Annotated in this window: 81 protein-coding genes (1 of these 81 cut by a window edge); 40 read left to right on the top strand and 41 right to left on the bottom strand. The window is 38.1% G+C overall.

What is annotated here, in order from left to right; all coding sequences use genetic code 11:
* Positions 1 to 28: 28 nt before the first annotated feature.
* Positions 29 to 505, bottom strand: coding sequence for an outer membrane protein (locus B3P17_RS02535; RefSeq protein ID WP_252638535.1), 477 nt, complete (start codon positions 503 to 505; stop codon positions 29 to 31).
* A gap of 399 nt (positions 506 to 904) precedes the next feature.
* Here B3P17_RS02535 and B3P17_RS02530 point away from each other — a divergent pair, with 399 nt between their 5' ends.
* Complete coding sequence (locus tag B3P17_RS02530) at positions 905 to 1,252, top strand: CidA/LrgA family protein (protein WP_252638536.1); 348 nt, start codon at positions 905 to 907, stop codon at positions 1,250 to 1,252.
* On the top strand, positions 1,249 to 1,947 hold the full coding sequence (locus B3P17_RS02525) for an LrgB family protein (protein WP_006843368.1): 699 nt from the start codon (positions 1,249 to 1,251) through the stop codon (positions 1,945 to 1,947). Before B3P17_RS02530 ends, B3P17_RS02525 begins: the two co-directional genes overlap by 4 nt.
* 72 nt (positions 1,948 to 2,019) lie before the next feature.
* On the opposite strand, the gene B3P17_RS02520 is transcribed toward B3P17_RS02525, so the two are convergent.
* A complete protein-coding gene (locus B3P17_RS02520; RefSeq protein WP_252638537.1) occupies positions 2,020 to 3,153 on the bottom strand; it encodes an NAD(P)-dependent alcohol dehydrogenase in 1,134 nt (377 codons plus the stop codon).
* A gap of 313 nt (positions 3,154 to 3,466) precedes the next feature.
* Here B3P17_RS02520 and B3P17_RS02515 point away from each other — a divergent pair, with 313 nt between their 5' ends.
* From B3P17_RS02515 to asnS, 21 genes are all read left to right on the top strand, one after another.
* Complete coding sequence (locus B3P17_RS02515) at positions 3,467 to 5,344, top strand: ABC-F family ATP-binding cassette domain-containing protein (RefSeq protein ID WP_252638538.1); 1,878 nt, start codon at positions 3,467 to 3,469, stop codon at positions 5,342 to 5,344.
* A gap of 216 nt (positions 5,345 to 5,560) precedes the next feature.
* Positions 5,561 to 6,106, top strand: a complete 546-nt coding sequence (locus tag B3P17_RS02510; RefSeq protein ID WP_252638539.1) for an REP-associated tyrosine transposase — start codon at positions 5,561 to 5,563, stop codon at positions 6,104 to 6,106.
* 37 nt (positions 6,107 to 6,143) lie between these two features.
* Positions 6,144 to 6,308, top strand: coding sequence for a hypothetical protein (locus tag B3P17_RS02505; protein WP_252638540.1), 165 nt, complete (start codon positions 6,144 to 6,146; stop codon positions 6,306 to 6,308).
* Between the two features lie 92 nt (positions 6,309 to 6,400).
* Entirely contained in the window at positions 6,401 to 7,228 is an 828-nt protein-coding gene (gene murI, locus B3P17_RS02500; RefSeq protein WP_252638659.1) for a glutamate racemase, read from the top strand.
* Positions 7,229 to 7,385: 157 nt separating this feature from the next.
* The gene (locus tag B3P17_RS02495; RefSeq protein WP_252638541.1) at positions 7,386 to 8,036 is read left to right on the top strand and encodes a hypothetical protein; all 651 of its coding nucleotides are present in this window, start codon (positions 7,386 to 7,388) and stop codon (positions 8,034 to 8,036) included.
* 178 nt (positions 8,037 to 8,214) lie between these two features.
* Positions 8,215 to 9,822, top strand: coding sequence for a sulfatase family protein (locus tag B3P17_RS02490; protein ID WP_291103112.1), 1,608 nt, complete (start codon positions 8,215 to 8,217; stop codon positions 9,820 to 9,822).
* 70 nt (positions 9,823 to 9,892) lie between these two features.
* Positions 9,893 to 11,068, top strand: a complete 1,176-nt coding sequence (locus B3P17_RS02485) for an anaerobic sulfatase-maturation protein (RefSeq protein WP_252638542.1) — start codon at positions 9,893 to 9,895, stop codon at positions 11,066 to 11,068.
* Between the two features lie 60 nt (positions 11,069 to 11,128).
* Positions 11,129 to 12,214, top strand: a complete 1,086-nt coding sequence (dinB, locus tag B3P17_RS02480; protein ID WP_252638543.1) for a DNA polymerase IV — start codon at positions 11,129 to 11,131, stop codon at positions 12,212 to 12,214.
* A 63-nt stretch (positions 12,215 to 12,277) separates the two neighbouring features.
* Positions 12,278 to 12,493 carry a hypothetical protein gene (locus B3P17_RS02475; protein ID WP_018074919.1) on the top strand — a complete coding sequence of 72 codons (216 nt, stop codon included), beginning with the start codon at positions 12,278 to 12,280 and terminating at the stop codon, positions 12,491 to 12,493.
* Positions 12,490 to 12,936 (top strand): nucleoside deaminase, encoded by a 447-nt coding sequence (locus B3P17_RS02470; protein WP_252638544.1) that lies wholly within the window; start codon positions 12,490 to 12,492, stop codon positions 12,934 to 12,936. The genes B3P17_RS02475 and B3P17_RS02470 overlap by 4 nt, the downstream gene beginning before the upstream one ends.
* Before the next feature lie 140 nt (positions 12,937 to 13,076).
* The gene (locus B3P17_RS02465; RefSeq protein WP_252638545.1) at positions 13,077 to 13,835 is read left to right on the top strand and encodes a NigD-like protein; all 759 of its coding nucleotides are present in this window, start codon (positions 13,077 to 13,079) and stop codon (positions 13,833 to 13,835) included.
* Between the two features lie 176 nt (positions 13,836 to 14,011).
* Positions 14,012 to 14,524, top strand: coding sequence for a Fur family transcriptional regulator (locus B3P17_RS02460; RefSeq protein WP_252638546.1), 513 nt, complete (start codon positions 14,012 to 14,014; stop codon positions 14,522 to 14,524).
* A complete protein-coding gene (locus B3P17_RS02455) occupies positions 14,521 to 15,786 on the top strand; it encodes an adenylosuccinate synthase (protein WP_291103103.1) in 1,266 nt (421 codons plus the stop codon). Before B3P17_RS02460 ends, B3P17_RS02455 begins: the two co-directional genes overlap by 4 nt.
* Positions 15,787 to 16,050: 264 nt before the next feature.
* A complete protein-coding gene (locus B3P17_RS02450) occupies positions 16,051 to 16,725 on the top strand; it encodes a zinc metallopeptidase (RefSeq protein ID WP_291103100.1) in 675 nt (224 codons plus the stop codon).
* A gap of 153 nt (positions 16,726 to 16,878) precedes the next feature.
* A complete protein-coding gene (locus B3P17_RS02445; protein ID WP_291103097.1) occupies positions 16,879 to 18,012 on the top strand; it encodes a metallophosphoesterase in 1,134 nt (377 codons plus the stop codon).
* The gene (locus B3P17_RS02440) at positions 18,009 to 19,052 is read left to right on the top strand and encodes a metallophosphoesterase (RefSeq protein WP_291103094.1); all 1,044 of its coding nucleotides are present in this window, start codon (positions 18,009 to 18,011) and stop codon (positions 19,050 to 19,052) included. The genes B3P17_RS02445 and B3P17_RS02440 overlap by 4 nt, the downstream gene beginning before the upstream one ends.
* A gap of 125 nt (positions 19,053 to 19,177) precedes the next feature.
* A complete protein-coding gene (gene recN, locus B3P17_RS02435) occupies positions 19,178 to 20,842 on the top strand; it encodes a DNA repair protein RecN (RefSeq protein ID WP_291103129.1) in 1,665 nt (554 codons plus the stop codon).
* Positions 20,843 to 20,847: 5 nt separating this feature from the next.
* Positions 20,848 to 21,951, top strand: a complete 1,104-nt coding sequence (locus tag B3P17_RS02430) for a DegT/DnrJ/EryC1/StrS family aminotransferase (protein ID WP_252638549.1) — start codon at positions 20,848 to 20,850, stop codon at positions 21,949 to 21,951.
* Between the two features lie 335 nt (positions 21,952 to 22,286).
* Positions 22,287 to 23,630 (top strand): adenylosuccinate lyase, encoded by a 1,344-nt coding sequence (gene purB / locus B3P17_RS02425; RefSeq protein WP_135104762.1) that lies wholly within the window; start codon positions 22,287 to 22,289, stop codon positions 23,628 to 23,630.
* Between the two features lie 77 nt (positions 23,631 to 23,707).
* Entirely contained in the window at positions 23,708 to 25,153 is a 1,446-nt protein-coding gene (locus B3P17_RS02420) for a pseudouridine synthase (protein ID WP_135104763.1), read from the top strand.
* 99 nt (positions 25,154 to 25,252) lie between these two features.
* Positions 25,253 to 26,653, top strand: coding sequence for an asparagine--tRNA ligase (gene asnS / locus B3P17_RS02415; protein ID WP_252638550.1), 1,401 nt, complete (start codon positions 25,253 to 25,255; stop codon positions 26,651 to 26,653).
* Between the two features lie 193 nt (positions 26,654 to 26,846).
* On the opposite strand, the gene B3P17_RS02410 is transcribed toward asnS, so the two are convergent.
* The 6 genes from B3P17_RS02410 to lon form a co-directional block, all read right to left on the bottom strand.
* Positions 26,847 to 27,098: a DUF4834 family protein gene (locus tag B3P17_RS02410; RefSeq protein WP_252638551.1), complete on the bottom strand. Its 252-nt coding sequence runs from the start codon at positions 27,096 to 27,098 to the stop codon at positions 26,847 to 26,849.
* A gap of 128 nt (positions 27,099 to 27,226) precedes the next feature.
* A complete protein-coding gene (locus tag B3P17_RS02405; RefSeq protein ID WP_252638552.1) occupies positions 27,227 to 27,811 on the bottom strand; it encodes a manganese efflux pump MntP family protein in 585 nt (194 codons plus the stop codon).
* Complete coding sequence (locus tag B3P17_RS02400; RefSeq protein WP_252638553.1) at positions 27,802 to 28,320, bottom strand: nitroreductase family protein; 519 nt, start codon at positions 28,318 to 28,320, stop codon at positions 27,802 to 27,804. The genes B3P17_RS02405 and B3P17_RS02400 overlap by 10 nt, the downstream gene beginning before the upstream one ends.
* A gap of 85 nt (positions 28,321 to 28,405) precedes the next feature.
* The gene (locus B3P17_RS02395; protein ID WP_252638554.1) at positions 28,406 to 29,356 is read right to left on the bottom strand and encodes a glycosyltransferase family 2 protein; all 951 of its coding nucleotides are present in this window, start codon (positions 29,354 to 29,356) and stop codon (positions 28,406 to 28,408) included.
* Between the two features lie 7 nt (positions 29,357 to 29,363).
* Positions 29,364 to 29,918 (bottom strand): DUF4199 domain-containing protein, encoded by a 555-nt coding sequence (locus tag B3P17_RS02390; protein ID WP_135104769.1) that lies wholly within the window; start codon positions 29,916 to 29,918, stop codon positions 29,364 to 29,366.
* Positions 29,919 to 30,068: 150 nt separating this feature from the next.
* A complete protein-coding gene (gene lon / locus B3P17_RS02385) occupies positions 30,069 to 32,558 on the bottom strand; it encodes an endopeptidase La (protein WP_252638555.1) in 2,490 nt (829 codons plus the stop codon).
* Between the two features lie 199 nt (positions 32,559 to 32,757).
* Here lon and B3P17_RS02380 point away from each other — a divergent pair, with 199 nt between their 5' ends.
* Complete coding sequence (locus tag B3P17_RS02380; RefSeq protein ID WP_252638556.1) at positions 32,758 to 33,468, top strand: tRNA1(Val) (adenine(37)-N6)-methyltransferase; 711 nt, start codon at positions 32,758 to 32,760, stop codon at positions 33,466 to 33,468.
* Positions 33,469 to 33,508: 40 nt separating this feature from the next.
* Here the strand turns inward: B3P17_RS02380 and B3P17_RS02375 are convergent, their stop codons facing one another.
* The 3 genes from B3P17_RS02375 to panC are packed head-to-tail and all read right to left on the bottom strand — an operon-like array spanning position 33,509 to position 36,145.
* Positions 33,509 to 34,864: an MATE family efflux transporter gene (locus tag B3P17_RS02375; protein WP_291103080.1), complete on the bottom strand. Its 1,356-nt coding sequence runs from the start codon at positions 34,862 to 34,864 to the stop codon at positions 33,509 to 33,511.
* A gap of 60 nt (positions 34,865 to 34,924) precedes the next feature.
* Entirely contained in the window at positions 34,925 to 35,278 is a 354-nt protein-coding gene (panD, locus tag B3P17_RS02370) for an aspartate 1-decarboxylase (protein WP_006843338.1), read from the bottom strand.
* 15 nt (positions 35,279 to 35,293) lie between these two features.
* On the bottom strand, positions 35,294 to 36,145 hold the full coding sequence (gene panC, locus B3P17_RS02365) for a pantoate--beta-alanine ligase (protein ID WP_252638558.1): 852 nt from the start codon (positions 36,143 to 36,145) through the stop codon (positions 35,294 to 35,296).
* A 229-nt stretch (positions 36,146 to 36,374) separates the two neighbouring features.
* Between panC and B3P17_RS02360 the strand changes: the two genes are divergently transcribed.
* The 5 genes from B3P17_RS02360 (at position 36,375) to B3P17_RS02340 (ending at position 42,533) form a co-directional block, all read left to right on the top strand.
* Positions 36,375 to 37,181 carry a glycogen/starch synthase gene (locus tag B3P17_RS02360; RefSeq protein WP_252638559.1) on the top strand — a complete coding sequence of 269 codons (807 nt, stop codon included), beginning with the start codon at positions 36,375 to 36,377 and terminating at the stop codon, positions 37,179 to 37,181.
* 97 nt (positions 37,182 to 37,278) lie between these two features.
* A complete protein-coding gene (locus tag B3P17_RS02355; RefSeq protein ID WP_252638560.1) occupies positions 37,279 to 38,691 on the top strand; it encodes a DUF4270 domain-containing protein in 1,413 nt (470 codons plus the stop codon).
* A gap of 17 nt (positions 38,692 to 38,708) precedes the next feature.
* On the top strand, positions 38,709 to 39,089 hold the full coding sequence (locus tag B3P17_RS02350; RefSeq protein ID WP_252638561.1) for a hypothetical protein: 381 nt from the start codon (positions 38,709 to 38,711) through the stop codon (positions 39,087 to 39,089).
* Between the two features lie 197 nt (positions 39,090 to 39,286).
* A complete protein-coding gene (locus B3P17_RS02345; protein ID WP_252638562.1) occupies positions 39,287 to 41,572 on the top strand; it encodes a TonB-dependent receptor in 2,286 nt (761 codons plus the stop codon).
* 313 nt (positions 41,573 to 41,885) lie between these two features.
* On the top strand, positions 41,886 to 42,533 hold the full coding sequence (locus tag B3P17_RS02340) for a LysE family translocator (RefSeq protein ID WP_006843332.1): 648 nt from the start codon (positions 41,886 to 41,888) through the stop codon (positions 42,531 to 42,533).
* A gap of 12 nt (positions 42,534 to 42,545) precedes the next feature.
* Here B3P17_RS02340 and B3P17_RS02335 read toward each other — a convergent pair whose 3' ends face one another.
* The 6 genes from B3P17_RS02335 to B3P17_RS02310 all read right to left on the bottom strand — a co-directional run bounded on the left by B3P17_RS02335 (position 42,546) and on the right by B3P17_RS02310 (position 50,715).
* Positions 42,546 to 43,928: a DUF3329 domain-containing protein gene (locus B3P17_RS02335; RefSeq protein WP_291103070.1), complete on the bottom strand. Its 1,383-nt coding sequence runs from the start codon at positions 43,926 to 43,928 to the stop codon at positions 42,546 to 42,548.
* A gap of 94 nt (positions 43,929 to 44,022) precedes the next feature.
* Positions 44,023 to 46,566, bottom strand: a complete 2,544-nt coding sequence (locus B3P17_RS02330) for an adenosylcobalamin-dependent ribonucleoside-diphosphate reductase (RefSeq protein ID WP_252638564.1) — start codon at positions 46,564 to 46,566, stop codon at positions 44,023 to 44,025.
* 329 nt (positions 46,567 to 46,895) lie between these two features.
* Entirely contained in the window at positions 46,896 to 47,651 is a 756-nt protein-coding gene (locus tag B3P17_RS02325; protein ID WP_252638565.1) for a zinc ribbon domain-containing protein, read from the bottom strand.
* Positions 47,652 to 47,762: 111 nt separating this feature from the next.
* Positions 47,763 to 48,857 carry a Nif3-like dinuclear metal center hexameric protein gene (locus tag B3P17_RS02320; protein WP_252638566.1) on the bottom strand — a complete coding sequence of 365 codons (1,095 nt, stop codon included), beginning with the start codon at positions 48,855 to 48,857 and terminating at the stop codon, positions 47,763 to 47,765.
* Between the two features lie 151 nt (positions 48,858 to 49,008).
* Positions 49,009 to 50,145: a molecular chaperone DnaJ gene (gene dnaJ / locus B3P17_RS02315; protein WP_135104783.1), complete on the bottom strand. Its 1,137-nt coding sequence runs from the start codon at positions 50,143 to 50,145 to the stop codon at positions 49,009 to 49,011.
* A 15-nt stretch (positions 50,146 to 50,160) separates the two neighbouring features.
* Positions 50,161 to 50,715 (bottom strand): nucleotide exchange factor GrpE, encoded by a 555-nt coding sequence (locus B3P17_RS02310; protein ID WP_252638567.1) that lies wholly within the window; start codon positions 50,713 to 50,715, stop codon positions 50,161 to 50,163.
* Positions 50,716 to 51,114: 399 nt separating this feature from the next.
* On the opposite strand from B3P17_RS02310, the gene B3P17_RS02305 reads away from it, so the two are divergent.
* The gene (locus tag B3P17_RS02305) at positions 51,115 to 51,642 is read left to right on the top strand and encodes a hypothetical protein (protein ID WP_291103063.1); all 528 of its coding nucleotides are present in this window, start codon (positions 51,115 to 51,117) and stop codon (positions 51,640 to 51,642) included.
* A 471-nt stretch (positions 51,643 to 52,113) separates the two neighbouring features.
* A complete protein-coding gene (locus B3P17_RS02300) occupies positions 52,114 to 53,934 on the top strand; it encodes an SLC13 family permease (RefSeq protein ID WP_291103125.1) in 1,821 nt (606 codons plus the stop codon).
* Between the two features lie 6 nt (positions 53,935 to 53,940).
* On the opposite strand, the gene B3P17_RS02295 is transcribed toward B3P17_RS02300, so the two are convergent.
* The 20 genes from B3P17_RS02295 to B3P17_RS02200 form a co-directional block, all read right to left on the bottom strand.
* Positions 53,941 to 54,423 carry a GAF domain-containing protein gene (locus tag B3P17_RS02295; RefSeq protein ID WP_252638569.1) on the bottom strand — a complete coding sequence of 161 codons (483 nt, stop codon included), beginning with the start codon at positions 54,421 to 54,423 and terminating at the stop codon, positions 53,941 to 53,943.
* A gap of 7 nt (positions 54,424 to 54,430) precedes the next feature.
* Positions 54,431 to 55,468, bottom strand: a complete 1,038-nt coding sequence (locus tag B3P17_RS02290; RefSeq protein WP_291103060.1) for a dehydrogenase — start codon at positions 55,466 to 55,468, stop codon at positions 54,431 to 54,433.
* Positions 55,465 to 56,067, bottom strand: a complete 603-nt coding sequence (locus B3P17_RS02285) for a D-sedoheptulose-7-phosphate isomerase (protein ID WP_252638571.1) — start codon at positions 56,065 to 56,067, stop codon at positions 55,465 to 55,467. The genes B3P17_RS02290 and B3P17_RS02285 overlap by 4 nt, the downstream gene beginning before the upstream one ends.
* A 4-nt stretch (positions 56,068 to 56,071) precedes the next feature.
* A complete protein-coding gene (locus B3P17_RS02280) occupies positions 56,072 to 56,824 on the bottom strand; it encodes a WecB/TagA/CpsF family glycosyltransferase (RefSeq protein ID WP_252638572.1) in 753 nt (250 codons plus the stop codon).
* A gap of 2 nt (positions 56,825 to 56,826) precedes the next feature.
* A complete protein-coding gene (locus B3P17_RS02275; protein WP_252638573.1) occupies positions 56,827 to 57,891 on the bottom strand; it encodes a glycosyltransferase family 4 protein in 1,065 nt (354 codons plus the stop codon).
* A gap of 164 nt (positions 57,892 to 58,055) precedes the next feature.
* Positions 58,056 to 58,790 (bottom strand): SDR family NAD(P)-dependent oxidoreductase, encoded by a 735-nt coding sequence (locus B3P17_RS02270; RefSeq protein ID WP_252638574.1) that lies wholly within the window; start codon positions 58,788 to 58,790, stop codon positions 58,056 to 58,058.
* Positions 58,791 to 58,799: 9 nt separating this feature from the next.
* Positions 58,800 to 59,252: an adenylyltransferase/cytidyltransferase family protein gene (locus B3P17_RS02265; protein WP_252638575.1), complete on the bottom strand. Its 453-nt coding sequence runs from the start codon at positions 59,250 to 59,252 to the stop codon at positions 58,800 to 58,802.
* A gap of 61 nt (positions 59,253 to 59,313) precedes the next feature.
* Positions 59,314 to 60,120, bottom strand: coding sequence for a LicD family protein (locus B3P17_RS02260; protein ID WP_291103052.1), 807 nt, complete (start codon positions 60,118 to 60,120; stop codon positions 59,314 to 59,316).
* Positions 60,117 to 60,953, bottom strand: coding sequence for a glycerophosphodiester phosphodiesterase (locus B3P17_RS02255; RefSeq protein ID WP_252638577.1), 837 nt, complete (start codon positions 60,951 to 60,953; stop codon positions 60,117 to 60,119). The genes B3P17_RS02260 and B3P17_RS02255 overlap by 4 nt, the downstream gene beginning before the upstream one ends.
* 30 nt (positions 60,954 to 60,983) lie before the next feature.
* Positions 60,984 to 61,724 (bottom strand): glycosyltransferase family 2 protein, encoded by a 741-nt coding sequence (locus B3P17_RS02250; RefSeq protein WP_252638578.1) that lies wholly within the window; start codon positions 61,722 to 61,724, stop codon positions 60,984 to 60,986.
* 13 nt (positions 61,725 to 61,737) lie between these two features.
* Positions 61,738 to 62,226, bottom strand: a complete 489-nt coding sequence (locus B3P17_RS02245) for a hypothetical protein (RefSeq protein WP_291103047.1) — start codon at positions 62,224 to 62,226, stop codon at positions 61,738 to 61,740.
* Complete coding sequence (locus tag B3P17_RS02240; RefSeq protein ID WP_291103044.1) at positions 62,213 to 62,851, bottom strand: EpsG family protein; 639 nt, start codon at positions 62,849 to 62,851, stop codon at positions 62,213 to 62,215. The genes B3P17_RS02245 and B3P17_RS02240 overlap by 14 nt, the downstream gene beginning before the upstream one ends.
* On the bottom strand, positions 62,851 to 63,414 hold the full coding sequence (locus B3P17_RS02235; protein ID WP_252638580.1) for an acyltransferase: 564 nt from the start codon (positions 63,412 to 63,414) through the stop codon (positions 62,851 to 62,853). Before B3P17_RS02235 ends, B3P17_RS02240 begins: the two co-directional genes overlap by 1 nt.
* A gap of 50 nt (positions 63,415 to 63,464) precedes the next feature.
* Entirely contained in the window at positions 63,465 to 64,448 is a 984-nt protein-coding gene (locus tag B3P17_RS02230) for a glycosyltransferase family 2 protein (protein ID WP_252638581.1), read from the bottom strand.
* 31 nt (positions 64,449 to 64,479) lie between these two features.
* Positions 64,480 to 65,214, bottom strand: coding sequence for a glycosyltransferase family 32 protein (locus B3P17_RS02225; protein ID WP_252638582.1), 735 nt, complete (start codon positions 65,212 to 65,214; stop codon positions 64,480 to 64,482).
* A gap of 12 nt (positions 65,215 to 65,226) precedes the next feature.
* The gene (locus B3P17_RS02220; protein ID WP_252638583.1) at positions 65,227 to 66,345 is read right to left on the bottom strand and encodes a glycoside hydrolase family 99-like domain-containing protein; all 1,119 of its coding nucleotides are present in this window, start codon (positions 66,343 to 66,345) and stop codon (positions 65,227 to 65,229) included.
* A gap of 17 nt (positions 66,346 to 66,362) precedes the next feature.
* Positions 66,363 to 67,892 (bottom strand): lipopolysaccharide biosynthesis protein, encoded by a 1,530-nt coding sequence (locus tag B3P17_RS02215; protein ID WP_252638584.1) that lies wholly within the window; start codon positions 67,890 to 67,892, stop codon positions 66,363 to 66,365.
* 83 nt (positions 67,893 to 67,975) lie between these two features.
* Positions 67,976 to 69,073 carry a Wzz/FepE/Etk N-terminal domain-containing protein gene (locus B3P17_RS02210; RefSeq protein ID WP_252638585.1) on the bottom strand — a complete coding sequence of 366 codons (1,098 nt, stop codon included), beginning with the start codon at positions 69,071 to 69,073 and terminating at the stop codon, positions 67,976 to 67,978.
* Between the two features lies 1 nt (position 69,074).
* Entirely contained in the window at positions 69,075 to 71,492 is a 2,418-nt protein-coding gene (locus B3P17_RS02205) for an SLBB domain-containing protein (protein WP_252638586.1), read from the bottom strand.
* Positions 71,493 to 71,794: 302 nt separating this feature from the next.
* Positions 71,795 to 72,385 (bottom strand): D-sedoheptulose-7-phosphate isomerase, encoded by a 591-nt coding sequence (locus B3P17_RS02200; protein ID WP_252638587.1) that lies wholly within the window; start codon positions 72,383 to 72,385, stop codon positions 71,795 to 71,797.
* 132 nt (positions 72,386 to 72,517) lie between these two features.
* Here B3P17_RS02200 and B3P17_RS02195 point away from each other — a divergent pair, with 132 nt between their 5' ends.
* On the top strand, positions 72,518 to 73,441 hold the full coding sequence (locus tag B3P17_RS02195; RefSeq protein WP_252638588.1) for an SPOR domain-containing protein: 924 nt from the start codon (positions 72,518 to 72,520) through the stop codon (positions 73,439 to 73,441).
* Between the two features lie 74 nt (positions 73,442 to 73,515).
* On the opposite strand, the gene upp is transcribed toward B3P17_RS02195, so the two are convergent.
* From upp to B3P17_RS02180, 3 genes are all read right to left on the bottom strand, one after another.
* Positions 73,516 to 74,172 (bottom strand): uracil phosphoribosyltransferase, encoded by a 657-nt coding sequence (upp, locus tag B3P17_RS02190; protein WP_291103034.1) that lies wholly within the window; start codon positions 74,170 to 74,172, stop codon positions 73,516 to 73,518.
* A gap of 63 nt (positions 74,173 to 74,235) precedes the next feature.
* The gene (locus tag B3P17_RS02185) at positions 74,236 to 74,982 is read right to left on the bottom strand and encodes a shikimate dehydrogenase family protein (protein WP_291103031.1); all 747 of its coding nucleotides are present in this window, start codon (positions 74,980 to 74,982) and stop codon (positions 74,236 to 74,238) included.
* An 80-nt stretch (positions 74,983 to 75,062) separates the two neighbouring features.
* Positions 75,063 to 75,680, bottom strand: coding sequence for an OmpH family outer membrane protein (locus tag B3P17_RS02180; protein ID WP_006843300.1), 618 nt, complete (start codon positions 75,678 to 75,680; stop codon positions 75,063 to 75,065).
* Between the two features lie 210 nt (positions 75,681 to 75,890).
* Here B3P17_RS02180 and B3P17_RS02175 point away from each other — a divergent pair, with 210 nt between their 5' ends.
* The 4 genes from B3P17_RS02175 to B3P17_RS02160 all read left to right on the top strand — a co-directional run bounded on the left by B3P17_RS02175 (position 75,891) and on the right by B3P17_RS02160 (position 81,117).
* Positions 75,891 to 77,348, top strand: coding sequence for an aminoacyl-histidine dipeptidase (locus B3P17_RS02175; protein ID WP_291103026.1), 1,458 nt, complete (start codon positions 75,891 to 75,893; stop codon positions 77,346 to 77,348).
* Between the two features lie 174 nt (positions 77,349 to 77,522).
* Complete coding sequence (locus tag B3P17_RS02170) at positions 77,523 to 78,248, top strand: DsbA family oxidoreductase (protein WP_291103023.1); 726 nt, start codon at positions 77,523 to 77,525, stop codon at positions 78,246 to 78,248.
* Between the two features lie 393 nt (positions 78,249 to 78,641).
* A complete protein-coding gene (locus B3P17_RS02165) occupies positions 78,642 to 80,099 on the top strand; it encodes a right-handed parallel beta-helix repeat-containing protein (protein WP_291103020.1) in 1,458 nt (485 codons plus the stop codon).
* Entirely contained in the window at positions 80,053 to 81,117 is a 1,065-nt protein-coding gene (locus B3P17_RS02160) for a hypothetical protein (RefSeq protein ID WP_291103017.1), read from the top strand. Before B3P17_RS02165 ends, B3P17_RS02160 begins: the two co-directional genes overlap by 47 nt.
* Before the next feature lies 1 nt (position 81,118).
* Here the strand turns inward: B3P17_RS02160 and B3P17_RS02155 are convergent, their stop codons facing one another.
* Positions 81,119 to 81,592 (bottom strand): MarR family winged helix-turn-helix transcriptional regulator, encoded by a 474-nt coding sequence (locus B3P17_RS02155; protein WP_135104813.1) that lies wholly within the window; start codon positions 81,590 to 81,592, stop codon positions 81,119 to 81,121.
* A 154-nt stretch (positions 81,593 to 81,746) separates the two neighbouring features.
* Between B3P17_RS02155 and rpsF the strand changes: the two genes are divergently transcribed.
* From rpsF to gnd, 4 genes are all read left to right on the top strand, one after another.
* Positions 81,747 to 82,103: a 30S ribosomal protein S6 gene (gene rpsF, locus B3P17_RS02150; RefSeq protein ID WP_006843294.1), complete on the top strand. Its 357-nt coding sequence runs from the start codon at positions 81,747 to 81,749 to the stop codon at positions 82,101 to 82,103.
* 3 nt (positions 82,104 to 82,106) lie between these two features.
* Positions 82,107 to 82,373 carry a 30S ribosomal protein S18 gene (gene rpsR, locus B3P17_RS02145; RefSeq protein ID WP_006798740.1) on the top strand — a complete coding sequence of 89 codons (267 nt, stop codon included), beginning with the start codon at positions 82,107 to 82,109 and terminating at the stop codon, positions 82,371 to 82,373.
* 17 nt (positions 82,374 to 82,390) lie between these two features.
* Positions 82,391 to 82,834 (top strand): 50S ribosomal protein L9, encoded by a 444-nt coding sequence (rplI, locus tag B3P17_RS02140; RefSeq protein WP_006843293.1) that lies wholly within the window; start codon positions 82,391 to 82,393, stop codon positions 82,832 to 82,834.
* A 400-nt stretch (positions 82,835 to 83,234) separates the two neighbouring features.
* On the top strand, positions 83,235 to 84,038 hold the 5' portion of the coding sequence (gene gnd / locus B3P17_RS02135; RefSeq protein WP_291103010.1) for a phosphogluconate dehydrogenase (NAD(+)-dependent, decarboxylating). The gene runs 93 nt beyond the window's last position; the window shows 804 of its 897 coding nt (coding positions 1–804); its start codon is at positions 83,235 to 83,237; the stop codon falls past the right edge of the window.

Genomic DNA, 84,038 nt, shown 5'->3' with positions numbered 1-84,038 from the left:
CCTATTTTAGGACGGGACATATAGATGTTTAGAACTTAACACCATATCCAAATCCTACAGTGAAATGGTCAGCATCGCTGAATGTATACTTCATTTCGAGGTTTAAGAAAGTGTTGCTGCTCAGATTATACTCCAAGCCTCCACCAAGATTAAAACCCCAGTTTGTGAAACCTTTACTGCCACTACCATTTTCGCCAGAATAGCGATTGTTCAACATTGCCAAACCTGCTAAAGGAAATACACTTACATTGCTTTCTAATGGAAATACATAATGTGCATTTACGTTAATATCAAGCCCTGTAACTTTATTCTTAGGGAATAAGAACATTATATCCGGCGCAATACGAATATTGTTAGTGATGTTGTATCTGCCTTCAGCTCCAATCATTAAACGACCCGGGTCTGATTGATAACCGGCTTGAAGAACGCCTGATTTCTCACCTTGTTGTGCTTGCACTCCGATTGCCAATAAGGCAAACATAAAAACGAATAATACTTTTTTCATATACAATTATTTAATAAATTATTATACAATAAAATATACTTTAAATATTTAAAATTAAGATTTGATTATTTTTTCAGATTGTAATGTGCTACGGTTAAAAAATTTGTTCTGGTTTTAATTTTTTATTTAATGTTATTATTGTGTCCTTTTTAAATCCCTTTTAACAAACAAACGCACAAACATAATATAAAGTTCACAAATATTTGTGCTTTTAAGTTTGTTTTTTCTAAATAAAAGTGTTTTTGATAGATATTTATAGCCTCTGAAATGACTTTAAAATCTACATAGTTAAATAATACTTAGGGAGTTTACTCTGTCTGAAAAATTAGAGTAAGGTCTGATAGCTTATCAATAAAAAACATCTAACTTTGTACCCGAGTTAATTAGAAGGTTATCGTTATGAAAATGATAAAAGGTATCTTTATCATTCTCCTGTTTTATTTCTTGGGACAAGGAATCAGTTATCTTATTCAAGGATTCGTTCCTGGGAATATCATCGGAATGGTTTTATTATTCCTCAGTCTTTACTTCAAGGCTATCTCTCCCGACAATGTAAAAGACGTAGCAAATGTGTTTACCCGCAACATGGCAATATTCTTTATTCCTGCCGGAGCAGGCTTATTGGGTGCGTATGGTGTGATCAGTAAATTCTGGATGTCTATACTTATCGTTTGTTCGGTGAGTACCGTATTGGTTATTGTGGTTGTCGCTATTGTTCAACAGCAAATGGAACGAAGAAGAAAATGAGAGCATTATTTGAATCCACAGAATTTACGCTTCTCCTTGTTTTTGGCAGTTACCTGTTCGGACAATGGGTTTTTAAGAAGACACGCATCGCTTTGTTGCACCCTATGATTGTTGCCATTGCTATTATTATCGCATTCTTGAAGGTGACAGGTATCGATTACCGGACTTTCGAAGAGAGCAGCCGGTTTGTTAGCTTTATGCTCGGGCCTTCGGTTGTGGCGTTAGGCTATATCCTATACGAGCAGTTGGCATACCTCAAGGGCAATGTAATATCCATCCTTACCTCTATCTTTATGGGTAGCATTGTGGGGATACTCAGTGTGGTACTATTAGCGAGAATAACAGGAGCCGATCAGATGCTTATCCATTCTCTCGAACCCAAATCGGTGACTACACCCATTGCGATGAGTATTGCCGAACAGTCGGGCGGTAATGTATCGCTTACGGCGGTGATTGTGCTTTTCTGCGGTATATTCGGAAGTATTATCGGACCTCCTATATTGCGTTTGCTGGGTATCAAAAGCAGTGTTGCCAGAGGCTTGGCGATGGGAGCTTCGTCGCACGGGGTAGGTACAGCCAAAGCGATGGAAATGGGGATGATAGAGGGCGCATTGAGTGGGCTTGCCATCGGTCTGATGGGGGTAATGACTGCATTGCTGATACCGATATTGCACCAACTGTTTGCTTCATTATAGAAAAAGGCCGATAGGATGAAAAATCCTTATCAGCCTCCAAGCATAAAAAGCTTATTGAATTCAGCAAAACTCTTATCTCAAAGATGATATGTCTATAACGTAACGGAATTGAACTTTTCCGGTCAGTACATTTTTGTATGCTTCATTTACCTGTTGTATCGGTATAATCTCTACCATTGGGTAAATGTTGTTAGCGACCGAGTAATCCATCATTTCCTGTGTCTCGCGTATGCCGCCGATCAACGTTCCATATATTTTCTTGCGTCCTTGCAGAGCCCAAGTTTGCACAGATGGCATATCTTTGATCGCCGGAACACCAATCAGAACCATTGTGCCATCTACTTTTAGCATCGATAGATACGATTCTACACTGAACGAAACAGGGATTGTGCTCAAGATGAGATCGAATGTACCTTCCAAACCTTTCGATTCGTCTGCATTTTTTGTGTTTACATATCTTACCGCACCCAGTTTGGCGGCAGCCTCACGTTTGTCTTCGGTAATGTCGAAAACAGTGACTTCGGCTCCCATCTTCACCGCATATTGCACAGCCATATGTCCCAATCCTCCAAAACCCGCAACGGCAACCTTATCGCCCGCCTTCACCTTGTTATATTTCAACGGCGAATAGGTAGTAATACCCGCACATAAGAGAGGCGCTATCTTTTCGAGCGGAGCACCTTTCGGTATGGTTATCGCAAAAGATTCTCTGACAACAATATTGTTTGAGTATCCGCCTTGCGTATATCCGTCACCTTCCTTACTGCTGTAGGTATAAGTAGCCCCTTTGGTGCAATATTGTTCTTCACCCGCTTTGCAGTAGTAACATTCTCCGCATGAGTTGACCATACAACCCACGCCTGCATAATCTCCGACTTTGAACTTAGCAACATTCTTGCCTGCTTTCACTACCTTGCCCACAATCTCATGTCCCGGAACCAGCGGATAGGCTACTTGTCCCCAGTCGCCTTTAACGGTATGTATGTCTGAGTGGCAGATACCCGAATAGAGTATCTCAATCAGTATGTCATCATCGTTGAGGCTTCTGCGTTCAAATTCGTAAGGGGTAAGGGGAGCGGAGGGATCTGTTGCAGCATAAGCTTTTGTACAGATATGCCCATGATGTTGGTGGTCGCACTGAGCATTCAGGTGAATGACTCCGAAAATAAACAGAGCAACGAAGCTGCTAAGAAATTGTGTCTTCATGATGATTGTCGATACTTTAAAGTGATAGACTAAAATGACCGTATACATAATATGATCGTTGAGAAAAGAAAAACCCTAAAGGAAAAATCACTTTTTTTACACCAGTGGATTTGAAAATATTCTTGTCTTATTTTAGATGCTAATGACCAAAAATACTTCCTGTAGTCTGCTTGACAGATAGTATATGATCTGTGGTGATAACGTTTTACGTTACTTATAATATCAGGCAGTTCTTTTTTTGGTTACCTTTGCGATGATTAGAAATACAATCTCGGTTTAGAAAATAGTTTTCAATTTATAACTCAAAATATATATGGCTTCTTTCCTGCAAGTAGAAGGACTTACAAAAAGCTTTGGTGATCTGGTTTTGTTTCGTGATATATCATTCGGTATAGCCGAAGGCGAACGCATCGGGCTGATCGCAAAAAATGGGTCGGGCAAGACCACCTTGTTGAATATCCTCACAGGAAAAGAACCTTACGATAGCGGAGCTGTTGTTTTTCGTCGCGACTTGCGTGTTGCGTATCTAGAACAAGATCCTGCCTATCCCGAAAACCTGACGGTGCTAGAAGCGTGTTTCCATTCGGGGAATGATGTTACAGACCTCATTGCCGAATACGAAAGGGTAATCAACTCGAAAGACCATTCGGGGCTTGATGCAATCTTGCAGAAGATGGATATTTTGCAGGCATGGGACTACGAGCATCGTGCAAAGCAGATTTTGGGACAACTGAAAATTACCGATTTCGAACAAAAAATATCGCAGCTGTCGGGAGGACAGCTCAAACGTGTGGCTCTCGCCAATGTGCTGATTACCGAACCCGATCTTATTATTCTCGATGAGCCTACCAACCACCTCGACCTCGATATGGTAGAGTGGCTCGAAGAATACCTTCAACGTTCACGTTTGAGTTTGTTGATGGTAACGCACGACCGCTATTTTCTCGATCGTGTATGTAACGAAATCATAGAGATAGATCAACAACAGTTGTATCAGTATAAGGGGAATTTTTCCTACTATCTCGAGAAGCGAGACGAGCGTATTTCTGCTCAGAATGCCGAGTTGGATCGTGCTAACAATATTCTGCGTAAAGAGCTGGAGTGGATGCGGCGTCAACCGCAAGCCCGTGCTACGAAGGCGAAGTCGAGGATCGATGCATTCTACGACTTGGAAAAGAAAGCCCAGCAGGTGCGTGATGCCGGTAATGTCCAATTGCAGATGAAAGGTACATATATCGGTAATAAGATTTTCGAAGCGCAGCATGTTTACAAATCCTTTGGAGATATTAAGATACTCGAAGATTTTAATTATGTGTTTGCCCGATACGAAAAACTGGGTATTGTAGGAAATAACGGTACGGGGAAATCTACTTTCATCAAAATGCTGATGGGGGAGGTTGCTCCCGACAAAGGAGGTTTCGATATTGGCGAAACTGTAAAATTCGGTTACTATAGTCAGGACGGACTGAAGTTTGACGAACAGATGAAGGTTCTTGATGTGGTTCAGAATATAGCTGAGGTGATAGATTTGGGCAATGGCAGCAGACTGACAGCATCGCAATTTCTACAACATTTTCTCTTCCCACCCGAAAAACAGCACAATTTTGTCTATAAGCTTTCGGGAGGAGAAAAACGTCGTCTGTATCTCTGTACGGTCTTGATAACCAACCCGAACTTCTTGGTGTTGGACGAGCCTACCAACGATTTGGATATCGTCACGCTCAATATTCTCGAAGAATACCTTCAACAGTTCAAAGGCTGTGTGATTGTGGTATCGCACGACCGCTATTTTATGGATAAGGTTGTAGATCACTTGCTTGCTTTTCAGGGAAGTGCACGTATAAAAGATTTTCCCGGCAACTATACTCAGTACCGTGAGTGGAAAGAGGTGCAGGACCTTCTTGAAAAAGAAAAGGAACAGGCTGCGAAGCCTAAAGAAGAAAAGGTGCAACAGGTGCAGCCTAAGAATGACGAAAAGAAAAAGCTGTCGTTCAAAGAAAAGCGTGAATTTGAAGAACTCGATACGCTGATACCGCAACTCGAAGAAGAGAAAGCGAACCTTGAAAATGAATTATCCAGCGGTACATTATCTACCGATGAATTGTTACAGAAATCGAGTCGTATCAGTCAACTGATAGAGGAGATAGAAGAAAAAACAATGCGTTGGCTGGAGTTGAGCGAGTTGGCATAGTATTAGAATAAGTGATTGCAAATCCCTCATGATTTATTTTTCGGATTGTAAATCCTTATAATAGAACGCAGGTGATTACAAATCCCCTGCAACGAAGACGAAACCTAACTTGCGGATTGCAAATCCACAAGAACGATAGCATGTCAAACTCACCGTCCTTTCGGATTTGCAATCCGAAAGGATATATTAGCAGGATTTGTAATCCGCAATAGAATAATGATAAATATACAAAACCGAATAACACAAGATATATATTTTACAACAACTACAGTTGTCGATTGGGTTGATATCTTTACTCGTCCACAATATAAACATATCATAATAGAGTCATTGCAATACTGCCAACAAAACAAGGGCTTATTAATATATGCCTGGGTATTAATGAGTAATCATTTGCATATGATTGTAAGTACAGAAGGGGAAAATACGATGAGTGACATTCTGCGTGATTTCAAGAAACATACAAATAAGGAAATTATTAGTTCGTTAGAAAGCGACATTCAGGAGTCGCGTCGCGAATGGATGTTAAACCGTTTTGAGTACGCTGCACGAAACGATAAGAAGATTAAGAATTATCATTTTTGGCAAGATGGGAACGATATGCAACCTATTTATATGTATGACTATTTAGTACAAAAATTAAATTATATTCACCAAAATCCAGTGATAGCCGAAATTGTTGATAAGCCGGAGGAGTATAAGTATAGTTCAGCTATAGATTATGCAGGCGGGAAGGGTCTGCTAAATGTTATTATTGTTTAGTTTTTTTCGGATTACAAATCCTTATAATAAAAGGCAGGTGATTACAAATCCCCTGCAACGAAGGATTGCTAGTCCTTTCGGATTCTACCGTCCTTTCGGATTTGCAATCCGAAAGTATATATTAGCAGGATTTGTAATCCGCAATGGAATCATGATAAATATATTACCATCCTTCCTGATTATAAATCCGAAAGAAAGATAGAGGAACGATACAACTCCCGATTTTAATTTTTAATATCAAGATTAATCAAATAACTTCAATATTGTATTTATCTTTGCAGAAACAAAAAGATGATGCTTAAACCCGGACCTATTGGTGTATTTGATTCAGGATATGGAGGTCTCACGATACTATCGGAGATACAAGCCCTTATGCCCGAATACGATTATTGCTATCTTGGCGATAACTCGCGTGCACCCTATGGCGCTCGGTCGTTTGAGGTGGTCTATGAGTTTACCAAACAGGCTGTGACGGCATTGTTCGATATGGGCTGTAATCTTGTGATTCTTGCCTGTAATACAGCATCGGCAAAAGCTTTGCGTACCATCCAGCAAAAAGATCTGCCAAATATGAATCCCGATAAGAGGGTGCTGGGTATTATACGCCCTACAGCCGAAATCATCGGACAGATAACACGCAGCAGGCATGTAGGAGTCTTAGGTACAGTGGGCACTATACAGTCGCAATCGTACCCGATAGAGATAAATAAACTGTTTCCCGATATAAAAGTAACCGGCGAGGCTTGCCCTATGTGGGTTCCTCTGGTAGAAAATAACGAACACGAAAGTGAAGGAGCAGATTACTTTGTGAAAAAAAGTCTGGATAATATTTTAGCTAAAGATCCCGATATAGACACACTTATTCTTGGCTGCACGCATTACCCGTTGTTGCTGAATAAGATAAAGAAAATTCTACCCAAGGAGGTAACCGCCTTGCCTCAGGGAGAATACATTGCCCATAGCCTCAAAGATTATCTGCGACGGCATCCTGAGATGGATGAGGCATGTACCAAAAACGGAGAGACGCATTATTTTACTACCGAATCTTCCGAAAAGTTTTCAGGTGCGGCAACTATTTTTCTGAACAAAGAGATAGAAGTAAAGCACATTACACTCGATTAAAAATCCCTTATTTTTCGGTCTGCTAAAAAACAATTATATTTGTTTTTGTTAATTGGCATGGATTTTACAAAAAGGAAATAGAAAAGTAAAAACCCCCTATTGTATATTATATAAATATACATCATTTAGAGCATTTCAATAAAAATAAACAAACAGAATGAGCTACCTTTCGAAAGAATATCAGGAACAGTGGAATTTCTCAAAATATCCTCCAAGTGCTTACCGCATCTTTGGATTTGTGTTTAGCAAACAACCCGGAAGTTTTAACTACAATAAAAATATTGTTCAGATATTTACATTAAAATCGGATGATTTACCCGAACAAATAAGAATTGATAATTTCAAGAAATTGTGTCAAAGCTTGTTCAGGGAAATGAATGTAAAAGAAGACTTGGATGTAAAAACAGAAACTGACGATGAAAGTAAAGACACTACCATCACTTTCTCTTCCAACAATATTTGCAACTGCTTGCAGTCATTAAAGTATGAAGATGAGAAGATACTCTTCAATACGCTTTATAAACCATCATTGGGGACATATCCCTTGAGCCTCAATCAGCGGATCGAATTTATTTTGGGAGTTTATTTAAATCATTCTCATCGCAAAGCAAAAATGCTGTTTCGCGACAATTACCCTAAAATGGCATTGACTCATAGTTTTATCGTTGATCTGGCGGGGGAGGATGACGAATTTATTTTAACATCACGTTTCGATAGATCGCATAGCCACGTTATTGAGATTAACGAAAATGGGCAGCTGTGGAAAAAATTAGAAACACTGCTTCTAAAATATGGCTATCAATTATAAGAGATAAATCTCCTATCGCATCTTGAACCTGCAACTTTCTATTTTTCAATAAGTATAACGTTAGATGTAAGGGAAATAATATAAAAGTAACAGCCTGAGGCGTGTTACTTTTGTTTTATCATTCAATTTATTTTTATTAATTTTAGAGTATTGTTTTAACCCAAACACCTGATATTCCATGATAGATTTAAAGCGGTTTACTTTAGTAATTATTCCCGCATCAATACTTAGCCCATATAGTTATAGCCAAAATAAACAGAGCGATGCACCTCAATCCCGTCCCAATATTATTCATATAATGACGGACGATCATTCGTTTCAGACAATCAGTGCATACGGTCATCCTATCTCCAAGTTGGCTCCTACACCTAATATAGACCGATTGGCGAACGAAGGTATGTTGTTTCAGCAAGCCTTTGTCGAAAACTCACTGTCTACCCCGAGTCGGGCATGTCTTATGACAGGCTTGTATAGCCATCAGAATGGGCAACGTCAGTTGGGTGCAGGTATAGATACAACTAAAATCTTTTTTTCGGAATTACTTACACAGGCAGGGTATCAAACAGGAGTTGTAGGTAAATGGCATATGCAATGCGAACCAAAAGGTTTTGATTATTATTGCGTGCTCAACGATCAGGGAGATTATTATAATCCGAGCTTCAAAACGAAAGGCTCTCACGGCAAATACATTCGCGAAGAGGGGTATGCAACCAACCTGATTACAACTCATTCGATAGATTTTCTTAAAAACAGAGACAAGAGCAAACCTTTTGCCCTGTTGGTACATCATAAAGCTCCACACAGAAATTGGATGCCCGAAGCCAAGTACTATGACTTGTACGAGGATGTAGAATTCCCTAAACCTGAAACATTCTATGACGATTACGAAAGCCGTTGCTCTGCTGCCCGCACTCAGGATATGACTATCGATAAGACCATGACATTTATTTATGATCTGAAGCTAAATGAATTAAAGAATACACCACCCTATAATAAGGAATGGAGTGATGGAGGCTTGCAACAAGCGATGAATCAAATGACTCCAGCTCAGCGTGAAGCTTGGGAGAAGGCCTATCATCCTAAGAATATGAAATTCATTAACAGTAACCTGTCCGGCGATGCGCTGCTCGATTGGGAATTTCAACGTTATATGAGAGATTATCTTCGCTGTATAAAATCGATTGACGATGAAGTCGGGCGTTTGATTGATTACCTCGAAAAAGAAGGTTTGATGGATAATACAATTATTGTTTATACTTCCGATCAAGGTTTTTATATGGGAGAACATGGGTGGTTCGATAAGCGTTTTATGTACGAAGAATCGTTCAGAACACCGCTGATAATACGTTATCCCAAAGCCATAAAGTCAGGGACGAAAACCGCTGCTTTGGTACAGAATATAGACTTTGCTCCTACTTACTTGTCATTAGCCGGAATAGAGAAGCCCTCAGAAATGAGCGGAGTTTCTCTTGAAGGGTTGTTTGATGGCAAAACACCTAAAGATTGGAGAAAAGATTTGTATTATCACTATTATGATTATCCTGCGATCCACAATGTACGCCGTCATGATGGTGTGAGGACAGAAAGGTATAAACTCATTCATTTCTACGGTAAAGGAGAAATAAGCAATGATGAAGATATCAATTGTAATGAGTTGTTCGATCTGCAAAATGATCCGACTGAATTACATAATCTCTACGGAAAAGAAGGGTATGAAGAAATAACAAAGGAGTTGCAGACAGCTCTCGATAATTATAGAAAGACACTCAAGGTAGATGAATTTTAAGTGAGTGAAAATTTTTTTTCGTCATTTTATTATCAATAGAGTATAATATCACAATCTAAAACCAGACCGGATGTCTTCAAAAACGTATGCTCCTTTTGCAAAGCCACTCTATGTGATGCTCAAGCCAATAGGAGCTGTTTGTAATCTAGGGTGCACTTACTGTTATTATCTGGAGAAAAAGGAGCTGTATCCCGACAAAGGTAGTAAGGCAATAATGAGTGACGATCTTCTGGAACGGTTTGTCTCTCAATACATCGAGGCACAAACCATGCAGCCCATACTGTTTACATGGCATGGAGGCGAACCTTTGATGCGTGACATCTCGTTTTATAAGAAAGCACTGGCGTTGCAGCGTAAATATGCTAAAGGGAAACAGATTTCGAATACCCTGCAAACCAACGGCACGCTGTTGAACGATGAGTGGTGTGAATTTTTTAGAGAAAACAACTTCCTGATCGGTATCTCCATTGATGGGGCTAAGCCCTTCCATGACAAGTACAGAACAACAAAAGATATGCGTCCGACATTCGATCATGTTGTTCGGGGTATCAATCTTTTAAAGAAGCATGGGGTAGAATACAATATAATGGGAGTTGTAAATGACTTTAATATGAACTACCCGCTAGAGTTTTATCAGTTTTTTAAAGATATCGATTCTCATTACATCCAATTCTCTCCGGTTGTGGAAAGAGATAGCAATGGGAACGTAACTCAATGGAGTGTTACACCCGAAAAATGGGGCGATTTTCTCATTGCTATATTCAACGAGTGGGTAAGGAAAGATGTCGGAATCTATTTTGTTCAATACTTCGATTCTGCACTCGCCAATTGGGTTGGGGTAGACCCCGGAATTTGTATCTTTGCAAAGAATTGCGGACATGCCGGAGTTATGGAATTTAATGGTGATGTGTATTCTTGCGATCACTTTGTATATCCTCAATATAAGTTGGGTAATATAAACGACAAGACATTGATAGAGATGATGTATTCGACGCAACAAAGCGAATTTGGTTTAGCAAAGTCGGCTTCCTTGTCATCTCAGTGTAAACAGTGTAAGTATTTGTTTGCTTGTCGTGGCGAATGCCCTAAAAACCGAATATCAAAAACTCAGTCGGGCGAAGAAATAAATTATCTATGTAACGGCTATTACAAGTTCTTCGAACATATAGCCCCCTATATGGACTTCATGAAAAAAGAGTTGGAAGCACAACGTCCTCCCGGTAATATTATGAAAGTCTTAAAATAATTATTGCAATAAGATTTTTATGTACACTTTTGTTCCTTTGTAGTTGGAGTAAGAAAGAATATGCGAAAAATAATCCACATAGATATGGATGCTTTCTATGCATCTATCGAGCAGCGTGACTATCCCGAATACAGGGGTAAGCCTCTTGCTGTGGGTTATGCGGGACCTCGGGGAGTAGTGGCGGCAGCCAGTTACGAGGCTCGCCGCTACGGTGTGCGTTCGGCTATGGCATCCAAAACGGCTTTGCGCAAATGCCCGCATCTGATATTTGTTCCTGCCCGCTTCGATGTCTACAAGTCTGTTTCGAGACAAATAATGGAGATATTCCACGAATATACCGATTTGGTAGAACCCCTCTCGCTGGACGAAGCGTTCCTCGATGTTACCGAGAATAATATGAATATCGCTTCAGCCACTCAGATAGCACAGGAGATAAAGCAAAAAATACGAGACGCTACAAACCTAACGGCTTCGGCAGGAGTTTCGTTCAATAAGTTTTTAGCCAAGATTGCTTCCGATCAGAATAAACCAAACGGGCTGTTTGTTGTAAAGCCAAAGGTTGCAGAGCTGTTTGTTGAGTCGCTGGCCATCGAGCGATTCTTTGGGGTAGGGAAGGTCACCGCCAAAGTAATGCATCAAATGGGTATCAAGACGGGATGGGACTTGAAGCAACGTTCCGAGAATGAGCTTGTTTCTGTTTTTGGTAAAGCAGGACATGTTTATTATCAGAATGCACGAGCCATCGATTATCGCCCTGTGGAGTCGCAACGTATCAGAAAGTCTATCAGTTCCGAAACAACCTTCGACAGGGATATCGATTCGCTCGACGAATTGGCTGTGGAGTTGGATGCCGTGGCGCGCGATACGTTCGATTACTTACAGAAGAAGAAGTTTAAGGGAAGAACCGTAACCCTGAAAATCAAATATGCAGACTTTAAGATAATAACACGAAGCCGTACATTCGCCGAAGCTGTGGAAGATTACGAATCGTTCTACAAGGCAGGATTTGAGTTGCTTAAGCTCGTCGATCTATCTCCTAAGGTTCGCCTTATCGGGTTGGGGGTAAAGAATAGCGATGATGAAATGGGTTGGTACGATGCTGTTCAGTTGCGCATCAATTTTGAAGAAGATGAGACTAAAGGTTAGGCTAAATGTATATTCTTCTCAAAATCCTTTCAGATATTCAGATAAGTACTTACTTTTGCAGCAATGAAACCAAAGAAGAAAGGGGCACATAGTAACCGCACGAAGCATTTGCTTTTCTCGCTCAACGAAGAAGAGTATGCCCTTATATCTTCGTACATCAAGAAATACAAGATAGCCAACCGTTCGCGATGGTGCAGGGAAACAATCATTACCCATGTGCTTAAAAGCCTTGAGCAGGATTATCCTACGCTCTTTGGCGAAAACGAAATGCGCCGATGACAACCAATATACTCAACGACGAGTACTATATGCGTCAGGCTCTTAACGAAGCCCGTCAGGCATTCGACAAGGGTGAAGTGCCTATAGGGGCAATAGTCGTTTGCAAGGGGCGTATCATTGCACGTGGACACAATCTCACCGAAACGCTTAACGATGTCACAGCTCATGCAGAGATGCAGGCGATTACGGCAGCCGCTAATGTGCTTGGTGGTAAATATCTTACCGATTGTATTCTGTATGTTACCATAGAGCCATGCCCGATGTGTGCCGGAGGGTTACTCTGGTCTCAAATCTCTAAAATTGTATATGGGGCAAAAGATGAAAAAAAAGGCTACTCTGTATTTTCCCCATCCATATTACACCCCAAAACTGAAGTTGTTTCCGGTGTCATGGAAGACGAATGTGCTTCTTTGATGAAAGAATTTTTCAAACAGAAAAGGTAGCTAACTTTCTGTATTATAGATAATAATTGATTGTTTAACATTAATTTGTATTTTTCTCATGCAACATGAGGGACGAAATATTGTCTATTATATTGTAAGGCAAAAGTATTTTAAACTATACATTAAAAAATTAAAGAGTTATGAAGAAAACTGTAAAACTATTTTTAGCATCAATTCTCGGCTTTGTTTTAACAGCAGGATTTTCTTCTTGTTCGGACGATGATGGTTACTCACTCGATAAATACTGGGTGTCGATGGTAACCGTAAACAAAGTGGGAGAAAACACGTATGATTTTACGCTCGACAATGGAAAAAAACTGTGGATTGCAGCTCCTGTTGGGTTAAATCTGAAACCAAAATATAACAGAGCTATTATAAACTACACGATTTTATCCGACCAATATCAGGGCTATGATCATGCTATCAGACTTAACGGCTATAGTGATGTCCTGACTAAGGGAGTAATATACATCCCGTCTGACGATCAGGCAAAGCAAGACAGTATCGGACACAATCCTATTAAGGTTCATTCTGCATGGGCAAGCGGGGGCTATCTGAATATCTACTTCGGATATAATAGTGGAGGAACTACAGCACACATGCTGAACCTTGTATCTGCACAGCCCGATTTGTCAGTATCAGGTGATGTGGTGAAACTGGAATTCAGACATAACAAGAGAGAAGATCCGGAACATTATCCTGTGAATGGCTATGTATCTTTCAACCTAGAGCCATATCTGATAGAAGGGCGAGATAAAGTAACATTTGAAATAACATGGGTGGACTTTGGCGGGCAAACAAAGACAGATACGATTGAATACAAGTATGGTGCGGTTGAGGCTCAACCTAAAGACATACCAAGCGACGATAGCAAAACAACTAACCTGAATATTTATTAATATTCTTTTTGATTTCCTTTCGAAAAAGAGAGCTCGTGAGAGTTCTCTTTTTCTTTTTTTTCTGCTATAAAGTCTTTGAGGTACTGATTTTTATGAACACTTTCTTTTTTTTCTGAGGTTATACCACTGTTTATTCTTTAAAAAGATGTATTTTTGTTCAGATCAGATTTTTTTAAATGGATAACATTAAACTAAAAGACCAAGTTAAGAACGAATTCACAGATTATCTGAATTTAAACAAGCATCGTAAAACTCCCGAAAGATACGCAATACTGGATCACATCTATTCTACTAAAGGGCATTTCGATATGGACTCCCTTTACAATTCTATGAAGCAGTCGTGTTTTAGGGTTAGCCGAGCCACATTGTACAATACGATAGAGCTATTGCTGGATTGCAATCTGGTAGTCAAGCATCAGTTTGGAGCAAATGTGTCTCAGTACGAACGTGCTTTTGGTAATGAGAACCATGACCATCTGATCTGTCTTAGTTGCGGCGAGGTGAAAGAGCACAAAAATGGCAACCTGTTCACTCCTGCGCAACAGAAAAAACTACAACGCTTCAAGGTTAGCTATTACAGCATGTATATTTATGGTATATGCAACAAATGTATGCGGGCTAAGAAGACAGAAGAAAAAAAGAATAAAGTAACAGAAAGTAAGAATACTCGTATTAATAAGAAAAAATGAAAGTAGATGTATTGCTCGGCCTGCAATGGGGCGACGAAGGTAAAGGAAAGATAGTAGATGTTCTAACGCCTGATTATGAAATCGTAGCCCGTTTTCAAGGTGGTCCAAATGCAGGGCATACACTTGAGTTTGAAGGCAAAAAGTATGTTCTCCGTTCAGTGCCATCCGGTATATTTCAGGGTAATAAACTGAATGTTATCGGCAACGGTGTTGTGCTCGATCCTGCTTTATTCAAAGGAGAAATAGAAGCATTGGAAAAATCGGGACATGATCTCAAATCGAGACTATATATCTCAAAGAAGGCTCACCTTATGCTTCCTACACACCGTTTGCTCGACGCATGCTACGAAGCATCGAAGGGAGACTCTAAGATAGGAACCACAGGTAAGGGTATTGGACCTACATATACCGACAAGGTTAGCCGCAACGGCTTGCGTGTGGGGGATATTCTTCACAACTTTGAAGAAAAATACAATGCTGCCAAAGCAAAGCATCTGAGAATTCTCAATCAATATAATTACGATACAAATGCGCTGGCTGATATCGAGAAAGAGTGGTTTGAAGGAGTGAAGAAACTCAAAGAATTTACTTTTATTGACAGCGAGCATTTTATAAATAATGCGACCAAGTCGGGCAAAAAAATATTGGCAGAAGGTGCACAAGGTACAATGCTGGATATCGATTTCGGGTCGTATCCGTTTGTTACTTCTTCCAATACAATTACAGCCGGAGCTTCTACAGGTCTGGGTGTTGCCCCTCGAAACATCGGTGAGGTGTATGGAATTTTCAAGGCATATTGTACACGTGTGGGTAGTGGGCCGTTTCCTACCGAGCTGCATGATGCTACGGGAGATAAGTTGCGTGAATTCGGATTTGAGTTTGGCTCGGTAACAGGTCGTCCGCGTCGTTGTGGATGGATCGATCTGGTTGCTTTGCGCTATGCTATAATGATAGACGGTGTGAGCCAGTTGATAATGATGAAGAGCGACGTGCTCGATACGTTCGAAACGATAAAAGCCTGTGTGGCTTATGAAGTAAACGGAGAGAGAGTAACCGAATTTCCTTTCGAGATAGATGATAGTATCAAACCTATATATCAGGAAATGAAAGGCTGGAAAACCGATATGACAAAAATGCAGAAGGAAGACCAGTTCCCGAAAGAATTCAGCGATTATGTTGCATTCCTCGAGAAAGAATTGGGTGTGCCTATTCGTATTGTTTCGCTCGGGCCGGACAGAGCGCAGACCATTATTCGTAAATAATTTCTGATAAGAAATATATCGACCTCTTTGTCATGCTGAATGAGAGTAAGGCGTCTTGAAGATAGAAAAAGACGGTTTTGTTTCATTCTGCATGACATTAGGTTTTTAATAGAGACGACTGAAACGAAAAATAAGTCAAATTTAATTAAGAAATGTGATTGTCATTCAAATACATTATATGACAAAAACTCAGGTGGCACATTTTTTGTTTAGTTATTAACAAGTAAATTAGTAGAAAAAATCATTTTAAAAAAGAAATAGACTATGCCTATAGGTTGGATATTATTTGGACTAATAGCAATAGCCAGTTTTGCAGTTCAGCAGATGCTGAAAAGCAAGTTTAACAAATACTCTAAAGTTCCGTTGAGTAGCGGAATGACAGGTCGTGATGTAGCCGAGAAGATGCTTCATGACAATGGAATTTATGATGTGAAAGTTGTATCTACAAGCGGTATGCTTTCGGATCACTACAACCCTGCCAATAAGACAGTCAACCTGAGCGAAGGTGTATATGCCAGCAACAGTGTGGCTGCTGCTGCCGTAGCTGCTCACGAATGTGGTCATGCAGTGCAGCATGCTCACGAGTACGGACCGTTGAAGATGCGTTCGGCACTTGTACCTGTTGTAAGCTTTTCATCAAGCATTGTGATGTGGGTTATCCTTGCCGGAATATTTACGATTAATATATTTCCTGCCTTGATATGGATTGGTATTGCTCTTTTTGCAATGACAACGATATTCAGTTTTGTGACACTCCCTGTAGAGGTGAATGCCAGCAGCCGTGCTCTNNATACTGCCGGAGTAACAAATGTAAACAATCATGATATGGCTAAAGATGCTCTCAAATGGGCAGCTTATACGTATGTAATAGCAGCCATCGGCTCATTGGCTACGCTTATATATTACATCATGATAGCCATGAGTGGCAGACGTAGCTAATCGTTTATACGATAGAAAGATATTCGAAAGAGTGGTCATTGGCGACTGCTCTTTTTTCACATAAACCGAAAGGTTAATAGCTTGTACTCTTTACCTATGCATCTTTTGCATCTGTATATACATATACACACAATAAACGTATAAATGAAAACGATGTTTTTTATTATAGTATTCACAGTATACCTCTTAGCTAATTTTTATGTATTCAGGCACTTTTGGATTGCGATGCCTCCGAGTAATGTGGGGCGTATAGCACTTTTGTCGTTTGCGGTTATAGCGGTTACTTCATTCTTCATATCCTTTTTGGTGGGAGACTCCTTACCGGTAGGGCTTACTTCGTTGCTATACAAAGTGGGCACAGCGTGGTTTTTCATCCTTCTTTATTTCCTTATGATAATTGCTGCCAAGGATTTGCTGGGGCTAAGTAATAAGCTGCTGCACTTTATGCCGAGCGATTCCATTACCCGTTATACGAGAGACAACTGGGTTGGTCTGGGGCTGATGGTAGGCTTCGTTGCGCTGCTGATGACCTGCGGCTATCTTAAATATCAGTGGAAAGTAAGAGTCGATCTTCCTGTTCAGATATATAAGACCTTTGGCGATACCATTTCGCCTCGCTCGCTACGCATGGTAGCTGTCAGTGATCTGCATTTGGGGTATGGTATCGGAGAAAAGGAGTTTGAGAAATGGGTAGACCTGATAAATGCCGAAAATCCCGACATTGTACTCATAGCGGGAGATATTATTGATAATAGTGTGCGTCCGCTCAAAAAAGGACGTTTTGCAGAAGTCTTTCATAAGATAAAAGCACCGATGGGCATTTATGCCTGCCCCGGAAACCATGAGTATATAAGCGGAGCAAAAGAGAGCTTCGATTTTATTACAAAAGCAGGAGTGCATCTCTTACGTGATTCTGTAGCCGAGGTAGATAGTTGTTTCTACGTGGTTGGGAGAGACGATAAGTCTAACCCTAACCGCAAATCGTTGAAGGAGCTTGTCGCCGGACTCGATCATACCAAGCCGATCATAATGCTCGATCATCAGCCTTATCACCTCGAGGAGGCGGAAGCCAACGGTATCGATATACAGATTTCGGGACATACCCACCAAGGGCAGGTGTGGCCTATATCGATGGTTACCAGAAAGATATATGAGAGAGATCATGGTTTTGTGAAAAAAGGAAATGCAAATATATACGTAAGTTCGGGTATTGGTCTTTGGGGCGGAAAATTCCGTATAGGTACACAATCCGAGTATGTTGTAATAGATGTGAATAAAAAGAAATGAGAGTTTTTTTCAATGCCATAATGATTCAGATATTCTTCAGTGCATACATCTACTGGAGAGGATGGCAGGCATTGCCCGATAAGAAGTATATTAAGATTCCCTACACTGCCATATATGTTGCAGAGCTGATAATATACTTTATCGGATTCTTTACCTCAAAACACTTATCGTTCGATGCGCTTCATACATTCGCCTGGACGGGTACAACGTGGATGTTGTTTACTATCTATATGACGTCTCTGCTCTTATTGTATGATTTAGTGAAATATATAAATAAAAAGAAAAAAATATTTTCGCTCGATTTTGCAGCAAAAAAGCCCCGACTTGTTTATTTTTGTACAGCATTGCTTTTGGTAGTGGCTGTGATGTGGAATGGGAACTACCGATTCTGGCATCCTGTGATAACGGAGAAGAACCTCACGATAGAGAAGCATTCGCCCAATGTGAAAAACTTGCGCATAGTGGTGGCTACAGATATACATGCGGGATATCTGATCGACAAGAAAATTATTTCCATGTATGTGGACAAGATAATGGAGCAGAAACCCGACCTGATATTGTTGGTGGGTGATATTGTCGATTATGATGCCAAATCGCTATACGAGCAGCAAATGGAAACAGAGTTTCATCGGCTCAAAGCTCCTTATGGGGTGTATGCGTCTACAGGAAATCATGAGTATATAGAGCTGGGCGAGCCTAAGGACGAAAAAATCTTGTGGTTGAGCCAAAAGGCCGGAATAAATGTTTTGCGTGATACTACTGTTATGATCGCAGATTCTTTTTATCTTGTAGGCAGGGAAGATGATCTGTGCAAAACCCGGAAACAATTGCCCGAAATAATGCAGGGAGTAGACAGGCAATATCCTGTAATTGTGATGAATCACGAGCCGCATCGCTTACAAGAAGAGGTTGAATCCGGTGCAGATATCGCTCTGTATGGTCATACGCACAACGGTCAGTTTTTCCCAAACAATATGATTATGGCTGTTTCGTCCATGATATACAATTCGAGGATATTGCCGGAAAGCGTTTCNNTATAAGAAAAAAGGAGATACACATGTATATGTGTCCTCCGGACTCGGATTGGCGGGGCCTCAATACAGGATTGGCACAGTGTCGGAGATTGTAGTTCTCAATGTCAACTTTAGTAAATGATATATTAGCCATGCTAAGATCGCTATACATAAAAAATTATGCTTTGATAGACAGTCTCGAAATTGACTTCGAGCCTGGCTTTTCTGTTATTACCGGAGAAACAGGAGCCGGAAAATCTATTATTCTGGGAGCACTGTCTCTTATCCTTGGGCAGCGTGCCGATATGAAGGCTATCAAGCAGGGGGAGAGTAAATGTGTTATCGAAGGATCGTTCGATGTTTCGGCATACGATCTTAAAGCTTTTTGCGAAGAGAAAGGCATAGAGTACGATCCCGATAGTTATATCCTCCGCAGGGAAATACTCTCTACAGGAAAATCAAGAGCGTTCATCAACGATTCGCCTGTCTCACTCACTGATCTGAAAGAATTGGGTGGTCAGTTGATCGATATACACTCGCAGCATCAGAACTTGTTGCTATCCGACACCCGCTTCCAAATGCAGGTGGTAGATGCCTTGGCAGGCAATAAAGACTTGCTGAGCAAATACCAACAAGCCTTTCATCAATACAAGCAATCGGAAAAGGCATTGGCAGAACTTCGTGAAGCCGTGAGGAAAAGTAAAGAGGAAGAAGACTATCTTCGTTTTCAGATCGAATCTCTCACAGAGGCAGCTCTTCAGGAAGGGGAGCAGGAAGAATTGGAAAACGAACTGGAGACACTTACTCACGCCGAAGATATAAAGTCGGCAATATTCAAGATACACTCTTTGTTGTCTGACGACGATAAGGGAATCGTGCTGGGTCTCAAAGAAGGACTCAATACGTCTCAACAGTTGGCAAAGGTATATGTCCGTTCGGAAGAAATATCCGAGCGTCTGCAAATAGCGTATATCGATCTTAAAGACCTTGCCTCCGAAATGGATAAGCTCGCAAACGATGTGGAATTCAACCCCGAGCGTTTGGCTTTTATCGAATCACGGCTCGATCTGATCTACACCTTGCAGAAGAAATATCATGTAAATGCTGTGTCCGAGTTGTTGGCTTTGTATGAAGAATTCAAACAAAAGATAGAAAATATAGAATCATCCGATCAGCAAGTGGAAGCTCTTGAAAAAGAAGTCCACGAAAAGTCGGAAAAAGTATTCGCTCTAGCTAAGCAGTTGACCGATAGTCGTACGTCGATAACCGATAGTTTCGAGAAAGATCTCACCGATCGGGTTGCTTATCTGGGTATGCCTAATATTCGTTTTAGGAGTGAAATTATAACAGAGAAACATCCCAATATATATGGGTCAGACAGTGTACTGTTTCAGTTCTCTGCAAACAAAAATGTACCTCTACAGCCTGTTGCGGAGATAGCTTCGGGAGGTGAAATTTCCCGTCTGATGCTTTGTCTCAAATCTATGATTGCAGGTGCAACCGCATTGCCTACTATTATATTCGATGAAATAGATACAGGTGTTTCGGGCGAAATAGCAGACAAAATGGGAGAGGTGATGCGTGAGTTTGGCAAGAATATGCAAGTGCTAGCAATAACACACTTGCCACAGATCGCCGCCAAAGGGAAAGCACATTACAAGGTTTACAAATCGGATGACGAACATACCACAACTACAAACTTGGTGCGCTTGTCCGACGAAGAACGTTTAACGGAAATAGCCCGTATGCTGAGCGGTTCTACGGTAACAGAGGCGGCTATACAAAATGCGAAAGTAATGTTGGGCAAAAAAGTCTAGACAACATGAACGAAATTTTATTCCTTAACTTAAAACGAGAAAACGAACGCTATGCACCTGAACTGAAAGAAGCAACTGCTCATATTATAGATTCAGGTTGGTATATACGAGGAGCGGTGAATAAATCCTTTCAGTCTCAATTTGCTTCTTATTGCGGTGTCTCTTACTGTGTGGGTGTGGGCAACGGTCTTGATGCCCTGCGTCTCATTCTGATGGGATATATGGTGATGGGGCGTATAAAGGAGGGTGATGAGGTAATTCTTCCAGCCAATACATTTATAGCTACTGCCTTAGCTGTTTCGCAATGCGGGCTTGTTCCTGTTTTGGCAGATTGCGACCTTGTGACATACAATATCGATCCTGCTTCAGCAGAAGAAAAAATAACAAATAAAACCCGGGCTATAATTGCCGTTCATCTATATGGGCAAGTTGCGGATATGGATAAGTTGAAGCAATTATCACTCAAATATAATCTTCTGCTTATCGAAGACGCTGCACAAGCACATGGTGCCGTTTATGAAGGCAAAAAAGCGGGCAGTATTGGCGATGCAGCAGCATTTAGCTTTTATCCTGTAAAAAATCTTGGTTCGTTGGGTGATGCAGGAGCAGTAACAACGGACGATCCACAATTGGCAGAGGTGGTGAATAGTTTATCGAATTACGGTTCTGATGAAAAGTATATACATAGCTACAAAGGACTAAACTCTCGCCTTGATGAAGTGCAAGCCGCCATTCTTTCTGTCAAATTAAAGTACTTGGATGCGGATAATTCACGCCGTCGGGAGATTGCAAAATTCTACTTGGATAACATAAAAAATGACAGGTTCATTTTGCCCGAAATAAGAGATTGGGATAGCCATGTGTTTCATTTGTTTGTGTTGCGTTGCAAAGATCGTGAAGAACTCCAACAGTACTTATCGCAAAACTCCATCCAGACTCAAATACATTACCCTTATGCTATACACAAACAGCCGGCTTATGCTGAACTAAATCATTTGCATTTTCCTGTTTCTGAACTGCTGCAAGATGAGGTATTAAGTCTTCCGCTTTATCCGTCTTTGCGAGAAGATGAATTGATAAAGATAGTTGGAACTTTAAATAGTTTTTAATTCTTTGATTATTAGTTTTTTTTATCTTCTGTGTGTGGTATTCGCTTATCTTTTGTTTTAAAGAAAATTGTAAACGCAAATAGAGAAATTCGAAGTGAATTTTTTATTTCGGAAGAAATGCGGTACAATGTTTTTATAAATGCTCTTCAGGTAAAGAACTTCAAGACTGTTTTTTTTGTCTTAAAAAGATAAAAAAAACGATGATTTACAGTCTATAAAAACCTTTTAGAACTATATTTTGTTGTATATTTGTAGTTCAAAGTAAGTAGTGATATTGAAAGAGAGATTTTTTAAGAAAAGACTAATTAAAAACACATAAGTACTTATAACATAAAATGAGACTAACTCCCTTAACTGCCATTTCGCCAATAGATGGTCGTTATCGCAATAAGACAGAGAAACTAGCCGATTATTTTTCAGAGTATGCCCTTGTAAAGTATCGCGTGCGAGTAGAAGTAGAATACTTTATAGCTCTATGCGAATTGCCGCTACCTCAATTGAAAAATATAGATAAAGAAGTTTTTCCTAAACTGCAGTCTATCGTTGATAATTTTTCGGAAGAAGATGCTTCACGTGTAAAAGAGACTGAAAAAGTAACAAATCATGATGTAAAAGCTGTCGAATATTTTATAAAAGAGAAATTCGATGAGCTTGGGCTTGAACAATACAAAGAGTTTATTCACTTTGGACTTACCTCACAGGATATAAATAATACATCTGTACCATTATCTTTGAAAGATGCTTTGACAGACGTGTATTATCCTTTGCTCGACGAGTTGATCGTGAAGCTCACATCTCAGGCTGAGGCTTGGGCTGACGTAGCTATGCTGGCTAAAACGCACGGACAACCGGCATCACCAACACGCTTGGGTAAGGAGATTATGGTTTTTGCCAGCCGCCTTCAGGCTCAGTTGCAATTGCTCCGATCGGTGCCTTTGTCGGCTAAATTTGGAGGAGCTACAGGAAACTATAACGCACACACGGTAGCCTATCCCGAATATGACTGGAAAGCTTTTGGAAACAAGTTTGTATCCGAAAAGTTGGGCTTGGTGAGAGAAGAGTGGACAACACAGATATCCAATTATGACAACTTGGCAGCGGTGTTTGATGCTTTGAAACGCATCGATACGATAATGATAGACCTCAACAGAGATTTTTGGCAATATATTTCGATGGAATATTTTAAGCAAAAGATCAAAGAGGGCGAAATAGGATCATCGGCAATGCCGCACAAAGTAAACCCTATCGATTTTGAAAATGCAGAAGGTAACCTGGGTATAGCAAATGCAATATTGGAGCACTTGGCGGGTAAACTGCCTGTTTCGCGCTTGCAAAGAGACTTGACAGACTCTACTGTATTGCGTAATATCGGTATACCGATGGGGCATATCGTGATTGCTATTCAAAGCACATTGAAAGGGTTGGATAAATTATTATTGAATAAAGAAGCATTATATAGAGATCTGGACAATTGCTGGGCAGTTGTAGCAGAAGGAATTCAAACGATTCTTCGTCGTGAAGGATATCCGAAACCTTATGAAGCACTGAAGGCTCTTACTCGTACGAACAATGCAATTACAGCAGAATCAATTGCAGAATTCATCGATGAGCTGAATGTCAGTGATGCTGTGAAAGATGAACTGAGAAAAATTACACCTCATACTTACACTGGTGTATAAATTTTTACGTTGTATAATAACCGTGAGGTTGTTTTGAAAAAAATGAATGTAATATAATTAAACAAGAAAAAAATCAAATGGTGACAGAAAATGGAAATGATAGAGACGGCCGGGATGGTTACTCTTCATCAGAAAACAAATCAAATGGAAATGATCCTGTAAAGAAGAAGCGAGCTCGTGTAGGCGATCTACGCAAACAATCTTACGATAGCCCTGACCGTGGAAAAGAACGAAATCCGTATAAGGCTGGTGGCGACAGACAAGGCTCTTCTTACGATAGAGGAAACGAAGAACGTCGATCATATAGCGGTGGCGGTTATTCCGATAATAGAGACAGAGACGGCGGTGGTTATTCAGGTAGTCGTGGCGGTAACTACGATTCTGGTAATCGCGGAGGTAATTACAATAGCGGTAACCGTAGCGGTGGTAACTATAGCAGCGGTGGCAACCGTGGCGGTAACTATGACTCGGGCAATCGTGGCGGTAATTACAATAGCGGTAACCGTAGCGGTGGCAACTACAGTAGTGGTGGCGGTAGCTATGGTGGTGGTAATCGCACCGGAGGCAGCAGCTATGGTGGCGGTAATCGTACCGGAGGCAGCAGTTATGGCGGCGGCAATCGTACCGGAGGTGGTAGCTATGGCGGTGGCAATCGTGGCGGTGGCGGTAGCTATGGCGGCGGTAATCGCAGCGGCGGTAGCAGTTATGGTGGTGCTAACCGTGGTGGCAGTGGCTATAATAAAGCAGCCGAAGGAGTTAAAAGACTTGTTAAGCCTGTAAAGTACAAAGAAAATATAGATCCAAGTACACCTTTACGTTTGAACAAATATCTGGCTAATGCCGGAGTATGTTCTCGTCGCGAAGCTGATGCGTTTATCACATCGGGTGTAGTGAAGGTAAACGGTGAGGTAGTAGATCAATTGGGAGCAAAAGTTACACGTGGAGACTTGGTTACATTCCACGATCAACCGGTACGCTTGGAAAGTAAAGTATACGTATTGCTCAACAAACCGAAAAATTGTGTGACAACATCAGATGATCCGCAAAACCGTCTTACTGTGATGGACTTGGTGAAAAATGCCTGCCCGGAACGTATCTATCCGGTTGGTCGTCTCGATAGAAACACAACAGGTGTTTTATTGTTGACAAACGACGGAGACCTTGCGTCTAAACTGATGCATCCTAAGTTTAAGAAAAAGAAAATCTATCAGGTTACTCTCGACCGTGACGTAGCTATCGAAGATATGCAGGCTATAGCCGACGGAGTAGAGCTGGACGATGGAGAGATACATGCCGACTCAATTGCATATCAGGCAGAAGATGTACTGAATGTAGTGGGTATTGAAATACACTCGGGACGTAACCGAATTGTTCGTCGCATATTCGAAAAGTTAGGTTATCAGGTAGTGAAACTCGACCGTGTATACTTTGCCGGATTGACAAAGAAAAACATACCGAGAAGCAAATGGCGTTATCTGACCGAAAAAGAAGTGAACATGCTTCGTATGGGAGCCTTTGAATAAAATAATTATATTAAATGAAGACTTGGCATAACCTGAAAAAGGCATTATGCCAAGTTTGTTCAAAATAGACAAATTGAAGATTTAATACACATTACAAAGATGGAAAGTATTCGTAGAACAAAAATTGTAGATCTGCTCCGAAAAGAGAAAGAATTTGGGGCTACAGTCGCCGTAAAAGGATGGGTAAGAACTATTCGTGGTAATAAATATGTGAATTTTATTCACCTGAACGATGGCTCTACAATTCATAATCTTCAGATCGTAGCCGATGTGGAAAAATTTGGAGAGACGTTCTTCAAACCTGTAAGTACCGGAGCATGTATCCATGTTATCGGAAAGTTGGTAGAATCGCAGGGTAAGGGACAAACAATGGAAATTCAGGCAGATTCTGTAGAGATTTACGGAACAGCAGACCCTGAAACTTATCCGTTGCAAAAGAAAGGGCACTCACTCGAGTTTTTGAGAGAGATTGCTTATCTGCGCCCTCGTACAAATACTTTCGGTGCAATATTCCGTATACGTCACCATATGGCTTATGCCATCCATAAATATTTCAACGATAATGGATTTTTCTATTTCCATACACCTATTGTAACTGCTTCGGATGCAGAAGGTGCAGGATCTATGTTTCAGGTAACTACACTCGACTTTAATAATGTTCCACGCAACGATAAAGGACAGGTAGACTATGCTGAAGATTTCTTCGGACGCCAGACCAACCTTACCGTATCGGGACAGCTCGAAGGTGAACTTGGAGCAATGGCTCTTGGTGCTATTTATACATTTGGCCCGACATTCCGTGCCGAGAATTCAAATACTCCTCGACATCTTGCCGAATTTTGGATGATAGAGCCCGAAGTAGCGTTCTATGATATCCACGACAATATGGACTTGGCGGAAGACTTCCTAAAATATCTGATACGTTATGCGTTGGAAAATTGTAAGGATGATCTTGAATTCCTGAGCGAGCATTTTGATAAAGAATTGATAGACCGTCTGAACTTTGTTACAGCTAACGACTTTGTACGCCTTACGTATACCGAAGGGGTAGAGATACTGGAGAAGAGCGGACACAAGTTCGAATTCCCTGTTTATTGGGGAGCCGACTTGCAATCGGAACACGAACGTTATTTGGTAGAAAAGCACTTCAAACGTCCTGTTATCCTGACCGACTATCCAAAGGAGATCAAGTCTTTCTATATGAAACAGAACGAAGATGGCAAAACTGTTCGTGGCATGGATGTCCTTTTCCCTAAGATTGGAGAAATCATCGGAGGTTCGGAGCGTGAAGCTGATTATGATAAACTTATTACCCGTACCAAGGAACTGGGAATGAATACAGACCCTATCTGGTGGTACCTCGAAACACGTAAATTCGGAACAGCACCTCATGCCGGTTTCGGATTAGGATTTGAACGTCTTATCCTCTTTATTACAGGTATGGCGAATATCCGTGATGTGATTCCTTTCCCTCGTACACCAAACAATGCCGAGTTTTAAATCAGGCAATCAAGTATATAAAAGAGCAGCAAAATATTTTGCTGCTCTTTTTATTTAAGTTACACTAATTATTATTGACTACTTAATATAAGTAGGGATTAATATCAAAGTAAAAGAACAAAAAATAAAATATTCAAGCAAAAAAAGCAGAAAATCATTCGACTTTCTGCTTTTTGTTTATGTTTACTTTTTCCTATTCTTTTATCTCTTCAAACTTTACATATTCGCCTTCGTTCTTCGAAAAGACTTTGCGTTGATCGTTTTTTGATGCGTGATTGTATTGCTCGTTATTATTCGATGAATAAGTATTATTGGTCCTTTGTCCCGAAAAAGGAGAAGACGATGGTCTTCCGAATATAAAAGACGCTACTCCCCTGATCAGAGAAAAGACAAACATTATCCCTAAAATAGCGATGGAAAATATCAGAAAGAATATAAGTGTCATTTGTTTTTAGTTTTATAAATTATAACCAAAGCAAATATAATATTTGCATTACTAAAGATAACACGTATATAAGCCTTTAGATGTAATAGTTTTATTTATTTAACAAGACTTTAGCATTGTAAACAATATCAGATGAAAGCCCAGCCTTCGTGATGAAAAACTGTATGCTGCATAAGTATACTGCACCCGATAATGATGAGGATAATGCCTCCTATGATATTTATTCTAAGATTGTACCGTTGCCCGACTTTGCTTCCCGATATCACACCAAACGAAGCTACAAGCATTGTAACCACACCGATTACTATAGCCGGAAGGAATATGTTTATATTGATCAGCGACATGGATAGCCCTACGGCTGTGGCATCGATACTGGTTGCAACGCCCAGACTAAACATGGTTTTGAAATTAAGCGGATTGAATGGCTTGCTTTCTCCTTCGTTTTTGATGCTCGAGTATATTACCCTTGTGCCTAAGAAAAAGAGAATGATAAATGCCAGCCAATGATCGTACTCGTCGATATATTCAGCAAATGTGGAGCCTATAAACCATCCGAACACAGTGAGGCTCATTTGCATAAATGCGAGCATACCCGCTATCTTCAGGATGTTGATCGTATCGTGATTTTTTATTATAGCCCCACTGGTAAGTGCTATAACGAGGCTGTCCATCGACAGGCCTATTGCTAGTATAATAATTTGGATTATATCCATTTGGTAATCTCGTTCAGTTCCTTACGGGTTTTGTTTGGGCAAATGCTTTTTTGTTCGTCAACATATCCGAGGGGGAATATGGCTATGGCTTCCAGATGAGCCGGTATATCGAGAGCCTTACACAGAATGTGAGGGTCGAAGTTACAAACCCAACACGTTCCCAAGCCGATTTCGGCCGCTGCGAGGCATATATGCTCGGCAGCAATGGCTGCGTCTACATCACCAAAGTCTTTATTGTCAGTGTTTTTTCTTTTCCACGATTGCTCAGAATCCTTGCAAACGATTATATGCATAGGTGCCGATTTGAACCACTCTCTGTTGTACGATTCTTGTATTTTTTCTATTGCATCCTTGTTGGTAACAACATAGAATACCCAAGGCTGGTAGTTACAAGCTGACGGTGCCAGGCGTGCACAATCAAGAATGTAATTCACTTTTTCCGCTTCTACAGGTTGAGGCATGTAAGCCCTAACCGAATAGCGGTTTTCAATAAGATTTTTTAGTCGCATTAGCTTTATGTAGTAGTCTTAACTGATGCCTTTTGTTCTTAATGGAATGAAAAGGATACAGCTATAGGCTGATATTCAGACTTACTTATAATTCTTCTTCTACTTTATAATTGTTCCTTTCGCTCGAACTGCGTGAGATAATCTCTCCCAGAAATCCCGCAAGAAAAAGCTGTGTTCCCAGTATCATCATTGTCAGGGCAATGAAAAAATACGGTGAACTAGTCACCAACGGGTGTGCTATCCCTTTGCTCATAGCATACAATTTGCTGCAACCTAAAATAACAGCAGCTATGAATCCGATAAAGAACATGACAGTACCCCACAGTCCAAAAAAGTGCATTGGTTTTCGTCCAAATACCGATAAAAACCAAAGAGTTAGCAAATCGAGATAACCGTTTACAAAACGGCTGAATCCGGCAAATTTGCTTTTACCATATTTACGGGCTTGATGGTGTACTTCTTTTTCTGTAATTTTTGTAAACCCTGCTATTTTTGCAAGGTATGGTATATAACGGTGCATATCGTTATATATCTCTATGCTTTTCACCACATCTTTGCGATAGGCCTTCAGCCCACAGTTGAAGTCGTGGAGCTTCACTCCCGAAACTTTTCTGGCTGTAGCATTAAATAGCTTTGTAGGCAATGTTTTCGACAGTGGATCGTAACGTTTCTTTTTCCATCCCGAAACAAGATCATACTTGTCTTCCTTTATCATCTTGTAGAGTTCCGGTATTTCGTCGGGACTGTCTTGCAAGTCCGCATCCATCGTGATCACAACATCGCCGGTTGTACGTCCGAAAGCGCAATGCAAGGCAGGAGATTTGCCATAGTTGCGTCTGAATCGGATTGCTTTTACATTTTCGTCCGATTTTTTCAAATCAGATATTATTTCCCACGAACGGTCTTTACTGCCATCGTCAACAAAAATGATCTCGTACGAGAAGCCGTTCTCATTCATAACCCTTTTTATCCACGCATGGAGTTCGCTTAGCGATTCTTCTTCATTATATAAAGGTATAACAACAGATATATCCATAGATGCCTTAGTTATTCTTTTTTATTTTGACTACAAAATTGAGAACAAAGCTAAGGAAAAATCCTAAGAATATGTTCTTTATAAATTCCATTACGATATATGTCAGTTTGTTGGAAAATATTACTCTCATAATGTCTTTTGCCCGTTCGTAGTCGGCCTCAGGTACTTTTATTATAGGGGCAACTTCTATGCTTTTCATCACCGGCTCTATCATGCGGCTAAAGAATGCCGGGTCGATAAACTGATAGTGAGCAAACATGATTACACCTTCGAGAAAAGAGGCGTAAAAGCACATCAATACGGTAAAGGCGATGCAATGCCATGCGCTTTGCGGATTGTCGGGGTCGGAAGTCTTAAACCTGTAATAGAAAATATACACTACCAACAATGTGACAATGTTGAGTAGATAAAATATGAATGCAAACCTGTCTGATACACCTATGCCTGCTACAATTAGAAATATGTATCTGATAACCCAGAACAATCCGAGCAACAGACCATAAAACATAGCATATCTGTTGATTATAGAGAAGCTTTCGCCTAAACGTTGATTTTTTGCCATAAGTGATACAAATGTAAGAAAATTATCAGATTCTATAAAGCAGCCCCATAAACAATTACCAAGAAATAAGTAAGAGGGTAGTGGATTATGCAAAGAGGCTATCCAAAAAATTAGACAGCCTCTTTATGTATTCAGAAATTTCTTTACCTATTAGTTCCCTTTGTTCTCTTTTTCTTCTTTTATGGTTAAGTCTAAAGGGTGTTTCACCTTCTCTTTTAGCAAAGCTATATCGAGAACTTCCTTTATGTCGTCTACATAGTGGAAAGTCAATCCTTTGAGATATAGAGGTTTGATTTCGTCTATATTCTTTTTGTTTTCTTTGCAAAGGATAATCTCTTTTATTCCGGCACGTTTTGCAGCCAGTATCTTTTCACGGATGCCTCCGACGGGAAGAACTTTTCCACGCAGAGTTATTTCTCCGGTCATTGCCAGATTTGGTCTAACCTTGCGTTGGGTAAAAGCCGAAGCCAGCGATGTAACCATTGTTATACCTGCCGACGGCCCATCTTTCGGAATAGCTCCTTCGGGAACGTGTACATGTACATTCCAGTTGTCGAATACCTTTTCGTCGATACCGAGCAATTGCTGTCCGTGCGACTGTAGATATTGGAGTGCAAGTATGGCCGATTCTTTCATCACATCACCCAGATTTCCTGTAAGGGTTAGTTTGCCGCCCTTGCCTTTGTTTAGCGATGTTTCTATAAACAGAATTTCTCCACCTACCGAAGTCCACGCCAAGCCTGTAACGACTCCCGCATATTCGTTACCCTGATATTGATCACGGGTATATTCTACTGCACCCAGATACTCTTGCAAATCATCCGGATCGATCACTTTCTTGTATTCATCGTCAGAAGCTACCTTACGAGCGAGTTTACGCATAATCTTGGCGATCTTCTTGTCCAGTTCACGTACTCCCGATTCGCGGGTATAGTTTTCTACAATTTTTTCTATTGTTTTTTTCGGAATATCGATAGCGTCTTTTGTCAGTCCGTGATTTTCCAATTGTTTAGGTATCAGGTGACGGCGAGCTATTTCTATTTTCTCTTCTATAATGTACCCGCTCACGTCTATCAGTTCCATACGGTCGAGCAATGGCTGAGAGATGGTCGATAGGTTGTTTGCTGTAGCAAGGAACATTACTTTCGATAAATCGTAATCGATATTCAGGTAATTGTCGTGGAATGTTGAATTTTGTTCAGGGTCAAGTACTTCCAACAGTGCAGAAGACGGATCACCTTTAAAATCACTACCTATTTTATCGATTTCATCCAGCACAAACACAGGATTTGAAGAACCGGATTTGAGTATATTCTGAATAATACGTCCCGGCATCGCGCCTATATATGTACGGCGGTGTCCTCGTATTTCCGACTCGTCGTGCAATCCTCCCAAAGACACTCTCACATAGTTGCGGTTGAGTGCTTTTGCTACAGATTTACCTAAGGATGTTTTCCCTACTCCCGGAGGGCCATAAAGACAAATGATCGGCGATTTGAGGTCACCTTTCAGTTTCAGTACGGCTAGATGCTCAATAATACGCTCTTTTACTTTCTCCAAACCAAAGTGATCTTGATCGAGCACCTTCTGAGCATTTTTCAGATTGAAATTGTCCTTCGTGTACTCGCCCCAAGGCAAGTCGAGTATGGTTTCTATATATGTATATTGAGTAGAGTAGTCGGGCGACTGCGGATGCAGGCGTTCGAGCTTTGTTATTTCTTTTTCGAAAATAGCGGCTACATCTTTACCCCACTTCTTCTTTGCTGCTCTCTGTTTAAACTCCTCGAGGTCGGCTTGTTGAGGGCTTCCGCCCAATTCGTCCTGAATTGTTTTTATCTGTTGTTGAAGGAAGTATTCTTTTTGTTGTTGGTTGAGCTCTTCACGCGTTTTCATTTGGATGTTGAGCTTCATCTCCATCATCTGAGTTTCACGATTGAGGATAACCAACAGGCGGTAAGCACGTTCTTTTTCGTCGTCTATTTCCAAGAGAGCTTGCTTCTCCGATCCCGAAACAGGCAGATTTGCACAACAGTAATTTACCAATACCGAAGATACAGTATCCGACTTTATTCGCTGTATGAATTCCTTTGGTGGTTCGCCATACATACGCAGCATGAGTATCATCTGGTCGCGAATAGAATCTAACAGTGCTTTGTATTCTGTGTCTGTCTTGAGAACAGGAACACTTTCCTTGATTTCGTATCTTCCTTTAAGGAACGGTTCGGTTTGTGTCAGTTCTGTCAGGCGAAAACGTTTTTTTCCTTGAAAGATGACAGTCACGTTCTCATCGTCCGGAAGCTCGATTACACGTATAATTTCGCCAATAACGCCTATTGAATACAGGTCGTTGATTTCGGGTTCTTCGTTGTCTGCGTCTTTTTGGCAGACAAGCCCCACGTATTTCCCTTTCAGACGGCTTACACTTTTTATCAGCTTCAACGATTTTTTTCGTGCAACGGATATCGGCATGCTCGTCCCGGGAAAAATAATCGTGTTTCTTAGCGGAAGAATCGCGATTTCTTCTTTCAGGTCGTTTTCATTTATATAGCAATCTCCATCATCGAAGTCATTAGCTATGATCGATATAACCGGTCCATTGTTTTCTTCGAGACTGAGAAAATCTTTCTTTTTACTAAACATATTTATAATCCTTGTTTTTGTTTTTATGCTCCTTTTTACAAGAAGCAGATAAAAATATGGAATAATAACTAACTTTGCTTACATATATAACAAAATTTATGCCATAAATGGTTATAGATTTTTTGAATGAGTGATAGTATAATACATGTAATAAGAAATTATACATTGATTTTACTATAAAAATGTTACTTATATAGATATGCCGAATCCTTATTTCAGGTTCAAAAAGTTTACAGTCTATCACGATCGTTGTGCCATGAAGGTGGGTACAGATGGTGTTTTGCTTGGTGCATGGGTCAATGTTTCGGGCGATAATATTCTGGATATAGGTACAGGTACGGGACTCATTTCGTTGATGATGGCTCAGCGCAACGAAAAAGCTAGAATAGATGCAATAGACATTGACAGCGATGCTGTAAGTCAGGCAAAGGATAATATTGGAAATTCTCCATTTGGTAACCGTATCAATTCTTGGAATGCTTCGTTACAAGTGTTTTGCTCAAAAGCTGAGAAACGATATGATGTGATTGTTTCCAACCCTCCTTTTTTTGTACAATCCTTAAAGTCGCCAAACAAAGAACGTTCTTTGGCACGCCATACCGATAGTTTGCCTGTCGCAGATTTGATCGGCTTATCTGCTCCACTTTTGTCTCAAAGGGGGCGGATGTCTTTTATCTATCCTTTTGATTACAAAGCAGAGCTTATAAAGCTTGCCGAACAATATAAACTATCAGTGTCGCGTATTACCAATGTGTTTCCTACTCCTTATTCTGCACCAAAACGTATTCTGGTAGAACTGTCGAAAGAAGAAGCCACACCAATCGAAAATGACTTGATTATAGAAAAAGCAAGACATGTATATTCAGATGACTTTACTGCTTTATTGAAAGATTTTTATCTGAAAATGTAAATTGATTTTTCGGGTTATACGTTTCGCTATAACTGTTTTCTTACACTACTTTATTTTGCCATCGGGCTCGTGTGAGATATATGATTGAGAATATTAATAGAGGTCCCCAATAAAAGTATTCTACAGTCCAACACCACGCTACAGACATTTCCTTATATATTACTATCCACGACATAGCCACAATGTATATTACCATTGTTATCATTTCCAATATAAGGGCAGCTTGGGTATTTCCTGTTCCAGATATGGAGTTGAATACTACAATACTTAGTGCCGATATCGGTAGCGAGAAAAGTAATACGATGAGAGGCATCACTGTTTCTTCGATAAGTGTTTTCTGATCGATAGGAGCTATGATTGATATCCAAAACTCGGGAGAAATAAATGTTATTCCCATCATGAGAACGATTATTCCCAGGTTTAACAAGCATATTTTCTTCACAAGGGGGATAACTCCTTTTATATTCCCTGCGCCCATCGTATTACCCACAAGTGTGTTGGCGGTGGTGGCCAAAGCATTCATCGGAATAAAGTAAACCATATAGAAACTTCGGACGAGGTTTGTTATTTTGAGCGCATCTTCTGAGTGTTGCTCTATGGCAACGAAGAAGATAAACCATGTAGACATGGAGATGAAATACTGTACCATCGTAAAGGATGATATATTCAGGATGCTTCGGATAATGGATAGCTTGAATTTCATCTTTGCAAAACCATATTTCTTGAAGTCGACGGTTGCAAATGTATATATGGTAAAGAATAGCACAGAGGCTATCTCCGACAATACCGCAGCGATGGCAGCACCTTCAATTCCCATTTCGGGGCAACCGAAGTTTCCGAATATCAGAGCATAGTCGGCTATGATATTTACAACAGCCATTGTGATTGCATTGAATGTCAATACCTTTGTGCGGGCGATTCCTACATAGAATGCGCGGAACATTACGTTGAATGCCGCAAAGAAAAACCCGTAGATGCGTATAGATAAATATCTGTCGATAGCGTCGAATACATCCGGCGATTTGAGGAATGTAGACAGCACCTGATCGATCAGCAGCTGTGACATGAAAAACAGAATAAGGGCAAATACTTGTAAAAACATAAGCCCCTGTATCACGATAGTACCTATCTTATCGTAATTCTTTTCGCCATTGCGGCGGCTGATCATAATCTGCCCACCGATACTGAATCCGAAGCAAAGCGTAAAAATGGCTACATAATATATCCCTGCAAGTCCCGAAGCACTTTGGTATATCCCTGCCAAACCCGGGTGATCGGGATTGACAACATGTCCGAGGAAAAAAGTACCTGTGAGTTGTATAATATTCTGGGCAAGTAATCCTAACATAATAGGAATACTTACCTTCCATATATCTTTATATGTATATGAATGCATAAGTTTAGCTGTTTGCTATTTGCCAATAGCAGAGTTAATACAAATTCCTAAAAATAGGTCTTATTTGATAATCTTGTTAGTCTTAGTGTCAGGAAATACAACCCATGGCTTGAAAGACTTAGCTTCTTCAAACTCCATTTGGGCATAAGACATTATAATAACAATGTCTCCCGGTTGTACTTTGCGGGCGGCAGCTCCATTCAGGCAAATAGCACCCGATCCACGTTCGCCTCTGATGACGTATGTTTCGAGGCGTTCGCCATTGTTATTGTTGACGATCTGGACTTTTTCGCCTTCTATCAGGTTTGCCGCGTCCATCAAATCTTCATCTATCGTGATACTTCCGATATAATTCAAGTTGGCTTCGGTTACAGTAACACGATGTAACTTCGATTTTACAACTTCTATGATCATTTTTTATCTTTATAATTAAGCTTTCGCTTTGTATACAATATTATCTATCAAACGTACATCGCCACAAAATACTGCGATGCATCCTACTATATAATCAGATTCTTGCCAGTTGTTTACCGACTGTAAAGAATCGCCGTCTACTATTTCGTAGTACTCTACATTCAACTCTTCATGTGAATTGAGCTGATTGGTAACTCTGTCTATTACCTCTTTTACGGTCTGGGATTGCATCCATTCCTTACTTTCGAATAAGGTTTTAGATATATTTACAGCCACCTGTTTTTGAGCTGCGTTCAGTCTTTCGTTCCGACTGCTTAGTGCCAGTCCGCTGGGTTCCCGTACTATCGGCATTGGTACAATCTGTACCGGCAACTCCAGTTGCTTGACCATAGCCCTGATTACTGCCAATTGCTGGAAATCTTTTTCTCCAAAATAAGCTTTGTCGGGTTTTACAATGTCGAACAAACGGCTTACAACTTGTGCTACACCGTTGAAGTGTCCGGGGCGATGCACGCCTTCCATCACTTTGTCAATCTGTCCAAAATCGAACTCTCTTGTATCCGGCTCGGGGTATATTTCTTTTTCGGAAGGGGCAAAGACGAAGTCTACGCCTGCTTTTTCCAGAAATAGACAATCTTGTTCCAGGTTGCGCGGATATTTTACAAGATCTTCTTTGTTGTTAAACTGTGTCGGGTTTACAAATACGCTGACAATAGAGATGTCATTGTCTGCGATACATTGTTTTACAAGAGAAATATGACCGTTATGCAGTGCACCCATGGTGGGTACGAATCCTATTTTTTTGTCTTTCAGGCGCAATGGTGCAACAACATCTTGTACCTCTTTTACAGTATTTAATAATCTCATCTTTTTCAAAAATCAAAAGCGGATACAAAGCAACTAAATATTTGTGTAACGACGAAACAATCAGGCTTTTTTGTTTCAATTTTAACGAATAAATCTTCATCAAAACAAGGAAGAAAGACCTTAAATTAAAGGGTTGCAGGATTTTGTCTTGTAAAATTTGCAAAAAACAAGATTTTTTTTTATTATCTTTGTACTTTCAATTCAAGAAACAGAAGAGGATTATAATTAAATGGGTACTAAAAAGATTTTATACATCACGCAGGAGATCACTCCTTACTTGCCGGATTCACCAATAGCAACTAATTGTAGATACTTACCTCAAGCAATACAAGAAAAAGGACAGGAAATAAGAACGTTTATGCCGAAGTTTGGCAGTATAAACGAACGGCGTAATCAGTTGCATGAAGTTATACGCCTATCGGGAATGAATCTTATAATAGATGATACAGACCATCCTCTGATAATAAAAGTGGCATCGATACAGGCTGCCCGCATGCAGATCTACTTTATAGATAATGATGATTACTTCAAACGTAAATATACTGTGGCGGATGATCACGGAGTGGAGTTTGACGACAATGACGAACGAAGCATATTCTATGTGAGGGGTGTATTGGAAACAATAAAAAAACTACGTTGGATACCTGATGTAATCGATTGTCATGGTTGGATGACAGCACTTACAGGTCTTTATATTAAGACAGCGTATGCTGACGACCCTTGTTTCAAAAACTCAAAGGTTGTTTACTCTCTCTATAATGATGACTTTAAGAAGCCGTTCAGCAATAAATTTATCGACAAATTAAAGTTCGACGGAATAAAAGATAAGGAAATCACAGACCTAAAAGGTGTTGTTGATTTCGAGACTCTGGCTAAATTTGCGATTAAAAATGCAGACGGAGTAATACAAAGTGAAGATTTGATCAATAAAGAAGTCCTCGATTTCGCAAGTAAATCAGGTAAAAACTTCCTTCCTTATCAGGGAGATCTGGAAAATTCTGTTGATGCAATCAATAATTTTTACGAGAATCTTTAAAGTATCTAAAATAAAAATAGAAAAATGCTGTTTTATTTCATGAGAACAGCATTTTTTTGGATATTTGAAACCAATTTAATTTAACCCTTAATTTTGAATGAAGAGTAAAGCTTTACTGAGTCTGATAATTACAATCCTGATGGTTGTTTTTATTTCTTGTGATGACGATTTGAACAAGATAGGAAATTCTATACTGCCCGAAGGAGACGATATATTTGTATATGTTGATACTGTTGCCATAACAGCAAGAACCGTATCGCTCGAAGATTCGGTATATGCCAAATCTCAAACAGGGTTATTAGGAAATTATGTAGATCCTGTATTCGGGAACATTAAGTCTGATTACTTATCAGAACTATATTGTCCTGAAAATACTGAGTTTCCACCAAAAACACTTTCTATCGATTCGACTTTCCTGGAAGTGATTTCAGATCAGTATCTGGGTGATAGTATCGCTCCGTTTGGTATAGCTGCATACAAAGCAACACAACCTCTTACCGCTAATTTCTTTACGAATATAGATCCGAAGAAATATTGTGATATGTCGCAACCTCTAGGACAAGGTATATTTACAGTAACTTCTGCTCCGAACAATAGCGGTCAAAGGACGTATTCACTTCGTCTTAAAAAGTCGATGGGGCAAGAGTTTTATGATGAATGGGTGAACTCGAAAGGAGCAACATTCAAAAATTCTGATTCTTTCCGCAAATTCTTTAAAGGTATGTATCTTACATCTACCTTTGGTTCGGGAACAATGATTAGTGCGAGTACTACAATATTTAAGGTATATCTTAAATATAATGGCAGAAATATAGCTGATACCGAAGACTCTGTTCGAGTAGGAATATTTAGAATGGCATTTACGCCCGAAGTGATACAGTTGAACCACATTCAGAACAAAAATCCTGACTACTTGTTTACCAATAATGATACACGTACGTACATGAAAAGCCCGGCGGGAGTATGTACCGAATTGACAATACCTTTGGCCGAAATAATGAAAAAAGCCGAAGAGACAGGCAAGAAAAATAATAAATTGAATGCTGCTAACTTTAAGATTAAAGGATTTACCGAAGAGGAAGAAAAAACCAATTTGGGAAGGCCATCAACTCTTTTGTTTATAAATAAAGATTCTTTGACTAATTTCTTTTCAGATAGAAATAAGAATAGACCGGATGCCAAAACCAGCTTTGTGATGGAGCGGTCGTCGACTAATATTTATAATTTCGTCTATGGAAATATATCAAAGAGTACTGTAAATAATATAGCTAACCTGATTAATCACTATATGGATTATTATAAGGGAAAAGACAATATCCCTGATCTTAAATATTTGGTTATACCTGTTTCGACTAAGACTCAATCGTCTACAACGTCTTCTGGGTCGAGTGTTACTATGTACACAAATGTTTATAACTTAATGACTCCTACATCAGCTATATTCAGAACAGATGCTAATAATATGAAGATGGGGCTTATATTCAGTAACTATAATAGCAGCTCGAAATGATTAGCTAAAAAGATATAGTGTCGAGAAATAAAATAAGATACACAGCCAGAGTATTATTCCTATTGTATATAGGATATCTGGGCTGTGTATCTTATTTTGTACATAGCCACGTCTACAATGGAGTGGTTTATGTGCACTCACATCCATATAAGAAGCTGGCAAAAGATGGCGACGATAACAGGCAACTGCCATTCGAAACTCATCATCATACCTCAGCCGGTTTCTTTACTTTCAATCAGTTATCCAATCTAGCTTCTTTTGAGGCTGTGTCTTCCTATATCGGTGATATATACATTCCCGAGATAATCTTTACATACAAGCAGGTAATACTAAAGGATGTAATTCCTCCTGTTCTGTATTCTGCCAACTATAGAGCACCCCCTTCGTTTCTATCCTGAGACAATATAAAGTCTAATTATGAGGAATCGTTTTCCTCCTTGTGATTGAAGTGTTCATGCTTCAATCTCTATTCATTTAACTTATTCCCAAAAAAGTGTAATGCAAATTTCTTCGACGAGATTTGTGTTGCCAATACATCATACAAAATGGTGCATTACTGCATTGTTATTGTACCATATTATATATTTTAATCAATATGAAAAAGATTATACTTTTGTCATTCTATATACTATATGCTATAAGTTCTATAGCGCAATTGAAAACGTCATTCATCAAAGGGCATGTGCTCGATGGACAAACCGAAGAGCACCTTCCGGGTGTAACCGTTTATATCGATAAAACCAACCATGTTGCCGTAACAGACGAGACAGGTCATTTCTCCATCGACAGAATGTCCGCAGGGACATATATTCTGGTAACGCAGTATATAGGATATGCTCCCATAAGGCAAGAGGTAACTATAGGGCAGGGCGTTACCAGAAATGTGACCATGTATATAGAACCCGAGAATCAGCAGCTCGGCGAAATTGCAGTAACAGCATCATTGAGGGCTCTCAATCGGAAAATTTCGCCTGTGGTGGTAAACGAGCTTACAACAAAAACATTTGAGGCTACCAACTCCGTATCGCTTTCGCAAGGCTTGAATTATATGCCGGGCTTGCGTGTAGAGACTAATTGCCAGAATTGCGGTACACAAGAAGTTCGTATCAATGGATTGGAAGGTCAGTACTCCCAAATGCTTATTGACGGACAAGCTGTATTTACATCCCTGTCTAAAATGTATGGATTAGAACAGATGCCGACCAATATGATAGAACAAGTCGAAGTAATCAGAGGTGGTGGCTCTGTTCTATATGGCGCAAATGCAATAGGCGGAGTTATTAATGTGATAACAAAAGAGCCGGAGAAGAATTCTTATCAAGCAAAATACAATATGTCTTTGATAGACGGAAAATCGGCTGATAATATCCTGTCTCTCAACTCTTCATTTGTAGACCGAACGAAGACTTCGGGTATTTCATTATTTGCTAATATGCGCCATCGTAATGCGTGGGATGCCAACGATGATGGTTTCTCCGAAATTGGAAAAAATAAGGCGACATCTATTGGCTTCCGCAGTTTTACAAAGCCTACTTTAAACGATAAGCTCACGCTCGAATATCACTATATCTCCGAGTACAGAAGGGGAGGAGATAATCTCAATCGCCCACCCCACGAAGCCGAGATAGCCGAGACTACAGATTATAGTATACATGCCGGGAGCGTGGGGTATATACATTCGAGTGACGATAACAAGCGTAAGCTGACTGTGAATGGCTCTATACAAAAGACAGGCAGAGATAGTTATTATGGCGGTGGTCGTGATCTGAATGGCTATGGTAATACATCCGAACTGGCAGCTGCAGGTACTGTTCGTTACGAGGTGAATACCGATAAATTGCTGTTTATGCCTGCTAAGTTTACTGTAGGTTTTACACAAGAGTATACAAACCTTCATGATACGATTCATAGCCGGAATATGAAGCAAATTCTGAATGTAAGCAGCCTCTATGCGCAGAATGAGTGGCGCGACGACAAGCTAACTTTCATTGTAGGTATAAGAGGTGATAAGCATAATAAATTGAATAATGTAAATATCATTCCCCGTTCGAGTATAAGATACAGAGTGGGAGAGAAGGTGAATCTGCGTGCAGCGTATTCGATGGGATACAGAGCTCCTGAAATAATAGCTTCTGATCTGGATGTACCTGTTATTGGAGGAAAGGCTACGATTACTGTTCTTGGTGAAAACCTGAAACGCGAATATTCGAATGCTATCAATGGAGGATTTGATTATACTTTGTTTAATAATAAGTTTTATTCCTATTTTCTTGTCGAAGGATTTTATAATAAGATAAACCGGGTATTTATAGTAGAAGAAACAGGAACCGACGCTATGGGTAATATTATAATGACCCGCAAGAATGGTGATGGTGCATACGTATATGGGCTAAATCTGGAAACAACAATACAGCCTATCGATTGGCTTGAGCTGCAAGGTGGATTTACTTGGCAGAGAAGCCGCTATACAGAACCTGTAAGCTGGTCTTCAGAGTCGTATGTAGAACCTGTGAAGAAGATGCTCCGATCACCTGATACGTATGGATTCTTTTCTGCAACCGCTACACCTAAGAGAAGCTATGCCGTCTCCTTGTCGGGAGTGTATACCGGCTCTATGTTGGCTCCCCACTTTTCCGGTGCAGAAGGTGTTGAAAAAGATGTGACTGTAAAAACACGCAGCTTTGTGGATATGACCGTGAAGCTGTCTTATTTCTTCAATCTGAATGCTACTAACAAAGTGGAGATTAATGGCGGAATACAGAATATGTTCAATCAGATACAGAAAGATTACGACAAAGGCCCTAACAGGGATTCTGAATATATTTACGGACCATCATTGCCTCGTACATTCTTTATTGGTCTTAAGATAAGTTCTATATAAATATAAATGTGTCTCAAGGATGGTGTAAGACTCTTGAGACACATTTTTCTTCAAATTTCCTTTTTATTCTCGACTTTTCAATTTTTTATTTAATAAGATAAAAGAAAATATAAATTGATATTTTTAAACCGCCGATGATGATTCGATTAGATTAAAAATACTTAATCTCAAACTCGGTTTTACCGCATTTGTGTCATATTCTAAGATTTTGATGCTATCTTTGTGAAGCTGAGAGGGACTCTTAACTATAAAAAAATGAAACCTTATAGTTTTTCCCTGTTGACAGACAGGGTGTTCCACTAATATATAGTTAATGGTATATATCATTATAAAAGGATTATTTATTGGTTTTTTATCTTCTGCTCCTATGGGGCCTGTTGGTATGCTGTGTATTCAGCGTACTCTGAACGAAGGAAAGAAGCAAGGGTTGATAACCGGACTCGGAGCGGCTGTGGGTGATATGCTGATAGCATTGCTTGCTATTATTGCAGCTTTAGGTCTAGGGTTCAGTACCGAATTTATTCAACAACACGAAGGTCCTCTTAAGATTGTGGGTAGTATTGTTCTTATTGCTTTCGGGTATGTAGTTTTCAATAAAAACCCGTCGAAAAGCCTTACAAAACTAAAAGAAAATGCTATGTCTTTCTGGAAGGTCTTTGCATCTTCGCTAGGACTTACCGTTTCCAATATCGCTACATTATTTCTTTATATAGCCCTGTTTGCTCGCTTCAATGTGATTGATGCAGATAAGCCTTTCGGGTACGATCTTCTTACCATATCTTTTATCGGTATCGGAGCTATGTTGTGGTGGTTGCTGGTCACTTACTTTGTTAATAAACTGCGATCCCGCTTCAATCCCAGAGGGCTTCAGATATTTAATAAGATCATAGGAGTGTTATTGGTAGGTTTGGGTGTAGCCGGTATTATTACAGGTACACTGATGGGGATCGATATCTTCTAGCTTAATTCCGCTTCAATCTTTTAATTTGATCGTTATCCCATAATAACGAGACATAAGCACTTCCGAGTATGGGTCTTCTCCGTGGATGTACGAACTGCCGTTGTATCGTGTAAATTCACAATAATCTAAACCTTCTTCTTTTGCTTGTTTTATAGTGGCTTCACGTTGAGCTACGATCTTACTGTACGAATTGATTTCTTTCCAACTGAGATAAAAGGTAAATAAGAAAGCCATCAGTGATATTGATATTACGATAAGTCTTATTTGCTTCAAGAATACGTTTTTGTAATCCAGATTGTAAAGGCAGATGCCTATGGCAATAATAAGGAAAGTGACAACCCCAAAGAGTGCTCTGCGTGGGAATGTAGGTGAAGCCAGCATGGCATATACTGCTGCAATAGCCGCTACTGCATATATGAGCACAAGCTTCATTTTGTCCTTTCTATCTCCTCTCGAAAAACGACTGAAAGTGATAATGGAAATGAGAGTAATAAGAAAAAGAGGTCCACTATAATAAAAAAGTGTCAGCGTCCACATAAATAGGCGGTAACTTAAGTTGTATAGGCTGAATGATGTAGATTCTCCAGCTCTTACAAAGTTTCCCGGAGCAGCTATCATGATGATAAAGCCTATAATAGCTCCGGCAAATCCCGCAATAGCCCAAACAGGAATAGCCCACTTCTGTGAACGATAATATATGAAAAAGCCTATAACAATCACTAACATTGCAGCCGCTGTGTTTTCGTTTGTCCATCCGGCTAGTATTCCCAGTATGAAAATACACACAGAGTAAAAAGCTTGTAATATAGGCCTTGATACTCTTCCAGTGTACAGCCTGAAGGGCAAAAGGAATAGTAAAATTAGCCATGTTCCCCAAAGGTAGTTGGCAGAGCCTGTCAGCCAAAAGACGGTGTCTCCAAGTACGGGCTGCAAGAACCAAACCCCCAGATTGACCATTAAAAATAAAAGAATACTATTCTTTGCACTTCCTTTTATGTGCAGGTAGATTAAGGATATATAGCTTAAATAAACTAGTGTATTTAGTAAATCGGCTATATATTTAGGCAGCATTAGCAGTACTTGTGCAATAAAATGAACAACGGAGCGTCCACCCCACATGTAGTAATGGTTGATTTGCGAATGTATAATATCCTTGATGGAAGTGATACGGCCATCTTCACCATAAATGAAGAGGTATGCAAAGTCATCGGATATAATAGGAGTCAGCCTGTTTAGTGAATATATAGCTGTGAAACAGATTACTATCACAACTATCCAACACGTCCTTGTCTTTGTTTTGGTGTTGCTGATAGAGTGCAAGAGTTTCTCTGTGTTGTTGTATATTCTCCGAACAAGATATACTCCATCGTCGAAGCTATTCTTCTGGGCGTACATGAAGTTATTGTAAGTTTGCTACAAAAATACAATAAAAAACAAAAGCAGCAAGACGATTTGTCTTGCTGCTTTGTTATTATTATTGAAAAATGCTTTATCCGCATTTTGATGCACCACAGTTTGTACATTTCATACAACCTTCTTGATACACCAATGTCTCTAGTCCACAGACAGGACATTTTTGACCTTTGGCTTCTGTTTCATTCGGTAGGTATTTCTTCAGCGCACGTTCAACACCATTCTTCCATGTGTTGATAGTTTCGCTGTTGAGTTCAAGTCCCTGAACAAGTTTTACAACCTGATCGATGGGCATTCCGTAACGCAAGACTCCCGATATCAGTTTGGCGTAGTTCCAGAACTCCGGGTTGAACTTGCCGTTCAATCCTTCGATTGTTGTTTTATAACCTCTCTTATTCTTAAACTGGAAGTCGTATGAACGTTGACCTTCGTCGTTCATTGTTTTGATAATCACACCTTGATTGATGTTCTTCGGAAGCACAAGGCCTTCGTCATCGTCCGACAATCCGGTAAAGATCTCGTAAGGGCGTCCGTCTAATAAGCCGATGAAAGCAATCCATTTTTCCTTGTTGTTTTGGAATTTGATGACATCCGCAGCCAGTTCACGAGGACGTTCCATTACTATCTGAGGGCGTTCGTAGCAGTCTCCGCAGTCTTCTTCCTCCTTTTTGCTGTCGTTGGCAATAAGAACTCCGGCGCGTGATCCGTCACGGTACACAGTACATCCTTTACATCCGCTTTTCCAAGCTTCTATATAGAGCTGGTTCACGAGGTCTTCCGAAACATCAGATGGCAGGTTGATGGTTACGCTGATAGAGTGGTCTACCCACTTTTGGATGCGTCCCTGCATTTTTACTTTCTGTAGCCAGTCTACATCGTTTGAAGTAGCCTTGTAGTAAGGAGATTCGGCAACCATCTTGTCTATTTCTTCATTTGTATATCGTTTGGCAGCAGGATATCCTTTGCTTTCCATCCATGTCACAAACTTATGGTGGAATACGACATATTCTTCCCAAGAGTCTCCGTTTTCGTCAACAAAGTCTACACGGACTTCCTTGTCGTTCGGATTCACTTTGCGGCGGCGTTTATACACCGGGAGGAATACCGGCTCGATACCTGATGTCGACTGTGTCATCAAGCTCGTTGTTCCTGTAGGTGCTACTGTAAGACATGCTATGTTGCGACGTCCGTATTTTTCCATGTCTTTGTATAGCTTCGGATCAACTTCAGCCAAACGATTGATGAAAGGATTGTTTCTTTCACGTTCGATGTCGAATATTTCGAATGCTCCACGTTCCTTCGCCAGTTCCACAGAGGCACGGTATGCAGCAATAGCCAGTGTGCGGTGTACTTCTTCGGCAAAAGTTGTAGCCTCTTCTGTTCCGTAGCGCAAGCCCATAGCGGCAATCATGTCGCCCTCGGCTGTGATACCTACTCCTGTACGACGGCCTTGTAGTGTTTTCTTACGAATTTTTTCCCATAGATGTCTTTCAGGCCATTTAACTTCTTCGTTCTCAGGGTCGATTTCTATTTTGTTCAGGATCTTATCTATCTTTTCGGTTTCAAGATCGATAATATCGTCCATGATTCGTTGTGCCAGTCCTACGTGTTTTTTGAATAGTTCGAAGTCGAAATATGCATCTTCTTTGAATGGATTCACTACGTATGAATATAAATTGATTGCCAATAGACGGCAGCTGTCATAAGGACAAAGAGGGATCTCGCCACATGGATTTGTAGATATAGTCTTGAATCCAAGGTCTGCATAGCAGTCAGGCACAGATTCTCTGATAATGGTATCCCAAAACAATACTCCCGGTTCGGCCGATTTCCATGCGTTGTGAACTATCTTTTTCCACAGCTCGGTAGCATCGGTCTCTTTTACTGTAGTCGGGTTGTCCGAGTCTATCGGGTATTGCTGTGTATACGGTGTTCCGTCTACTACTGCTTGCATAAAGGCATCGTCTATCCTCACCGAAACATTGGCACCGGTAACCTTTCCTTCTATCATTTTGGCATCAATGAATGATTCCGAGTCCGGGTGCTTGATCGATACGCTAAGCATAAGAGCTCCACGGCGTCCGTCTTGAGCGACTTCACGTGTAGAGTTGGAATATCTTTCCATAAAAGGGACAAGTCCGGTAGATGTAAGAGCTGAGTTCTTTACCGGTGATCCTTTAGGGCGTATGTGTGATAAATCGTGTCCAACACCTCCACGGCGTTTCATCAGTTGTACTTGTTCTTCGTCAACGCGGATAATAGCCCCGTATGAATCCGATGATCCATCCATGCCGATAACAAAACAGTTCGACAATGATGCTATTTGATAGTCATTACCTATCCCTGTCATTGGGCTTCCTTGCGGCACAATATATTTAAATTGGTCAAACAAGTCGTATAGCTCTTGGGTGGTGAGTCCATTTTTATATTTTGATTCTATACGGCCTATTTCGTTCGCCAATCTCCAATGCATATCTTCGGGCGATTGTTCGTAGATATTGCCTGTCGCATCTTTTAGGGCGTATTTATTAACCCATACTTTAGCGGCTAGCTCATCACCGTTAAAGTAATCAAGTGCGGCTTTATACGCCTCGTCAAAAGTGTAAACCTTCTGTGCCATTTGTTTATGTTTTTTTTATATAAATTATTTCGTCTGTTTCTCTTGATTTTTTTTGTTAATGCAATATTACAGATTATGTGATGATGAAACAAATTTTGCAATATATATTTATTAACAAAGTAAAAAGTTTTCCGTTTTAAAATTTAATTACCTGAAAATTAGATATGTAAAAATTGTATATTGTGGAAAAGTTTTCCATTTTGTTTTTCAGTGTATAATAAATAGAACAAGATGTGGAAGATAATGTTTAAGAAAAAAGCAAAAAAAATAATCAGAAAGATCTTTTTAACCTTTCCGATTATTTGTAAAATATGTTATTTTCTGATAAGTTACTCTGCTGCTATCAGTTCCGGATCAATCATGATACGACCACAATATTCGCAAACGATAATTTTCTTACCGATTTTGATATCCATTTGTTTTTGTGGTGGAATTTTGTTGAAGCAACCCCCGCAAGCACCACGCTCTATACATACAACAGCCAAACCGTTGCGTGCACTTTTGCGAATTCTCTTGAAGGCTTGTAATAAACGAGGTTCTACTTCGGCCTCGATATCTTTCACTTCGTCGCGAAGTTGTTCTTCTTGTTGTTTTGTTTCAGATACAATGCCATCCAGTTCTTCTTTCTTTTGAGCAAGGTCGGCAGCACGTTCGCTAAGAAAAGCTTTACTCTTTTCTATTTGCTCAGCAAGGCTTTTTGAATCTTGGCTAAATTCGCGGATGCGTTTTTCGGATAACTCAATCTCCAATGTTTCGAACTCTATCTCTTTGCTGAGGTGATCGAACTCACGGTTGTTGCGAACATTATCAAGCTGTTCTTTGTATTTTGCAATTTTAAGCTCGCTGTCTTTTGCTTTTTGCTTTTGATGCGAAATCGCAGTTTCAGCTTCTTTTAATTCAGCCTCGTGTTTTTTGATACGAGTTTCCAATCCGATGATTTCATCTTCAAGGTCGGCTACTTCAAGAGGAAGTTCTCCACGTAGGATTTTGATATTATCTATTTCAGATAGTTTCAGCTGTAGATGATAAAGCGTATGTAGCTTTTCTTCTACCGTTACTTCTTTTTCTGTCGGTTTTTTTGCCATAAGATATTTTTGTTTATTGAATTTCTATCATAAAAAAATGCAGTAATCGAATAGCTTCAACTATCTTCTTACTACATCATCCGTAATAAGCGGGAGTGTGTCACCGCCTGATTACAAATATTTTACAGGATTTACGTCAAACCCTGACATATATACTGCAAAGGTAGGATATTTTTTTGAAATAATATCGAAAAAAATATTCTTTGTGAAAATTTCAGACTCGTAATGTCCTATCACTGCAAGCAATATTTTGTCTTCCACGTCATAGAAGTCGTTGTACTTAGCTTCTCCCGTGATGAAAATATCGGCGCTGTAAGAAACTGCTTTCGGAATAAGAAATGCCCCGCTGCCGCTGCATATAGCCACATCGCGTATGGGGGTGCCACGCAAAGGCGAGTGTTGCAGCATATTGAGGTGGAATGTGTCTTTGAGCAAGTATAAGAAATCTTCTTCGTCCATCTCTTCGGGCAGCGTACCCACGATACCGCTTCCGGCTTTACTCCACTCGTTTTGTAAAGCGTAGAAATCGTATGCGGGTTCTTCGTAGGGATGTACCGAGATGAGTGCGCGCAAAACTTCCGACCGCTTGTATACAGGCAATACCATTTCGATGCGTGTCTCGGGTTCGGTGTGCAATTCGCCTATTTCGCCACAGTAGGGCTTGGCTTCATCACCTGCTCTGAATGTTCCTTCTCCTGTAATATTGTAGCTGCACGAGTCGTAGTTGCCTATCGATCCGGCTCCTGCATTGAACAATGTATTGCGCAAAAGCTCGGCATGTGAATGTGGAACAAAGGTTACAAGCTTAAGTAGTTTGTCCTTTTGCGGATCAAGAATCCTTACATGTTGCAGGTTGAGCATATCAGCCAAATACTGATTAATTCCTTCCGAGGCATTATCCAGATTGGTATGGGCTGCATATACAACGATGTCGTGCTTGCATGCCTTTATCATGCAGCGTTCGATATAATTTTTGCCTGTGAGAGATTTGAAGCTGCGGAACGCCAGAGGATGGTGCGATATGATCAGATTGCAGCCTAAGGCTATCGCTTCGTCCATTACGGCCTCGGTGACGTCTATACAAACAATTGCGCCTTTGGCTTCCTGATGTATATCTCCTATTTGCACTCCACTATTATCAAATCCTTCCTGCAAAGGAATAGGGGCAATCTGTTCTATGACATGCAGAATATCTTTAATCTTCATCGCTCGCTGTATTTGTATAAACATTAGGTTATAACAAAGATATAATAGAAAATGAAATATTACATCATTTATATAGATCAGGAGAAATAAAAAAGCAACTCTCCCTTATAGAAGGAAGAATTGCTTTTTATTTATCTAAATAATATTGAGATTAATCGAACATTTTTCTGAAATGAGTGAATATCTTCTCTTTTACCGATTTGCTAGGCTGAAAGTTAGGAGAGTTTTCCAATCCTGTGAGGGTTTCTTTCTCGCTGTCGCTCAGGTTTTCGGGAATATAGACACTGATGTTTATCAACAAGTCTCCCGTGCCGTATCTGTTGATGCTTGGCAGACCTTTATTTTTGAGTCGCAAAACCTTACCCGGCTGTGTTCCCGGTTCTATCGTTACCTTTACCTTTCCGTCTATAGTAGGTACAACGACATTACCACCCAATGCGGCTGTAGAAACACTCAGCAGTAGGTTGTAAACTATATCATTGTCGTCTCTGAACAACTCAGGATGCGGTTCTTCTTCTACCAAGATAAGCAAGTCGCCATTTATACCACCATGGCGGGCTGCATTTCCCTTACCACTCATCGATAGTTGCATGCCTTCTGCTACTCCGGCAGGAATGTTGATGGTTATCACTTCTTCTTCGCGGGTGATACCTTCTCCGGCACAGTGAGCACATTTTTTCGTAATGGTCTTTCCTTCACCGTTACATGTCGGACATGTAGATTGTGTTTGCATTTGCCCCAAAATGGTGTTCATCACACGAGTAACAACACCCGAGCCTTTACAGGTCGAACATGTTTCGTAGGCTGTGCCTTTGTCTGCTCCTGTACCTTTACAGTGCGTACAAGAAACAAATTTGTTTACTTTTATCTTTTTCTCTACGCCCGATGCGATATCTTTCAGAGATAATTTGACTTTTACACGAAGGTCTGAACCTCTGTTTGTTCTAGGGCCACGTTGACCGCCAAACCCGCCAAATCCTCCTCCAAAGTGCCCGCCGAATATATCGCCAAACTGAGAGAATATGTCATCCATCGAGAATCCTCCTGCGCCGCCAAATCCGCCCGGAGCTTCGTGTCCATATCTGTCATATTTGGCACGTTTCTGCTCGTCGCTCAGTATTTCGTAGGCTTCGGCAGCTTCCTTAAATTTTTCTTCTGCCTCACTGTTTCCCGGGTTTTTGTCGGGGTGATACTGAATTGCTTTTTTGCGATATGCTTTTTTTATTTCCTCAGATGTTGCGGTCTTGGTTACCTCTAGCACTTCGTAGTAGTCTCTCTTTGTTGCCATCGAAATATTCTTGTTTTATTTTGCAACAATTACTTTAGGATATCTGATGATTTTATCATCGAGTGTGTATCCTTTCTGTATACTGTCTATGATTTTGTCTTTGTCTTCTTCGCTCTGAGCCGGAATAGTAGTTACCGCCTCATGCTTATCGGTGTCGAATGCATGACCGATGGTTTCTATCTCTTTTACTCCGTGCTTGGTAAGGAAGCTTGAAAACTTGCTGTATATAAGATCTATACCTTCTTTTACAGCATCTATGTCTTCCGTTTTAGAGATGTTGTCTAATGCTCTCTCAAAGTCATCGACTACCGCTATGATGTCAAGCAACACTCTTTCGCTACCTGATTTAAGCAGCTCGGCTTTTTCTTTCAATGTACGTTTGCGATAGTTGTCGAATTCAGCATTAAGGCGCAGGTAAGAGTTGTTGAGCTCATTGTATTTTGCTTCCCAATCGGTCACATTGTCACTTGCTTCGTCTCCTGCATTTTCTTCTGTCTGATTATTTGTCAGATTGTCTGTTTCTACAAATTCATCTCTTTCAAGATCTTTATCAGAAATATCCTCTTTCATATTTTATATTTATTTTATTTTCAGCTAATAACAAAGATATTGTCAACAAATTAACAAGCGTAATTTATTGTATCCAAATTGATGTTGATAAGTATATAGCAAAAGGCTTGCCAAAATTCTTATGGAGTCTCAATTTTCAAATAAAATATCCATTGTACTGCAAAGGAATATATAGATTATCTTTGTTGTACTGAACGGATTGATATATCCTTAAATTGTCAAGTTTTATTTTTTTTTGAGATATATAAAAAGTAAATGCAACGAAAAAGACTCGTATTGCATCATAATATTATAGGAGATGAACTTGCTTATTTCTATTCAGAAAGTGTTGCTAAAATAAAAACATCTAGTTTGAAAAAATAATATATTGCTAATAAAGACCCCCAAAGTGTATAGACTATGAAACATAAAATGCTACTTATACTGTTGTTCGTTGGTTTTGTTTTCACATCTTGTGATAATGATAATTTTGAATACGAAGATAGATTTAAGGATAGTCAGGAAGCATGGAGTCGTTTTAAGAAACAAACCAATAATACATACGAATATACAACAACCGGAGGTACATGGGTTGGTTATTCCTGGCAAACGACTATCACTATTTATGATGGCAAAGTAAATAGGCGAAGCTTTAAATATACCGGCTATCCGAGTGAAGTAAATGCTAATCTTGAATTGGAGTGGACTGAAAACGTATTAGAACTAGGTAGTCATAAAAATACGCCGGCATCGGATGTTTTAACTCTCGATGAAGTTTATGAAAAGGCAAAACAAGACTGGTTGAAAAAAAGAAAAGATACGCAAACTTATTTTGAAACAAAAAACGAAGGAATGATTTCCTTGTGTGTTTATAGTGAAAATAACTGCGCTGATGATTGTTTCAGAGGAATTAGTATTGCAAATATCAAAGGAGTAGTTGTTGATTGAGAATCTGTTTTTTTAATATTTATGTAACATTTAAAAAATATTAGCGTATAACTAAATGTGTGAACATTCTTGTTTTTGTAGTGTTTTAGAATATAATTTATAGAAAGATATTCCTTTTTCACATATAAGTATCTTTGTACACAGAAGCGTGTTTGTATGTTGTTGTTTTCTGAACAGAACGGAGTCTTGCTTGTAGACTGTTAAGTCTTAGGCGCTTCATTCTGTTCAGAGACAACTAAATTCTTCTCCTTAGCAAGCCTTAAGGGAATCCTTCGTATAATGTTCCTTTTTCTATAAAAAGACTTCGTATTCAACGAAAGTGAAAAAATACAAACAATTCTTATCTTTTTATTGTTGTTGTTAGAAACAAGTAGCTGGATGAATCAGTATTTTTTATCTTTGCATTGTTTACAAACTGGAAAGGAATTATAAACAATTACGCAAATGGAACTTTCGTCTTTACTATCTCCTATCAATATAACATTAGCAACTTTGTTGGTCGCATCTTTTTTCTTCATGCGAGGAAAGGTTCGTTCAGATCTTGTGGCTGTATGTGCTCTGCTCATATTGGCATTAACCGGAGTGTTGACTCCTACCGAAGCATTAGCCGGTTTTTCTAATTCGGTTGTAATTATGATGATTGGTCTCTTTGTCGTAGGAGCCGGTATTTTCCGCACAGGGCTGGCAAAGATGATAAGTAGCAAAATACTTCAGACCGCAGGGCAGAATGAGAATAAACTATTTATTCTGGTCATGTTGGTTACGGCTTCTATCGGAGCTTTTGTGAGTAATACGGGCACTGTGGCCGTGATGATGCCTATTATTGTGAGTATGGCTGCGAGTGCCAATATAAGTCCACGTCGTTACCTTATGCCTTTGGCTTTTGCCAGTAGTATGGGGATGTTTACGTTGATTAGTACACCTCCCAATCTTGTGATTCAGAATGCGCTTGTTGATGCCGGATATGAGGCTTTATCCTTTTTCTCGTTTGCGCCTATCGGTTTCATTGCGTTGGGTATTGGTGTTGTCGTTCTCTTCTTCTTGAGCAAGCTGCTTGTTTCAAAGAGTGATTCATCATCGGGCAAGAAGAAAGAAGGAAAATCTTTGGTTGAATTGGCTCAGGAATACCAACTGCAACAACAATCGTACAAGGTAGAGGTAAAGTCTGATTCGCCATTGTTGAACAAAACGCTTGCCGAACTAAAGATTGCTTCAACCTACGATATCAGTATCAGTAAAATTATACGTAAGAATGGTAATTCGAGATTCAGAAAAAAGTTTATAGAGGAGGTTGCAGGCCCCAAGTCGGTAATATTGCNNATATATTGCCTCGGAGATATAGAAAATATAGAAAGATTTGTTTCTGATAATGATCTCCATTTGGAGAAAAAAACCGATGAAACTCCATTCGCAGGATTTCAGGAGTCGGGTATTGCAGAGGTCTTTATTATGCCTAATTCCAGATTGATAAATCGTACAATTTCTGAAATTAGTTTCAGGGAAGAGTATAATGTAAATGTATTGGGTATTCAGCGTCAGAATGAATATAAGATGCGGGATATTAAAGATACTAAGTTGCATTCGGGGGATGCTCTTTTGATACAGGGTACTTGGAAAGATTTGGCAAATTTAGACAACAGGCAAGATGATCTGGTGCTTGTAGGTCAACCATTGAAAGAGGCCGCTAAAGTAACATTGGATCAGAATGCTCCTATTGCAGCCGGGATAATGATATTGATGGTATTGGCAATGGTGTTAGAGATTCTCCCTTCGGTGATTGCTATTATGTTAGCTGCTGTGCTGATGGTGGTAACGGGCTGTCTTCGTAATATGGAAGAAGCGTATAATAGTATAAACTGGGAAAGTGTAGTACTGATTGGTGCAATGTTGCCGATGGCTACTGCTTTTCAGAATACAGGAGTAGATACTCTTATCTCGGGTTCTTTAGTTAATCATTTGGGAGATATGGGCCCTTATGCATTGCTTGCGGGGATTTACTTTTGTACGTCTTTGCTCACTATGTTTATAAGTAATACTGCCACAGCTGTGTTGTTTACACCTATAGCCTTGAAGGCTGCAGAGGGGATGGGGGTGAGTCCTTATCCATTCTTGTTTGCTGTAGCAGTTGCGGCCAGTATGTGTTTTGCTTCTCCATTCTCAACTCCACCCAATGCATTAGTAATGACTGCGGGACGTTATACCTTTATGGATTATATGAAGGTCGGCTTGCCTTTGCAAGTGATTATGGGAATAATTATGATACTGGCTCTTCCTTTATTGTTTCCTTTCTAAAACGATTTAATTGATTTTATCTTCAAGGAACTTTACTATCTGCTCGAGGTAGAGAGCGTCCGTTTTGTCGAAATGATTGAGATGTTCACTGTCTACATCTAAAACGGCAATCACGTCGTTATGGTTGAATAGAGGCACTACTATTTCGGACTGCGAAGCGGCATCACAAGCTATATGCCCGGGGAATTCGTTAACATTCTCTACTATAACCGTTCGCTTTTCTTTCCATGCTGTGCCGCAAACGCCTTTGCCGTATTTGATTCGGGTACAGGCTATTGTTCCTTGGAATGGGCCGAGCACGAGTTCCTCTCTTTTTACTATATAGAACCCTACCCAGAAAAATCCAAATGTCATTTTCAAGGCCGCAGATATATTTGCCATATTGGCAATAGTGTCTGTCTCCCCTTCGAGTAAGCCTTTTAGCTGGGGTAGGAGAGTGAGGTATTTCTCTTCTTTGGAAGAAGTGGATATGTGGAGAGAGTGTGACATGATTAAATTAATTTATTTTATTATAAATTTTCCAACTATGGCATCCCCCTTTACTGAACAGAAAATCGACAACTTTCCCTCTTAATTTGTCTAGAGCATTAATTACATTTATTCGTTTTTGGGGATCTACAATAAATATAATAAATCCTCCCCCTCCTGCTCCGGATATTTTACCTGTAAAAGCTCCAGCATTTAAAGCAATATCAAAAATTTCATCAATATAGCTATTTGATATAGAACTGGCCATTCTTTTCTTATCTTCCCACGCTTTACCTAAAATTTTTGAAAACTGAGTAATATCACCTTTTAAAATAGCTTCTTTCATATCTATAGAACTTTGTTTAATTCTATGCATAGCTTCAATCGCCTCCATATTTTTTGAAGAGGTATTCTTTTTCTGCTCATCAATAATTTTTGCTGATTCTCTAGATGCTCCTGTATAATAAAGGACGATGGATGCTTCAAGCTCATCGATAATCCATTGTTTTATTCTCAACGGATTTACTATAACTTGATCATTGTTTCTAAATTCCATGAAATTGAAACCTCCAAAAGTTGCAGCATATTGATCCTGTTTTCCTCCACTAAGATTAAGTTCGATTCGTTCTATTTCATATGCTAATCTAGCTATCTCATATTCACCTAATGGAAGATTATACCATTCCGCAAATGCTTTAATTATAGAAACAACCATAGTTGATGAAGAACCTAAACCGCTTCCGGGAGGAGCATCAGAATAGGTTGTTAAAGAAAATGATTGAGGCTTNATATTATAATCTTTTACAATTCTGTTATATACAGCTTTGTGAAGATCTAAGTCGCCATTTATAGGTAATGTTTTAGAGACAGGATAATCGGCAAATTTATTTATATCTGGAGCATTAATTGATATTAATCCATTATCAGTTTCTTCAATAGTACAATATGCATATAAACTTATTGTGGCATTTAGAATTAATCCTCCATACTCATCACTATAGGGAGAAACATCACTTCCTCCACCTGCTAGGCCCAATCGTAATGGGGCTTTAGAACGTATGATCATTGCTTATTTTTTGAAGGTTTTAGGTCTTTAAATATAATTTCTTCCACAATACAACATATAATATGTCCGATTAAAATATGAGATTCTTGGATTCGTGGAGTCTCTAAAGACGGCACTTTTAGTGTTAAATCACAGAGATTATTCATCTTGCCTCCATTCTGTCCTGTTAACCCAATACTATAGATGTCTTTTTTCCTACATTCTTCTAAAGCTAAAAGAATATTTTCAGAATTACCAGAGGTACTAAAACCAATAAATACATCACCTTCATTGCCTTGTGCTTGCACCTGTCTTGCAAAAAGTTTTTCATATCCATAGTCATTACCTATGGCTGTTAATATAGAAGTATCTGTACTTAATGCAATCGCGGGTAAACCTGGACGGTCAAAATAAAAGCGGCTAACAAATTCGCCAGCAATATGTTGTGCATCAGCAGCGCTTCCGCCATTTCCTGCGAGTAAAGTTTTCTTGTTATTCTGATAGGCTCTAGTTATTATATCAGCTGCTTTCTGTATATCAAGCAGAAATAACTCATCAGATAAAATTAATTGTTTAACATCAATAGAAGTCTGTATTTGGGATGCAATAACTTTTCTCATAGTTTTATTCTCTAAATGGGTTTTTGTAAAGATCTAATTTTTGTTGTAATAGATAATAAAAAAAAGGAATGTCATCGACCAAATAGCGTTTTATCAATCTTCCAGGATCTTTAATCATACGATAAAGCCATTCTAATGCTAATTTTTGAAATATCTTAGGTGCACGTTTGACGTTGCCTGCTTCAAAATCTATTGTGGCTCCAAGTGCCATAAATAATCTTATATTCGGGAGTTTATTTTTATAACTATATATCCATTTCTCTTGTTTAGGAGCTCCAACACCAACCACTAGAACTGTAGCATCAGTTTTATTTATCATTTGGATAATATCTTCACATTCTTTAGGGTTCTTTTCGAAGCCATACGAGGGAGCATGTGCTCCGACTATTATTTTACGGCCTACTTTCTCATTGATTTTTTTCATTGCAGTAACAGCAACATCAGGCCCAGCTCCAAGTAAAAATATTTTTATCTTTTCATTCTTTTTGTGATAATTATAAAATAGAGGGAAAAAAGAAGAGCCTGGTATAACTTCTTTTATCTGATTTTTTAAAAATTTTAAACTAAGAGCTATAATCTTACTGTCACACACAACCCAGTTCGCTGCACTATATACATTATAGAAGGATTTATCTTTTTGAAGTTTCATAAGAACATCTACATTTATAGGCATTAATATTCCTTCATTAAGTTGTTCTAATAAGTTCTGGCGAGATAAATTCTGAATTTTTATGTTTAATATTCCAACTGTGTTCATTATTAATTAATTAGGTCTTTAAAGTTTTTTGAAATATTATTATCTAAAATGTCAAATGGAATATCTATATTTTTCTTTTTATTTGATGTAAAATCGTAATTATTCAATATTTTTATGCAATTATCAATGTCATTTAATGGTAGATAAATTACATTTTCCTTTAAAGTTTCTCTAAAAATAGGTATGTCAGAGACAAAGACCCTCGCATCACAGGCTAATGCCTCCAATGGAGTTCTGCCAAATCCTTCATACAAGGATAAAAGGAAAAAAGCTTTTGAATAATGGTATAGAGTCATTAACTCTTCATTAGAAATGTAATTTGTGAATATAATTGAATTAGATAGTTCTGTTACTAATCGATTAAGTTCTTTGTCTTTCCCCCAACCCTTCCGTCCAACTAGTACGAGCTTAATGCTATGGTCAATATTCCTATATTCTTTAAATATCTGAAGTAAATATTTGAAGTTTTTCCGAGGCTCAATAGTTGAGACGGATAGAAAATAATTATCAGGTTTTAATTCCCATTGGGATAAGAATGCTTCTTTTATATAATCTTCTGTTTGCAAGTATTTTTTTGAAATATTTTCACCCCAATTAATAACTTGTTTATTTGTATATTTTTCTATCTCTTTTTTTACAGTTTCTGATATAGTAATAATTTTATCAGCATGCTTCAATGCTAAATTTAATTTAGGCTTTATATAAATGCGAGCATTTAAAGAAAGAGTAGAAGAAAAGTGCTTAAATGCTAGATCGTGGATTGTTGTTGCAACTAAATATTTTTTTCTCCAATAAATATCTATTGGAGGAGGAAAAATAGGGAAAATAACAGATTTTATATTTAAACTCCTCACCGTTTTAGAAAGTAATAGATTGTCTACTAATAGTCTATTTGATTCTTTTATTATAATGGTATTAGGATTGTTATCTAATATATTTTCCATTCTGAATATAGGATAGACATCCGCACTAGTTTTTATTAATGCCTGATATAGTTCTATACCATAATTTTCAACTCCTGTTAATTTTCTATTATAAAGTGGAGTCATATCAATCGCTATTTTCATTTATTTTTAGGTCTAATCTAATTAATAACAAGTATATGGCTTATGTGTCTCCGCAAATACAAAAATATATGCTCTATGAATCTAACGCATTGCTAATCCTTCTGATGTTGAAAGACCTTCTATTTCTTGTGCCTATCTTTCATAAACAAGAGGCAACTATATAATTACTTATAACAATAACCTCCATCAATTTCTAGGATTGTGCCATTTATGTATTGGTTATTAATAACAAATATGAATGCATCTACAATTTCTTCAACGGTAGCAAAACGATGCAAGGATAGTTTATTGCATATATTTTCTCTAATATGCATAGGCTTATCTTTTTGCATTTCTGTTTCTACGAATCCAGGCGCAATCACGTTGCTTCTTACTCCATAAGGCTCTAGAAATTTCACTAGATTTTTTGCTAATGCATGTCCAGCTGATTTACTTACACCATAGGCTATAGATAAAGGATGCGGGTATATACCCATTATAGAGCCTGTAAAAATAATGCATTTATCTTTGCTGAGTTTTATATTGTTTAATAAGGATTGAACAAAAAGAAATGGTATCGTTACATTTGTTCTTAAGACTTTCTCAAAACTATCTAGTTCCATATTTTCAAAAGGGGTACGATCCGTAACGGTTGCATTCAATATCAAAACATCAATAGCTTTAACTTCCTCCTTTAATTTATAAATATATTCAATAGCCTTATCGCGATTAGATAGATCAACTTTGTCTATAACAAAATGGTCATTATTATATTTCTGAGAAAATGTTTGGTATAAAATCTCCGCATGGGCATCATCATGGAAGTAAGTCATATATACTTTATATCCTAATGTAAGCATTCTTTTTGATAATGCTAATCCAATTCCTTTTGTACTACCCGTAATAACCGCCGTTTTCATTTGTTTTGTTTATTTAATATCGGGATTTTTCCGTATAATTGACTGTTTTTTTAATTTCTCATAGTTTTCACTTATTTGTTGTTTTAGAGAAGAACTGGAAATACCCTTGCCATACGGAAAATAACAGACTTGTACTCCTAATTCTTTTAAGTAATCGTATTTTCCTACCCAATCATTACCTACAACAAAGACGTCTATATTTAGATTCCTGACAACATCCGTATGATCTAAAGACTCTTGAGGAATTACAATGTCAGGGTATTTTAAAGCTTTAATTATGGCAATACGTTCCTCAAAAGGAATGATTGGGACAGGTTTATAAGAACTAACTAACTCATCAGTACTAACACCCACTATTAATATATCACCTAGACCTCTTGCATATTCAATCATTTTTAAATGATTACTATGGAACATATCAAATGTTCCCGATGTGTAAATGACTAACTTATCTTTTATCATAATATTAACTACAAACAATTCATTGCTTTATTTTTCATGTGTAAAATTTACTCTATGCTATTTAAATATGATCTTTGGATACAAAAAACATTTCCTTTAAGTGAATGCGACGTTTTTCGACTGGAGGTACCTCCATATAATTATTATATAAACTTTTTAAATATGCGTCGCTATTTTCTACACCAGAAAGTGTAATGTTTTCAAATTTATATTCTTTTGGATTTCCGATTATCTTCGCTGATATTAGCTCTTTTAATCCCCAAGCCCCATAAAAATTACAAATACAATCATTCCTTTTTCCGTGATGCTCTCTAAGCTTAAATAGATAATCAATTAATTTATGAATAGTGAAACGCGAGAATGGGTAAATAATTTTAGCTATAGAAGCTATTTTTTTTTTCACTCCTTTTCTCTGAGATGTATCAGTGAATATGATAGCTTGTAGAGTAACTAGTTTTACAATAATTGAGTTTAAACTAAATATACTTTTCTTACTATTAGTTCTATATAAAGGGAAAATATCCAAGAAGACCCCTATTTTATCATTGCATTCAGACTTACCCACTTCATTAATCAACGTTCGAGTATCTTCTATCTTGATGAAATTCACATAAAAAAGATCGCAATNNACTTTATAGTATTCGGGTAGTTCTAATGATAAGGCTTCTAATAATATAGGAAAGAATTCGGAAGAGACTCCAAAATCCATATCGTCATCCCATGGAATGAATCCTTGATGTCGAACAGCCCCTAGCATAGTTCCTCCTAGCATATAATACGGTATTTTGTTGTTTTTACATATTCTATCAAATGTAATAGCTAAATCTAGAAGAAGTGCATGCAGTTCATGTGAATTTATTTTTTTCATTTGCTAGTATTTTTTCGTATTACTTGTGTCAACATTACGGGTTCGTCGGTAGTTATAAAATCTACATCTTCCTTTAAGAATTCTTTCATCAGTTCTACATCATTTACAACCCATACGTTGGTCATTAAACCCAAATTTTTTGCTTCTTTGATCCAGTTGATATTTTTATTAAAGATACTATAATTATATGAAATACCACTTAACCCAAGTTCTTTGACTCTTGATGGAGCTAAATCTCCATTTGTGTAAAATATCTTAGCTGAAGGGTTCAATTTTCGCATTTTTGTGCAAATATTTAAACTGAAAGAGATATAATTAACTTGTTCATCCATATTATAATTTCCAACTAGTTCTCTTATGATTTTGACCGCATCATCTTCTTTATCTTTTGTTGAAAGGGGTTTGATCTCCAATATTAGTTTGGTCTCTTTATGTTTTGCACCTACAATTAAGTATCTTTCTAAAGTTGGTAATATTTCACCATTTCTCAATATATAATTTTTAATATTTTTATAGGGTGTATCTTCAATGGTCATTTTATTTATATACTTTTCGTGACTAATAACCGGTATCCCATCAGATGTAATAAATACATCAAATTCAGATCCGTAAAATCCCCTCATTTGTGCATTAGTCAGTGAAGATATCGAATTTTCAGTAGAACCCTTAATATTCCAATATCCTCGATGAGCAATTATTTTAGTGTGTTTATTTATATATTCTATATCTTCAGCCTTTTCGTCTTGACACGAATTAAATATTATTATAAATATTAAGAATGTTCCTATATGCTTTAAATAACTGCTATATGCTTTTTTTCGTTTTGGATTCATATTATAGTATGCTGCATTTTTAATATATAATTATTTTTTTTTAATCCTTAAGAATATCAAAAACCGTTTGACTATTTTTCTAATAAAAAAGTAAGAAAATGCAAAAAATGGAAACTTTGTTGATTTATTAGCCTTAAGTATTTTATAACGTTCAATATCTGTATGTAAAGGAGCCATACCACTTGTCCCTTCAATAAAAAAATATGCAATATCTTTTTTTATTTGTTTAAAGTGATATCCTTGCAAATATAACTTTTGAGTTAAGTCAAAATCAGCTCTTAAGGGATATTTAGTATTAAACCCACCCATAGATTCAATCGCCGAACGTCTCATAATCATTCCTTGATGACAGCAGATCATTACATATTTAATCATAGTATAATCTTTAGCCGTCCAATATCTTAGAGTCTCATTAGGATAACGGTCAATAGTATTTCCGTATACTACATCAAATCCAGTTGACTCCTCGATTAACACCTTTATTGCATCAGGGAGCAATTCGTCATCGGATCCTAGAACATGTATCCAATCTCCTTTTGCTAATTTCCATCCTTTATTTAATGCATCGTAAATACCTTTGTCAGGTTCTGATAGAACACAAAATTTTTCAGATTTGTATTTCTCAAGAATATTTAATGTATTATCGGTCGAACAACCATCAATGACAATACATTCTATATTAGGGTAAGTCTGGTCTAAAACACTTCTAATAGCTCGTTCTAAAAATGTTTCAGCATTATATGTTGCAATAATAATAGAAACTAGTTCCATCTTTTTTATCTATTTAATGAATGATATCCCATATAAACATACTTGTTTCAGGGGTTGCGGATAATAAGGGTGCAATCCAATTATACCCGTAATTTATTATTAAAAAAAACATAGCGCAAAAGGTATAAATATCTGTCTTTTTAGTCTCTGATAGTACAACTCCTGCTACAAACATTTCGAAAGTATTAAACCCAAGACCGATCCTCATCGGCAGTTCAATATCTCCAGATACTTTTAATATAATAATTGAGAGATAAAACAGGAAAAAAGGTAATCTGAAGTTCTGGATACGATTCAAATATTTTACTCCAAAATAAATAAGGATTACATTTGATAATAACCGTCTAAATAAAAGAGTGATAGATGCTATATTTCCATCTGATCCTGCATCAGTAAACCAAAATTCAGCATTGTTTAAATAACCTGAAAATTTCTGGTCCTTATCTAAGCTAAGAGCATCAAAAAGAATAACATATTCACTCCAATATTCAATTTTCCACATAAAGAAGACAATCAAATATAATGCAATAAGTGGATAAGGANNATTTAATAGGAATTTTTATATAATAAAATAATAAGAAAAAAGGCAGAAAGATAAAAGATGCAGTATGAATTAGTATCCCAATAAGCATAAAACCCAAACATTTCCATATATGATCCTTCATTAAATATAAGAATGCGATAAGGATAAAGGCCATTGCTAAATATTGTCGAATTGCAGCAGTGGCCCAATAAGAGCCTGTAACAATAAAAAATATAGGTAGAGCATACATGGCTATTTCTCTATAGTTTTTCAGTAGCATCATTACAGCAACTATCAGGACGAAGCTATAAAGAATAAATGCTCCATAATACGGTATATCCAGTGCGCTGAGAATCTCGTTTACAAATCTAAATCCCAATTCTTTCTTTTCTGCAAGATCCATATTCTCATATTGGAGCTTGTACCATAGATAATCAGGACCTCTACCATATCTTAGTCCTTTAATTAAAGAATATGATATAATAACAATGCTCGAATAGATCCAAAATTGATCTTTTCTGCCTTTGCTTATTCCAAATCCACAAAAGATGAAAATAAATAATAGAAGTGTTTCTAAAAATATGTAGTTACCTACTGATCCCATTAACCTAAAGATTTAATAAACCTGGCTGGATTCCCTGCCCATATTTCATTTTTTGGAACGTTCTTAGTCACAACTGAACATGCTCCAATAATTGAATTTTCACCTATTGTTACTCCTTTCAATATAGTTGAGTTTGCACCTATAAATACGTTATCTTTTATAATAACAGGAGAAGTTTTAATATTCTCTTTAATTTCAGGAACTGCTGTGCGTTCTTTATAGTCTAGTGAATGATGATCCGTATCATATATAACAGTTCCTCCTCCTATGCGTACATTATTTCCGATTTCTACTTTACTCCAGCAAACTATTGCAGTTGCGCTTATGCCTACATTGTTCTTTATATTTAATTCACCTCCCTTTGCTACTACAAAAAAACAAGGTTGTTGCCTCCCTATCATATTATTAAGAAGTCCATTATTCATCTTAAACTTATATCCAATAGATACTTCAGCATCTAGATCGATATGACAAATAGGAATTCCATTCGATTTAAAATCAGAAGAAAACTTCACTCCGTTTAGTTTAAGCTTAAGGAATGTAATAACCCATTGAGTTTTCATCAAAACCCTAAAGATTTTATTTATTACTTTATATAAGTATGCAAAAATAATCATAATAAGTTTTTACATTTATAAAAGAATATGGGATTTATATAGATAAGAATATAACTGAAGAACACCTTAAAACCAAAATGCTTAAATGTAAATCTATTTATATTACTACATGCTTTTTCTTTTATATAATTTTTATACTCATTATAAAACTCTTTAAATTCTTTTGTCTGCCATTGATCTTTGGCAAATAGAATTGAAACTCTTAGTGTATTAAAAATAATAACATTAAACTTCCTTTTGTCATTAATGTCTTCTATCATATTAGTACAAAAAATAGCTAAATCTTTATGAATACAAATTAAGTCTTCTGAATTTTTCTTTTTCCACGAACTCATTATTGAACCAGAGGAACGAAGACGATAATTATAAATAGAATTGCTCATGATGTAAATATCATTTGCAAGATATAACATTTTAGGACCAAACTCTCCGTCTTCATGTAATAAGTTGGGACGGAATTTTAAATTATTAACAAGTAAGAAATCTCGCTTTAGTATAAAGCGTGGAGATGCACCGTAAGGCAAATTTTCAAACAGGTAATTTTTACCTTTTATAAGAATATTATCAGCTATGGAAAAATCATTCCCTATATTGATGTCATCTTTTACTCTATTCAGCGGGGTAGCATAGACATCAGCTTCATATTTATCTATCAGCTGATAGAGTTTCTTAAGAACATCTTTTTCTATCCAATCATCACTGTCGATAAACCAGATATATTGTCCATCAGCAATTTTTAGACCAGCATTCCTCGCTTCACTTAATCCCTTATTCTCTTGATTGATAATAGTTATATTTGAATATTGGTGCATGTATTTACTGACAATACTCATACTATTATCTTTTGTCCCGTCATTAACAATAACCACATCATAAGTATCAAAGGGCACATCTTGCGAATATATGGACGTTAAACACTTTGCTATGTATGGTTCTACGTTATATACAGGGACTATAATGCTTAGTCTTTTGGGTTTCATTTATTAAATTGCTTAACGGACAATTCCGTCCTTATATTTTATTCTTTATTTTCTTTATTTTAGCTACGAATCTCGCAAGAAAATATCTGTTCTTTAAATTCAAAAGATTCCAAATTTTCTTCTCCAGTTGCATATACCTTGGCACCCAACTGGCTGCATAATGATGAATTGTGTATGTATTCTTAGTAATATTTATCTTATCTGTTTCGAATGACTTTGGCGAAAAATAATCAGAAGGATAGATTGTCAATCCGGATATGGTTTGTAATTTACCATTTAACAGTAGGCCTTTTTCAACCAGGATATTTGTCATGTGAACAACTACAGTCTCGTAATTGAAAGATCCATCAGATAGGATGAATGATTTGTTATTATATCTATTCAGAATATCTTTTATTAATTTATCTTCTTTTTCTGCACCTAATATTAGGCCAGGAGCAACCATCGTGTCTGTTTCAAATCCAGCAAATGCTTTATTTGTTAACAAGCTATCTAAAGACTTTAATACTTCTACATCAACGTCCAGATATATCCCTCCTTCGTCATGTAGAACTTTAAAGCGTGCATAGTCGCTTACATACGCATATTTCTTTACGTTATATGCCTCTTGTGTATAAGGTATTATGTCTACATTAAAGTTGTCTTCATTCCATTCTTTTATCGCATAATCAGGAAGATACTTTTTCCATGATTCTATACACTTTATAGCTAATGCAGGCAATGGTTTTCTTCCAAACCAACAGTAATGAATAGTCTTGGGGATCATACATGTTTGTTTTTAAGATTCAAACTCTTCTTTTGCTTTCTTTAGTTCTTTTAAATAGCCTTTTCCGTAACGAAGGTCAGGTTCCATATAGTTTCCTTCACCCCACTCATTCCATGACTTAATAAAGACAAGGGGTTCATTATCTGTTTTCATCTTTAATGTTTCAAAAACTTGCTTAGCATGCATGCCAAAATATTCCGGAGTAGAGTTATCTAATAAATGTCCTCCCATACCACTTCTTGGGGTATGATCAAAATTAGGGATTAAGGTTGGAACTATAAATTCTTCTTTCTCTTTTTCTCCAACAAACTTAGAATAGCATTTTCTATAGTCAATTCTTCTGTTTTTGGGGAAAAATTTAACCTTTGTTAGTTTTAATGTTTTCAGATAAATTTTTGTCAACAAGTTCTTCTTCTTATTGTAAGAGAATTCTTCATAAAGACGTACAGCATTCACTGCATCAAAACCTAAAGCTAGAATCTCATCCCCTACAGAATCAACATATTCAGTTTGTCCTATAAAATAAATTCCATTCAATCCATTTTTGATAGCTAATTTTTGCCACAATTCGATAAATTCCTTTACATTAGGAAACGCTAGAGGTCTGTATATCATAAACAGAGGTTTGTCATCTTTCCTAAGATAGCGAGGGTCTTTGAATGCTGAGAGTAAATGTTCAAAATGTAATATATTTGAGTTCTCATTTCCATATTTTTGCTCTACAAGTAATTTTTTTTCAGAGGTGCCATCATGTCTCCAAAACTTTGTATGCCAACTTTCATTAGCCCAGCATAGCATAAAAGGAAAATCAGGCTCACCAGAACTAAGGACCTCATTAAAGGGTCTCTCCAGCTCTTGGTGATTGTCATCGAACCAATAATGATAGTAGCAAAATGCATCAACACCGTATTCTCGAGCCATGTCAGCTTGCATTTTTCTAGCTTCAGGCATTCGCAAATCGTAAAATCCAAGATCTGCAGGAACTCTAGGTTGATAATGCCCTTTAAAAAGAGGCCTTGCTTTACAAAGGTTAGTCCATTCAGTAAATCCTTTTCCCCACCAAATATCATTATTAGGTGTAGGATGAAATTGAGGTAGATATAATGCAATTATTTTAGCTTTTTTTTTCATATTTCTTTGTATTATTACTAAAGTAATCTTTGTTTTATTAGATAAATAATCTTTGCTTTTTGGTTTTTCTGTAAAATGAATATGCCCATGATAATTGTGGTAATTATACCTATAAGGGAAGCATATAGTATGAAATCCAGCCAGTTATTAATGATGAAATATCGTTTCAAGAGTGAGAGGCTAATTATTATTATTGTAGATAGAAATAGAATTTTCAATATCAAAGGGTAGAATGTATACCATTTGAGCCCTAGACATTTCGCGCCATATATTGGTAAATATGTTAAACCTCGTATTGCACCCCAAATGAAATGTGCAACGACAATAGACAAAAGTTTATGATATTCGCTATCAAAATAAAAGATTCCTATAAAAATAGTCGCAGATAAAAGAAGGTTGAATATAAATAAAGTTATTGATACTTGTTTTACTTTATTTGTAATAGTAAAAATATTCCACAAACTTTCTATCGGCATGAGGATCAACATACTTAATATAGCAATTGAAGAAAGAACACTTAAACGATTAGCATCTTGTGTAGGTACCCAAAACTGAAAAAAGACTTCACCTAAAATAAGGAATACTATTAGTGGAAGCGCAGACAAAATACCCATAATTCGTATGTTGTTCAATAGTTCTTTTTTTAACTGCAGAATCTCACCTTTCGCATACAATTCTGTTAATTTAGGGGCAAATACTGCCGCAATAGAACTGCACAAAGATAAGATTACTATTGGGACAGCTTTACTGATAGAAAGTGTACCCATAGCCGTAGCACTAATAAAAAGATTGGCGAGCAATAAATCTATACCTGTAGATAATACTTCACTTAATTTGCTAAATAAATTCCAGACTCCCGAAAAAATAAGTTCCTTTACTAACTTAAAGTCATATAATGACTTATTTATTTTAAAACCAGGCAGTAAATTTCGAGTTAATCTGCGATTAGTTATTGCAATAAATAAAGTTGCTGCTATGGCAGAGATACCATAATACCATAGATGTGGTACAAATAGCAGGAAAGGTGTTATTATAAAGAGTACTCTTAATAGATTAGAAACTATATTTCTTAGAGAGGATAGATCTAATCGGTTTTTAACAAAAGTAGCTATAGAGTATACATTAGAGGTAAGTGCTATAATTGAATTAATGAATGTCAATCCAAATAATAATTTTACATCTCCAACTAGTTCAGGTGGAATCTGTATAAGGTAATTAAGAAATCCAACTATAAATATTGCAAAAAGTGCTATAACTATAGCTAAGAAAAGGTTCGAATAGTACACAGAGGCAAAATATTTTTTTGCGAGTTCAGTATCACCTCTATGAAAACTGACTGTTATAAAACGAGCAGCCATTGAATTAAGTGCGATGGTTATTAGTGTTGTATAGGAAACAAAGTTATTAGCTAGTCCGATAAACCCATATGCCTCAGCTCCTAATTTAGCTATAACAAAAGGCGCTAAGAAGAAGTTAATGATAAATCCTACAATAAACGCAAATAGCTGCGCTACAAGGTTTATACCTAAACGTTTTTTATCTTCCATTAAAGCTTATTTGTCAATTTTTAGCATATATGAAATCCTTACAATTTTGGATATACGCTTATATTTTAGTTTGCGAATCAAAATTATTTTATTTCAGTATTCTTTTTCGATATTCCCAATAAATCGTCTTTTAGTACCCATGCTGATGCACCCATTAAAGATGAAAATAAAAATACGATCATAATTAATTTTTTCGAAGGCTTAGAAGGTTCCAGTGGCTGTACTGCTGGCTGTATGACAGTGAAAACAGGAGTGTTATCTTGTACTTTTATTTTTGCTAATTGAAGTTGTTGTGCTGTCTGGTTATAAACAGAATAAGCCAGATTAACTTCATTTTGTAATCGCTCCTGGGTTGTTCTGAAGGAGGCGGAGACGACATTCAGGTTACCATCAATAAATACAGCTAAATCTTTCTGTGCTTTATAATAATTTTCTTTGGATTCTTGATATAACTTTTGTGCATATTCTAAATCTTGACGTGTTTTTTGCGTGCGATAATCAATAATATATGACTGGAGATATGATGTTAATGTATCAGCTATATATGCAGAAATTTCAGGGCTTTGCATTGTAACATCAATAGTTGTAATTCCTGTTTTTTTATTAAAGCCTATAGCTAATCTGCTCTTCAGATTATCTAATATTTTTTGTTCTTCTTTTGGTATGAAGTAATTGTTGTAAGTCTCCTTCTTGTCTGTTATATCTTTGTTCCTTTCAAATGAAAGTAGTCCTTTCAATAATCTAGGAGCTCCTAATATGTGATTCCACCATGCTGCTGACTGATAATTATTAAGGTATGCGTATAAAGTTGTGTCGATTTTTTTTTCAGAATCCATTACAACAATATTTAACAACCCTTGTGAGAAAAGTGAAGAATTCACAATATCTGGGTATAGATCTGGCGTGGCCAAAGCGTTTGTTCCGGGAGCTCCCCCTAAATTTATGCCTGCCAAAGATGCCAAAGAACTCAATGTCCCAGATGATGAGGACTGGGTATCTGGGAGTAGCACCACCGTCGTTGTATATTCCTTAGGTATACTAAAGGCAACTACCAATCCGAAAATAAAACCTATACCAACAACTTTTAGTATAAACTTTTTCTTTAGCCAGATTTTCTTACCTAATGCTAGCAGGTCAATTTCTTTTTCCTCTGATATATTATTTTGTCTTTGTCCTTCCATTTTACTTGCTCAAATTATTTATTAATAAAGCAACGACAGAAGCCATAGATGTAACACTGGTACCTAGGCTTAATATCTGAGCTAATGACATTTTCTCTTTCTGTTCCTTAGATGGGATAACAATATTACATCCGGGTTGGATTGCATCTCTATTTGAACCCTTAACCTTAGCAACAGTTCCATTCATATATACAATATATGCTCTTTTCTTTTCTGCCAAATCACTGTATCCTCCAGCTTGATTAATGTAATAAGATACTTTCTGTCCTCTTTTGTATAGAACAGTATTTGGGTACATGACGGAACCATTAATTTTTACAGTGTTATCATATTCCGGTACAATAAGTTGATCTCCTTCTCGAAGAACAAGGTCATATTCTGATTTTGGATTTGCAATCGCTTTGTCCAATTCTATACCTACTGAGTAATAAGGATTAATGTTTAGTAAATCTGTAGAAATAGAGTCCTTCAGTCCCTTTGATAGGGCTTGCATAGCTTTTCTCTCTTCAGTCATTTCCATTATTGTTTTCTCTCTTAACAACCTTGCTCCGGCAGAAAATGCATGGGGGGTTAAATTGCCAGCTCGTTTTACAATATCCGATAGTCTTTCGGTTTTCTCCTTCAAAGCATATTTGCCCGGAAATAGAACTTCGCCCGCAATTTCTATATTTCTTTGTTCGATATATCCCGGACTACGCCTTACGTAAACTTGATCGTATGGATTCAATACAAAATCGGGTGGACCATCTACTACCAATCCATTCTTTATATTAAATGTATAGATATCGGCTATCACATTTGGGCTCTCAATACTTAAAGGGTCAACGATCCTTCTCGAAACATCCACTTTTGCTAAAGAGGCTGATTTCAGAAGACCTCCAGCTTTGATGATTAAGTCTTCGATACTTGTTCCTTCGGCATAGTCATATTCACCCGGAACCTGTACATCGCCATAAATTGTGAAGCTGCCCAATTCAACTAATACACTATCTGAAGCCACAAGAAGCATATCATTTTTCTTCAGATTGATATCTGCGGTACGGCCTTCAAGAAGATTTTTCAAGTTAATAGGAACTGTTTCACGAGTTAAGTCTGCTCTTTCCCTTGTGAGTATCGCTCTGTTGAGGAATGCATTTTCTTTAATACCTCCGGCTTTCTCGATTAGATTCTTTATTGTTTTTATCTGTTCGCCCACTTCATAGTAACCGGGTCTGAATACTGCACCTTTTATTTCAACTCTATTGTCAAACTGATTTAAGCCCGCACTAACAAAGATGCTATCTTTATCGTCTAATATGAAATTCTCAAAATCTTTAGAACTAACAGTATAGGCCTTATCGTATTTTCCTGTTTTTCTAGTAATATCTATTTTGTCTTTGTATGCATCGCCTGTAAAACCTCCCGAATATTTAATTAAGTCTGAAAGGGTTTCGGTTACTGTCATCTCATAAAACATAGGGCGTTTTATTTTCCCTACTATCTCTACAAGAGAGATGTATGGAGGAACCATAATAATATCTCCATCCATCAAACGGGTTTCGCCACTTGCATTCCCATTCAATAGATACTGATAGATGTCTATTGTTTTTATGAGCTTACCTTTACGATACAGTTGAATAGAACGTAAAGAACCGATGTCATTTATCCCTCCTGCATTGTATAAAGCATGAAATACCGATGAGAGAGAAGATAAGGCATATGTACCCGGTACAGCAACCTCTCCTAATATGTTTATCTGGATAGTACGTATTTGGCCTAAAGTAAGTTTTATTTGGGAAGATCCTCCTTCGTTACCGATGCCTGAATAAACACTAGAAAACTTTTGTTGTATATAAGAGTTCGCTTCTCTTATTGTCATTCCGTTTAAGTAAACAGGGCCAAGCCTGTCTACTACAATACTCCCTTCCGGAGAAATTATTTGTTGCAGTGATGCTTGAGAAGCCCCCCAGATATCAATGACTATTTCATCACCGGGTCCTAATTTATAATCTTCGGGCGTCGGGATATTCATATTAGGTAGAAATGAAAGATTCTTTTGGTTGAATATATTTTTACCGAAAATTACAGGTTTGTTATCTTCTAAAAGGCCATATTCTCGTTGGTATTCCAACTGTCTGGCTATGGAGTCATTTCTAAGAGCGTACGTTTCACTCGTTACGTCTTTTCTGAGTGTCGGTCTGCTTGTCGGGGTGTTTATATTGCTGGTATTCTGATTTTGCTGATTTACCTGACTTTTTATCCTTAATAGCTGGTCTTGAGTTGCTCCCCGCTTCAAAAGTTCGGTAGCAATCATTTGTTGGGAAGTTCCTTTGGCTGCCTCTGTTTTAACATATTCTATGACCTGTGAGTCGGACATCTGGGCAAACAACAGGTTTCCTGAAATTAATGAAATAAAAAAATAAAGAATAACTCTTTTCATATATTTAAAATATTAAAGGCTTAAAAGCAATGACTCTAGATTTTCTATGTTAATTTGTATTCAAGGTTTATTATTTTAGTAAACAATTCAATAATCTATAAATATCCTTTTGCAACAACCATCAGCGTGTATCTAGGTGCCTGTCAGATGGTTCAGGGGTAATCTATTTTGATATTGTGTCTCGATCATACAATGTTTGTTATTTTTAACTTTACAAATGTAGCTAATTTTTAAGTTAAAACAATTTTAGATAATATATATATTGGTATCCGGAGTCGGTTTCAATACAATCAAGATTGAGGCTACTTTTGATTTCCAAATAACTCTTCTTCAACGATACAGCAAATAATATGAGCTATAAGTATATGTGATTCCTGTATTCTTGGAGTTTCCTCCGACGGAACTTTTATACAAATATCAGATAGCTCAGAAGCTTTGCCTCCCGATTTACCCGTCAAAACTATAGATTTTATGCCTTTTCCTTTACATGCATGCAGTGCCCTGACAATGTTTTCGGAGTTGCCGGATGTTGTAAGACCGATAAAAATATCGCCTTCTGCACCCTGAGCATGCACTTGTCTCTCAAAAAGTCTGTCGAATCCGTAGTCGTTTCCTATTGCTGTTATAATAGATGTATCAGTTGATAATGCTATGGAAGGAATTCCGGGCCTATCGAAATAAAATCGGCTGACAAACTCCCCGGCTATATGTTGTGCATCTGCAGCACTTCCTCCATTTCCTGCAATCAGTGTTTTTTTTCCTCTTTTATAAGCATCCACTGTTGCTGTAGCAGCATCTTTGATACTTGCCATGATCGCCGGATTGGATAGTATAGATTCCTTTACAGAGATAGACTTTCGGATGTGCTCTGTAATAATTTGTTCAAGTTCCATATTCTGTTTTAGCTAATTAGTCCCAAAAGTAACTTTTTTTTAACAATTTTCACGGTTAATTGTTAGTAACTTTTTAAATAAAAGAGAACATCATCTTTTTCATTTCTACAACTTATAATTATCTTTGCCTCTATGGAAAACAAAGTCTTTACATATTTAGAATTTGCCTTGCCAATCCATAACTGTGTGATTATACCAGAGTTGGGTGGGTTTATTGTCAATCAGGAGGAACCATTGCATCATATTGATGCTAATGTTTCCGTACCCGGATATATGATAACTTTCAACCCTGATCTGAAGCATGATGATGGTGTAATCGTCTCTTATTATATAAGAGACGGGAAAATGACATATAATGCTGCATTGCAAAAAATAAAAGATTTTGTCAAAGGGTTAAAACAAGAGCTTTCTACTCAAAAGCCTGTAACTTGTGGAAGATTGGGTAGTTTATATATGAATAAGGAAGGTAAACTTCTGTTCGAGGCTAATCCATCTTTTGTGTTTCCATCTCTTTATGGTCTTACCGCTGTAGGGTTAAGCAATCTGTCGGATATAAATAGACGGGAGTCTGTTTCGAGAAAAAGCTTTCCGATTAAATATGCTCTCGGAAGTGTTGCTGCTGCTGTGGTTGCCATGTTTTTATTCACAGTGCCATCGGCAAATGTAAGTAACAATACAGATATGCAAAGCGGGATACCTCAGCAATCGGGCTTTATCTATTCTCTTGCAGAACAAGTAAAACCATTATTAGATCCTGATTCTGTTAAGGTTGTAGAAGCCAAGGTAGAGAATAAAGAGTCTCAAACACCGCCTCAATCTTTACGTACATACTATATCATTGTAGGAGGAGAGGATACGCAATCGAGAGCAGAACGTTTGTTGGACAAGATTAAGAAGAGTGGTCTTCAGAGTGTAAATATCTTAGAAGCAGGAGGTCGTTTCCGTATCTATGTAGCTTCATTCTCTGATAAGCCTGAAGCCGAAGGCTTTTTGGACACATTCCGTAAAGAGAATCCAAAATACGAAACAGCTTGGTTGTATTCCAAAAGGAACTAATTAGTAGAGCGATATATAGCAAAAAAAGAGGAAAGATAAGTTTTTCCTCTTTTTTGATTTTATAAATATCGTATTTATTCTTTTTCTCCGTATGCCAAATCTCCGGCATCACCTAATCCGGGAATGATATATGCCGATTCGTTCAGTTCTGGATCGATAGCCGCAGCCCATATTGTAGTCTTTTCCTGAGGGAAGTTTTTTGCACAATAGTCAATAGCTTGCTTGCTTGCTATTATAGTCGCTATATGCACATGGCTTGGCTCACCTTTTGTCAATAGCGCCTGATACGATAAATCCATACTGCCACCTGTAGCTAACATCGGGTCGGTAAGGATCAAAACCTTATTCTCTATTTGTGGAGAAGCGATGTATTCGATGTGGATATGAAAACTTTGATGGTTTTCTCTGTATTTCCTATAGGCAGAAACAAAAGCATTCTCTGCTTTGTCGAAGCATTCCAGAAATCCATGATGAAAAACAAGTCCTGCACGAAGTATTGTAGCGATAACGATAGGGTCGGTAGGCACATTTGTAATCGATGTACCCAGAGGTGTTTGAGTTTCGAGCGGCGCGTAGTTCAGTGTTTTACTGATCTCATAAGCCATTGTTTCTCCTATGCGTTCAACATTTCGTCTGAAACGCATACTATCCTTTTGGATGTCTACATCGCGCAATTCGCTGACAAAACGATTGAGGATAGTGTTTTGCTCTGAAAGATTTATAATTCTCATCTTGATTTTTGACTTTAAAGGTATAAGTTTTCTTTCACATTTCTATTTGTCTTACGTAGGAATTTATTCTTTCCATATTTTCCATGCTGCAATAGCCTGCAGCTCGAGCATTTGAGCCCCATTTTTTATGCTAGCCTTATTCTCTTTACCCAGCCTCAGAAACTTTGTTTCAGCCGGATTATATACCAGATCGAACAGCAGGTGTTTGTCTGTGAGTAGGGTGTATGGAATGTCGGGGGCATTGTCTACGTCCGGGAAAGTGCCGAGTGGCGATGTGTTGACGATGACGGTATATTCCTCCATTACGTGTGAGTCAATATCGCTGTATGATAATTGTCCTTCACTCGGAGTTCTCGATACATATATCCACTCTATGGCTAGTGCATCTAACGCTCCTTTTACCGCTTTGGATGCACCGCCTGTTCCTAATATCAATGCTTTTTTATGGATAGCCGTATTGATAAGCGGCCTGATAGACTCCTGAAATCCGATAATATCGGAGTTGTATCCGATCAATCTTGTTGCATTGTTTTTGTCTCGGATTACTTTTATCACATTTACTGCCCCAATGCTTTCAGCTCCTTTGTCGAGACCATCGAGGTATGGTATTATCTTTTCTTTGTATGGGATTGTTACATTCAGACCTTTCAGATTCGGATAGTTGCGGATAATATCAGTAAATTGAGAGATATCTTCAATCTCAAAATTGAGATACTCTGCATCAATCCCCTCCTTTTCGAATTTTTCGGTAAAGAATTTCTTGGAAAATGAGTGTTTCAGAGGGTATCCGACTAGTCCATACGTGTCCATAATGCTAATTTTTTCTCTATACTGCAAAAAAATAGGATAACTCCAATTTGGTGTTACCCTATTTTTAAATCATTTACCTATTACTTAGAAGCTTCAGGTTTGTATCGGCTATTCAACAGGGTTATCACCTTCTGTGTAATATCATAACCATCTTTGGCTAACAGAACATTATCCAAACCTGTATTGCTAAATATCATTTGGTAGTTGGCTGTTTTGTTCATCTCCTTCAATATCAGGCGAACAGAATCGGCCATCTGTGTATTTACTTTTTGCTGTTCTCTCATGTAATCTTCTTGCAATTTTTGAGCCATTGCATGCAGGTCACTTTCCAATTTTTGGATGCGTGCAGCTTCTTGCTGTGCTCTTTCTTGGCTTAAGAATGCATTGTTTTGAACTTTTCTCTGAAATTCTGCGCCTTCGGCTTCTAGTTGTCTTTGCTTTTGGGTAAGAGTAGCATTTGAACTATTGTACTTTTTCATCAACGCATCATTCGCATCTTTAGCATAATTGTAGTTTATCAAAAGTGAATCTACATTTACATAAGCTATAGGAAGCATGCCGGTAGAGTCTCCTTTTGTGAATGTGAGAGATGAGTCTTCAGTTCCTGTGTTTCCCTTATTAGATGTGAAAAATAAAATGAAAAGGACGATTATTGCAACAGCAAAAACGCCATTAATAATGTAAGAGATATTTTTCATTTATAAAAACATTTAGTTAATCTTATCCTGTAGCAAAAAACAAGGCGCAATTATGCCTGTGTTTTTTAACGACTTGGCAAAGATATATCTTTATGTTAAAACAACATCAATTTTAAACCTTTAAAAGTTGTAAAAAAATTGCATTTTAAGGTATATCTCTTTAATTTTATATGTTATTATGAAAGTGTAAGTAATAATTAAAATATTAATATGACAATTAAAGATTTAAAACCGAGTGGTATATGGAATTATTTCCACGAAATAACTCAAATTCCGAGACCTTCTAAAAAAGAAGAAAAAATAATCGCCTACCTATTAGAATTCGCAAAAAAACATAACCTGCAAGCCAAAAAAGACGATGCAGGCAACGTTTTGATAACAAAACCGGCAACCAAGGGTAAAGAAAATCTTCCGACCGTAATACTCCAAGGGCATGTGGATATGGTGTGCGAGAAAAATAGCGGAACCAAGCACGATTTCGACAACGATCCGATAGAAACCTATATAGATGGAGATTGGCTCAAAGCCAAAGGAACAACCTTGGGTGCTGATAATGGTATGGGGGTTGCTGCTGCTTTGACTATCTTGGCGTCTGATACAATAGAGCATGGCAAGCTCGAATGTTTGTTTACTGTAGACGAAGAAACAGGCTTGACCGGGGCGTATGCTTTAGGAAAAGATTTCCTTACCGGAGATGTGCTTATCAATCTGGATACAGAAGAAGAAGGTGAAATATATATAGGATGTGCCGGAGGTAAGATTACCACTGTTACATTTACATATAAGAAAGAAGAAGTACCTGCAAATTATTTCTGGTTCAAAGTACAAGTAAATGGATTGAACGGAGGACACTCAGGAGCCGAAATTCACAAAGGATTGGGGAATGCCAATAAGATATTGAACCGCTACTTGTGTGAACTCAATAAAAAACAAGATTTGGTCCTTGCCGAGATTGACGGAGGAAACCTTCACAATGCCATTGCCCGCGAGGCTTATGCTATTGCCGGAGTACCTTACAGCAAGAAGGAAGATGTAATCGTAGAATTGAATACATTGGTACCGCAAATTGAAGGCGAACTGAAGGTTGTAGATCCGAATGTAAAAATGACAGTGTCTTCGACAGATACACCGGCTTTTGTTATCGATAAGGAAACAACCGGTAACTTGCTGAACGGAATTTATGCTTGTCCTCATGGTGTATTGGCGATGAGCCATGAAATACCCGATTTGGTAGAAACTTCTACAAATCTGGCATCCGTGAAGATGAAAGAAGGTAATACAATTGTGATAACAACAAGCCAGAGAAGCTCTACCAACTCGTTGAAAGATGATGCGGGTAATATTGTAAATGCAGTATTTACATTGGCTAAAGCTGAGGTTGTGCATTCGGCAGGATATCCCGGATGGAAGCCAAATCCGGACTCTAAAGTATTGGCGGTGGCTAAGAAGGCATACGAAAACCTGTATGGTAAAGAACCTGAAATAATGGCTATACATGCCGGATTGGAGTGTGGTCTGTTCTTAGAAAAATATCCGCATTTGGATATGATTTCATGTGGTCCGACAATTCGCAATGCGCATTCTCCCGAAGAACAGATAGAAATTCCTTCTGTAGCCAAATGGTGGCCTTTCTTATTGGAAGTGTTGAAGAATATTCCGGCTAAATAAAGAAAAGCCGGTTTTAAGAATACGAGTATGGGTGTGTGTAAAAAGTGACTTTGATCGTAAAGGTTTACTTTTGACATACGCTCATATCTTTTTTTCTCTTTTTTTAAGTAGTCAAGTAACAAATACAATCGTATATTGTTCTTATTACTTAGTATTAATTAAATCAATTGAATTATGGATAAAATGAAAGTAGATATATGGTCAGATATAGCTTGTCCGCACTGCTATATTGGAAAACGTAGGCTCGAAAAAGCTTTGGAGCAATTCCCACATCGTAAGAATGTAGAGCTTGTATGGCACAGCTATGAGCTAGATCCTAGCTTGCCGAAGAAAGCCGGAACGCAATCCATTTACAGCTATTTTGCCAAAAAATATGCTATGTCCGAAGATGAGGCTCGCCGTACGCAGGCCAAAGTGGCGCAGATGGCTAAGGGAGTTGGGTTGGACTATGACTTCGATAATCTCGTTGTGGTTAGTACATCCGATGCTTTGAGATTGGTGAAACTGGCAAAGGAGTCTGGTTTGGGAACTGAGGCCGAAGAAGTTTTGTTTGATGCTTATTTTGTCAAAGGTAAGAATATAAGCGACCCTGCTGTGTTGGTACTGTTAGGTACAAGCATCGGTCTGCAAGAAACTGAAGTCTTGGCTATGCTCAATAGTGATAAATATCTTTCGGAAATAAAGAAGGATATAGAATACAGTGAAAACGAGCTGGGATTGGAATATATTCCTTTCTACCTGTTCAACAATAAGCAGGTGGTGCAAGGCTCTATCCCTGTCGAAGACTATCTCAAAGTGCTGAATGAGGCTTATGCCGAATGGGAAGCAAGCGGGGCTTCGTCCGGAAAGGGAGAAGTTATAAGCGGTCAATCGTGCTCGATAGATGGCGTATGTAGCTAATATAGATTCGAAATATAAAGGGGCTGTCTGGTAGTTTTAATTGTTTTTTGTCATGTTAAACGTCTTGAATTGAATATCGGGAGAGGAAAGTGAAGATAATGACAAAGAAGCACTGATGATAAAAAACTATAAGACAGCCTCTTTTCTTGTGATACTAAGACTTTTTGTATAATATTGTCTTTGGATAATGCTAATTGTTTAACGCACAAATTTTTATATTTATAATTATCTAATAGAAAAGGCTTAGTTGCCGAATGTAAAAGGTGACAGATAAAAACAATATAAAAAGTGTTACTTTTGTTACTTTTTAACAATTTGTGAAATGAAAGCTGTTGTATGACAGTCGAATACGAAATAGTCAAAAAGTAACACTAAACCTAATAACTGTAACAAATGGAATATAGAATAGTAGAGCCAAGCAAGATTAATATCTTTTCTTCATTTATGAAGTCCATCGGGGTTTCTGTTGTGCTAGTCTTGTTTCTTATGTTATTTAATAGCTGTCAGGAGGGTAATGACTTTTCGGATAGCGAAGAACTCACACTCTCATTCTCTAATGATACAATTCGTTTCGATACCGTTTTTACAACCTTGGGCTCGGCTACAAAACAGTTTAAGATATATAACAGAAATAATAACTCACTAACCATACAATCCATCGAATTGGTGAACGCTTCAAAAAGCGGTTTCCGTATGAACATCGACGGCGAAAAAGGAACCAGACTCACCAATATGGATATACTCAAAAAGGATAGTCTGTACGGATTTGTTGAGGTAACGGTAGATCCCACCAATACAAAGAACCCTGTACTGATAAGGGATTCGATTCGTCTTGTTGTGAACGGCAACATACAATATGTGCAGTTGGAGGCCGTAGGGCAAGATGTATATATCTGGAAAGACAAGGTGGTGACAACCGACTCGGTGATAACAGGTGATAAACCACTGCTTATATACAATTCGTTTACCATAAATAAAGGTGTGACTCTGGATGTACAAAAAGGAACAACTTTCTTCTTGCGGAACAATGCTTCTGTAGATATATATGGTAGTATCATAGCGCAAGGAACGGTGCAAGAACCGATTGTTTTCAGGGGGAGCCGCTTTGATAATATAGACGGAAATATACCATACGATAATACTCCCGGACAATGGAGCGGAATAATTTTCCATGCCGAGAGTTATGGCAATGTCCTCAATAATGTAATTGTAAAAAATGCAGTGCGGGGAGTAACATTTTCGGCGGCAGATACCCAATACAAGAAAGCTGAATTTACAAATACAATTGTACAGAATACATCAGAGTATGGCTTGTTGGCGACAAACTGTTATATAAACTTTCAGAATTGTCTATTTGCCAATTCAAAAGGTGCGGCTATTTCGTTGATCGGCGGGAAATATAGTTTCTTACATTGCACGCTGGCTAATTATTATAGATGGTCGATGCGTCAAAAGGAGTGTCTAGTTGTCGGGAATGTGTATGAGGGAAAGGCTTATGGTTTGGATAAATGCGATTTTATCAACTCTATTGTATCCGGCTCAGCTTCGGGTGAACTGCTGCTAAGTGGAGTTAGTACGGTCGCGTACAACTATAAATTTCAGAACTGCCTGATTAAAGCCCTTGAACAAAAGAATGAGCACTTTGTAAATACTGTATGGAACGCAGATCCGTTGTTTGTAAATATAAACAATGATAAGGATTATTCATATAATTTCGAACTGCAAGCCACATCACCTGCTATCGGTAAGGCAGACAGATCTTACTCGTTGCTACTACCTTACGATCTAAAAGGACGTTCTAGACTTGCGGATACCGATCCTGATATTGGCTGCTATGAACGGGGTGAGTAAAAGGCTGTTGTTCTTGGTGCTCTTGTGTGCTTTCGTCTTGTTTCTGACGGCGCAGGAAAAGTTTCGGGTCATGTTCTATAACGTTGAAAACCTGTACGACACGAAAGATAATCCGGCTACAAATGATGATGAATTCACTCCCGGTGGACAGTTGCATTGGACTAATTATCGCTATTGGCAGAAGTTGCATAACATAAGCAAAGCCATATCTTCGGTAGGGGAGGGATATCCTCCGGCGATAGTGGGGTTGTGCGAAGTGGAGAACGACTCTGTTCTTTATCATCTTACAAAGCGAACCGCATTACAGAAACATAAATATGAATATGTGATCACTCGGTCGAAAGATCAGAGAGGTTCAAATGTTGCTCTTCTTTATCAACGTGATCAGATAAAGATCGTGAGCCGGAAATCATATACGCCTGATTTAGGAGACTCGGTGCGCTCTACCAGAGATATATTGCATGTCACGGGCAAGGTGATCAATGGTACGTTGTTAGATGTTTTTATTTGTCACTTTCCATCACGGCGTGAAGGTATCCGCAAGACCAGACCGCACCGTATAAAGTGCGCCCAACTGTTGAGGCACAAAGTAGACAGTGTCTTGCACCTTCGTAAAGGGGCTAACATTATCATTATGGGAGACTTTAACGACTACCCGAATGATGTAAGTATGTCCGAAGTGCTCGGAGGAAAAAGGATCGAATCCGATATCTCGGTTAAAGGTTTGTATAACCTTCTTTACGACAGGGTTGACAAAAAGGGAGCAGGCTCTTATAAGTATAAGGGTAAATGGGGTTTTATTGATCAAATAGTTGTCAATGGAAACCTGTTAGAAAAAGGAGGAAAGGTATTTGTAAAAGATAAAACCGTACACGTTTTTTCGGCTGAATTCTTGTTAGAGGCAGACAATAAAAAGTATGGTGGACAAAAACCGTTCAGGACCTATTCAGGCTTCAAATATCTTGGTGGATACAGTGATCATTTACCTATTTATATGAATCTGCTTATCAGTCCCTGATTTATTTGTCGTCCAAGGCTTGACTTACGTTGCCGAACACTGCGGCAAGCAGTACTCTTACCTGTTTTAGCCCTTCCTCGTCTATTCCGTCGAGTGCGGCTTCCATGGTGGTGTAAACAGCTTTTCCGGCTTTTTCCTTGATCGACTTGCCTAAATCGGTGAGATAGATAAGGTTGGACCGACGATCGCTAACCGAAGCATTGCGATACACCAGATTCTGTTTTGTAAGATTATCTAGCAGGCGTGTCATACTAGGCTTATCTTTAAATGTTGAATTACATAACGTCTGTTGTGTAACCCCGTCTTCGCGCCACAGAAAAGCAAGGACAGTCCATTGCTCGGGAGTGATATCCAGACCTTCTTTTTTGAAGTTCCTGTACATCATTCTGTTAATGGCCATCGATACTTTACCGTTGATAATGGGAAATATCAGGTCTAAATCCTGATCTAAGTTCAATGTTTCCTCGGTCTTCATGCATGTTTGTTTTCTGATTTTCATCACAAAAATAAGATAAGAAGTTGGTAAGTACAACAATTTTTGACAGTTTAGCATTTGTTGTTTTGATAAAAAAGCCTATCTTTGCACCTCATTTGTAAAAATGTATGTTTAATTTATAATTAATTAATTTATGAACAATTACGAAACCGTTTTCATTTTAACTCCCGTTTTGTCTGATGTTCAGATGAAGGAAGCGGTAGAAAAATTCAAGACTCTTTTGGTCAATGAAGGGGCCAAAATAGTAAGTGAAGAAAACTGGGGACTTCGCAAATTGGCTTATCCAATTCAGAAGAAATCAACCGGTTTTTATGCGATGTTAGAGTTCGAAGCTGATCCGTCTGTTATCGCTAAACTTGAAATTAACTTCCGTCGCGACGAGCGTGTGATCCGTTTCTTGACTTTCCGTCAAGATAAGTTCTCTCACGAGTATGCATTGAAGAGAAGAAGTTTAAAATCATCTAAAAAAGAAGAAGTAAAGGAGAATTAAGCTATGGCACAACAATCAGAAATCAGATATTTGACTCCGCCTTCAGTTGATGTGAAGAAAAAGAAATATTGCCGTTTCAAAAAGAATGGTATTAAATACATCGACTACAAAGACCCTGAGTTTTTAAAGAAATTCCTTAACGAACAAGGAAAAATTCTTCCTCGTCGTATTACAGGTACATCATTGAAATTCCAACGTCGTGTTGCACAAGCTGTAAAGAGAGCTCGCCATTTGGCTTTGCTTCCTTACGTAACAGACTTAATGAAATAAATAAGGAGGAGTAAGAAATGCAAGTTATATTAAAAGAAGACATCCTTAACTTAGGATATAAAGATGAAGTCGTAACTGTAAAAGACGGTTATGGACGTAACTACCTTATTCCCCAAGGTAAAGCTGTGATAGCATCAGAGTCTGCAAAGAAAGTATTAGCTGAAAACCTAAGACAACGCGCTCACAAACTTGAGAAAATCAAACAAGATGCTCAGGATTTGGCTGCTAAGTTGGAAGGAATTTCACTTACTATTGGTGCAAAAACAAGTTCTACAGGTACTATCTTCGGTTCTGTAACTAATATTCAAATAGCAGAAGCTCTTGAAAAATTAGGCTACAATGTAGATAGAAAAGTTATTCTTATCAAAGAAGCTGTGAAAGAAGTAGGTAGCTACAAAGCTATCGCTAAACTTCACAAAGAAGTTTCTGTAGAAATACCTTTCGAAGTAGTTTCTGAATAATTATCGAAATTATATATAGTAGGGAGGCGGTTATTGAAAATAATCGCCTCTTTCGTTTTATGGTATAGCCATCTCACGGTAGATTTATAATTTCTATCACTATTTTAGACCTGCATTTCTATATTATTTCTTGTAACATCAAATTATCACTGTATTTAAGAATATTATATTAATAGGTGTACTATATTATGGTTTCTGTGATATAGAAGAATTCTATATTGTATAATTTGAGTTTAAAGTGTTGATTTCTAGTGTTAATACATATCTATGAATATTATAATAGCATGTTGTTTATGATGTTATTTATAAAAATTGTAACTTAGCAAGGATTTGAAAATTAACTTTTCAGGCATTTGCTTGTTTAATTATATAAAATAACAAACGATAATATAAGAATAAGATGAAAATTGGATTCGTTGGATTAGGTAAGATGGGCGGCAAAATGGTAGAACGCCTTTTGAATCATGGACATGAAGTCGTAGTTTATAACCTTACTCAGAAAGAAGTTGATGAGGCTGCCTCTAAGGGTGCTATTCCGGCTACAAGCATAAAGGATTTAGTAAATAAACTGGAAGGACGCAAGCTTGTGTGGCTGATGGTTCCGGCAGGAAAACCTGTGGATGAAAACATTGCGGAACTATTGACGCTACTTAGCCCGAATGATATAATCGTAGACGGAGGAAACAGCTACTGGAGAGAAACTGTAGAGAGAGGAAAGAAAATAAAAGAAAAAGGAGTTCATTGCCTCGACTGTGGCACCAGTGGCGGTGTATGGGGATTACAGAATGGCTACTGCCTTATGTATGGTGGAGACAAAGAAGCTTGTGACTTTGCAGAGCCTATATTCAAAAGCCTGGCTCCCGAAAACGGATATATGCGTTGTGGAGAAAGTGGTGCAGGTCATATGGTGAAAATGGTGCATAATGGTATCGAATACGGTATGATGCAGGCTTATGCCGAAGGTTTTGAGATAATGAAGAACTCACCATACGGGGTAGACTTGGAAAAAGTATCACGTGTGTGGATGGAGGGTTCGGTTGTTCGTTCATGGTTGCTCGAGCTGATCGGTAATGCATTGGAGGGTAACGAAAATCTTGACGGAATCAAAGATTATGTAGCCGATAGCGGAGAAGGTCGCTGGACAGTGCAAACAGCAATGGACTTTGATGTTCCTGCTCATGTTATTACAGCATCGCTTTTCACT

This window comes from Dysgonomonas sp. UBA7630, from assembly GCF_002483985.1.
Lineage (GTDB): Bacteria > Bacteroidota > Bacteroidia > Bacteroidales > Dysgonomonadaceae > Dysgonomonas.
The sequence above is the reverse complement of the archived record's forward strand: the minus strand, read 5'-3'. Positions and strand labels throughout refer to the sequence as shown.

Excerpts from the sequence above, each read along its gene's own strand:
- B3P17_RS02535 (WP_252638535.1), bottom strand. The coding sequence starts at position 505 with ATGAAAAAAGTATTATTCGTTTTTATGTTTGCCTTATTGGCAATCGGA.
- B3P17_RS02530 (WP_252638536.1), top strand. The coding sequence starts at position 905 with ATGAAAATGATAAAAGGTATCTTTATCATTCTCCTGTTTTATTTCTTG.
- B3P17_RS02525 (WP_006843368.1), top strand. The coding sequence starts at position 1,249 with ATGAGAGCATTATTTGAATCCACAGAATTTACGCTTCTCCTTGTTTTT.
- B3P17_RS02520 (WP_252638537.1), bottom strand. The coding sequence starts at position 3,153 with ATGAAGACACAATTTCTTAGCAGCTTCGTTGCTCTGTTTATTTTCGGA.
- B3P17_RS02515 (WP_252638538.1), top strand. The coding sequence starts at position 3,467 with ATGGCTTCTTTCCTGCAAGTAGAAGGACTTACAAAAAGCTTTGGTGAT.
- B3P17_RS02510 (WP_252638539.1), top strand. The coding sequence starts at position 5,561 with ATGATAAATATACAAAACCGAATAACACAAGATATATATTTTACAACA.
- murI (WP_252638659.1), top strand. The coding sequence starts at position 6,401 with ATGCTTAAACCCGGACCTATTGGTGTATTTGATTCAGGATATGGAGGT.
- B3P17_RS02495 (WP_252638541.1), top strand. The coding sequence starts at position 7,386 with ATGAGCTACCTTTCGAAAGAATATCAGGAACAGTGGAATTTCTCAAAA.
- B3P17_RS02490 (WP_291103112.1), top strand. The coding sequence starts at position 8,215 with ATGATAGATTTAAAGCGGTTTACTTTAGTAATTATTCCCGCATCAATA.
- B3P17_RS02485 (WP_252638542.1), top strand. The coding sequence starts at position 9,893 with ATGTCTTCAAAAACGTATGCTCCTTTTGCAAAGCCACTCTATGTGATG.
- dinB (WP_252638543.1), top strand. The coding sequence starts at position 11,129 with ATGCGAAAAATAATCCACATAGATATGGATGCTTTCTATGCATCTATC.
- B3P17_RS02475 (WP_018074919.1), top strand. The coding sequence starts at position 12,278 with ATGAAACCAAAGAAGAAAGGGGCACATAGTAACCGCACGAAGCATTTG.
- B3P17_RS02470 (WP_252638544.1), top strand. The coding sequence starts at position 12,490 with ATGACAACCAATATACTCAACGACGAGTACTATATGCGTCAGGCTCTT.
- B3P17_RS02465 (WP_252638545.1), top strand. The coding sequence starts at position 13,077 with ATGAAGAAAACTGTAAAACTATTTTTAGCATCAATTCTCGGCTTTGTT.
- B3P17_RS02460 (WP_252638546.1), top strand. The coding sequence starts at position 14,012 with ATGGATAACATTAAACTAAAAGACCAAGTTAAGAACGAATTCACAGAT.
- B3P17_RS02455 (WP_291103103.1), top strand. The coding sequence starts at position 14,521 with ATGAAAGTAGATGTATTGCTCGGCCTGCAATGGGGCGACGAAGGTAAA.
- B3P17_RS02445 (WP_291103097.1), top strand. The coding sequence starts at position 16,879 with ATGTTTTTTATTATAGTATTCACAGTATACCTCTTAGCTAATTTTTAT.
- recN (WP_291103129.1), top strand. The coding sequence starts at position 19,178 with ATGCTAAGATCGCTATACATAAAAAATTATGCTTTGATAGACAGTCTC.
- B3P17_RS02430 (WP_252638549.1), top strand. The coding sequence starts at position 20,848 with ATGAACGAAATTTTATTCCTTAACTTAAAACGAGAAAACGAACGCTAT.
- purB (WP_135104762.1), top strand. The coding sequence starts at position 22,287 with ATGAGACTAACTCCCTTAACTGCCATTTCGCCAATAGATGGTCGTTAT.
- B3P17_RS02420 (WP_135104763.1), top strand. The coding sequence starts at position 23,708 with ATGGTGACAGAAAATGGAAATGATAGAGACGGCCGGGATGGTTACTCT.
- asnS (WP_252638550.1), top strand. The coding sequence starts at position 25,253 with ATGGAAAGTATTCGTAGAACAAAAATTGTAGATCTGCTCCGAAAAGAG.
- B3P17_RS02410 (WP_252638551.1), bottom strand. The coding sequence starts at position 27,098 with ATGACACTTATATTCTTTCTGATATTTTCCATCGCTATTTTAGGGATA.
- B3P17_RS02405 (WP_252638552.1), bottom strand. The coding sequence starts at position 27,811 with ATGGATATAATCCAAATTATTATACTAGCAATAGGCCTGTCGATGGAC.
- B3P17_RS02400 (WP_252638553.1), bottom strand. The coding sequence starts at position 28,320 with ATGCGACTAAAAAATCTTATTGAAAACCGCTATTCGGTTAGGGCTTAC.
- B3P17_RS02395 (WP_252638554.1), bottom strand. The coding sequence starts at position 29,356 with ATGGATATATCTGTTGTTATACCTTTATATAATGAAGAAGAATCGCTA.
- B3P17_RS02390 (WP_135104769.1), bottom strand. The coding sequence starts at position 29,918 with ATGGCAAAAAATCAACGTTTAGGCGAAAGCTTCTCTATAATCAACAGA.
- lon (WP_252638555.1), bottom strand. The coding sequence starts at position 32,558 with ATGTTTAGTAAAAAGAAAGATTTTCTCAGTCTCGAAGAAAACAATGGA.
- B3P17_RS02380 (WP_252638556.1), top strand. The coding sequence starts at position 32,758 with ATGCCGAATCCTTATTTCAGGTTCAAAAAGTTTACAGTCTATCACGAT.
- B3P17_RS02375 (WP_291103080.1), bottom strand. The coding sequence starts at position 34,864 with ATGCATTCATATACATATAAAGATATATGGAAGGTAAGTATTCCTATT.
- panD (WP_006843338.1), bottom strand. The coding sequence starts at position 35,278 with ATGATCATAGAAGTTGTAAAATCGAAGTTACATCGTGTTACTGTAACC.
- panC (WP_252638558.1), bottom strand. The coding sequence starts at position 36,145 with ATGAGATTATTAAATACTGTAAAAGAGGTACAAGATGTTGTTGCACCA.
- B3P17_RS02360 (WP_252638559.1), top strand. The coding sequence starts at position 36,375 with ATGGGTACTAAAAAGATTTTATACATCACGCAGGAGATCACTCCTTAC.
- B3P17_RS02355 (WP_252638560.1), top strand. The coding sequence starts at position 37,279 with ATGAAGAGTAAAGCTTTACTGAGTCTGATAATTACAATCCTGATGGTT.
- B3P17_RS02345 (WP_252638562.1), top strand. The coding sequence starts at position 39,287 with ATGAAAAAGATTATACTTTTGTCATTCTATATACTATATGCTATAAGT.
- B3P17_RS02340 (WP_006843332.1), top strand. The coding sequence starts at position 41,886 with ATGGTATATATCATTATAAAAGGATTATTTATTGGTTTTTTATCTTCT.
- B3P17_RS02335 (WP_291103070.1), bottom strand. The coding sequence starts at position 43,928 with ATGTACGCCCAGAAGAATAGCTTCGACGATGGAGTATATCTTGTTCGG.
- B3P17_RS02330 (WP_252638564.1), bottom strand. The coding sequence starts at position 46,566 with ATGGCACAGAAGGTTTACACTTTTGACGAGGCGTATAAAGCCGCACTT.
- B3P17_RS02325 (WP_252638565.1), bottom strand. The coding sequence starts at position 47,651 with ATGGCAAAAAAACCGACAGAAAAAGAAGTAACGGTAGAAGAAAAGCTA.
- B3P17_RS02320 (WP_252638566.1), bottom strand. The coding sequence starts at position 48,857 with ATGAAGATTAAAGATATTCTGCATGTCATAGAACAGATTGCCCCTATT.
- dnaJ (WP_135104783.1), bottom strand. The coding sequence starts at position 50,145 with ATGGCAACAAAGAGAGACTACTACGAAGTGCTAGAGGTAACCAAGACC.
- B3P17_RS02310 (WP_252638567.1), bottom strand. The coding sequence starts at position 50,715 with ATGAAAGAGGATATTTCTGATAAAGATCTTGAAAGAGATGAATTTGTA.
- B3P17_RS02305 (WP_291103063.1), top strand. The coding sequence starts at position 51,115 with ATGAAACATAAAATGCTACTTATACTGTTGTTCGTTGGTTTTGTTTTC.
- B3P17_RS02295 (WP_252638569.1), bottom strand. The coding sequence starts at position 54,423 with ATGTCACACTCTCTCCACATATCCACTTCTTCCAAAGAAGAGAAATAC.
- B3P17_RS02285 (WP_252638571.1), bottom strand. The coding sequence starts at position 56,067 with ATGAGAAAAGTTATTGCATCCCAAATACAGACTTCTATTGATGTTAAA.
- B3P17_RS02280 (WP_252638572.1), bottom strand. The coding sequence starts at position 56,824 with ATGAACACAGTTGGAATATTAAACATAAAAATTCAGAATTTATCTCGC.
- B3P17_RS02275 (WP_252638573.1), bottom strand. The coding sequence starts at position 57,891 with ATGAAAATAGCGATTGATATGACTCCACTTTATAATAGAAAATTAACA.
- B3P17_RS02270 (WP_252638574.1), bottom strand. The coding sequence starts at position 58,790 with ATGAAAACGGCGGTTATTACGGGTAGTACAAAAGGAATTGGATTAGCA.
- B3P17_RS02265 (WP_252638575.1), bottom strand. The coding sequence starts at position 59,252 with ATGATAAAAGATAAGTTAGTCATTTACACATCGGGAACATTTGATATG.
- B3P17_RS02255 (WP_252638577.1), bottom strand. The coding sequence starts at position 60,953 with ATGAATCCAAAACGAAAAAAAGCATATAGCAGTTATTTAAAGCATATA.
- B3P17_RS02250 (WP_252638578.1), bottom strand. The coding sequence starts at position 61,724 with ATGGAACTAGTTTCTATTATTATTGCAACATATAATGCTGAAACATTT.
- B3P17_RS02245 (WP_291103047.1), bottom strand. The coding sequence starts at position 62,226 with ATGTGGAAAATTGAATATTGGAGTGAATATGTTATTCTTTTTGATGCT.
- B3P17_RS02235 (WP_252638580.1), bottom strand. The coding sequence starts at position 63,414 with ATGAAAACTCAATGGGTTATTACATTCCTTAAGCTTAAACTAAACGGA.
- B3P17_RS02230 (WP_252638581.1), bottom strand. The coding sequence starts at position 64,448 with ATGAAACCCAAAAGACTAAGCATTATAGTCCCTGTATATAACGTAGAA.
- B3P17_RS02225 (WP_252638582.1), bottom strand. The coding sequence starts at position 65,214 with ATGATCCCCAAGACTATTCATTACTGTTGGTTTGGAAGAAAACCATTG.
- B3P17_RS02220 (WP_252638583.1), bottom strand. The coding sequence starts at position 66,345 with ATGAAAAAAAAAGCTAAAATAATTGCATTATATCTACCTCAATTTCAT.
- B3P17_RS02215 (WP_252638584.1), bottom strand. The coding sequence starts at position 67,892 with ATGGAAGATAAAAAACGTTTAGGTATAAACCTTGTAGCGCAGCTATTT.
- B3P17_RS02210 (WP_252638585.1), bottom strand. The coding sequence starts at position 69,073 with ATGGAAGGACAAAGACAAAATAATATATCAGAGGAAAAAGAAATTGAC.
- B3P17_RS02205 (WP_252638586.1), bottom strand. The coding sequence starts at position 71,492 with ATGAAAAGAGTTATTCTTTATTTTTTTATTTCATTAATTTCAGGAAAC.
- B3P17_RS02200 (WP_252638587.1), bottom strand. The coding sequence starts at position 72,385 with ATGGAACTTGAACAAATTATTACAGAGCACATCCGAAAGTCTATCTCT.
- B3P17_RS02195 (WP_252638588.1), top strand. The coding sequence starts at position 72,518 with ATGGAAAACAAAGTCTTTACATATTTAGAATTTGCCTTGCCAATCCAT.
- upp (WP_291103034.1), bottom strand. The coding sequence starts at position 74,172 with ATGAGAATTATAAATCTTTCAGAGCAAAACACTATCCTCAATCGTTTT.
- B3P17_RS02185 (WP_291103031.1), bottom strand. The coding sequence starts at position 74,982 with ATGGACACGTATGGACTAGTCGGATACCCTCTGAAACACTCATTTTCC.
- B3P17_RS02180 (WP_006843300.1), bottom strand. The coding sequence starts at position 75,680 with ATGAAAAATATCTCTTACATTATTAATGGCGTTTTTGCTGTTGCAATA.
- B3P17_RS02175 (WP_291103026.1), top strand. The coding sequence starts at position 75,891 with ATGACAATTAAAGATTTAAAACCGAGTGGTATATGGAATTATTTCCAC.
- B3P17_RS02170 (WP_291103023.1), top strand. The coding sequence starts at position 77,523 with ATGGATAAAATGAAAGTAGATATATGGTCAGATATAGCTTGTCCGCAC.
- B3P17_RS02165 (WP_291103020.1), top strand. The coding sequence starts at position 78,642 with ATGGAATATAGAATAGTAGAGCCAAGCAAGATTAATATCTTTTCTTCA.
- B3P17_RS02155 (WP_135104813.1), bottom strand. The coding sequence starts at position 81,592 with ATGAAGACCGAGGAAACATTGAACTTAGATCAGGATTTAGACCTGATA.
- rpsF (WP_006843294.1), top strand. The coding sequence starts at position 81,747 with ATGAACAATTACGAAACCGTTTTCATTTTAACTCCCGTTTTGTCTGAT.
- rpsR (WP_006798740.1), top strand. The coding sequence starts at position 82,107 with ATGGCACAACAATCAGAAATCAGATATTTGACTCCGCCTTCAGTTGAT.
- rplI (WP_006843293.1), top strand. The coding sequence starts at position 82,391 with ATGCAAGTTATATTAAAAGAAGACATCCTTAACTTAGGATATAAAGAT.